Genomic DNA, 112,152 nt, shown 5'->3' with positions numbered 1-112,152 from the left:
CTGGTATCGTCTCCGCGCTCGACCGCTCGTTGCCGGGAGAAGCGGGCGGCCCGGCCATCGATCACCTGATCCAGACCGACGCCGCCATCAACCCCGGCAATTCCGGTGGCCCGCTGCTCGATTCGGCTGGGCGGCTGATCGGAATCAATACCGCCATCTACAGTCCGTCTGGCGCCTCGGCCGGCATAGGCTTTGCGGTGCCGGTCGATACCGTCATGCGCGTGGTGCCGCAACTCATAAAGACCGGCAAGTACATCCGTCCGGCACTGGGCATCGAGGTGGATGAGCAGATCAACGCGCGTCTGCAGGCGCTGACCGGCAGTAAGGGCGTATTCGTATTGCGCGTGACGCCGGGCTCGGCGGCGCACAGGGCCGGGCTCGTCGGCGTCGAGGTCACCGCAGGCGGCATCGTGCCCGGCGATCGCGTTATCAGCATCGACGGTATCGCCGTCGACGACGTCACCACATTACAGGCCCGGCTAGACGACAAGAACGTTGGAGATGTTGTGGTCTTGTTAGTGGAGCGGGCCGGCAAGACTCGCGAGATGCTTGTGGAACTACAACCGGGAGTTTGATGGAAAGTGGGTCATGGATCTGCACAGCGAAGCAGCCAAGCGACTTCAGCCTTGCGCCGAACTACGAGCCCTAGCTAGGGATGGTCTGAAGTAGCCCTGTATTTCCGGCTGACTTCAGCCACTGCTGATTTTGAAAGCGGTGAACCGATCAAAAACGATCGGATCACCCGCTCATTTCGGTGCTTTCAGCCGTCGCGAGCACCTTGCGACGGCCATTTTCCGCATTACAGGCGCACCTCTCCTGCGCTTGCCAGCAAATGTCGGCGGGCCATCCATAGGTTCGACAGGGCAAACAGCGTCACTAGTTGTGCAGTGTTCCTCACCAGCCCTCGGAAACGTACCTTGGTGTAGCCGAACTGCCGCTTGATCACGCGAAACGGGGGCTCTACCTTCGCTCGCACTTGCGCCTTGGCTTTCTCGATCTTGCGCTTGGCTTTGTACAGGGCGCTGCGTTTATCGAGCATCTTGTAGGTGCTGCGGCGTGCTGCGACCTGCCAGATCACTTCTCGGTGGCATGCTCGGAGCGCTTTTCGACGCCGGTGTAGCCGGCATCGGCGCAGACGACGTTCTCGTCGCCGTGCAGCAGCTTGTCGACCTGGGTGACATCCGCCACGGTGGCTGCCGTGCCCACCACGCTGTGTACCAGCCCCGATTCATCATCAACGCCGATGTGCGCCTTCATGCCAAAGTAATACTGGTTCCCCTTCTTGGTCTGGTGCATTTCCGGGTCGCGCTTGCCGTCCTGGTTCTTGGATGAACTGGGCGCGTGGATCAGCGTAGCATCGACGATAGTCCATCTTGATAATATCGGGCCGCTCAACGCTCGGGTACGGCACGAAATCCAGCTCGACGATGCGCGTCCACTGGATGTCGTTATCCTGTCGTTCGTTGGCTTGTGGCTCCTCGTCGAGCAATGTTGGTGCTTCGATGCGGGTGACGACGAAATCCCGAAACTCTCTACTCTTGCGATCAAAGGGACGTGCCAGCGCATGCCGGTATCAACCAAAGCAAAGGGCACAATTACCCGCTCGGACTCGCCGCTGCTCATCGAGTAGTAGCGGATGGCGACGGGTCGCTTAGCGTGGATGCCTCGGCAAATCGTGGCTAACACATCCATCTTGGGAATGCTTAGGGCTGCGGGGGATTCGCATGGTAGCAGCGCCTGCATTGAGCCGTTCACGCCATCGCCAAAACCGAGAGACAGCGCCGACAGAACGCGCAGCGATGCGTGCTCGAACAACGGTGAGAACTCCTGCCCGATGCGATAAATCTTGTTGCTACCATCGAAGGTGATGTTATGCGGCGCAATTTCCCGGTACAAAGCCAAATCGCGTGTCGCCCCTGCCGGAGCCACACCGAAGCGCTCAATCAGATCAGGGCGTCCGATCTCACCGAAGAAATAGAGCCGAAAATCGATGTAGGCCAACCTCTCGCGCTGGACCAAACTCAAGTCCTCAAGCCGCTTAGAAAGGGAACCAAGCATGAATCATCACTATAGGGAAAAAATGAATATTTAATACGGTAATCCATAAAGTGCCATGATTATAATCAAATTGATGATAATCAGCATTAATACTTATGTAACAGCAAGAATTTATGTCTTAAACGTAGACAGTCATCGTATGGGCTGATGTTTCTATACCGTTAAATTGATGCCATCCAACTATAAAACCTTGCTGCCCAATGCCCTATAGCTCCCTCAGGCAATTTGCCCTTATCCACTGTTCTGGTCTGGGGATGAGGGATATCAGAATAACCTAACGACTCAGGGACTGGGATCACAGGCAACCGTGGCTCGTCGCTTACCTTAATTCAAATTATTTTCAGATAGATATCATTCTTCTGAACATACCCGATTAACGGCAGAATCTCACGATTCTGCCGTTTTTGTATAATTTTTCAGAGGAGTAGCTAATGAACAATTCTGAAGGTTTGAAGTCGTTTCAGCAATCGCTTGCTGGCCTGCCACAGTGGGTGTCTGAACGTATATTGCAGCAGATAAATCAGTTAACCCATTACGAGCCAGTAATCGGCATTATGGGTAAGAGCGGTGCCGGTAAATCCTCACTCTGCAATGCCCTGTTTGCCAGTGAGGTATCACCGGTCAGCGATGTGGCGGCCTGTACACGTGAGCCACTGCGCTTTCGCCTGCAGGTTGGCGACCGCTATATAACGCTGATGGATCTGCCCGGCGTGGGCGAAAGTGGCGCTCGCGATACCGAGTATGCTGCGCTGTACCGCGAACAGCTTCCTCGCCTCGACCTGGTACTGTGGCTGATTAAGGCCGATGACCGGGCGCTGACGGTGGATGAACATTTTTATCATCAGGTGATTGGAGAGGTATACCGGCATAAGGTGCTGTTTGTTATCAGCCAGTCGGATAAGGCCGAACCTACCAGCGGTGGGGGACAGTTGTCCACGGCGCAGAAGCAGAATATCAGCCGCAAAATCTGCCTGCTGCATGAGCTGTTCCAGCCCGTCCATCCGGTGTGTGCTGTGTCGGTCCGTCTACAATGGGGGCTTAAGGTGATGGCCGAGCGGATGATTAAGTGCCTGCCACGTGAGGCCACCAGCCCGGTGGTGTCGCAACTCCATCCTTCCTTTCGCACGACGGTAGTCCGGGAACAGGCTCGTAGCGATTTTGGTGAAACCGTCGGGGCCGTACTCGATAGCATCAGTGCCTTTCCCCTGATACCCGCCCCTGTGCGGGCCGTCATTCAGGCCGTGCGCACCACCGTGGTCTCTGTGGCCCGCGCCGTCTGGGATTTCTTCTTCTGAGTATTTAATCCATCCCTGTTATTTCCCTGACCCTGTCGCCGATGCGACGGGGATCCCCTTTATTTGTTTTCCCGTTATGAGGAGTCTGCTTATGACCCGTCTGGCTTCGCGCTTTGGCGCTGCAAACATTATTCGTCGTGACCGTCCGTTAACCCGCGAGGAGCTGTTTCGCGTGGTGCCCAGTGTGTTCAGCGAGGACAAACATGAATCCCGTAGTGAACGCTACACCTATATACCCACCATCTCCTTGCTGGACAGCCTGCAGCGAGAAGGCTTCCAGCCATTCTTTGCCTGTCAGACCCGTGTGCGTGATCCGGAGCGTCGCGAACACACCAAGCATATGCTGCGTCTACGGCGTGAGGGACAGATAACCGGTAAGCAGGTGCCGGAAATAATCCTGCTCAACTCTCACGATGGCAGCAGTTCGTACCAGATGCTGCCGGGACTATTTCGTGCGGTTTGTCAGAACGGGCTCGTCTGCGGTGAGTCGTTTGGCGAGGTGCGGGTGCCACACAAGGGGGACGTGGTGAGTCAGGTGATTGAAGGCGCGTATGAGGTGCTGGGGATTTTTGACCGGGTGGAGGAGAAACGGGATGCCATGCAGTCGTTGCTGTTGCCACCCCCGGCACAGCAGGCACTGGCAAAAGCCGCCCTCACATACCGCTTTGGTGAAGACCACCAGCCGGTGACTGAATCGCAGATCCTCTCCCCTCGCCGCTGGCAGGATGAGAGCAATGACCTGTGGACCACGTACCAGCGTATTCAGGAGAACCTGATTAAGGGCGGGCTCAGTGGCCGTAATGCCAAAGGAGGACGGTCACATACCCGTGCCGTTCGCGGTATCGACGGGGACGTGAAACTTAACCGGGCACTGTGGGTGATGGCGGAAGCCCTGCTCACGCAACTGCAGTGACCGTTTAATGTTGCTGCTTTGTTAATATCGGACACCACCTGTCCGCATCGCACCGTGCTGACGGTCCTCACTCACCGAGGGAAGGCCTGTAACCCCCGCTGCCTCTGGCTTTTGCAGAAATGAAAAATAGTTTCTGTGGTGTCCATACCCTGTCCGACCCCCTCTTTAAAGTAATCACATCATTTTCAGTCAGTTAACTTTCACGGAGAACGTCTCATGACACAGGCAGAACGCCGCCATGACCGGCTGGCTGTCAGGCTGTCACTGATAATCAGCCGTCTGGTGGCAGGGGAAACGCTGAGTGTGCGTAAGCTTGCCGCTGAGTTTGGTGTGTCGGTGCGCACGCTGCGGCGTGATTTTCGTGAGCGGCTGATGTATCTGGACCTGGAGTATCAGTCCGGATATTGCCGCTTACGCACTGCGGGCAGTGAGACGCAGATGGTGCCCGACGTGCTTATCTTTGCCCACCGCAGCGGGATGGCCGGTCTTTTCCCTGGCTTTGACCGTCGTCTGGTAAACGCACTGCTGATGTGCGATGAGTCTCCCTGCGTAATCGCACCCGCCAGTCCGGCTCCTTCGCCATCAGGCGCATTGTCTTTCTGGCGACTGATTCAGGCCATTACCGGGCGCAGGCGGGTGACTCTGATTGCCGAGGGGCAGCGCTGTGAGCGGCTGGCTCCCTGCCGGTTACTTATCCACCAGCAGGCCTGGTATCTGGTGGCAGAGCACGACGGACATATCGCCGTATTCTCCCTGGATGAAATCCATCTGGTTCAGCCCCTGCAGGAGACTTTCCGGCGTAACGACAGTCTGTGTCGTCTTGTTGAAGACCCGGGCTTTATTCAGTCCTTACCCCATTTTCGCTTTATCCAGCAGTCACTGCTTACGTTTGTTCCGGCCGACAGCCCACCAGAATAGCGTAAGCGTTGTTATCAACCCGGCAACAGGGAGGAGCCCTATGCCCGTTATTGCCATTATCGCCATTGTTGTCATCGTCATCATTCTGAACAAAACCGGGGTGTCCGACAGTCTCGCGGCCCTGACCCTTGCCACTGTTGCCGCACTGCTGACGGGAGGTGGCGCAGCCGGTGCTGCCAGTGTCGCGCTGACACCGTTCGTCGGCGTGCCGGTGGGTATTTTCGTGGGCATTTATGTCTTTGCCAAAGTGGTTCGTCTGATTTCAGGAAAAAAATAATGAAACGTAAAACACTGCCTCTGCTGGCGCTGGTTGCCACCACTCTGTTTCTCATCGCATGCGATGACAGAAGTGATGACCTGAAGGCCATCAGTAAATTTAAGGACCTCACCCCACCGCGTTTCAGTGATGTGGTCAGCCACCAGGATGATGTCAGCGAAGAATGGTCACAGGTTGACTACTTATCCGGTCCCACCTTGCAGGTTTTACGTACCCGCCAGTCGCCCGATGGCTGCGAGGATGGCAGTTACTACTACCTCGTGGATATGCAGGAAAAAACCGTCCAGCCACTGATGAATGCGCTGTGTATTGCCGATAACATCAAACTGGAATACCAGGAGGTGACGGACCCGTATACCAAAGAAAAATACTTTGAGTACGCCCATGACGGCAAACTGATGGGGCGACTGCTGATACCCTCAAACCCTGAGAACTAGGAATAAAACAACGACAAAGGAGACAAGAATGACAATACTTTCACTAAGTCGGTTTATGCTGGCGGGTGTACTGCTCGCGAGCTTTAATGCCTCTGCTATCCCGGGGTTCTGGCAGCAGGGTTACGGTCAGGGCAATACGGAATACAGCGTGACCGAAGCCAGCGGAAAGACGTTTACCATCAACTGCACAGGGAACCCGGACCAGAATGGTTTCTATCAGCATTCAGTCTTTCTTACCCTTGCCGATGACAAGATGGTCAGTTCGCACGATGACGACACTACTATCACCGTAGTGATGGATCACCAGCAGTACATTATTCCGTCCAGCCTGGGCTGGCGTAACGGCGATAACGCCTGGTTTGACTTCATCAGCAATATCTCTGAGGCCGGGCAGTTCGACGTCTACGTCAATGACCACAAAGCAGGGACCTTCACTGCGGACCGGAAGAACGCTGAGAAAGTTCTGTCCACTCTCGGAGACTGCAGCAACGACTGATAGTAGTATCTTCCCCAGCAAATCCACCCCGACAGCTAGCAGGCTGCCGGGGTTTTCTTTTATCAGGAGCCCGAAAATGACCCAATCCGTGTTGCTGCCACCGGGGCCTTTCACCCGGAGACAAGCGCAAGCGGTCACTACCACGTACAGCAATATCACACTCGAAGACGACCAGGGCAGTCACTTCCGTCTGGTGGTTCGTGATACTGAAGGCCGGATGGTCTGGCGGGCATGGAACTTTGAGCCGGATGCCGGTGAAGGTCTTAACCGCTATATCCGCACCTCAGGCATCCGTACAGACACGGCCACCCGCTGATCGCGAAGCATTTACCCGCATTCACCTCCCCGAACACACTTTATATCCCCATACGCCAGCCATCGCCGCTGGCGTTTTTATTGACGGAGACATACCCATGACAACACAGACGCAGCACGACCTCGCACCCGCTAACCAACCCGAATTTGAACTGACCGTCACGCCGGTCCCCGATGAACAGCGTATCGATTTCTGGCCACAGTACTTTGGCGCTATCCCGCAGTGGCTACTCCTGGAGCCGCATATCTTCGCCTGGATGGACCGCTTCTGTGAGGGCTACAGCGGTGGTATCTGGTCGTTCTACACCCTCAGCAATGGCGGCGCATTTATGTCCCCCGAGCCTGACAACGATGAGACATGGCGTCTGTTTAACTGCCTGAACGGTAACGATGCCCAAATGAGTGCAGAAGCAGCAGGTATTGCTGTCTGCCTGATTGCGTATAGCCACCATGCCTGCCGTACAGAATGTGACGCGATGACCGCACACTATTACCGCCTGCGGGAGTATGCCATGCAACATCCAGAGGCTCACGCCATTCTGCGTATTATCGACTGACCGAAGGAGCAACAGATGAAACAGCTTTCCTTTTTACCCGGCGAGATGACGCCACAGGACCGGCGTCTCATTCAGCGGGCGCTCAGGGCTCTGGACCGCCACCTGCATGAGCCCGGCGTAGCCTTCACCTCTACCCACGCCGTACGTGAATGGCTGCGACTGCATATGGCCGCGCTTGAGCGGGAAGAGTTCCGGGTGTTGTATCTGGACAACCAGAATCAGTTGATTGCCCATGAAACGCTCTTCACCGGCACGATTAACCGCACCGAGGTGCATCCCCGGGAGGTGGTCAAACGTGCTCTGCACTTCAACGCGGCGGCGGTGATACTCGCGCATAACCATCCTTCCGGCGAGACGACACCTAGCCAGGCCGACAAAACCCTCACGCAGCGACTGGTTCAGGTGCTTCAGCTGGTGGATATCCGCGTCCCTGACCACCTGATTGTCGGTGGCAGGCAAATCTATTCGTTCGCAGAACACGGTCTGTTGTGAGGTATGACATGAAAATTATCAGTAAACGCCGGGCAATGACGATATACCGCCAGCATCCTGAGTCCCGGATCTTTCGCTACTGCAGTGGAAAATATCAGTGGCACGGTAGCGTCTGCCATTACACCGGCAGGGATGTGCCGGATATCACAGGAGTCCTCGCGGTATACGCCGAACGCCGCCAGGACCGTAACGGGCCTTATGCCTGCCTAATGAGTATTACCCTGAACTGACAATAAAAGGAGAGCCGCCATGACCCACATCAACTGGGGCCTGCAGCGGGCTATCACGCCGCGCCTGGGAGCCCGTCTGGTGCAGGAGGGTAACCGACTGCACTATCTGGCTGACAGGGCCAGCATCACCGGCAGGTTCAGTGACACCGAATGCCGGAAGCTGGATGAAACATGCCCGCACTTTATCCGCCAGATGGAGTCGATGCTAACCACCGGTGAACTCAGTCCCCAACACGCCCACTGCGTCACCCTGTACCACAACGGTTTCACCTGCGAAGCCGATACTCTTGGCAGTTGCGGCTACGTATACATCGCCATTTACCCCACTCAGAGTTAATTACCTTCACGAGAGTAAACATGAAAACTTTACCTGCAACAACTCAGCGGGCGGCGAAGCCCTGCCTAGCACCCGTGGCTGTCTGGCAAATGCTACTGACCCGCCTGCTGAAACAGCACTATGGTCTCACCCTCAACGACACACCGTTCAGTGAGGAACGTGTTATACAGGAACATATCGATGCCGGAATCACGCTGGCTGATGCCGTGAATTTTCTGGTGGAAAAATACGAACTGGTGCGTATCGACAGGAAGGGATTTAACTGGCAGGAACAATCCCCTTATCTCCGGGCTGTAGACATTCTGCGAGCACGGCAGGCAACTGGCTTGTTGCGGCAAAGCCGTAAAAATTCGGTACGGTGAATATTACAGGCAGTGCTACTGGCTTTCATCACTATCCGGGGATGCTGGCAGCGAGATGAAGAGGGCAGGGTAGCAATTCCTTACCTGACCCATTACCTGACCCAAATTGCATCCAAAGAAAAAGGAGTTAGACGATTTCTCATCTAACTCCTTGTTTTATCTGGTGGCCCCTGTTGGGTTTGAACCAACGACCAAGCGATTATGAGAACCATAACGACCAACTTAAAAACAATAACTTAGTTTAAAATCAGTAATATAGGAAACCAATATCATCCTATATTGTCCAATAAACTTAAGCTGCTGCGACACTTTTGCGACATTTTAGAGGGTTGAGCTTTAACGCCTCCTCCAGGTGGTTCGGAGCAAAGTGAGCATAACGCATGGTCATTTTAATGTCGGTGTGACCGAGGATTTTTTGCAGAACCAGTATGTTTCCCCCGTTCATCATAAAATGAGATGCAAAAGTGTGTCGGAGTACGTGCGTCAGCTGCCCGGCCGGTAATTCAATTCCTGCTCTTTCGAGTGCCGATCTGAAAGCGTAATAACATGGGCTAAAAAGAGCGCCGTTTTTCTTTGGTAGTTCAGCAATGAGTTCTGAATCTAGCGGGATGGTGCGGTTGCGCTTCCCTTTCGTTTTTATAAAGGTGATCTTACCTGCCGTGATCTGGCTGCGTTTGAGCTTTTCAGCTTCTCCCCAGCGCGCGCCAGTAGATAGACAAACCCTCACTATCATTTCCAGGTCTTTTGCGGAACTACTGCGACATTCTTCTAAAAGCTTATCGATCTGCTCACCAGTCAGGTAAGCCATCTCGCTTTCTTCGGTTCTGAACTGGCGAACGTTTTCTAATGGGTTCGGTGCATCCCATTCACCGAGCCGCTTCAATTCATTAAAAACCGCGAGAAAATAAGCGTGCTCAAGGTTCATGGTGCGGGGTGAAACCTTAGTGACGCGCTTAGTTCGGGCAAAATGACCATCCAGCCTTTTAGCCCTGTAAGCTGTGAAAAGTTGGGCTGTAAATTCTGTAGCTAGGGGCGAACCCATGCACTCATTAGCCCAGAGCATGGTGCTTTTACGCTTCTCTCCATCACGTAAAGTTATCCCGTGACGTTCAAACCAGAGATGGATTAGATCCGAAAGGCGACGTTTGTCTTTACCTTGCCCAAGCCAGGGCGCGTCCTCCACTTTTTGAAGGGTGTAGGTTTCAAACGCCAGCGCCTCGCCTTTGGTGGCGAATTTTTTGCGAACACGCTTACCGTCTTTTCCGTTGCTTCTGTCTACAGTGTAAAAATCAGCAACCCATTGGCCATTGGCTAATTTTCTAACTGTCATAAATTAACCGTTAAGAATGCGCTGTTTTTGCTGCTGAAATTCCTCTTCCGTCAATATCCCTTCTTCTTTCATTTCGGCAAGACGTTCAATTTTTGACATTTGCTCATCAAAAGATTGAGTGGCTTTAGTTGGTTCTTGTTGTGGCCGCGCCGGGGTGTGAAGGGTATTTCTTGTCTCATTCACTAAATTGGTGAAAGGAATTACCGATCCCTTCATTACATTTTTAATAGTGTAATTTTGGCCGCTGGTTGAAATCATAATTTCACCTAATAACAGCCCAGTTTTACCCCCGACACTCACAATATTGCTGAGATTGATGTCAATTTGTTTAACTCCAAAAAGCATCCCCTTATCAAGGAAAATCACTCGTTTATTGGTAAGCGTAATAAGCCAGGTGTTTCCGTCCATCATCCCGCTAGCAATTGCTAATGGTTGCTCACCGGAGTTTAAAATCTCTGGAAGGTGGAAGAATTCCTTTTTTGTGCCAAACGGTACGTCAGATACCGTAGCCGCTAAGCGCTTCATCTCTTCTTTCAGTTGGTCTTTTGATGCTGTTTTGTAGTCAATCATCTTCAAATCCTTATTGTTATTTTATGGTTAGTACAACTCTGCCAAGAACTTTTATATCTTCAATTGAACAGTCGAAGGCCATTCCAACGCCACTAACCCTTACTTTTTTGATTGGTATGCGGGTAAGGGTACGAATGCTCGTTTTATCCTCGACTTCAACTAACCACTGATCGTCGTAGACCTCTGTGAAGTTCGTATCAACGATAAACTGGGTATTACCTTCAAGCACGCATATAGGTGCTGACGGTAGGGGCATGCCTGGTAAAAACGAAACTTTGTCCAGCATGTACACGCCAGATTCATAAAGCAGGCCATCGACAATCTTACGGCGCGGCATTTTCAGAATGTCGATCTCTTCATTTTCATACTTCCTTCCTTGCCCAGTGGTCAGCCATTCAAGCGTTGCCCCTGTTTCTGCCATACATCTCACAACGATATCTGCAGGGAAAAAATCACGCTTATACCGGTTAGCCAAGCTGCTGCTCGCTATTTCGAGATGATCGGCTAGCGCAAGTTTTGTGCTGAATCCATACGCCTGAATAACACGATCCAGAACGGCGGCTCCACCTTGAGAAAAGTCGATTTGTAGGCTCACGAAAGTTTTACCTTGCAAGTTTTCGCGGAGTGAGTTTAAACTTCGCTTTGTAGGTTAAAGTGAATATTGGTTAATAACAGTGGATATTGGTGTATCCCCAACCGGAGGAGTTTGCATTATGCGTCCCAACATTACAATCGTGATCCCCGATCCATACATCCCACTTGATGAATATTGTCGCCGTACTGGCATGTCCCGTAGCACTGCTGAGAACCTGATTTCATACGGAAAATTGCCAATCAAACCTAAAGGTGCACAAAAAAAAGGCTTGGTGGAAGTGAACATGGCCGCCTTAACCGTCATGGCGTTAAGCGAATGTGAAGTTTCGCTTAACGCGTAATCCAGGCTAGCAATTAGGAATTCGTGAATCATGTACGATTACAAGGTGTCCATACACAATCAACTTGATAGCGCCTGCCGGGCTTTCGCTCAGTCCCATAACCTCGAACAGCTGGCTAAATCGGTAGGGATGCGCCCGGCAACCTTGCGTTGCAAGCTGAATCCGGATCAGCCGCACCAGTTGACCCTTATCGAACTTATTGCCATCACAGACGCGACAGAAGACCCGCGCATTCTTGATGGCATGCTGCGCCAGCTGCACTGTCAGCCCTCCGTCCCGGTTAACAACGCCACTATAGGCAACATGCAATTTTGCGCACTCACCGCTGCTGCCAGCGTGGGCGCAATTGCCGGGGAAGCGGTTTCCACAGAACAGATGACCCAGGCGCGCCGAAACCAAATACTTGATCGCGCCAGTGATGCCATTCGCAGCCTCTCCCTGATCGTCTATTCCGTAGAGGCTCGTTTTCAGTCTGCCCCTGTCTTTGCTGCTGCCGTGGATATCGTCACGACAAACGCAACAGGGTTGATGTGAGGGATGACAATGAAAGCTTTCGTTACGTACCTGAAAGAGCAATCACCGGCTATGCAGCTGTCCAGCGGGACTACTGGCTGGATTGAGTTACCAAACGGACAGCGCTGGAACCCTGGACACCAGTACAAATTCAATGGTCGCTTGCCTCGCCGTCCGTGGTGGCAGCGTATTAGCCACCGTCTGACTGGGGGAAGTTATGGCCATTAATACCGAGCAGCAAAAACGCGGGCTGGAGCAGTTGAGAAATATCCGCCGCAAATATTTCAGTAGCAGCAGTGAGGCTGCTGATTGGTGGGACAAGCTGAACCCGGAATGGCGCGGCGTTGTTTTGCATGCGGCTGCAGTCGCTTCCGGTTTGGACGTTTTTAAAGCCCACTTGTGTAAGTGCAGCTGGCGGGAATTGTTCGAACGCCTCGACTACCGGTCAATGATCCAGTTGCGTCAGGGTATTTCCAGGGCGCGAATGACGTTTGAGGGTTTCGGCAGTTTGCGTGACAGCGATTTTTCATCACGAACAGCAAGCCGGCCAATCAAAAAAGCCCGTCCTGTCAGCAGTGGAAACGGGGTTCAGATGATTATCGCACCACACATCGTTCAGAAGATGCAACAGCAGGGGAATCACTAATGCCAGTAATTTCAGTAGATAGCGGAATTTTTAACAAGGAGCTGAATGCCTGGGGAGTTCCGCATAATTACACCCAGCTTTTTTTATCTAAAAGCGTTGTTAAACATGGCCGTGTCGCACTACATCCGTTTTTCTTTAACGACACTGAGCACTTGACCATCCAGCGTCACTGGCTCGCTATCAATGCCGCGTTCTGGTGCAGCGTTTACCGTGAAGCCGAAAGCCAATATGCCCAGATGGAGGCGTTAGCCAGTATCCGATCCGTTTTTTACATGGCGGGTGCTTTGGGAGTTGGTGAAGTTAAGGCGCTTATCCAGGAGTGGTGGCGCAAAACCTACGAGCTGCATCAGATTCCTGCGCCGAGCTATTCAGCCGCACCCGTTACCGTTTCTTACCACTAAATAAACCTCTGAATTTTTGGCCACCTTACCAGTGGCCGGGGATTCTTTTGCCTTAAGGAAACCAAAATGCACATGACACGTAATGATTCACTCGTCGCAAAAAGCAGTTCTGACCTGCTTTCCATGCTGGCAAAAGCCACGAAAGAAGGTAAGGCCGCAGCTGCTGATCTGTGTTCTACACGTCTGGATAAGCTGGCCACACATGCAGCCAACGAAGGTTTAAGCGCGGCGGAGATTGTTGAGTTGCTGCGTGAAGAGGCCGCCGCCATTTGCAGCAAAGGCGGTGCGGCATGGCAATAAAAACTCCTTTGAAATGGGTTGGCAGTAAAGTTCGCCTCATGCCGCAACTGCGTCACCATCTCCCGGAAGGTAAGCGCCTGGTTGAGCCGTTCGCAGGTTCGTGCGCCGTCATGATGAACACGGACTATGACGAATATCTGATCGCTGATGTGAACCCGGATTTAGTCAACCTGTATAAGGTTATGGCTTTCGACACTGACGCGTTTCTTAGCGAGCTGGAGATCCTGTTTTCTGCCGGGGCGCTGGGTGATACAGAGAATCGTGCTGTTTATTACTACGCGGTTCGGGACGCTTTCAATATGTCTAGCCGGGCTTTTGGTGACGAAAGAGTGGATGCTGCGGCGCGTTTCATGTTCCTGAACCGCCACTGCTTCAATGGCCTGTGTCGTTACAATCGCCGCGGTCAGTTCAACGTGCCGTTTGGTAAGTACAAAAAGCCCTATTTCCCTGCTGATGAAGTGCGTGCGTTCGCTGAAAAGGCGAAGCGTGCAACGTTCATTGCCGCTCACTATGCCGAAACGCTGGATTTGGTGCGTGATGGTGATGTGGTCTATTGCGATCCCCCATACCTGACAGAGGCGGGGAATTTCACCGCTTACACTGAGGGCGGTTTTTCTCACATGGATCAGGGCAGGCTGGCGCGCAAGCTGCGTCGCCTTGCGCGGAAGGGTATCAGTGTCGTGGCATCCAACAGCGATGTGGAGGCTGTGCATTATCTCTATGCCGGTTTTGAGGTTATCCGCCTTAATGCCCCTCGCAGTGTTGGTGCAGCAGCTGCAAGCCAGAAAGTCGCGCCAGAGCTGATCCTAAAGTCACCGCTTGATTCTATTGCGAAGGCTTGCGCATGACGCTGGCAGTTAATGGGCAACACCACGCCGTCGATGCCTGGCGGCGTGAAACCTTTGCGCCGGGCACGCCAGCGGATGCGACGATAACAGAGCGGCGCCTGTGGGCTGTTAACCCTCATGATTACGATTTCCGATCACAATACCTTCACGAAATACCCGACTGGCTGGCCGGGTATTTTGGCAACCGCTACGAAAAAATCTTTAATGGAAAAGACGGCCGTCGCCGTGCCAATGCGTTTCTGCGCCGTACTATCGGACAGAACGTATTGCCACGCCTGCGGAAAGTTACTGCCAGGTACGCACTGGCCGGTGATGCTCTCGATCTCCCCTTCGGCAAATCACTCTCACGTCTGCCGTCCCTTGACCGCCCGGAGCTGAAAAAGTTGGCCGGGCGTGTTTCTTCCTGGTTGTCTCAGGCGTTCTGCGACTTTAGCGAAACGCTCGACGGTGCCACAAAGGATGATGCTGAGGTTGCGCGGCGTGTTGGCCGGGCATTCGTTCACCTGGGTGAGCTGGTGCAGACCATCAATTTCACCGCGCCTTACTGGGGTTCCTTCAAAGCGGATAAGCTGACGGAGCGTCAGGCTTATTCCGGCATCCTTCGAATGATGGCACCAGAGTGGTGGTATCTGCGCCTCAAGCGCGCCCGTGATCTACAGCGCGAACATCTGGCCATTGCCGTAGGGCAGGTACAGAAAACGGCGAGTGCGTATGTTTCACGTAAGACCCTGGGCGAATGGATAGACCAGAAAAAGCGTAATACAGAGTTCTTCAAAAAGTTCGACCTGATAAATGAGGACGGGGATCGTGTTTCGCTCGCAGACATGGTTTACGGCAGCGTGGCCAATCCGGCCATTCGTCGCTGTGAACTGATGGTGCGGATGCGCGGCTTTGAAGATATTGCCAACGAGCAGGGGCTTGCCGGGGAGTTTTACACTATCACCGCGCCGTCCCGTTACCACGCGGTACACAGCAAGGGTGGCTTTGTCGGTCAGTGGAACGGCTGTAATCCTCAGGATACCCAGAAATATTTATGCGGGGTCTGGGCTAAATGCCGGGCAGCGATCTCCCGTGCTGGCATTCACGTTTTTGGTTTCCGGGTGGTAGAGCCTCACCACGATGGAACACCACACTGGCACATGCTGCTATTCATGCGCCCGCAGGACGTCGATGCCGTGCGCGATATTCTTTGCTATCACGCCCGTGCAGCGGACTCCGAAGAACTGCAATCACTCAACGCGCTAAAGGCGCGTTTTCACGTTGAGCCTATCGATCCAGAGAAAGGCAGCGCCACGGGCTACATCGCCAAATACATCAGTAAAAACATCGACGGTTTTGCGCTGGATGGCGAGCAGGATGAAGAAACCGGGGAGAGCCTGCGTGATATGGCTAAATCCGTTTCTGCGTGGGCTTCCCGCTGGCGTATTCGACAGTTCCAGCAAATTGGTGGTGCCCCGGTGACTGTATGGCGTGAACTGCGCCGCCTGGGCGATCAGCGCCTGACTGATAGCCGGATGGATGCCGTACTTGCTGCTGCTGATGTGGGTGACTGGGCTGCGTATACCCAGTTGCAGGGTGGTGCGCTGGTTGCCCGTCGTGATCTGGTTGTTCGCCTGGCATATGAAATCACCGAGCAGGGCAACGAGTACGGGGAGGATGTGCAGCGCGTTCAGGGTATCTATTCGCCTTTGATCCCTGAGTCTGAGGTTTGCACACGTCTGATGAAGTGGCAGAAGGTTGCGAAGTTGGCCGAAGCGCCAGCGGAGGCTGGTTTTTCTGGCGGCAGCGCCGCCCCTTGGAGTTCTGTCAATAACTGTACGGAGGGTGGAACCCGGAGGCGATTAAAGCTGGAACTGAATCAGCGGGGTTTCGCTGGAAGTGATGAGGAAGTGGACATTTTGCTGCGCGGTAGCGGGTTAATTTTTGGTGCGACAGCACTGATTTACCGACACGAAAGGTTGCAGGAGAAGCGAAGTAAGCCAGAGCAAGAAATGTGGCCTGGCTGGGGTTAGAAATTGTAAGTCGTTGGTTAATAAAATTTAACTTTACAACGTGCCTAAAATTTTATTCACAAAAGATGCTTTAGAGTGTACTGTATGTTTATACAGTTATTTCTGCAGGGGTAAGCTGATGGAGCTGGTAGAAGTTGCAGCACGTGCCGAATTTATAGAGTTATTATCGAAGGTTGCATTGATTGAGAATGTGACTCGTCGGGAGCAGCAAATTGCGTTGGTATTGATCGGTGAATGGGCTGGAGAAATTAGCAAAGAAATAAAAAAGCCCCACGTTGGGGGCTCAGTTGGAAGCGGTTTTCAGTAGGTCCAGTGTCATTTGCTTTTGCTGTGGTGACAGTTTGCTGATCAGCTGCTGCAACATAGCATCACCCGATTTTGCGCTTGGGCTGAGCGTATGGGAGAACGTCAGGTTCATCACAAAAGTGTGGCCACACTCTACGTCAGCGCAAGCGCAATAAATATCAGCAATTTCCCTGTGTTTTCTATTCGTTTTTTTGATTATTGCTTTAGAACCGCAGTCGGGGCATTCAATTTTCAATACGCGCACTTTCCATGCTCCAAACGATTTCGGATGCCTGGATTTTAAACTGTTTTTCCTCATGCCGCACCGTTTCCCGTTCCGTTAGCAAAATTAAGTCGCAGATTTAGCGGGATTTCCTTGTCGCTGTTGATCGCCTCCATAAAACGACGTTGCAGCGGGATAACCTCACTGCGTTTGTAAATCAGTTCGGCCTTTTCCGGGTCGCCCAGTCCTCCGGCATTCTGCGCTATCTGCCCGGCCAGCCCGGCGGGGAAACGGTGGGCGTTGAGAATGTCCTGGGCGCTGATGTTCTTTACGCTGGCAAACTCATCCTTAGCTGAAATATCCCCCATCTGGATAAACTGCACTCCCTCTTTATCACCGCCTGGAATGTTCACCAGGATGGTTGAGAAGTTCCCGATCCCTTTGCTGTCACGCAGCTGGCGCTCAATCTCTTCTTCCACCTCATCGGTCATGCTCGGGTCACGGGTATAGAGAATGCCGCCCGTGTGCGCACCGTTATGGTAGTAACGGCGGCGGAAGATGACTGCTTCGCTGTTGAGTAGTGCGGAGTGGATGCCGCCGATGTAGTCCGGCAGACCGTAGATGTGCTGCTGCGGATCGTACATCCGCATAAAAATGACGTCCTCCGGCTGATAAATCAGCGGTTCGCCCTGCTGCAGTACAGCAAATTCCCCTGTTTTGCGGCGGCGGGTATACAGACCTGGCATCGGTGCGATGGATTCAACTTCACCCCAGCCGTTGCGGATTTTCACAAAGCCAACGTCGCCAAACGTGATGAAGTCAAACACGGCGGCTTCCATTTCGTCGCGGCTAAGCCCGCCGCCCTGATAGTCGCTCATCACCAGATTCTTGCGCGCATGGATGATGCCGCCGTGCTGGCCATTCAGGTTAATCAGCTGCGCCAGCGCCAGGCGGTCAATGGGAAGCGTGTAATGGTTCGCCTCGTTGTCGTACCACACATCGCTGTAGTCGGTGCCGGTAGTCAGTACCGGTTCCGGCTTGCCGAAGCGCAGAACGCTCATTTTTTTGGTGGGCTGCGGTGTGCTTTTGTCGCGTTGCCCGGCATATTTTTTCTTTCTGGTCATGCTGTTTTCTTAAGCCCCCATTTGGATTTTGGCTTGTTCTCATAGTTGAGCGGTTCGTTATGCAGGGCGTGAGTGATCGCCCAGAACGCTTCGGCGTGTCCGGTTTCCTGCGTGCGGTCTGCGACAAACGTCATGGCATTGCCGCTCTGCGTACTGGTGCGGCGAATGGCCATAAAACTGGCCGGGATCTCTTTCTGGTCTTTGTCCCATTCAATACGGCTGCTCTCCACCACGTCGCAGGCTTTGAGTACCAGCTGGTCTTTAGTGTTACGGTCATAGCGAATCGGTTTGGCCACGCGCAGGGCGAAGTGCTGGATATTTTCAAACACCCCCTGGCCTATCCCGGTAACGTCCACGCCGATATAGGTGAAGTTGTACTGCTGGAAGAGTTTCTCGATCTGCTTTGCCTGCCAGCGGAAGTTCATTCCTTTCCAGCTGAACACCCGCAGCACGCGGTATTTTTCAGGTGCCAGAATGGGTGGGGCAACGATGACGAAACACGACAGGTCGCCGCTGCGCGCAGGGTCGAATCCGCCCCAGACCGGGCGATCACCAAATGGCCGGGCAGCGTCCGGGTTGTGATCCTGCCAGGTATCCGTTTCCACGGCGCAGGCTTCCAGGTCGGAGAACCTGAAAACGCTGTCTTTGCTGTCAACGAATACGCACATATACAGCATGCTGAACGTGGTTTCGTTGTACCGGTTGCGCAGGCGGTCAATGCTGGCCAGGTTAAACCCGCCGTTGATCGCATCTTCCAGTGTGATGACGTAGCGCCACTGGCCATCGGGGCAGGAGCGGCCACCGTCGCGCAGTTCGTCGAACGTCGGGAACGGCACGTGGGCGCGTTTCTTGCTGCCCTGTTTCCACTCTTCGCCCGTCCAGAACGGGTACGCCTGGTGCGTTTTGGCAGATGGTGTGGAAAAGTAGGTGGTGCGCCATTTGTCGTGGGTGGCCATTGCGGAAGCGACTTCGTTCAGCTTCGCAAAGTTCGGCACCCAGAAATATTCATCACAGTACAGGTGGCCGCTGTAGGACTGCGCGGTGTTTTTATTGGTGGAGAGGAAGCGCAGCTCTGCGCCGTTGCTCAGGCGGATCGGGTTGCCCGTCAGGGTGATGCCAAAATACTGCTGCGCAATGTTGACGATGTAGCTGCGGAACACCTCGGCCTGCGGGCGTGACGCTGACAGGAAGATTTGCGGATCGCCCGTCATAACGGCATTTTCAAACGCCTCATACGCGAAATACCAGGTCGCCCCGATCTGGCGGCTTTTCAGGATATTACGGATTTGCTGGGCGATATTCAGGCGCAAATGCTTCTGATAGCCGAACAGGTTTTCTTCTGCAAAGGCGTCGAAATCTTCCTGCGTCAGCCCCGAAATATCATTCTTACGGTACTGGCGCTTTTTCCGTGGCTGGTCGTCGTCCTCATCGCCGCCGCCCTGGTCGCGGCGTTTACCCTGGCTTTCTGCCAGCTTCTCTTTGTGCTTATTACTCTGGGCGCGCAGCTTCGTGGCGTGAGCAATCAGCATGTCCATTTCTTTGAGTTCGAGATCGGTCTTTTCGTTTCGCCCGGCAAGCAGCTGGTAGCGGCGCTCAATCGCTTCCTCGGTGCTTTCATGGCTTAGCAGGTCAGCCCATTGGTATTTCTCCGCCCAGTAGTAAATGATCCGCGCATTCGGCAGATTTAAATCAGCAGCAATTTCTTTTGGGGTGGCACGGCGCAGATAAAGTGCGCGGGCAACGCCTTTTAATTCTTCGGAGTATTTAGCCATAGATTTAATTATGCCGTGGCTGATTATAAAAAACGGCGGCTTTAATTCGCAGGTGTTCGTTTATTACCGCTTATCCGAACTGACCAGAATTAATCTGGATGATGCCCGGTTATTTATTCGTAATAATCATCTGGCAATTACGGCGAGGCGAGGGGATATGTCCCATTTAAAAACTGACTGGCTGTGTATTGCCACCGAAGGGGATACGGTCGATGAGCGGCAGATTTATCGCGAGTGGATCATTGATATGGGGGAAACCTATAACGCTGAACACTACGGCGCAATGATTTGGCCGGAGCATTCACGGGACTGGGGAAATTGTGGCGAAGTTGCAGCGGCCATGTGGCAGGACGGAGAGGACGGACTTGCCCGGTTATACGCAAAGCTCACCCCCAATCTGAACCTGATTCATGCGAACCGCGAAGGCCAGATGGTTTATTTCTCCATTGAGCCAGAAGAGAACTGGCGCGGCAGCGGCCGGACGTATCTCAAGGGGCTGGCGGTGACTGACCGCCCGGCAAGTGTTGGCACTACACGTCTGCGTTTTTCAGAAAAACGCAAGTTAACGAAGCAGGGATATTACGCGTGCGCAATGTCCTCTGATGGAAAAATTACGCAGGAAAAGAAAATGAAAACTCCGTGGCAAAAGCTGTTCAATATTGAACCCAAGAAAAAATTTGAAGAGGTGTCGGGCGATGACCCGACCAGTGACGACAAATTACAGGCTCTGGCAGAGGCGCTTAATGGTATTGAAGAGCGCCTGGCAAAAGTCGAAGAGCAAATTGCAGCGGCGCAGGGCGATATTGAAACCATTGCGGAAGTGGTCGATACCGAAGAATTTGCCAGCCTGCGCGATAGCCTGCCAACCATTCTGGCAAATTTCAGCAAGCTGGATAAAAAAGTGACCACAATGCCGCAGCGTCAGTTCGGCGATAAAAATAAAGGTAAAGGATTCAAGTTCCTTTAATCGCTTTTAAATAAACCTTTTCATTATTAATCGCGTCAACGCGGGGAATATCTATGTATTTAAATGAACGTGCGCGCCAGTTGATGAATGCGTTTTGCGCGGGCATGGCGAAGGATTACGGCGTTGCTGATACCGAACGTTATTTCGCCATGACCGACCCGAAAGAAACTGCATTGCGCCTGGCGCTGCTGGAATCTGTTGAGCTTCTCAACATGATTACCTGCCTGGACGTGGATCAGCTTTCCGGCCAGGTGATTAACGTGGGTGCATCCGGTCTGTATACCGGGCGCAGTGAATCCGGGCGCTTTACCCGCCGTGTGGGTGTGGACGGTAACGACTATAAGCTGGTTGAAACCGACTCCTGTGCGGCGCTGCGCTGGGATCTGCTTTCTGTCTGGGCTAACTCCGGGAAGACTGAAGACGAGTTCTTCCAGCTGGTACAGACCTTCTCTAACCAGGCCTTTGCGCTGGATATGCTGCGTATCGGCTTTAACGGTAAGAGCGTCGAAAAAACCACGAATTACGAAACTAACCCGAACGGTGAGGACGTAAACAAAGGCTGGCACGCCATCATGAAAGAGTGGGATAGCGGCAAGCAAATCATCACCGATCCGGTCACGCTGGATGAGCAGGGTGATTACCGTTCCCTGGATGCAATGGCGTCCGATCTCATCAACACCAAAATTCCGCAGCAGTTCCGTACTGACCCGCGTCTGGTGGTGCTGGCTGGCGCTGACCTGGTGGCGGCTGAGCAGTTCCGTCTGTACCAGGGCGCTGACAAGCCAACGGAAAAAATCGCCGCGCAGATGCTGGGTAACACCATCGCCGGACGTCCTGCAATGGTGCCACCGTTCATGCCGGGTAAGCGTATGGTCGTGACCATGCTGCCTAACCTGCATATCTACACCCAGCGCAATACGCGCCAGCGTAAAGCTGAGTTCGTGGATGACCGTAAGCAGTACGAAAACAAATACCTGCGAAACGAAGGTTACGCCGTCGAAGTGCCGGAGCTGTACGCGGCCATTGACGAAAACGCCGTGACCATCGGTGAGCTGGCCGAGCCTTCGGAGGGCTGATAAATGGCACTGTCACCTGCGCAACGCCACAACCAGAAGATTGCCTTACAAAAGCAGTTGGAGCGCCGCCAGGCCGTTGAAAGTCTCGACAGTCTGCATGTGCAAATCCAGGCGCTGAATCAGGATGTGGCCTGGCTTCGTACCCTGCCGACGATTTCCGACCGGGTTGCGTATAAGCGTGACGTACTGCTGCCGAAGTGGATGCCGACAGTAACGGCGTATCTGGAAAGCGGCAGCGTGTTTGCTCACCCGGTCTTTGCCTGGTGCGTGATCTGGCTGTTTGATGCCGGGGATCTGGATAAGGCGCTGGAGCTGGCAGATATCGCCATTGCGCAGCAGCAGCCGACGCCGGACAACATCCGCAGCACCTTCCCGGCATTCGTGGCCGATACGGTGATGGCCTGGGCGGAAAGCACGGCGGCGGCAGGGGAAAGTATCGAACCGTATTTCTCACGCACCTTTGAGAACGTCACCACGCGCTGGCGGCTGCACGAAGAAATCACGGCGAAGTGGTTCAAGTTCGCCGGGCTGCTTCTGCTACGTGATGACAGTGGCCAGACCCGCGCCACGGCAGTGGAGGACGCGGAAACGCTGGAAAAAGCCGCTGTACTGCTGGCGACGGCGGAGAAGCTTTATAAGCGGGTGGGCGTAGGAACGATGCGAAACCAGATTGCGGCGCGCCTGCGCAGCCTGGCAAAAGAACAATAACGACTACCGCAAGCCGGGCGGGCGCGGATGAGGGCAACGCACGATGTGCTTTGTGCCGTGGACTCCGGTCAGCCCGCCTTTTTCGGGGGAGCCATGTTTAGCGGGAATCCGATCAACTACAACGATGAGCCGTTGACCAATAACGGCTTCTGGCCAGACCTGAACCTGAAAGATTTTCAGGCGGCGCGCGCCATTCCGCCCGATATGGACGCGGGAACCGTTGGCCAGGCATTACTGGCGGCGGTAACAGAGGTGAATGCGGGGCTGGCCTCTGTGGAGGAAAAGCACCGGGCGGCAGGTCATGCCACTGCGGCCAGTGTGCCGGGCGTCAGCCTCGGCGGGATTAACGGGCTTTGTGCGCAGTACACCAAAGCGGTGTTTGCCCGCGCTAAGGCCGATTTGCTGGGAGAGTTCGCCACCATCGGGCGGCGTGACACCCATCCGGGGCAGGAGAGCGAGGAAACCCGCGCCGGGTTACTGGCGGAGTCCTCCGTCACCATCCGGCTGATTAAAGGGCTGAAACGGGTAACGGTGAGCAAGGTATGAGTGAAACGCAGCTGGAATCACTGACCGCCTTTTTCCGGGCAAATGTGCCTGAGCGCGCCATGCAGGGCTTTACCAGCCTGATTGATGAAATGCGCATTATTCCGGCCGCAAAAGATTTGGGGCTGGGGCAGTACCGCCAGGCGGTGATTCGCTACAGCGCGCAGCTGGCCTGGGAGCGTTTCCCGTACCGGCTTTGCCCGCCGCAGCTGCTGGTTTCGCTGATGGAAGCCTGGCTGGATGACTACGGCAGCACCGTAATGGATGAGCTGGGTATCACGGATGCCGAACCGGACTGGGATGTATCCCCGGAGGATGAGGAAACCGCCGTGGTGGTGCTGACGATGCCGCTGGTTGAAGAACTGGTGATCCGCCAGGACGAAAACGGCGCTATCCCGTGGCGCGGTGAACGCTGGTCGCTGGTTGACCCGGAGGTACTGACGGCATTCAGTGCGACGGTATTCAGTACCGATCCCGCTGGCGCACCTGTGGGTGACGCCTGATGTTTGCAGGCGGTGAGCTGAATAAGAAACAGCTGGCCGAACTGCGGCAGGCGCTGTCCAGTCTGGAGTTGCCACCCAAAAAGCGCCAGCGGTTACTGTGGCGCCTGGCGAAATACGGACTGATTGCCGCGGCTAAGCGCAACGTCCGTAACCAGCAGTCACCGGATGGCCTGCCGTGGCCGGGGCGCAGGACAAAGCGCAGGGGAAAGATGCTGCGCAACATGCCGAAGCTGCTGCACATCCGGGAAATGCCGGAAATCGCCGCTGTCCGGGTGTACCTGCAGGGGGGCGGATACCGCAACGGTGAATCACCGGTTCCGGCCGGGGTGGTGGGGTACGCGCAGCAGAACGGCATGACGATGCGCATTAACCGCAGCGGTAAGGCGAGGGGGAGTAACAGCGGCAAGATGGCCACGGTGTCGCAGGCCAAAAAACTGCGGTCACTGGGTTATCAGGTGAAGCGGGGCAAGCGGATGGTTAAGCCCACGTACAAGCAGCTGATGGAAACCATGAGTTACGACCAGGCCGGATTGCTGATCCGCAAGCTGCTCGGCAAAACGGTGAAAAACAGCTGGACGATTGATCTGCCCGCCCGTGCCTTCCTCGGCATGAGCGATGAAGAATTTAACAAGGCGCTGGCGCGCCAGCTGCAGGCCATCGGCTTTGGCTGGGACGTGAACGCGCAGGACATAAGGGGTAATTCATGACCTGGCCGTTAGTGGATGTGAACCAGGTAAATCAGTTGCTGGGCGAGGTGACGGAAGTCGAACGCGCGGCGCTGTTTATCGGGAAAGGTACGACCAACACCGGAAAAACCATCGCGGTGAACGCGCAGACGGATTTTGATGCCGTGCTGGGTGAGGAAGATTCGCCGCTGAAAAGCGATCTGATCGCAGCCCAGGCGAACGCCGGGCAGAACTGGTGGGCGTTTGTTCACGCCCTGCCGGCAGACGCGGCGGAAAAAGACTGGGTGGATGCCGTCATCGCGGCGCAGGTTTCCTGTTCGGTTGAAGGTGTCGTGCTCTGCGATGACGTCAGTGAAAAGGCAACGATCAACGATGCCGCCACGCTGCGCTCAAACCTGATTGCGAAGTTTGGGCGCTGGGTGTGGTTCGCGCTGGCCGTCGAAGGATTCCAGCCTGATGAAGACCAGGCGGAATATCTGGCGCGACTTTCCGCGCTACAGGCGGGCATTGCAGAAAAGGCGGTGCAGCTGGTTCCCCGTATCTGGGGCAACGAGCCGGGTGTACTGGCCGGGCGGCTGTGTAACCGGGCCGTCACCATTGCCGACAGTCCGGCGCGCGTAAAAACCGGGGCGCTGCTGCGTCTGGGCAGTGACGATCTGCCGAAGGATGGCACGGGCAAAACGATTGAGATTGCGACGCTGCAGGCGCTGGAATCGCAGCGTTTCAGCGTGGCGATGTGGTATCCCGATTACGACGGCATTTACTGGTCTGACGGGCGCACGCTGGACGTTGAGGGCGGTGATTACCAGTCGATTGAAACGGTACGTATTGCTGATAAAGCGGCGCGCCGGGTTCGTCTGCTGGCCATCGGCAAAATCGGGGATCGTTCGCTGAACAGCACGCCGGGCAGTATTGCCGCGCACCAGACGCTTTTTGCGCGCCCGCTGCGGGAAATGTCGAAAGCCGCTGAGATTAACGGGGTGTTGTTCCCTGGCGAAACGAAGCCACCGCAGGACGGGGATGTGCAGATCGTCTGGAAAACGAAAAAGCATGTCGAGATTTACATCGTGGTTCGCACGTATGAAGTGCCGCTGCAAATCACGATCAGTCTGCTGCTAGACCAGAACACGGAGGCCAGCACATGAGCAAACGTATTTCAGGTATGTCGTTTGACGTCTATGTGGACGGCGATCTGGTACACGTCGAGGCGTGTACCCTGGACATTACCGACAACACGACAGCGGCCACCACGCACGGCGTGCCGGATGGTTACGTTGACGGTGACGTGACGGCAGAGGGTGAGCTTGAGCTGGCAACAAAGGCCGTTGCGGTGCTCAAGGCGCGTGCGCAGCAGAACGGATCATGGCGCGGTATCCCGCCGCTCGATCTCCTGTTCTACGCAAAAGCGGGGGATGAAGAAATCAAGGTGGAGGCGTTCGGCTGCAAGCTGAATCTCTCCAGCCTCCTGAACATCGACCCCAAAGGGGGCGCGGTATCCACACGCAAATTTAAGTTTGTCGTGACTGACCCGCGTTTTATCAACATCGACGGTATCCCGTATCTGGAAGCGGAAGCCACAGAAAACCTGATCGGGTAAGGCACACCATGCAGGAACATGAAAAAAGTCTCCTTTCACTGCTGTTAATCGGAGCCCTGATTGCCATCGGCAAGGTGCTGTCTGGTGATGACCCCATCACGCTGCGCCATTTCGCAGGGCGCGTGATCCTGGGCAGCTTTGTGTCGGTGATGGCCGGAGCGGTACTGATTCAAATCCCGAATGCCAATCCCCTGGCCATTCAGGGGGTGGGGGCGGCGCTGGGTATTGCAGGTTATCAGGCAGTTGAATTGTGGTTGCGCCGTCGCGCAGCCGGGAAAAAGGAAGGGAGCGAAGCACAATGACACTGAGCGAAAAGCAGCAGCTGTTCACCATCATGGTGGCAAATCTGGTGCTGTGGGCTGAAAGCCACGGATACCGCCTGACGTATGGCGAGGCATACCGCACGCCGGAACAGGCGGCACTGAACGCGAAAAAGGGCAGCGGTATTGCCAACAGCCTGCACACCCAGCGTCTGGCCGTGGATTTTAACCTGTTCATTAACGGCCAGTACCAGGACAAGAGCGAAGCGTATCTGCCGCTGGGTGAATACTGGGAGTCGCTGGGCGGCAGCTGGGGCGGGCGCTTCAAGTCCAACCCGGACGGCAACCATTTCAGCCTGGAACACAACGGGGTGCGCTGATGACAACTGGCCAGTGGTTAATTGTGGTTGCGGTAGCGTTCGTCTGGGGCTGGCTTACCGCTGACTGGCGGCGCGACAGTCTGGAATTATCGATCTCCACGGCGGCAACGGCAGCGGCAAATAAAACCCGCGCCACCACGCAGACCATTGCCAGCGAGTCAGCGCGCAGTATGGAAAACAAACTGGAGGCGCTGGCCAATGCGCAGCCGCGTGAAATTCGCACCGAAATGGTTAAGCCGGTTTTTACTAACGTGTGCGTGTCTGATGAGTTTGTCAGCATGTTCAACGAAGCCGCAGCCAGAGCCGGGCGTGCCTTATCAGGAAAACCTCAAAACAAAGTGCCCGGAGGAACTCCCGCGCCTTGAGGGAGTCACCGGGGCATTGGTCGCCGGGGCGTTACTTAATTATCAGAATTTATATTCCGTCTGCGCGGCGCGACATAACACGCTCGTGGATGAAATTAACCAGAGAGAAAAATTAAATGAGCGAGAAAATTAAATTAGCTATTGCAGGTGTTGAGCTGGTATTTGAGCCAAACGTGACCGCCTATAACAAGTTCATTAATGATATGTCGATGGATAACAAAGTCGCCCCGGCGGTCAGTTATTTAAAACGTATCGTGGCAACGGAAAGTAAAGCGGAGCTGGAAGGCTTTATTACCCGTCCGGGCGTGCCGCTGCAGCTGGTTGCGAAAGTAAATGAGATTTACGCGCCTGAACTGGAAATCGAAGTAAAAAACTAACGGCGCGAGTCCATGCGATTGAATCAAATGGACTCAGCCAGTACGTAATATTACGCCGCCATTACCTCCCCCACGGGGAAGATAATATTGATGATATCGCCGCTGCCGTCTGGCTCGATAACCGCTACTGGGAAAATATGAAAGTAGCGGTGGCCAATGGAATTGGAACCGCGTTTAAAGGCTCATAATGAGACAACTGGATTTTACATTAAGCCTGATCGACAAATTAACGCGCCCGTTAAAACAGGCGCAGACGTCGGTGACGGATTTTGCAGATAAATCAAAGGATGCGTTTAAACGTATTGGCGTGGGCGCGCTGGCCATGTGGGGCGTCGCGCAGACGGTGCGCGGCGCACTCTCCCCGGCCATTGAAATGTTTGATGCGCTTAACGAGGCCTCCGCGCGGGGTATCGACAGCACGGCACTGGAAACTGTCCGGCGTGATGCGCTTCTGTTCAGCGCCACTTACGGGGCAAGCGCCATCGAGTTCGTTAACTCCACGGCGCAGATTAACGGGGCGATTGATGGTCTGACGGCGACAGAGCTGCCGAAGATGACCAAAGTCGCCAATACCCTGGCCTTTGCGATGAAAGCCACCTCTCAGGATACCTCTGAGTTTATGGGGCAAATGTTCGCCAACTTTAAAAGCGACGCTGACCGCCTGGGCAAGGTGCAGTTTGCCGAGCAGCTGGCAGGCAAAATGACGGTGATGCGCCAGCGGTTCGGCGCGGAAATGGGGTTGATTAAAGACCTGATGGAAGGGGCGCGCGGCGTCGGGAATAACTTCAATATCGGGATCGATGAGCAGCTGGCCGTGCTGGGACAACTGAGCCGCAGTCTGGGATCTGAGGCCAGCGGTGCGTATGAGTCGTTTATGAACAGCGCGGTGGACGGCGCTAAAAAGCTGGGGATGTCCTTCCAGGATGCGCAGGGGAATATGCTCTCGATGCCGGACATGCTCATCAAGTTGCAGGGCAAATACGGAAAGAGCCTGGAGGGAAACCTTAAGGCGCAGAAAGAGCTCGATGACGCGTTCGGTGACAGTTCGGCGGTGGTGAAGCAGCTGTACGGCAATATTGATTCGCTGCAGCGCAACATCACTGAGCTGGGCGGTTCTGACGGTCTGAAACGTACCCAGGAAATGGCCGCGAAGATGGTTAAGCCGTGGGACAGGTTTGTGGCCATCCTGAATGCTGCGCAGACCGTTATTGGCCTGACGCTGCTGCCCGTGCTGTATCCACTGCTGAATAAGCTGGCCGATATGGGTGCCACCTTCGTGAAGTGGATGCAGATGTTTCCCAACATCGCCCGCGTCGTGGGGTATGTGACGCTGGCAGTGTTAAGCATGGCCGCTGCCGGTGCGCTGGCAAATATCGTGATGGGTGTGTCGTTCTTCGTGATGACAGGCTTGCGCGGGATCTGGGTGGCGCTGACATCCGTCACGAAGATTTACACCGCTGCTGTCTGGCTATCGACGAAAGCTGTTGCGGTCTGGAATGCGGGGCTTGCCGTTCTGCGGGGTATCCTGCTGGCCGTGCGTATGGCGGCGGTGATGGCCGGGATCGGCATCAATCTGATGAGCTGGCCGGTACTGCTTATCATCGGCGCGATCGCCCTGCTGGTTGCCGGGTGCTGGTTACTGGTGAAGAACTGGGAGGCCATCAAAGCGGCGGTGATGAATACCGCAGCGTTTAAGGTGCTGGCCGAAGCCGTGGGCTGGGTGGCCGGGGTGTTCCAGAGTGCCTGGCAGACTATCGCCGATGGCTGGAACAGTTTTGTGGCACTGCTTACCGGTTTTTCTCCGCTGGATTCACTGGCGGGAATGGCAAGTGGCATTGTGGGCTTATTCGATAATGTCTGGAATACCATCAAGGCAACGTTTTTAAATTCATGGAACTGGATTGTAGAAAAGCTGAATAAAATTCCGGGCGTGAATATTTCCCTTTCTGGAGAAACTGGCGAAAAGCCAATAACGCAAAATACGTTATCCACGGGCGGGAAATTAACGGGCGTTGAAAAAGGCGGTATCAGCAAAACCATTAACAGCAACGCTAAATCTGTTACTGACCAGAGTAAGCATTACGGCCAGGTAAATATTTATCCGAAAGAAGCAATGACGCCGGGACAACTTGCGGAATGGAGCGAACTGCAATGAGTGAGCTTTTATATATTGATTTACTGATTGAGGGGTGGAATTTCGTTCTTAACTCCGGTAATGAGCCTGTGCTTTGCAATAACAAGCAAAGTATTGGTCAGGACATTGTGCATTCAATTCTGGAAAGTGGTCTTGCTACTGAATTAATTGCCGAACGCAGCCCGACCATGCGCGGAGATATTTTAACCCGGCTGGAATTACTTATTGAAAGTGATGAACGAATAGAGCCGGGAACGGTGGTGATCACAGAGGAAAGCGCGAAGCGCCTGTGGATCACCGCAGGCACATGGGATTTTGGTTCGGTATCGGTTAGGGCGGAATTATGACAACGAAGCCGGAAGTTGATTTTAACGAAGTGGTGAAAAAAAGCGGGATGCCGACCACGGCGGAGGAGCTGCGCACGCAGTTCAACGCCATCGCGGCAGAAGAGGGGCTGATTACCAATACCTCCCGCATGTCGCCCTTCTGGCGGCTGATCACTGCCATCGTGACCACGCCCGTTCTTTGGCTCAAAGACGTCCTGGTATCCACGGTGCTGGCAAACATGTTCGTGGCCACGGCATCCGGTCAGCTGCTGCGCCTGCTGGCGTGGGCGGTGAACGTGACGCCGAAACCCGCCGTTGCCGCCCAAGGTGTCATTCGTTTTTACAAAATGGATGCCCGCGCTGTGGTCACGGTGAAGGCGGGAACGCGTATTCAGACTGAGCGCATTAACGGGGTGGTGTACGAGCTGGACACCACGGCGGACTTTACCATCACCGCCGATATGGCCAGCGCCCTGATCCCGGTAACAGCTTCCGCTACGGGCGGAGCATGGAACCTTGCCCCGGGCTATTACCGTATTTTGCCTGTGGCCGTGGCGGGTATCAGTCGTGTGGTGAACGAGGATGACTGGCTGACCACGCCGGGCGCGGATGAAGAGAGCGATGACGAGCTGCGTGAACGCTGCCGGAATCAGTTCAACCTGGTGGGCAATTACCACACTGACGCGGTGTACCGCTCAATGATTGCCAGCGTGGCCGGACTGAGCATCGACCGCATTTATTTTGAGCATGACGCACCACGGGGGCCAGGTACGGCGAACGCCTATCTGTTGCTTGATACGGGCGTGATTTCTCAGCCGTTTATTGACGCAGTGAATGACCACATCACCGGACAGGGGCACCACGGACATGGCGATGATATGCAGTGTTTCCCCATGCCGGAAACCCTGCATCAGCTGACTGTGACCGTGTACGTGGAGAACCTGGCGAATCTTGCTGTGGATGAATACACCGCCCTGCAATCGGGCGTTGAAAACCTGATCCGCAGCGCGTTCCGGGAAAACAGTGATTTTGACGTGAAACGCACCTGGCCGTATGACCGGTTTTCATTTTCAAACCTCGGGCGGGAGCTGCACAAGGCCTACGCCGTGATCGACTCCCTGGCATTTTCGCTGGCCGATATCGTCAGCGATCTGAATGTCCCGCGTTTGTCCGATCTGACCGTGGAGCTGAAAGATGCCTGATTTTCTGAAAAAGCTGGCGTCACTGGCGCTGCCGTTCTGGATGAACGAAGGGGAGCCGAAAAAGCTGCTTGCCGCCGCCCGGCGATTCTGGGCGCGGGTATATGGCTGGATCACCTGGCCAGTTAACCAGTTTGATCCGCTGACCTGCAATGAGTCACTGCTGAACCTGCTGGCGTGGGACAGGGATATCACCCGGTTTAAACATGAGCCGCTGACGTTGTTCCGTAAACGTGTCGCGTATGCCTTTGTGAATGCCCGTGATGCCGGGTCGGTTGCGGGGTTTATTGCGATTTTTGAGCGACTCGGCATCGGGTATGTGGAGCTGGTCGAGCGTCAGCCTGGTATTGACTGGGACATCATCTCGGTTCGCGTTTCTGACAGCCAGCTGGCGGCGAATACGGAGCTGATGATCCAGATAATCCGCCAGTACGGGCGTACCTGCCGCCGTTATCAGTACGAAGTGATGACGACGCTGAAACTTTTTATCAATGCCGGATGGGATGAAGGGGAGCTGATTTGCTACGGCGCCCGTGAATCGGTGTCCGGTACTGACAGGGAATACGGGGAGTACATGGTATTTCCCGCTGTAACACAAAACGAAAATAACGCCGTCTTTGGCGCAAAAATATAGGTGCTTTTATGAGTCAGACCGTTATCACCCAGGCCTTTGAGGCACTTAAAGCGCAGGAAGCGGCCAACGGCGGCGTACTTACGCTGGATGAGTTCGTGTTCGCCAGTGTGCCGAACCTGAATATCACCGATCCCATTGACCGTGCCGAAGGTCTGCCGCCAGAGGCGCAAATCGTGCATCGCCAGGCCGTCAGCAAAACGGGCATGGTAAACAGCAATGCCGTGGTGTATTCGGTGGTGCTGGGCGCAGATGTGGGCGACTTCGAATTTAACTGGGTAGGTCTGCTCAATAAAGCCAGCGGCGTGGTGGCCATGATCGTGCATGCGCCGTCGCAGAAGAAAATCCGCACCCAGTCCGGCCAGCAGGGCAACGTGTTAACCCGTTCCTTCCTGATGGAATATAACGGTGCGTCGACGCAGACGAATATCACCACACCTGCCGATACCTGGCAGATTGACTTTACTGCCCGCCTGAATGGCGTAGATGAGCGCATCCGCCTTGAGAACATCGACACTTACGGCGTCGCCTCCTTCCTGAAAGACGGGTTTCTGGTATCGGGCGCGAACGGCAGTTATCAGGTTAAAAAGGGAGCTGCGTACATCGAGGGATTACGCGCAGAGCTGCTATTTGATCAGACCTTGGCGGTTGCTACAAGACCGTCAAAAATTTGGGTCGATGTTTGCTGGCGCGGAACGATGACCAGTATCTGGGCGACTGCTACTAAAATCACTGTTGCGGAAACCCTGGAAAGTTACGTTACCGGTGATGAGCAGCACTATGTTTTTGCCATCGCCGATGTTCTGGCAGATGGCACCGTTGTCGATCTGCGCCAGGCAAGTTCGTTAGCTCAAATGGCAGGGTTGTCAGCTGAACCAGATGTTGTTCCTTATTTCGATAAAGATTCATTACTTAAAATGTCGGCAGTAAGTGACTTTGGTAGGGATATTTTAGCAGTGCCTGATTTGGAAGGTGCTCTATCAAAGCTTGGTCTGGATGATAGACCGGAAATTAAGTCTGTTACCTGGAAGGGCTTTTCAGGCGGGGCCGATCCGACAGGTGTAAAGTCTTCTGTTCCAGCATTAAAATCTGCTTTCGAATATGGAGGTGATATCCATATTCCTGAAGGAAATTATTTCATACCGAATGAAGGGACAGACGCAGGCGGAGTGCTGGCTACGTTGACTAAATCACTTAATGTCATGTGCTCTCCGCGCGCTAAATTTTTTACGGATGGTGTTGATAACGACATGATCCGGCTTGAGATGCCATTAGATGGGGTTGGCCTGCCAGATGAGGGCATCACAATTGATTGGGATGGTGGCTTCTTTGATCAGAGAAATCAAAAGGGCTCTGTTACCATGCCCTTTATCACAGAGTATCCCCCTGCTCATCCAGGGAAGTCACCAACGTGTGACGGGCTTTCTATCCGGGGTGATTACACGGTAGGAGGGGTAGTCAAATCTGGAGTAACGCGCGCAACCGTCAGCCGCGTAGTAACTCTTGCGGGCCAGCACTGGCAAAGCGCCGGTGGTGATAGTGGTATCTTTATCGGTGGAGTTCTGGAGCAACATGTTGAGCGCTGCTACCTCAAAGGGAACCGCGATCTTGGGATATACCTGTCAGCAGATGAAAGTGGAACGCTAAAATGTTCAGCTACTGCGACGGGAAACATACTCGACACTTGTTTCCACGGATCTTCCCTTAAGCGTGGATTTGAATCGGCAAAAATATTCGCCAACACATTCCGTAACTGTGTTCGTGGTGCTCAGTCTGAGTTTCTTGCGGTTCGCAATAAGGCTGTTGATGTATGCAATAACACATTTACCAGTTGTGGAATTACCGTTCGCTATCAGCAAACTGATGGTGGGGTTATTTCTGGTAACAGTGACTACAACCACGGCGCTATGCTTTCTAATGGAGCAATTGAACCTATTATCGGGTTAAGAGGATATCTGCTGGAAAGTTGTGTAGGCGTCACAGTGGAATCCAACAATGCCTTCCCGGAGAATCCCCTATCAGTTACCGCATATCCCGGCGGTGGGTTTGGCGTGAACATTGCGCCGGGATCATCCAATTGCTTAATCCGTGACAATCTTTTTAAGGGTTGGCGCAGGCTTGGTTCCGATGAAACGATCGGGGGCAAAAATCGCTGGAAGGGAAACTCGTGCCCGGATGGTACAGCCAAGAGCGTAACTTTTACGGACGTGAATGGCGGCAGTGAGGAGCGTGTTGCGGATTTGCTGGGGAACAATCCCTGGATCAGAACACCGACTTACGTGTTTTTAACGGATGAGGAAACGCCTCTTATTCGGGGTTATGCCAGCGGCGCGACCGCAAGTAACGCCGGGATCTATTTCAAGGGGCCGGATATTGGTCTGGCTGGCCCAAATGTGCTCATTCAGGGGAGCCTTTATCCTGTAACAGCTAACAATACGGCGTTAGGAGCGGCGACCTCTCCGCTTTCTGGCGGTTTCACGCAGTCGGCCTTTAGCGTCACATCAGATGATACGCATAAGCCTATTCAGGAGCTCATAACCGATAAATTACTGGATGCCTGGAGTGAGGTGAACTGGTGCATGTTTAAGCTCAAGGACCGAATTGAGGCCAAAGGTGTTGACGGTGCGCGCTGGCACTTCGGTGTAATCGCGCAGCGGGTGCATGAAGCATTTGCGAGGCACGGCCTTGATGGATTCGAGTACGGATTAATTTGCTATGACCAATGGGACTACAAGCCTGCGGAATACCGGAATTTGGCGCAAGAGGAGATTGATAGCGGTATCTATCCACTAATGCAGACAAAGATTTTGGTGTCAGAGGAAGTGCAGGCCGGAGATAAATGGGGCATCCGATACGAAGAAGCGCTCGTTATAGAAGCAGCTTTTCAGCGTCGTAAATATGAGCAGCTAAGTAGCCGTATCGAAGCTATTGAGGCGCGTATATCTTCAGACCAGAAAGGTCTTTAGGAGAAAGGCCGATGTGGAAAAAAAGTGTTATACAACTGACAAACACGATTCAGAAAGAACATGTTGCGATGATCGCTGCTCATCCGTGGGTTTACGGGCTGGGACAAAAAACGGAAAACGGCGTATACCTTAGCCCGGAAAACGCCGTGACCTGGCTGGCTGAAAAGATGGCCAGCCTGACGGATAAAACAGAAGTGGTGATCCTCATGGTGACCGGGCAGGCCCATGAAGAATTTATGGCAAATCTCGATCCGCTGACGGCTGTTTTCCCTGTGCCGGCTTTTACCCAGGTGTCGCGTCTGGCACGTTCGGCGGCGGAACTGGACACGGTAAAAATGCAGATACCGGCGAAAGTCCCGAGCGGTCTGCCGTTAGCTGCTCCGCTTTCCGTACCGACAACGCGAATCATGAGCAGCGCGGCAGCAGTGGCCAGCGCAGCTGCACCCGGTTCTATGAGTCTTTCCGGCCTGAAAGCCAGCCTGGCAGATTTTATGGCGCAGCGTGCCGGGCTGCTGTCAGAAATTGCGGAGGCGGCGGGCGAGCTGGCGGGTAAGAGTGCCAGCGCCTGGGTGTTCACATCCACTGGAAGCGGTACCGGGTTGGTGCGGGAACTGCTCACTGATATCCCGGCGGTGTCGTCAATTTACACCGCTGCCATCATGCTGACCGGTTCCGATCTCAGCAGCATCAGGGGGATGATCCATGACCGCGATCACACTGGCGCTTAACGGCGAATCCATCCGGCTTAAAAATATGCGGGTCACCGTTTCCCAGCAGTTCCCGGATAAAGACCAGTCGGGCGGTACATCGTCCACGGCCAAGTCCGAAGAAGGCGCAAAAGGTAAGGAGCTGCGTGTGTCCGGTGAAATCCCGTTTAAGGATATTGCCATTCTTACGCGCCTGTTTCAGCTGGCCAACGCCACGGAAACAGGTGGCGCGCGCACCGTGTACCGGGTGGCAAATAATGTTGCCCGGGCAGTCAATCTGCGTGAAGCCTCGTTTTCCGGAACGATTGATGCACCGCAGCAGGAAGGACGCATGTCCTGGCTTGTCACGTTTACCCTGACCGAGTTCCTGAGCGTGGCAGAGAAAAAAGAAGCCGCTGCAACCTCCCGCGCAACCAGTAAAGTGCAGGGTGCTGGCGCTGGTACAGGTGGCTCTGGAGCCGCAAGCGCGGGCGAATCAGACGAAAAAATGACGTGGTTTGAACGCAAGGTGCTGAAACCCGTAAACGATGCCCTGGAGTAATGAGTGAAACCAGTTAAACGTCTGTATTTGTCCACTGACGAAACCCATGTTGCCGATGTGAATCTGGTGCTGGAACTGAACAGCTGCGGCCGGGGCTTTATTACTGCCCAGACCGATCAGGACTACACCGGGAAGATGGTGCGCCTTGATGTGGGCTATTCCGGTCAGCTGCTGCGCTGGTTTACCGGGTACGTTGAACGTGCGCAGCCCGCTGAAAAAGGGTTTATGCGTCTGTTCGTGCGGGAGCTGGCAGGCGTCTTTGACAGGGCGTGGCCATGTTCCTTTCAGCATCCGACGCTGCGCGACGTCGCGGCCTGGCTGACGGAAAACAGCGGCATCACTGTGTCCGTCCCTGATGCCAGCTACAGCAGGACGCCGATCCCGCATTTCACCCATTCAGGTACGGGATTCCAGCTGCTGAGCAATCTGGGTAAAGCGTTCGGTATTAACGATTATGTCTGGTATCAGTTGCCTGACGGGTCGATGTACGCAGGCGGTGCAGAGGCGGCGCTGTTCGCCGGGCGTCCGGTTGAAATCCCGCACGAGTTCAGCCAGGGCGCAGCGGGCGGCAATACGATGACGCTGCCGCTGATCCAGTCCCTGCGTCCAGGTGTGGAGGTGAACGGCGAACGCCTGACACGGGTTGCGCTGACCAGTGACACAATGGCGATCACCTGGACGCCGCGCAACAAGGCTACGGGGAAACCACTGCAAAAAACACCGATGCAGCGGCAGATTGAAAGCCATTACCCGGAGCTGGCCAGCGGCCTGCATGTGCCGAAGATGGCGCGGGTGGTCGCAGCCAGCGAGCCCGTTACCAGCGGGAATTTTGCAAATCCCTATCGCCCACGTTATGCGGTGGATGTACAGCTGCTTGACGCAGACGGCACCCCGGACAGCACAACCCCGGTTTACTCTGCCGTGCCGCTGCCGGTTCCGATGGCCGGGAATGATTCGGGTATGTTTCAGTTTCCGCCGGAAGGCACGCTGGTTGAAGTCGGTTTTACGGGCGGACGCCCGGATAAGCCGTTTGTGCGCCAGACCATGCCGGAAGGGACGAGCCTGCCGGACGTGAAGCCGGGCGAGCAGCTGCAGCAGCAGCGTGATGGTGTATCGCAGCGCGTTACCCAGGGCGGAGACTGGGAGCGGCAGACCGATCAGGCTATCCGTGAGACGTCGATGACGCGTACCGTTACCGCCGATACGGAAACCCGTGAACTGGTGACGCGGGAAACGACCATTAAGGCCACGGATAAAACAACGGTGATCGGCACGGCCACGCTGATGGCTGGAGTGATCCAGCGTATCACCACGGGCGATTATGCGATGGCTGCAGGCGGGAACTATCTGGCCAGCATCAAAGGTAATGCTGAAACGGATATTGAAGGCCGGCAGTCCAGCAAGGTGGCCGGGGATATTGATATTGAGTCGGGCGGTGCGCTGACAGAGAAGATTGCCGCCCTGCGTAAGAGCGTGGCCGCAGGTCAGCAGATTATTGGCGATACGGTGCATATCGGCACCGGGAGCATCAACACCCTGACCATGCTGCTGGATACCATCGATCTGCTGGCAGAACTGGCGCAGCAGTGCGCCGGGCATACGCACCCGGGAACAGGCGCGCCAAACCAGGCCAGTGCCTTTACGGAAACGGCCAGCAAGGCAGGCGTAACGCGAGGGAAGTACGAACAGATAATTGCCTGAATGAATGCACCTTTTGCCCGCCAATGCGCGGGCTTTTTTACGCCCTCTAACCAGACGCACCAGAACGCGCCCTGAGCGCATCAGCAGACAGCCCACCCGCACGGAACACCACGAAACGATCAGACGCACACCGCAGAGCTGGCGCAGCGGCGCAGCCACAAAATAAACGTGTCGCAGACAAAAACGGCACTACACCGCACCCGCCTGCGGTTTTTGGATCGTGGAAATTTTTCAGTTTTATTTTTCTACAAACCAGACCGCCAGGGCGCGCCACCGCTGGCACCTTTGCGGAGAACCAGAACTGAAAACATTGAAAAGAATTTCAGTTTTTTTCAGTAAAAAGGATCTGCGGGGGATCGGTAAAAATTCATAACCATCAGAAAAATAATAGGAAAAAAATTTTTACGTGGCTTTGGGTAGATCGTTTGGGTGGTGCGCGCAGGAGTAAAGATTACAGGCGAGTCCAGAGCTGGCGAGGCCTGCAGGATTACAGGTTAAAAACAGAGAACTGAAAAAGCCGCTTTGGAATATACTGTGAAAATATACAGCACTAAAGGAGGGCGCATGCGGTACGTATCCATTAACGGGGCGGTTTTCATTTTCCTGCAGCGAGGTGAGAAGCTGAAAGATAACGAGGGGCTTCCGTTGAACGGCTTTCCCGATCGTCGCTATGTTTTATGGCCACGCGGCGATTACTGGGACGTTCGGGAGAAGGTGTTTCAGTTCGGCGGAATGAGTTGGGAGCCTATTGCGAGTGCTCCCTTTCCCGATGAAAGCGCAGCCTGGCTAACCGCCTATGCTCACTGGATGGGGATGTCAGGAGTACAGCCGTCGCATAAATCAAAATATGCCTGCGACACTTTTGCGACACTCATGACGGTTAAATAAAAAAGCCACCTGTAAAAGGTGGCTTAAGTAGCTGGTTTTAAAGATAAAATTTGGTGGCCCCTGCTGGACTTGAACCAGCGACCAAGCGATTATGAGTCGCCTGCTCTAACCACTGAGCTAAGGGGCCGTGGCGGAGGATTATAAAGTAACTGCTCGCTGCAATCCAGCCATACGTACCTGCCTGCTGTTTTTATAAACAACGCATTTTCAATCTTTTATACTTAAAGCCTGAATCAATAAGCAGGAGTAATAATGATCAGCGATATCCTGGCGCCAGGCCTGCGGGTGGTGTTCTGCGGCATCAATCCGGGCAAGTCTTCCGCCCATACTGGTTTTCACTTTGCGCATCCCGGTAATCGCTTCTGGAAAGTGATTTATCAGGCCGGGTTTACCGATAAATTGCTCAAGCCGGAAGAGGAGCAGCAGCTGCTGGATACCCGCTGCGGCATCACCATGCTGGTGGAGCGGCCTACGGTGCAGGCGAGTGAGGTAAACCTGCATGAGCTACGTAGCGGCGGGCGCGAGTTAGTTAAAAAGATGGAGGACTATCAGCCCGCGGCGCTGGCGGTCCTCGGCAAGCAGGCGTATGAGCAGGCTTTTAGCCAGCGTGGGGTGCAGTGGGGAAAGCAGAAGATCACCATCGGCGTAACGCAGGTGTGGGTGCTGCCCAATCCGAGCGGCCTGAACCGGGCAACGCTGGAGAAGCTGGTGGAGGCGTACCGGGAGCTGGACGAGGCGCTGGTGGTGCGGGGGCTTTAGGCTCTGAAGCGTCAGCCATAAAAAAAGCTCCCCGTAGGGAGCTTTTTTACATCAGGACGAATTAGTCGTCCAGGAAGCTACGCAGCACTTCAGAGCGGCTCGGGTGGCGCAGTTTACGCAGCGCCTTCGCTTCGATCTGACGGATACGTTCGCGGGTTACATCGAACTGTTTACCCACCTCTTCCAGCGTGTGGTCGGTGTTCATATCGATACCGAAACGCATACGCAGGACTTTCGCTTCACGGGCGGTCAGGCCAGCCAGTACGTCGTGGGTGGCGGCACGCAGGCTCTCGGTGGTGGCAGAGTCCAGCGGCAGCTCGAGGGTGGTATCCTCGATGAAGTCACCCAGATGCGAATCTTCATCGTCGCCGATTGGCGTTTCCATGGAGATTGGCTCTTTGGCGATCTTCAGCACCTTACGGATCTTGTCTTCCGGCATCAGCATGCGCTCGGCCAGCTCTTCTGGCGTCGGCTCGCGGCCCATCTCCTGCAGCATCTGGCGAGAGATACGGTTGAGCTTGTTGATGGTCTCAATCATATGCACCGGAATACGGATGGTGCGCGCCTGATCCGCGATAGAGCGGGTAATCGCCTGACGGATCCACCAGGTTGCGTAGGTGGAGAATTTATAACCACGACGGTATTCGAACTTATCAACCGCTTTCATCAGACCGATGTTGCCTTCCTGAATCAGATCCAGGAACTGCAGACCGCGGTTGGTGTACTTCTTGGCGATAGAGATAACCAGACGCAAGTTCGCCTCAACCATCTCTTTCTTCGCACGGCGGGCTTTCGCTTCACCGATGGACATACGACGGTTGATGTCTTTTACCTGCTCTATGGTCAGGCCGGTCTCTTCTTCAATCTGCTGCAGCTTCTGCAGGCCACGATGTACTTCTTCAGCCACGTCGCGCAGTTTTTCAGACCACGGCTTGTTCATCGCGATAGCGGCGTTGAACCAGGTCTCGCTGGTTTCGTTACCGGTGAAGAGGGTGATGAAGTTCTTCTTCGGCATTTTGCACTGTTCAACGCACACCTTCATGATGATGCGTTCCTGGGTACGTACGCGATCCATCATCACGCGCATGCTGTTTACCAGGTAATCGAACTGTTTTGGCACCAGACGGAACTGTTTAAACACTTCAGATAGCTTCAGGATCTCTTCCTGAGCGGCTGCGTGGCTGCGGCCTTTCGCTTTGATCGTGTCGCGGGTAACGACATACTGCGCGCGCAGTTCAGCGAACTTCTCGCGAGCCAGTTCAGGGTCGATGCTGTTGTCGTCATCGCTGCTGTCGTCATCGCCATCTTCGTCGTCTTCGTCTTCGTCATCATCCATCTCTTCCTGAGAGAGTTCAGAACCGACGTGCGTCGCCGTTGGGGCCATGTCTTCTTCTGCGTTCGGATCGACAAAACCGGTGATCAGATCGGACAGGCGGGCTTCTTCTGCCTCAACGCGATCGTACTGCTCCAGCAGATAGGTGATCGCTTCCGGGTATTCGGCAACGGAACATTGAACCTGGTTGATCCCGTCTTCGATACGTTTAGCGATGTCAATTTCGCCTTCGCGGGTCAACAGTTCAACGGTACCCATTTCGCGCATGTACATGCGAACCGGGTCGGTGGTGCGGCCGATTTCAGATTCAACGCTCGACAGAACCTGTGCAGCAGCTTCCTCTGCATCTTCGTCGGTGTTGTTTGAGTTTTCAGCAAGTAACAGATCATCGGCATCAGGGGCTTCTTCCATCACCTGAATACCCATGTCGTTGATCATTTGGATGATGTCTTCGATCTGATCGGAGTCGACGATATCTTCCGGCAGATGGTCATTGACCTCGGCATAGGTCAGATAGCCTTGCTCCTTACCACGTTGGACAAGAAGTTTCAGCTGTGACTGCGGGTTTTGCTCCATAAGACGGTATCCACACTTATTCGTTTGATTGGTGTCGGCGATACGGCTGCCAACCTTTAAAGCGAGGGCGTACTTGTATTTTTGCCGCTGCCTCTCAGTGCGGCTGTCGGGATCTACCCGATCGATATTCGGCACTTAAGCCGTTAAATACTTTTATCTTTCTGTTATTTCTTTGCCAGCTCCTGGCTAATCATCCAGAGCTCCCGGCGTTCTTCGCTGCTTAAACCGTGTGTGCGCTCGCGAGCAATCAACTCTTCCTGGCGCAGTTCAAGCATCGAATCAAACATATGGTTGAGCGAGTCGGTGAAGGTTTCTTCAGCAATCTCTTTATCTGCTATATCGTCCCACATCGACAGTTTTTCAAGGGTTGCGGACGCTTTTGTTCCGCGATAGTGCTCTAAAAGTTGTCCGGTGGTCAGACCTGGCTGTGACAAACAAGTGTTGACCAGTTCTGCAAATAAGCCAAGTCCGGGCAGCTTTTCGTGGTCTAAACCCGCCAGAGAAGGCACGCGTGGGGCCAGCTCCGGGTTTTGCACCAACAGTCCTATCAATATACGCATGGTTGTGCGTTTTAGCTGAGGCGCGGGGCGAGCCGCTCCGCTTTCAGCCAGTTTTGGCATTAAACGTTCAAGCTGGCTGTCATCCAGAATGCCGAGTTTTTTACCCAGCTCCTGACGCAGATAGATGCGCAACGTTTCGCCCGGCACCTGAGTAATCAGCGGTAGCGCCAGCGTGCTCAGCTGGGCGCGGCCATCCGGGGTGCTCAAATCTACCTGCGGCATCAGGCTGTTAAACAGAAACGTGGAGAGCGGCTGAGCCTGCTCCATCCGCGCTTCGAATGCCGCTTTGCCCTCTTTACGCACCAGCGTATCCGGGTCTTCGCCGTCGGGCAGAAACATAAAGCGTAACTGACGCCCGTCGGTCATATAAGGCAGCGCCGTCTCCAGCGCGCGCCAGGCGGCTTCGCGTCCGGCCCGGTCACCGTCGTAACAGCAGACGACCGTGTTGGTCACCCGGAACAGCAGCTGGATATGGTCGGCAGTGGTAGAGGTACCCAACGACGCCACGGCATAGTTAATGTCGAACTGCGCCAGCGCCACCACATCCATATAGCCTTCGACCACCAGCAGCCGCTGCGGTTCAGCGTTATTCTGCTGGGCTTCATACAGGCCATACAGCTGGCGGCCTTTATGGAAAATATCGGTTTCCGGGGAATTGAGGTATTTCGGCAGGGCATCGCCCAGCACGCGGCCACCAAAACCAATTACCCGGCCACGCTTGTCGCGAATGGGAAACATCACCCGTTCGCGGAAGCGGTCATAGCTACGTCCCTGGTCGTTGGTGACCAGCATGCCCGCGTCGATGAGTGATTTACGATCTTCGCTATTGCCGCCAAAACGCTTCAACACGTTATCCCAGCCGGGAGGGGCGTAACCAATAGCGAAACGCGCAATAACATCGTCGCTCAGTCCGCGCTTGTTCAGATACTGACGCGCAGGCTCAGCAGCAGGTTGCTTGAGAGACTGTTGGTAAAACGAATTCAGGCCATCCATCAGCTGATACAGCGTTTGTCGTTGATGACGCTCTATCTGGCTGGGGCCACTGCCTGCTTCATAAGGCACTTCAAGATTGTGCATGGCAGCCAGCTCTTCGACGGTTTCAACGAACTCGAGCTTGTCGTAGTTCATCAAAAAGTCGACGGCGTTGCCGTGCGCGCCACAGCCGAAGCAGTGGTAGAACTGCTTTTCACCGTTTACGGTGAAAGAGGGGGTTTTTTCGTTATGAAATGGACAGCACGCGTGATAGTTCTTGCCCTGCTTCTTCAGCTTTACCCGCGCGTCGATGAGATCGACAATGTCGGTTCTTGCCAGCAGATCGTTGATAAATACGCGTGGAATTCGTCCAGCCATAGGCCCCAGAAATTTTTAGGAACTCATAAACGAAAACAAGCCGCGCATTCCTTCCGGAAGCACGGCCTTACGACTACTACTCTGTCTGACAACTGAGGACGTGCGTCCTCAATAGATTAGTACAGACGAGTACGGCGTGCGTTTTCGCGAGCCAGTTTCTTCGCGTGACGTTTCACAGCAGAAGCTTTAGCGCGCTTACGTTCGGTCGTTGGTTTTTCATAGAACTCACGACGACGAACTTCAGCCAGAACACCTGCTTTCTCGCATGAACGCTTGAAGCGACGCAGTGCTACGTCGAACGGCTCGTTTTCACGTACTTTAATTACCGGCATGTAACTCTCACCTTTATAAATTCGGTTTGCCGCTGGCATCAACGCCAGCTTATTTCAAAATGGTGCGGAATTTTACTGCAATTGCTGCTGCTTTGTAAAGCACCGCGGCCGTTTTTGAAAGGGGACTTTTATAAGGGTGAGGAGTATACACGAAGTGAACTCCAGGGGTGAGGAAAGTTTTACATCAACCCGCCCAGGCTCTACACTGCGCGGTATCTGAGTGAGGTAAAACAAGTCATGCGTGTACTGGGTATTGAAACATCCTGCGATGAAACCGGCATCGCGATTTACGATGATGAAAAAGGGCTGGTCGCCAACCAACTGTATAGTCAGGTGAAATTACATGCTGACTACGGCGGCGTGGTGCCGGAGCTGGCCTCCCGCGACCATGTGCGTAAAACGGTGCCCCTGATTCAGGCGGCGCTGAAAGAGGCGGGCTTAACGGCAAAAGATATTGATGCCGTGGCCTACACGGCCGGTCCTGGGCTGGTCGGCGCGCTGCTGGTCGGCGCCACCATCGGGCGATCGCTTGCGTTCGCGTGGGATGTACCGGCAATCCCGGTTCACCATATGGAAGGGCACCTGCTGGCGCCGATGCTGGAAGAGAATCCACCGGCATTTCCGTTCGTGGCGCTGCTGGTCTCCGGCGGCCATACCCAGCTGATCAGCGTCACCGGTATCGGTCAGTACGCACTGCTGGGCGAATCCATTGACGATGCGGCGGGCGAAGCCTTCGACAAAACCGCCAAGCTGCTGGGGCTCGATTATCCCGGCGGTCCGATGCTGTCAAAAATGGCGTCTCAGGGGACGGAAGGGCGCTTTGTCTTCCCGCGCCCGATGACCGACAGGCCCGGTCTGGATTTCAGCTTCTCGGGGCTGAAAACCTTCGCCGCGAACACCATCCGTAATAATGAAGACGACGATCAGACCCGGGCAGATATCGCCCGTGCCTTTGAGGATGCGGTGGTGGATACGCTGATGATCAAATGCAAACGCGCCCTGGATCAGACCGGTTTTAAGCGTCTGGTGATGGCCGGTGGCGTTAGCGCCAACCGGACCCTGCGCGCGAAGCTCGCGGAGATGATGCAAAAGCGTCGCGGGGAAGTGTTCTATGCCCGCCCGGAATTTTGCACCGATAACGGGGCAATGATCGCCTATGCCGGGATGGTGCGTCTCAAGCCCGATGCCACCGCCGATCTGAGCGTCTCCGTACGCCCGCGCTGGCCGCTGGCGGAACTGCCTGAAGCCTGATGCGCTCTCGCCCGGATGTCAGATAGCGATATCGAACATCCGGGTGCTCGCCAGCAGGCTGTAAAGCTGGCAACTGTTGTTCACCCCCAGTTTTTCCATCGCCCGCATTTTATGCGCGCTCACGGTTTTGATGCTCAGGTGCATGCGCCGGGCGATATCCGTCAGGCTCAGCCCACGACAGATGTAGCGCAACACTTCGTTCTCGCGCAGCGACAGCGTTTCACGGGGCGTTTTGCCGCCGTGAAAAAGGGCCCCCATCAACGCGTGTTCAACGTAAATTTCGCCGTGAATAACCGAATCCAGCGCCTGGTTCAGGGTCTTCTCATCCGCGTGACGGCTGAGCCAGGCTTTGGCACCTGCCTCCAGCGTCATGCGGATCAACAGCGGATTTTTATCGGATGACAGTACGATCACTTTTAGCGCCGGGTAGTGATGATGCAGCCATTTCATCAGCGCCAGCCCGTCCATCGTATTGAGCGGGTTTGCGCTCTGCTGGCCAGGAAGCATCCGCCCCAGCAACAGAATGTCGGGCGTATGCTGCGACAGCAGCGCCAGTAACTCGGCGGTGGAGGCCGCTTCGCCGGTGAAAGAGAGCGGCTGAGCGCCCGCATCATTTGCGAAGGCGGGGCGGCAGTGGGTGAGCATGGCGTTCACTCCCCGGCGGATAATCGTGTGTTCATCCGCAATGGCAATCCTGAGTGGCATCGTTTTTCCTCAAACCTATACTGTATGTTAATTTTTATTGGTGCAGGCAGACGGTATTTTATATTAAGGCGATAAGAGCCTATTGCTGTTGTAAAACCATTTTTATAGTAAAGTGTCCTTGCCTTACCTTTTTTATATCGCGTACAGGCCATTTTGGTTATTTTTATCCGCGATTGCATTTGACTTATTTAATAAGTCATTAAGTTACCCGCTATTAATTTAACCCCGGGAGGATTCTCATTCTTTAAAAAGAGAGGTCTTATAGGCCAGCGCACATTTTTAATTCATGCTGCAGGCAGGAAGCATGTTTATTAATGTCATAAAGGAACGTTGGCTAAAATGAAAAAAAGAATTTTAACACTGCTCATCTGTGCGATAGTCTCAGGTTCGGCCTGGGCTGAAACGGCACCCGCACCACAAGCTATGCTGGCACAGGAGGGTGTAACTTACGACTCCATTGTCGTTAAGTTGAAGTCCGCTCCAGACGCCGCATCCCAGCACCTCTTAGCGCTGAGCGATCCCGGTCTGAAGGCCACCGTCATGTACCCTGTAGATAAGAACGCTGACGAGGCGGCGGCCAAAGAGATGGCGGCCCTGAATAAGCGCTACGGTTTCGACCGCTATATGCGTATCGCTCTGCCGGATAATAAAGGGCAGGATAAAAACTACATCAATAATATTATTACCGAGCTGGAACATAATCAGAATATCGAATCCGTTTATCCTGAGTCGCTACCTGTTTCGTTGGAAGAGACCACTGAAGGTACCACGCCCGTTAAGCCAAAATTAAAATCCACGGTAAACAGTAATCTCGGTGCGGTATCCGTTCCAAATTACCGCCATCTTCAGGATTATTTAAAATCGCCTTCAGATAAGCGTACCGGCTATTATATGGGTGGGGTTAACCGCGACAGTGTGAATCAATATGCCGGCAACGAGGGTGAGGATATCACTATCGTCTCTTCCGAGAACTGTGCCTGGAACGTAAATCATGTGAATTTACCGCCTATTGCCTTCAGCGACGGGAGTACCAGTCAGACCTGTAACAGTCGGGAGCATAATACGGCTTCGGTTGGCATTCTGGCCGGGCGGGATATCGGCGGCGGCATTCGCGGGCTGAGCTGGAAGAGCAAAGTCGGCTATGCTGCCTGGCCTTCGGTTCACCTTTATAACCTGATCCCGAAACTGAAAGCCGGGGACGTGGTCTCGCTGAACATGCAGATGTACGGAGCTGAAGCCGTGGCCACCACCTGCAAACAGGATTGCTATGTCCCTATCGAATATGATCCGGGCTATTACAACGTGATCAAAGCGCTCACCGATAAAGGCGTCTTTGTGGTGAGTTCTGCAGGGAATGGCGGCATTAACCTGGATCTGCCGGGCTTCAACGGCATATGGGATACCAATGTCCGCGATTCCGGGGCGATTATTGTCGGCGGGCTCTGTGCAAGCACCGGCAATAAAGTCTGGTACAGCACCTACGGCAAGCGGGTGACCAGCGCCTCCTGGGCCTGCAATGATGTCTTCAGTACCGGTTATGGCACGTACAACAGTACGACGAATGCCAACTATACCCAGGGCTACGGCGGCACCTCCTCGGCGACGCCAATTGTCGCCGGGGTGGTCGCCAGCCTGTCAGGGATCGCCAAAGCCCACGGCATTACGGTAACGCCGTTGCAGATGCGCCAGATCCTGCAGGAGACCGGTACGCCTGGCGCGGGCAGTACCTCCACGCTCATCGGTACGCAGCCGGATATGGCGCGGGCTGTCGCCAGAATCCTTGCGCTGAAAGATAACGGCAAAACCGTGCCAGCGCCGACCGCAGAAGCCGGGGCGGATTACACCATGACCTCGTCAGCCACGGGGGTCAGTACCTATCCGCTGGACGGCAGCAAGAGCCTGAACGCGAAATCGTACACCTGGAGTGTGACCAAAGGGACCGGCACCTTCTTTGTGCAGGAGAAGCTGAACGGCACGCTCGCTAACAGCGTTAACAGCGCCCATGCTTACGCGGTGATCCCGGCGAATACGGAAGGTGAAGCGACCTTCACCCTGACCACCACCGGCGAAGATGGCCGCACGGCGCAGGACAGCATGACCATCAAGGTCAGCAAACCGGCGGTTCCGGCGAAGGATGAAACCCCGGAGAAAGACGAAACTCCGGCGAAGGATGAAACTCCGGCGAAGGATGAGGCGCCAGCTAAGGAGAGCGTCCCGGCCTACAATCCAAAGATTGCCTATCCGGTGAAATGCACCAAAGTGTCCCATAACGGCAAAATCTGGTTCAACCAGTGGTACGTTAACCCAGGCCAGGAGGAGCCGGGTAAAGGCTTCAGCAACTGGGGCGTGTGGCGCGAGCAGGCATCCAAGTACAACACCTGTAAATGATCGGCAAGCCTGGCGAAAGCCAGGCTTTTTTTATACCTTCAACATGCCTTTCTCTTCCAGGAAGCGAATGATTGTCGCCAGCCCGTCACCCGCTTTCAGGTTGGTAAAGGTCCACGGACGCTCGCCGCGCATGCGGTTGGTGTCGCGCTCCATCACCTCCAGCGAGGCTCCCACGTAAGGGGCGAGATCGGTTTTATTGATCACCAGAAAATCGGATTTGGTGATCCCCGGCCCGCCTTTGCGCGGGATCTTCTCCCCTTCCGCCACGTCGATCACGTAGATCGTCAGATCCGCCAGCTCCGGGCTGAAGGTGGCGCTCAGGTTATCCCCGCCGCTCTCGACAAAGATCAGATCCAGGTTGCCGAACTTCTCGCTTAACGCTTCTACCGCCGCCAGGTTCATTGAGGCATCTTCACGAATGGCGGTGTGCGGACAGCCGCCGGTTTCCACGCCCACAATGCGCTCCGGCTCCAGGGCGCCCGCCTCGGTGAGAATGCGCTGATCCTCTTTGGTGTAGATATCGTTCGTCACCACCGCGAGGTGATAGGTGTCGCGCATCGCTTTACACAGCGCTTCCAGCAGGGCGGTTTTACCCGACCCCACCGGGCCGCCGACGCCCACACGCAGGGGGTGTTTGTACTCAGACATAGAGACTCCTCAGGAACGGAATAATCGTGAATATTGGGTTTCGTGACGCGCCGAAGCGATGGCGGAGAGCGGCGTGGCCGCCCCCAGCTGGTCATCGCGGCGCAGAAGCGCCTGCGCCAGCCCGTCGGTAAAGCGATCGCAGAGTTCAATGATCAACAGCTGGGCCGCCTGCTGACCAAAGGGCACCAGCTTGACGCCCGCCATTACCGCGCTCTCTATCCAGCTGTAGCCAAGGCTTAACGCCATCTCGCGGAGATCGATCCCCCAGCGCACACCGAGCCACGCCATACCGCACAGCTGGCTTTGCGGGAACAGCGCCAGCCAGTCAGCTGGGCAATCCGCCTCCCAGCTTTTGATCAGCCGGGTAAACGCCGCCCCGCGGTTGCGCTCCTCCTCCCGCAACTCGCGGGTCTCCCGGCAGGCCAGCAGGTACGCTGTCCAGTGCGCGGCGCTCGCCAGATCCTGCTGTTCGCAGGCGCGGTAGAGGCGGGAAAAGAGCGGCAGATCGACGCAGAAAAAGCTCTGCTCCATCTGCTGACATTGCCAGGCTTTGAATGCCGCCGGGGTAGTGACCCAGCCCGCTTCCACCGCCCATTCCAGCCCCTGCGACCAGGTAAAAGATCCCACCGGCAGGCTGCTGCTGGTGAGCTGCATCAGGCGCAGCTGGCGGGAGGGCTCCATCAGCTCATCAGCGCCAGCAGGGCAGAGGCAATCAGCCCGCCGCCGAAGGTTTTACGCAGCCCGTCGTGACGGCGCAGCAGCATACCGGCGGCAAAGCTTGCGCACAGCACCGCGGCGCTGGCGAACATAAAGCCGCTGGTGAACAGCCAGAAGCTGTGGCCTGCCGTCTCCACGCCGTGCGCCCAGCCGTGGAACATCGCCAGCGCCGGCACCGCCAGCAGCAGGCGGTTTTCGGTTTTAAACATCATCACACCACACACCGCCAGCGAGGCGACAATCAGCATCTCCATGCCGCTAAAGCCCCCCAGCAGGCTGCCTGCGACAGCGCCGGTGAGCATCATGCCGAGGGTGGCAAAGGGCATCAGCAGCCTGCGGCCGCTCAGGGCGGCGAGCACGCCTGCGCCGGTGAGCATCAGGAGATGATCAAGCCCGGTCAGGGGATGGAAAAAGCCCGCCTGAAAACTGTCGCTGCCGTGTCCCGGGTGGGCCAGCGCGGGCAGGGAGAAGGCCAGCAGTAGTAGAGGTAACAACTTACGCATGATTAATCCTTAATGTGAATGAGCGTGAGAGTGTGAATGGGAGTGACCTTCGCTGGCGTAGGCACCCGCTTCCGGTTCGAAGGGCAGGCTGGCGAAAGTCACCTCGAGATCGAACAGGTGCAGCATCTCGTCCAGCACGTGATCGTGGTGATAGCGCAGCTCGCCGGGCAGAATTTGCAGCGGGACGTGACGGTTGCCCAGGTGATAGCAGGCGCGCGCCAGCAGGAACGGATCGGCGCAGCGCACCACCGACAGCGGCTCGGGTGCGGCAATAACTTCCACCACTTCACGCCCATCGTCACTGGCAAGCAGGTCGCCGCCGCGCAGCAGCAGGCCGCGCGGCAGGATCAGCCCGGCATCGCGACCGTCGTCCAGCACCACGCGGGCGCGGCTCTTTACCCGCACATCAATGGGCAGCGTGACGTGTGCGGTAACGGGATGGGGATGATCAAGGCGTTGGGTTAAGGTGATCATGAGTCCTCCTCAGAACAGGAAATAGCGTTGCGCCATCGGCAGAACCTCTGCCGGTGCGCTGGTAATCAGTTCCCCGTCAATGCGCACCTCATAGGTTTGCGCATCGACGGTAATGTTCGGCTGCAGGCCGTTGTGGATCATGTCGGCCTTTTTCACCGTCCGGCAGCCTTTGACCACTGCGGTGGCGCTCTGCAGGCTCAGCTGCTGCGAAATGTTGTTATCGGCGGCAGCCTGCGAGAGAAACGTCAGGCGGGTGGCGTGGCGGGCGGCGCCCAGCGCGCCAAACATGGGCCGGTAGTGCACCGGCTGCGGCGTGGGGATCGAGGCGTTGATGTCCCCCATCGGCGCGCAGGCGATCATCCCGCCTTTGACGATGGTGGCTGGCTTGACGCCAAAGAAGGCGGGGGACCAGACCACCAGATCCGCCAGTTTCCCCGCCTCAATCGACCCGACCTCATGGGCGATGCCGTGGGTCAGCGCCGGGTTGATGGTGTACTTGGCGATATAGCGCTTCACCCGCAGGTTGTCGTTATCGCCCGACTCCTCCGCCAGCGGGCCGCGCTGTACCTTCATGCGGTGCGCCACCTGCCAGGTGCGGATGATCACTTCTCCCACCCGGCCCATCGCCTGCGAATCGGACGAGGTGAGCGAGAAGGCGCCAATATCGTGCAGCGCGTCTTCGGCGGCGATGGTCTCCCGGCGAATGCGTGATTCGGCAAAGGCCACATCCTCGGCGATATCCGGGTCGAGATGGTGGCAGACCATCAGCATGTCCAGATGTTCGTCGATGGTGTTGACCGTATAGGGCAGGGTCGGGTTGGTAGAGGAGGGCAGAATGTTAGGGTGCGCGCAGGCGGTGATAATATCCGGCGCATGGCCGCCGCCCGCCCCTTCGGTGTGGAAGGTGTGGATGGTGCGCCCGGCGATGGCCGCCAGGGTGTCCTCGACAAACCCGCCTTCGTTAAGGGTGTCGCTGTGCAGCGCCACCTGGATATCCATCTCGTCCGCCACCGTCAGGGCGCAGTCGATCGCCGCAGGGGTGGAACCCCAGTCCTCATGAATTTTCAGGCCAATCGCACCCGCGGCAACCTGCTCGCGCAGGGCATCCGGGTTGGAGCCGTTGCCTTTACCCAGCAGGCCAATGTTGACCGGCAGCGTGTCGACCGCCTGCAACATGCGGGCGATATACCACGGCCCCGGCGTGCAGGTGGTGGCGTTGGTGCCTGCGGCAGGGCCGGTACCGCCGCCAATCATGGTAGTCACCCCGGAGACCAGCGCCTCTTCCGCCTGCTGCGGGCAGATCCAGTGGATATGGGTATCGACCCCGCCTGCGGTCACGATCTTCCCTTCGGCGGCGATCACTTCGGTGGCCGCGCCAATGGGGATCGTTACGCCGGGCTGAATGTCCGGGTTACCCGCTTTGCCGATAGCGAAGATCCTGCCATCCTTCACGCCGATATCGGCTTTCACGATCCCCCAGTGATCGACGATCAGCGCGTTGGTCAGCACCAGATCCACGCACGCCTGCGCCGTCATCTGCCCCTGGCCCATACCGTCGCGGATCACCTTCCCGCCGCCGAATTTGACCTCTTCACCGTAGATGGTCAGATCGTTTTCCACCTCGATCCAGAGCTCGGTATCGGCGAGACGGACTTTATCCCCGGTGGTGGGGCCGAACATGTCGGCATACGCCTGACGTGAAATCTCAGCCATGGTTGACCTCACCCATCACCTCGCCACGAAAGCCGACAATGCGCTGTGCGCCTGCCACCTGTACCAGCGTCACGGCGCGCTTCTGCCCCGGTTCAAAGCGCACGGCGGTGCCAGCGGCGATATTCAGGCGGTAGCCTCGGGTCGGCTCACGATCGAATTTGAGTGCTGGATTAACTTCGTAAAAGTGGTAGTGGGATCCGACCTGGATCGGACGATCCCCGTGGTTCTCGACGATCGTCGTCAGCGTGTTGCGTCCGGCATTAATAACGATCTGCCCGGGTTGTATCTGGTATTCGCCTGGGATCATGTTGCCCCCTTACAGGATCGGATTGTGAACGGTGACGAGCTTGGAGCCGTCCGGGAAGGTGGCCTCCACCTGAATATCCGGGATCATCTCCGGCACGCCTTCCATTACCTGGCTGCGAGTCAGGACGTGACGGCCCGCTTCCATTAATTCCGCCACCGTCTGCCCGTCGCGCGCCCCTTCCATAATGAAGGCGCTGATCAGGGCCACCGATTCGGGGTAATTGAGCTTCACGCCACGGGCGAGACGACGCTCGGCGACCAGCGCGGCGGTAAACAGCAACAGCTTGTCTTTTTCTCTGGGGGTCAGTTCCATCGTGCTTCTCTCAGGTGTGCCAGATTCGGGGCGAACAGGGGGCTTTGGCGGTAAGCTGCGGACGCAGGCGCTGCCAGATCTCACGCATCGCCTGCTGGCAAATCAGGTTGTCATGGGCCAGAAAACGCACCGACAGCAGGCCGTCGGTGAGGGTCGCGCCAGCGAAATGCTCCAGCGGTGCCAGGGCTTCGCGGGCCTCCTCCAGCTGCGTTTCGCTCGCCGGGTAAAACAGCAGGGTGCCGATCCACGGATGTTCCGCCACGGGGGTCAGATCGCCGTCGGCCAGGTGCTGGCGCTCGATCAGCAGCGGCTCACCCTCAAGCCAGACCTCAAGGCGGCTCTCAATACGGCCGTGGCTGAAGGGCTCATTGATCACCGGGCGGCCCAGGCAAAACAGCTCCCAGGCCAGCAGGGTGCTGCTGCGCTGCAGATGGAACACCGAGCGCAGGGTAGCCTGTGCGCCGGGGAAGAAAAGGGTGTCCTGCGGCAGCCACTCCAGAATGGCGTTCTCCTCCAGTGTGAAATGCTGATCCAGCCGTGCCAGCGCGCCATTGCTGCGATAGAACTTGCTGGCGCCGGGCATGGTGATCAGCGCGTGGCTATGGGCCGCAAGGTGGACGTCGATCGTCAGTTCATCCCCGCCGACAATCCCGCCCGGCGGGTGCAGCAGATAGAGGTGGCAGGTCTCACCTTCGGGATAAAAGGGGCGCTGCACGGTGAGTGGCCCGACGTGGCGGGCAGAGTGGAGGAGGGTTTTTTCAGGCGAGTAGGAAAAGTGCAGGGCAAGGGATGCCTGCCAGCCTTTTACTGTTTTTTCATGCGCCTGAGTTGCTGACATGCTTTATCCATCTGCTCGCCGTCGGGTTTTTTTAGTATGCCCTGGCGGAAATGAAGGCTGTCATATGAGTCGCTTATGGATGGGGGCGGTTGCTAAGCGCCCACTTATTTTCTGGAGTGGTGGAATTGTTCCGTTCACTATGACTTCTCTGCGTTATGTACGCCCCGCTGCGGTGGGGCTGCCGCCGCCCCCTTAACAATCCCGGCTCCCGGCAAAGAAAATCGCCGCTTCGCGGTCCCTTCGGCTTATTCCCTCCGGCTATCGGGTCGGGCGTGATCCTACATCCATGTAGGTCACGCCCTCTCGGCGCATCCCTGCGCCTCGCCCCGGCCTGCGGTCAACGCCTCAGCGATTTTCAGCCGGACTCACGCTCCCTCAGCCTTCGCTGCGGCCTGAATGAAACAGAACGTCATTTCTCTGCAAATTCTTTTATTGCCGGAATGTGGCACGGGTGTTGAGTCCCCGCTGAAATCGGCGAACCGGAGACCGGATGACAAGGGCTGGACGCCAGGGATGGCGGCCAGAGGCGAATCGAGACAGGATGTCGAGTTGAGCCGACCGCAGGCAGCAGGTCGTGAGGTGAGCGCAGTGCGAAGCACCGATTTCGTCGCGGGGCCGCGGGGATTGATAAGGGGGCCGCGGTGGCCCCCTTATCACGTTCACGGGTTCCGGAACGTCATATTCTGTTGGTCGTAAAGTGAACGGAACGATTCCACTAAACTCAATATAAGCTACCGCGTCTCTTTCTTCTTCCGCTTCAACCGCGCCCAGATCTTCGTCTCCTGATGCCGCCATAACCGCTGAATATTGTCATGGTGACGCAACAGGATCAGACAAGAGAGCATCGACACCGGAAAAGTAAACTGCGGCTTAAACCACCAGACATAAAACGGTGCAATCAGCGCGCTCACAATGGCGCCAAGCGAAGAGTACCCGCTCAGCAACACGCTGAGCAGCCAGGTGCCGGCCATCACGCCGGTCAGATCCCAGCCAATAGGGGCGATGGCGCCAAACGCGGTGGCGACGCCTTTTCCGCCTTTAAAACCGAAGAAAACCGGCCAGATGTGGCCCAGACAGGCGGCAATGGCAATCAGCCCCAGCCAGAACGGCGTGACGCCCAGTGCATACGCGCCCCAGACGGGAAGCATTCCTTTCAGAACGTCAAAAATCAGAACCGCTACGGCTGCTCCTTTGCCGCCAATTCGTAGTACATTGGTCGCTCCCGGATTCCCGGAACCGCTCTCGCGTGGGTCAGGCAACCCGGCGATACGGCAGACCAGAATGGCGCTGGAAATTGAGCCGCAAAGGTAGGCAAGGAAGATCATTCCAGGCGCGATTGCACTCATAACGCTGTTCCGTTTTGAAAATGTCGTTTTGTACTTAGCATCTGTGGATAATACGCATAATTCGCCGGGAGTGGTATCCGGTTTAGCCAAAAACCAGGCAGGTCGTGATGGATATAGTATTTATAGAGCAACTTTCGGTAATCACCACTATCGGGGTGTATGACTGGGAGCAGACCATCGAGCAGAAACTCGTGTTCGATATCGAAATGGGCTGGGATAACGCCGCCGCGGCAAAAAGCGATGATGTGAACGACTGTCTGAGCTATGCCGACGTGAGTGAAGCGGTCATCAGTCACGTGGAAGGCCAGCGTTTTGCGCTGGTGGAGCGCGTGGCGGAAGAGGTGGCGGAGCTGCTGCTCAGCCGCTTCAATTCTCCGTGGGTGCGCATCAAAGTCAGCAAGCCGGGAGCGGTTGCGCGGGCGGCCAATGTCGGGGTCATTATCGAACGTAGCCAAAATCTGAAAGGAAACATTTAAAGGTATAATAGTTAAACCAATTCCTGTTAAATCAGTCTTAGAGCTGTTCCTTTTACGGTTACCCCCTGGGTAGCCCTTTTTTCTGTCTTTTAGGGGTTAATTGATGAGCGATATGCACTCCCTGCTGGTGGCAGCAATACTGGGTGTGGTCGAAGGATTGACAGAGTTTTTGCCGGTTTCCAGTACAGGCCATATGATCATTGTCGGCCATCTGCTGGGGTTCGAGGGCGAAACGGCGAAAACCTTTGAAGTAGTGATCCAGTTAGGATCCATTCTGGCGGTGGTGGTGATGTTCTGGCGTCGCCTGTTCGGCCTGATTGGCATCCACTTTGGTCATCCGCCGCATGAAGGTGCTGGTAAAGGGCGTTTAACGCTGCTGCACATCCTGCTCGGCATGATTCCGGCGGTGGTGCTGGGTCTGGTGCTCCACGACACCATCAAGTCGCTGTTTAACCCGATTAACGTGATGTATGCCCTGGTGGTTGGCGGTATCCTGTTAATTGCCGCCGAGCTGCTGAAGCCGAAAGAGCCTCGCGCGCCGGGTCTGGACGACATGACCTACCGTCAGGCGTTTATGATTGGCTGCTTCCAGTGCCTGGCGCTGTGGCCGGGCTTCTCTCGCTCTGGAGCAACAATTTCAGGCGGGATGCTGATGGGCGTGAGCCGCTATGCGGCCTCTGAGTTCTCATTCCTGCTGGCGGTGCCGATGATGATGGGCGCCACGGTGCTCGATCTCTACAAGAGCTATCACTTCCTGACCGCGGGCGACATCCCGATGTTTGCCGTGGGCTTTATCACCGCCTTTATCGTGGCGCTGATCGCCATCAAAACCTTCCTGCAGCTGATCAAGCGCATCTCGTTTATCCCGTTCGCCATCTATCGCTTTATCGTGGCGGCCGCGGTATACGTGGTCTTCTTCTGATTGCCCGCCCTCAGTCTTTCGGCTGAGGGCAATGCTGTTCCTTCCAGGCTGCGACGGCCCGGATCCGCCGTTTTGTTAACTCTTCCCGGATCTCTGGTCCTTTAAATCCAGCCTCAACCACCGCTTTTGTCGGCACCGCTTTCGCAACGATCCAGGCTTCACGCAGCAACCGCCCCTGCGGATAATCGTTGGCTTCAAACCCGGCGCGTCCGCGCACGTCGGCTTCGCTGGTTAAGGCGATCTGCTCCACGCGCTGCGGCTTGCGCCAGGCGTCAATGCTGTCGAACAGCTTCACGATAGTGGCCGGTTTAAGGATCGGGAAGGTGTGGATCAGGTCGTGGAACTCGGCGACCAGCTTCGCCAGATCGCGGATCTCGTTAGGGACCCGCATCCGCTGGCAGACCCGTTCAACCAGCCGCACGCCCGCCGGGCCGTGGCCGTGGTGGCGCGGCCAGAGCTCGGGCGGCGTTAAGCCCTTGCCGAGGTCGTGACAGAGCGTGGCAAAGCGGACATCCACCTCCGGGCTCAGCATTGCCGCCATGCTCAGGGTCATCAGGGTATGGATGCCGGTATCAATTTCCGGGTGCCACTTCGCCGGAGCCGGCACGCCAAACAGGGCGTCCACTTCCGGGAACAGCACCTTCAGCGCCCCGCAGTCGCGCAGCACCTGGAAGTAAACCTGTGGATTACGCGTGGTGAGCGCATTCTCGGTCTCTTTCCACACGCGCTCGGGGGTAAGGTGTTCCAGCTCGCCCGCTCTGGTCATGGCGCTCATCAGCGCCATCGTTTCATCGGCGATGCGAAAGCTCAAGTGGGCATAGCGGGCAGCAAAGCGCGCCACGCGCAGCACGCGGAGCGGATCTTCAGAGAAGGCGGGGGAAACATGGCGCAGGATGCGGTTTTGCAGATCCGACTGGCCGCCATACGCATCAACGATATGGCCATGTTCATCCTGGGCGAGGGCGTTGATGGTCAGATCGCGGCGCTGCAAATCCTCTTCAAGGGTGACGTCCGGTGCGGCATGGCAGGTGAAGCCGGTATAACCGACACCGGATTTGCGCTCGGTACGCGCCAGGGCGTACTCCTGGCGGCTTTGCGGATGCAGAAAGACAGGAAAATCGCGGCCTACCTGCTGGTAGCCCGCATCGAGCATCTCCTGAGGTGTGGCGCCTACCACCACCCAGTCTTTATCTTTGACCGGCAGACCTAACAACGCATCACGAACCGCACCACCGACCAGATAAATCTTCACGCCTCACTCTCCCGTATCAAAAATGGCAATAATACGTAAGTGTGGCAGAGATAGCGATTTAGTTCATCCAACGGTCTTTACGCTTACGGCTCGGCACCAGATGCGGCAGTACCAGACCCAGCAGCAGACCCATACCCAGCACGCCGCCACCATACATAAACCATTGCATAATGATGGTGCGCTGTTTGTCATCCAGCTGCAGGTTGGCCGCGCTCACCTTTTTCTGGGCGACGATCAGCTCGTTTTTCAGCTTCTGGTTTTCGTCTTTAAGACCGTTGATCACCCCGTCGCTCTGGGCCACTTTCTGCTGCATTTCAGCCGTGCGCTGGTTCCAGGTGGCATCGATATTGGTCAGTTTGTCGGTCAGGGTTTTGACCTGGTTTTCCAGATCCGGCACGCGAGTGCGCAGGCTTGGGCTGGTGCTAAGCTCTTTTAACGGGATCCAGGCGATACGGCCGCTGCTGTCGCGCACCTGGCCATAGCTGGCGTCTGCGTTGCTCTGTAACAGCGCCACTTCCTCGCCGGCATTAATCGTACCCACGAGGCGATAATTGTCACCCGGTCCACTACGTACCCAGGTATTCAGTTCGTCAGAAACGTAGCGTTTCTCTTCAGCGTGAACCGCTGTTGCGGCGCTAAAAGCAAGTAATGTCAGTCCGATTAGGCGTAATTTAAGCATCAGGCAGTCGTTATTTTCATAAAAAGTGGAACGATAGTAGTGGTAACGGCTTCTCCACGCAAAGGATTCGTCAGCATTCGGAATCCTCCGTGTTCTGTTTGCCACTTTAACAAACTTTACGCCCGTCAAATTGCTCATTGCGTGGCAATCTGGCGCAAAATACTATCTACTGACAAAAAAGTGGCGAGTAAGTTCGCCTAAATTTACCCCGCAGTGCTGCAATCAAAAGAACAAGGCCATGGCTCAGGAAATCGAATTAAAGTTTATCATTGAAAATGAGAGCGTCGACGCGCTGAAAAACCATCTGCACCAGCTGACAGCTGAACATCACGAGCCGGTGCAACTGCTCAACATCTATTACGAAACCCGGGACCTGTGGCTGCGTCGCCATGACAGGGGGCTGCGCATTCGCGGCGTCGATGGTCGCTACGAGATGACCATGAAAATTGGTGGCCGCGTGGTGGGCGGTCTGCATCAGCGCCCGGAATACAATATTGAAATTGACCAGCCTGCGCTGGATCTGGCGCGCTTCCCGGCGGAAGTGTGGCCGGAAGGACAACTGCCCGAGGGCCTGGAAGAGAGCGCCAGCCCGCTGTTCAGCACCGATTTCTGGCGCGAAAAGTGGCTGGTGAACGAAGGTAAAAGCCGCATTGAGATCGCCCTCGACCGGGGTGAGGTAAAAGCGGGCGAGTTCCAGGAGCCGATCTGCGAGCTGGAACTTGAGCTGCTGGAAGGCCACGCTGATGACGTGCTGAAGCTGGCGCGTAAGCTGGTGACCCAGAGCGGTCTGCGTCAGGGGAGCCTGAGCAAGGCGGCCCGCGGCTATCATCTGGCCCAGGGCAATGCGCCGCGCACCCTGAAACCGCTGGAGATTATGCGCGTCGCGCCGAAATCCTCCATCGAGCAGGGGTTTGAAGCCTCGCTGGAGCTGGCCCTGAGCCAGTGGCAGTATCACGAAGAGCTGTGGGTCCGCGGCGTGAAAGGAGCGAAAGCCGAGGTGCTGGCGGCGATGGCGCTGGTACGTCACAGCCTGACGCTGTTCGGCGGCATTGTGCCACGTAAAGCGAGTGCTCACTTACGCGATCTGCTGACCCAGACTGAAACCCTGATGGCGTCGGATGTCTCTGCCGAGACGGCGGTCTACAGCCCGCAAACCGCCACCGCGAAACTGGCGCTGACCGAGTTTCTGGTGACACGCGGCTGGCGTACCTTCCTCGACGCGAAGGCGCAGAGCAAAATAGCGGATAACTTTAAGCGCTTCGCCGATATTCACCTCTCCCGTCACGCCGCTGAACTGAAAACCACGTTCGCCCATCCGCTGGGGGATCAATATGGCGATCAGCTGATTCGTCTGGCGCGTAACATCGACAGCATGCTGCTGCTGGCAGGGGCCTATGACGGCCCGGTGGCCCGCGCCTGGCTGGAAAACTGGCAAGGTCTGCTGCATGCCATTAAGACCCGCCAGCACATTGAAATTGAGCATTTCCGCAACGAAGCCATTTCGCAGGAGCCATTCTGGCTGCACAGCGGAAAACGTTAACGCAGGCAAGGAACCCCAATGATGCCGCTTTCTTCACCCTTACAGCAGCAGTGGCAGACGGTATGTGAGCGTCTGCCGGAAGCATTACCCGCCTCGTCATTAAGCGAGCAGGCCCGGCAGGTGCTGGCGTTCAGCGACTTTGTGCAGGAGAGCGTTACGGCACATCCTGACTGGCTGACCGGGCTTGAGGCCGCGCCGCCGCAGGCGGATGAGTGGCAGCACTACGCGCAGTGGTTACGCGACGCGCTGGCAGATGTCAGCGATGAAGCCGCGCTGATGCGCGAGCTGCGCCATTTCCGCCGCCGGGTGATGGTGCGCATCGCCTGGGCGCAGGCGCTGATGCTGGTGAGTGAAGAGAGCACGTTGCAGCAGTTGAGTCACCTTGCGGAGACGCTGATCGTCGCCGCCCGCGACTGGCTGTACGACGCCTGCTGTCGTGAATGGGGGACGCCATGCAGTGAGGATGGCACCCCGCAGCCGCTGCTGATTTTAGGGATGGGCAAACTGGGCGGCGGCGAGCTCAACTTTTCCTCGGATATCGATCTGATCTTCGCCTGGCCGGAGAAGGGGGCCACCCGCGGTGGACGCCGTGAGCTGGATAACGCCCAGTTCTTTACCCGCCTGGGGCAGCGGCTGATTAAGGCCCTGGATCAACCCACCCAGGATGGCTTTGTCTATCGCGTGGATATGCGCCTGCGTCCGTTCGGCGACAGCGGCCCGCTGGTGCTGAGCTTTGCCGCGCTGGAGGACTACTACCAGGAGCAGGGGCGCGACTGGGAGCGCTACGCGATGGTAAAGGCGCGGATCATGGGCGATAACGACGGCGCCTACGCCAGCGAGCTGCGCGCCATGCTGCGCCCGTTCGTCTTCCGTCGCTATATCGATTTCAGCGTCATCCAGTCGCTGCGCAACATGAAAGGGATGATTGCCCGGGAAGTGCGGCGTCGCGGCCTGAAAGACAACATCAAGCTGGGGGCGGGCGGCATCCGCGAGATCGAGTTTATCGTCCAGGTGTTCCAGCTGATCCGCGGCGGGCGCGAGCCGTCGCTGCAATCCCGCTCCCTGCTGCCAACGCTTGCGGCAATTGCACAGCTGAATCTGCTGCCGGAAGGGGATGCGCAAATCCTGCGTGAGGCCTACCTCTTTTTGCGTCGGCTGGAGAACCTGCTGCAGAGCATTAACGACGAACAAACCCAGACCCTGCCGGGGGATGAGCTTAATCGCGCCCGTCTCGCCTGGGGAATGCGCCTGGACCACTGGCAGGCGCTGACCGAGGCGCTGGATGCGCACATGGCCGCGGTGCGGCGGATTTTTAACGACCTGATTGGCGACGATGAGAGCGAGTCGCAGGATGATGAGCTGTCCGAACACTGGCGCGAGCTGTGGCAGGATGCGCTTCAGGAGGACGACACTACCCCGGTGCTGGCCCACCTCAGCAATGATGACCGTCACCGGGTGGTGGCGCTGATTGCCGATTTCCGCCTGGAACTGAACAAGCGCGCCATTGGCCCGCGCGGACGTCAGGTGCTCGATCACCTGATGCCGCACCTGCTGAGCGATGTCTGTTCCCGCGCCGATGCGCCGGTGCCGCTGTCGCGTCTGACCCCGCTGCTCAGCGGGATCATCACCCGCACCACCTATCTTGAGCTGTTAAGCGAGTTCCCGGGCGCGCTCAAGCACCTGATTTCCCTCTGCGCCGCCTCGCCAATGATCGCCAGCAAGCTGGCGCGCTATCCGCTGCTGCTGGATGAGCTGCTCGATCCCAACACCCTTTACCAGCCGACGGCGACCGACGCCTATCGCGATGAGCTGCGCCAGTATCTGCTGCGCGTGCCTGAGGAGGATGAGGAGCAGCAGCTGGAGGCGCTGCGTCAGTTTAAGCAGGCGCAGCTGCTGCGTGTGGCCGCCGCCGACATCGCCGGAACGCTGCCAGTGATGAAAGTGAGCGATCACTTAACCTGGCTGGCGGAGGCGATTATTGATGCCGTTGTCCATCAGGCGTGGGTGCAGATGGTGGCGCGTTACGGCCAGCCGAAGCACCTGGCCGATCGCGAAGGACGCGGCTTTGCGGTGGTGGGTTACGGCAAGCTGGGCGGCTGGGAGCTGGGCTACAGCTCCGATCTGGATCTCATTTTCCTTCACGACTGCCCGGTGGATGTGATGACCGACGGCGAGCGTGAGATCGACGGGCGTCAGTTCTACCTGCGCCTGGCCCAGCGAATCATGCACCTGTTCAGCACCCGCACGTCGTCGGGCATTCTGTATGAAGTGGATGCCCGCCTGCGTCCGTCCGGGGCGGCGGGCATGCTGGTCTCTTCCACCGAGTCGTTTGCCGAGTATCAGAAGAACGAAGCCTGGACCTGGGAGCATCAGGCTCTGGTGCGCGCCCGGGTGGTCTATGGCGATCCGCAGCTGAAGGCGCAGTTTGATACCATTCGCCGCGACGTGCTGACCGCCACGCGCGAGGGCCCGACGCTGCAGACCGAGGTGCGCGAAATGCGTGAAAAAATGCGCGCTCACCTGGGGAATAAGCACCGGGATCGCTTTGATATTAAAGCCGACGAGGGCGGTATTACCGATATCGAATTTATCACCCAGTATCTGGTGCTGCGTGATGCCCACGCCAAACCGAAGCTGACCCGCTGGTCGGATAATGTGCGCATTCTGGAACTGCTGGCGCAGAACGACATTATGGATGAACAGGAGGCGCTGGCGCTCACCCGCGCTTACACCACGCTGCGCGATGAACTGCACCATCTGGCGTTGCAGGAGCAGCCCGGCCATCTGCCGCTCGACTGCTTTAACGCCGAGCGGGAGCTGGTGCGCGCCTGCTGGCAGAAGTGGCTGGTGGAACCGTGCGTAACAAAACAAGTGTGATATTATCGCGCGCAAATTGTGAATCTTTCTGGAGTCAGGAATGAAAGTAACACTGCCAGAGTTTGAACGAGCTGGAGTTATGGTAGTTGGCGATGTGATGCTGGATCGCTACTGGTATGGGCCAACCAGCCGCATTTCCCCGGAAGCCCCGGTCCCGGTGGTGAAGGTGGATACCATTGAAGAGCGTCCTGGCGGCGCGGCAAACGTGGCGATGAACATTGCTTCTCTTGGCGCGCATTCGCGTCTGGTCGGTCTGACCGGCATCGACGATGCAGCGCGGGCGCTGAGCAAGACGCTGGCGGATGTGAACGTTAAATGTGATTTCGTTTCTGTTCCAACGCACCCGACCATTACTAAACTGCGCGTGCTGTCGCGAAACCAGCAGCTGATCCGCCTCGACTTTGAAGAGGGCTTTGAAGGCGTGGATCCGGAGCCGCTGCACGAGCGTATCAACCAGGCGCTGGGCAACATCGGGGCGCTGGTGCTCTCCGACTACGCCAAAGGGGCGCTGGCGAGCGTCCAGCAGATGATTAAGCTGGCGCGCGCTTCCGGTGTGCCGGTGCTGATCGACCCGAAAGGCACCGACTTCGAACGCTATCGCGGTGCGACGCTGCTGACGCCTAATCTCTCCGAATTTGAAGCGGTGGCGGGCAAATGCAAAACCGAAGATGAGATCGTTGAGCGCGGCATGAAGATCATTGCCGACTTCGACCTCTCCGCGCTGCTGGTGACCCGTTCCGAGCAGGGGATGACCCTGCTGCAGCCGGGCAAAGCGCCGCTGCATATGCCAACCCAGGCGCAGGAAGTGTATGACGTTACCGGTGCGGGCGATACGGTAATTGGCGTGCTGGCGGCGACGCTGGCTGCCGGTAATACCCTTGAAGAGGCCTGCTACTTTGCCAACGCTGCCGCAGGTGTGGTGGTCGGCAAGCTGGGGACCTCAACTGTCTCCCCCATCGAGCTGGAAAACGCGGTGCGTGGCCGCGCCGAAACCGGTTTTGGCGTGATGAGCGAAGAGGAGCTGAAAGTGGCCGTGGCCGCCGCGCGTAAGCGTGGTGAGAAAGTGGTGATGACCAACGGCGTGTTCGACATTCTGCACGCGGGCCACGTCTCTTATCTTGCCAACGCGCGCAAGCTGGGCGATCGCCTGATTGTGGCGGTGAACAGCGATGCTTCTACCAAACGGCTGAAAGGTGAAACCCGTCCGGTGAACCCGCTTGAGCAGCGTATGATTGTGCTTGGCGCGCTGGAAGCGGTGGACTGGGTCGTCTCCTTTGAAGAAGATACGCCGCAGCGTCTGATTGCCGGGATCCTGCCGGACCTGCTGGTGAAAGGCGGTGACTATAAGCCTGAGCAAATCGCGGGCAGCGAAGAGGTCTGGGCCAACGGCGGGGAAGTGATGGTGCTCAATTTTGAGGACGGGTGTTCAACCACCAACATCATCAAAAAGATCCAGAAAGACAGCGAGAAATAAAAAACGGGCCGAAAGGCCCGTTTTTTTGCGGTGAATTATTCCACGTTATCAACCGGTGGGATCGCTGGCGCCGGTTTCACTTCGTCGACAACGTTGCGGTTTTCCAGCTCGGTGAGGCGCTGCTCCAGCAGGGCAATCTTCTCACGGGTGCGCAGCAGAACCTGCGTCTGCACGTCAAATTCTTCACGGCTGACCAGATCCAGACGCATCAGCTGCGCCTGCAGCACCTGGCGGATCTTCTTCTCAACATCATCACCAAACTCACGTACGCCTTTTGGCATGGATTCATGGACCTGGCGGGCAAGTTGTTCAATTTTTTTTGGGTCGATCATCATAGTTCCCTTGAAGTAAAGATGTTTAGAATCATTGTAGCGCGTTACGGAGATCCTTAAACCAGAATTGTGTGAAGCTTATGCGTTGCCGAACATAATCATTAGCGTTATAGTTATCCCGCTTATTCTCAGGGCGGGGCGAAATTCCCCACCGGCGGTAAATCAACACCATGTTGAAAGCCCGCGAGCGCTTTGGGTGCACACTCAAAGGTCAGCAGATCCGGTGTAATTCCGGGGCCGACGGTTAAAGTCCGGATGGGAGAGAGTAACGAACCAGTCGGGCGAGGCCCGCTCACGTTATTTTTTTGCCGTACTCCGGCGCTCCTAAGACTGCCCTGATTCTGGTAACCATAATTTTAATGAGGTTTTTTTACCATGAATCAGACGCTCCTTTCCTCTTTCGGTACCTCTACTGACCGTGTTGAGCAGGCGCTTGCTGCGCTTCGCGAAGGCCGCGGCGTGATGGTGCTTGACGATGAAGACCGTGAAAACGAAGGCGATATGATTTTCGCCGCCGAAACCATGACCGTTGAGCAGATGGCGCTGACCATCCGTCACGGCAGCGGTATTGTTTGCCTGTGTATCACCGAAGATCGCCGTAAACAGCTGGAACTGCCTATGATGGTAGAGAACAACACCAGCGCCTTCGGCACCGGTTTTACCGTCACCATCGAAGCCGCCAGCGGCGTGACCACCGGCGTGTCGGCTGCTGACCGCGTCACCACCGTGCGTGCCGCCATTGCTGATGGTGCAAAACCTTCTGATCTGAACCGTCCGGGCCATGTCTTCCCGCTGCGCGCGCAGCCGGGCGGCGTATTGACTCGCGGCGGCCACACCGAAGCGACCATCGATCTGGTCACGCTGGCAGGCTTCAAACCTGCCGGTGTGCTCTGCGAACTGACCAATGATGATGGCTCTATGGCCCGCGCGCCGGAGTGCATCGACTTCGCGGTGAAACACAACATGGCTGTGGTCACCATTGAAGATCTGGTGGCGTATCGCCAGGCGCAAGAGCGCAAAGCCAGCTGATAACGCAGCATAAAAAACGCCGGGTTAACCCGGCGTTTTTTTTAACCTATTCCTGCCGTCTGGAGCAGCACCAGACTGAGCCCCATTACCGACATCCCGCACAGCACGCCGTAGCTGGGATTATTATTAGGGTCGATCTCTTTGGCGAGCGGCATCAGCTCGTCCACCGACAGCGCCACCATAATGCCCGCCACTGCCGCCATAATCGCCGCCATCACTACGGGTGAAATCAGGCTGCCGAGGATCAACCACGCCAGCACCCCGCCGAGGATCTCTGCCATGCCGGAAATGCCTGCCCAGAATACCGCCTTACGCTTAGAACCCGTTGCGGCATAGACCGGGCCTGCGACCGCCAGCCCCTCCGGGATATTGTGCAAAGCCACCGCCAGCGCAATACCGAATCCTAACTCCAGATTGTTACTGGCGGTCACATAGGTCGCAACGCCTTCCGGGAAGTTATGCAGGCTGATGCCCAGGGTCAGCAGCAGCGCGGTACGTCGCAGGTTGCGGGGCAGGGGCTGACTCCCTTTCTGCATCAGATCCTGCGGGTGCGCGTGGGGCAGCATTCTGTCCAGCGCAAAGTAGCCCAGCAGGCCAAAGACAAACATCCCGTAGCCGAGCACCGGCGACATCCCTTCCGTGCCGAGTGCCGCGGGCAGCATCTCCATCAGAGAGATGAGCAACATGATCCCGGCGGCAAAACCGAGCGAAAATGCCAGCACGCGGTTCGAGGGCTTCTGGCCCAGCACGCCGAGCAGGGCGCCGATAAAGGTGGCGGCGCCTGCGAGAACAGTCAGAATCAGGGGTACTGACATTCACCTCTCCTTATGATAATGATTATCATTCATATTAAAGGCTAAGCGCGCGTAAAGCGAGCGGGTATAATCGCCTTTACAGATCCCTTACATTCAAATTTCCTGATGATCTTCATCATGGTTATCAGAGTTCATCTTATCCTGTTAACGGGTAAGGTAAAGCTATCAAATCGACAGCTTGTGTAAGGATATCATCATGACATCTTCTCGTATGCCAGCACTGTTTTTGGGCCACGGCAGCCCCATGAACGCGCTGGAGGATAACGTCTATACCCGCGCCTGGCGTCATCTGGGAGAGACGTTGCCGCGTCCGAAAGCGATCGTGGTGATTTCTGCACACTGGTTTACCCGTGGCACCGGCGTTACCGCGATGGAAACGCCGAAAACGATCCATGATTTTGGTGGCTTCCCGCAGGCGCTGTACGACACGCACTATCCGGCACCGGGATCACCGGCCCTGGCGCAGCGGCTGGTAGAGCTGCTTGCGCCTCTCCCGGTCACCCTTGATAAAGAGGCGTGGGGCTTTGACCACGGCTCCTGGGGCGTGCTGATCAAGATGTACCCGGATGCCGACATCCCGATGGTGCAGCTGAGTATCGACAGCACCAAACCGGCGGCGTGGCACCTTGAGATGGGCCGTAAGCTCGCCGCGCTCCGTGACGAGGGCATCATGCTGGTAGCCAGCGGTAACGTGGTGCATAACCTGCGCACGGCCCGCTGGCACGGAGAAAACACGCCCTATCCGTGGGCAACGTCGTTTAACGATTACGTGAAAGCAAACCTGACCTGGCAGGGACCGGCTGAAGAACATCCCCTGGTGAATTATCTGGCGCATGAAGGCGGCTCGCTCTCGAACCCGACGGCAGAACATTTCCTGCCGCTGCTCTATGTTCTGGGGGCGTGGGATGGTCAGGAGTCCGTTTCCACACCGGTGGATGGCATTGAGATGGGCAGCTTGAGTATGTTGTCGGTGCAGGTGGGGTAAAGTGCCCGGTGGCGCTGCGCTTACCGGGCCTACGGAGTTATGTAGGCCGGGTAAGGCGAAGCCGCCACCCGGCACCACAGGCTACTCCACGAAGATATGCGGATAGAACCTTGACAGATCCTGGGTGATCAACGCCCGATCCTCACGAATACCAATCCCGGCTGGCTGATCGTTGATCAGCCAGCTGCCGATCAGCATGTAGCTGTCGCCATACTTCGGTAACTGGCAGAACTGCTGGACGATCATCCCTTCTTCGCCATACGGACCTTCTACCGCTTCCACGGTGTTACCGTTTTCGATAATCGATACGTTGGCACCCTCGCGGGAGAAAATCGGCTTTTTGACATACTTATCCATCTGCGGATGGTCATCTTCCGCGAAGTAAGCGGGCAGCAGATTTGGATGGTCCGGGAACATCTCCCACAGCAGCGGCAGCAGGGCTTTGTTGGAGATAATGCTCTTCCACGCCGGCTCCAGCCAGCGCACGCCCGCATCTTCCAGCTTGGTGGAGAAGACTTCGCGCAGCATATATTCCCACGGATAGAGCTTGAACAGGTTACTGATTACCTGGTCCTGCAGATCGGTGAACTGGCCTTTTTCACCCAGCCCGATATCTTCTATATAGAGGAATTCAGTGGCGACTTCGGCTTCGGCAGCGCAGTCCTGCAGATACTGTACTGTGCCGCGATCTTCGACCGTGTCGCGACAGCAGGCAAAGTGCAGCAGGTTAAAGCCGTGCTGTTCGCGCAGCTCAGTGAAACGCGCGATCAGCTTTTCCTGCAGGCTGTTGAACTGGTCACTGCCTTCCGGCAGACGGCCTGCGTTCTGCTGATCTTCCAGCCAGATCCACTGGAAGAAGGCTGCTTCATACAGGGATGTTGGCGTATCGGCGTTGTTCTCAAGCAGCTTCGGCTCGCCGGTGCCATCCCACGCCAGATCGAGGCGGGAGTAGAGCGACGGCTGATGGGTCTGCCATGACTGACGTACAAAGCCCCAGGTGTGCTTCGGAATGCGGAATTTGGTCAGCAGCTCATCGCTGGCAATCACCTTCTCCACCACCTTCAGGCACATCTGATGCAGCTCCGCCGTCACCTCTTCCAGTTTTTCAACCTGGGCGAAGGTCAGCTTGTAGTAGGCATCTTCACACCAGTACGGCTCGCCGTACATGGTGTGGAAGTTGAAACCATATTCGGTGGCTTTTTCGCGCCAGTCCGGGCGCTCAACAATACTGACTCGTTCCATTATCAGCCGCCCATTGAGCGCGTTGAGGTGCCGGTCGCGCTGCGCTGCATGGTGTTCTGTTTGGCAACAGATTCACCAAAGCCGCCGCGGGTAACGGTGCTGGTGGTCGCCGGTTTTGGTGCCATGGCGGTCTTAGGTACGTTCATGGTGCGGCCAGGCTGTGCGGCACCGTAACCTTTGCCGCTGGCATCGGTGTACTGACCGTAAGCCGGGCTGGCTGGGTTCTTCGAGCTGAACAGCGGTTGCTGTTGATAACCCGCGCCGCCGCCCATCAGTCGGCCCATCATGTAACCGGCCATGAGTGGCATCCAGAAACTGCCGCTGGATTGCGCCTGCGCCTGGTTTTCTGGCGCCGTGCCCGCCTGAGCCGGAGCAGGTGCCTGCTGGCACTGGCCTTCGCCAAATTCCGCTACGCAGTCTTCACGGCTGGCATATTTCGGCGCGGTACGTTCGGCCTCTTTCAGGGCATTGTTGTAGGCGGTGGTACACTCTGCCTTGTTGCCGGTGGCGGAGGCACAGTCGTCGGCATTCTGATAGAGCGAAACCGTTTCGTCGCTTTGCTCACAGCCTGCCAGCATAAACACGGCGCCCAGCGCCAGGGCGACAGGAGTGAGGTGACGCGCGTTCCAGCTTTTGCGGAACGTGGCGTGATTAATGGATTTTGTCCGTTTCATGATCGTCTTCCAGGACCCAGTGGTAAAACACAGAAAATAACGCTCAGAATAGAGGATGAGTGGTGGAAATTGAAGCGATGGGGGCGAAACTGGGGGATCTTTACGTTGGCTTACGTTTTTTTGTCGGACAGCTCGATAATACCCGGCCAGGATAGCCCTGGCCGGGTAACAGCATTAGTTGCTGGTGGTACGCGCAGCGGCGGCGGTTAAGCCATCAGCAGAGGCAGCCTGCTGTGGATTTTCCGGGGCCACAACCTCTGGGGTCGTGGAGATAGGTTTACCCAGGGCGCCGTTCAGCGCCAGCAGATCCTGCTCGTTCAACGTACCCAGCGCTGACTTGATGTTCAGCTGGTTAATCAGGTAGTTGTAACGGGCGTTGGAGAGCTGTTGTTTGGCGTTGTAGAGCGTGGTGGTCGCATCCAGAACGTCAACAATGGTACGGGTACCCACCGAGTAACCGGCTTCCGATGCATCCAGAGAGCTCTGGGCAGAGACAACGGCCTGTTTGTAGGCGTTGATGCTGCTGATAGAGGCGTTCACGTTATTGAAGGAGGAACGCACGGTCTGAACCACGCTGCGGTGCGCGCTTTCAAGCTGTTCGCTGGCACCGACAAAGTTGTACTGCGCCTGTTTAACCTGCGAATTGACCTGACCACCCTGATAGATCGGCAGGGAGAAGCTCAGACCAATTTTGTTCTGGCCGACATCGCTGTCGCTGTACTGACCACCCTGGGCACCGCTGGTTCTGGAGCCGCTGTAGCTGGTATTCGACACGCTGGTAGAGGCGTTCAGGCTCAGGGTTGGCAGGTGGCCATCCTGTGCCTGGCGAATTTGCTCGCGCGCCAGATCCTGATTCAGACGGGCCTGCAGCAGGCTAAGGTTACGGTTTTCCGCTTCTTTCAGCAGGGCATTCACCGCCTGCGGCTTGTCAGTTTTGAAGCGTTCAACGTTCAGGGAAGCCAGTTGCGGGTAGTAGTTACCGGTGACCTGACGCAGCTCTTCAACGGCGTTATCCAGATCGTTACGCGCGGTCACTTCGTTCGCCAGCACGCTGTCGTATTGTGAACGGGCGTTCTGCACGTCGGTAATGGCGACCAGACCCACGTTGAAACGCTGGGTCGTCTGATCGAGCTGACGGTAGATGGCTTGTTTCTGCGCTTCAATATAGGAGAGCGTATCGATGGCGCTCAGCACTCTGAAGTAAGCGGTAGCCGTGTTAAGGATCAGCGTCTGCTGGTCGGTCTGATAGGTGACATCCTGAATACCGGCTGCTTTTTCCTGCAGGCTCAGGGTACGCCATTTAGACATATCAAACAGCGTCTGGGTTAACTGGAGTGAACCGCTGGTCACATTGGAGTCGATGCCATTCGCATCACGATAGCCGTTGTTATAGGTATAATCAGCACCTAAACCCAGCTGTGGTAATAATGGACTGCGTGCTTCATTAATTTTTTCAAATGCAGCGTCACGATCGGCAGCGGACTTGCGCAGTTCCGGGTTGCTCAGACGTGCCTGCTTATAAACCTGTATCAGGTCTTCTGCCTGACTCAACGCGCTGAAGCCCGTCAGGCTCAGGCCGATGAGGATGGGGAGCAATTTCTTCATTTGCTTTCCTTGTTGTGAAGCTTTGTTAGCGCTGATCTAATTAAAAAAATATCTACCGATTCTAGCAGACTTCGCCACTGCAAAAGGTTGGCGTTCCGTGCCATGCGGCAGTAACTTGCACCAATTTACCATACTGTTGTAGAAACCGCAGTTTAGCAGATTGGAATTTCACCTTAACGCCACCATAAATAACAGGACGCAAACATGGAAAAACCAGAGAAGATGCCAGTGACATTCACAAAAAACGATGTAGAAATTATTGCACGAGAAACGCTCTACAGCGGATTTTTTTCACTGGAATTATACCGTTTTCGCCATCGTCTGTTTAACGGCGAAATGAGTGGCGAAGTGCGGCGCGAAATTTTTGAGCGCGGGCATGCTGCAGTCTTGCTACCCTTTGACCCAGTGCGTGATGAAGTGGTACTGGTAGAGCAGATTCGCATTGCCGCGCTGGATACCAGCGAAAGCCCGTGGCTGCTGGAGATGGTGGCCGGGATGGTTGAAGCAGGCGAGACCCCGGATGAGGTCGCCCGTCGCGAGGCGATGGAAGAGGCCGGGCTGATTGTTGGGCGTACAAAACCGATTTCGAATTATCTGGCAAGCCCTGGCGGCACCAGCGAGCGTTTATCGGTTCTGGTAGGCGAAGTGGACGCCACGACCGCGCAAGGGATTCACGGTCTGGTTGATGAAAACGAAGATATTCGTGTTCATGTGGTAAGTCGGGAGCAGGCTTATCAATGGGTAGAAGAGGGGAAAATCGACAACGCGGCTTCTGTCATCGCTTTGCAATGGCTACAGCTGCACTATCAGGAATTAAGAAACGAGTGGAAAAAATGAAGCGTTATACACCTGACTTCCCTGAAATGATGCGCCTGTGCGAAACCAATTTCGCCCAGTTGCGCCGTTTGCTGCCGCGTAATGACGCGCCCGGCGAAACAGTGAGCTATCAGGTGAGCAACGCGCAGTATCGGTTAACGATTACGGAATCAACCCGTTACACTACGCTGGTGGAGATCGAACAAACGGCACCTTCCATCAGCTACTGGAGCCTGCCGTCGATGACGGTGCGGCTGTACCATGACGCGATGGTCGCTGAAGTGTGTTCAAGTCAGCAGATCTTCCGCTTCAAAGCGCGTTATGATTACCCAAATAAAAAGTTGCATCAACGTGACGAAAAGCATCAAATTAATCAGTTTCTGGCTGATTGGCTAAGATACTGTTTAGCACATGGAGCGATGGCGATTCCGGTTTGTTAGCGTCGTGAAACCTACCTAAGGACACCATTTGGAAAGCCTGTTGAACCTGACTGTTGCTGGTGGGGCGCCAGTCAGGGTATTACAAATTACCGATACTCACCTGTTTGCCAATAAGCATGAAACCCTGTTAGGTGTGAATACCTGGGAGAGTTATCAGGCTGTTCTGGAAGCCATTCATGGCCAGAAGCGCGAATGCGATTTGATTGTCGCAACGGGCGATTTGGCGCAGGACCAAACCGCCGCGGCTTATCAGCATTTCGCTGAAGGTACCGCGAGATTTCACGCGCCCTGCGTCTGGTTACCGGGAAACCACGATTTTCAACCGGCGATGTACAGCGCACTTCAGGATTCAGGCATTTCGCCCGCTAAACGGGTCTACGCCGGCGACCACTGGCAGATTCTGCTGCTCGACAGCCAGGTCTTCGGCGTGCCGCACGGTGAGCTGAGCGATTTTCAGCTGGAGTGGCTGGAAGCGAAACTGGCGGCTGAGCCGGAGCGCAACACGCTGCTTTTACTGCATCATCATCCGCTGCCGGCAGGATGTAGCTGGCTCGATCAGCATAGCCTGCGCAACTCCGCCGCCCTGGATCAGGTGCTGGAGAAATTCCCGCGGGTGAAGCACTTGCTCTGCGGACATATCCATCAGGAGCAGGATCTCGACTGGAACGGTCGTCGCCTGCTGGCTACGCCTTCTACCTGCGTGCAGTTCAAACCGCATTGTGCGAACTTCACGTTAGATACCATTGCGCCAGGCTGGCGCTGGCTGGAACTGCATGCCGACGGCTCGTTGACCACCGAAGTCTGCCGTCTGGAAGGCACCCGGTTCCGCCCGGATACCGCGTCAGAAGGCTACTGATGTCTGCGCTCCTTTATCTGCACGGGTTTAACAGCTCCCCGCGCTCGGCAAAAGCGACGCTGTTTCGCCAATGGCTGGAGGTTCATCATCCCGACGTCGAGATGATCGTCCCGCAGCTGCCGCCGTACCCGGCAGATGCCGCTGAGATGCTGGAGACCATCGTCATGGCGCACGGCGGCGAGCCGTTCGGTGTGGTGGGCTCTTCCCTTGGCGGCTACTACGCCACCTGGCTCTCCCAGTGCTTTATGGTACCCGCCGTGGTGGTGAATCCGGCGGTGCGGCCTTTTGAGCTGCTGGTGGGCTATCTTGGGCACAACGAGAACCCCTACACCGGACAGCAATATGTGCTAGAGTCTCGCCATATTTACGACCTCAAAGTGATGCAGATTGATCCGCTGGAAGCGCCAGATCTTATCTGGCTGCTGCAACAGACGGGTGATGAAGTGCTGGATTACCGCCAGGCAGTGGCGTATTACGCCTCTTGCCGCCAGACTGTAGAAGAGGGTGGTAACCACGCTTTCACGGGCTTTGAGGATCATTTCACCCAGATTGTCGATTTTCTCGGTCTGCACAGCCTCTGACAATCGCTGCGAATTGCTAGTTTAAATCATGACGCAAACCTATAACGCTGATGCCATTGAGGTACTCACCGGGCTTGAGCCGGTTCGCCGCCGTCCGGGGATGTACACCGATACCACGCGCCCAAACCATCTGGGCCAGGAAGTAATTGATAACAGCGTCGACGAAGCGCTGGCGGGTCATGCCAGACGCGTTGACGTTATTCTGCATGCCGACCAGTCGCTGGAAGTGATCGACGACGGGCGCGGCATGCCTGTCGATATCCACCCGGAAGAGGGTGTGCCGGCGGTTGAACTGATCCTCTGCCGCCTGCATGCGGGCGGGAAGTTCTCCAATAAAAATTACCAGTTCTCAGGCGGTCTGCACGGGGTAGGTATCTCCGTGGTGAACGCCCTGTCCAAACGTGTGGAAGTGACCGTTAAGCGCGACGGCCAGGTCTACAACATCGCCTTTGAGAACGGCGATAAAGTGCAGGATTTGCAGGTGATCGGTACCTGCGCGAAACGCAATACCGGCACCAGCGTCCACTTCTGGCCGGACGAGAGCTTCTTCGACAGCCCGCGTTTCTCGGTCTCACGCTTAACGCACATTCTGAAAGCGAAAGCGGTGCTCTGCCCTGGGGTAGAAATTACCTTCAAGGATGAGGTCAACAACAGCGAGCAGCGCTGGTGCTACCAGGATGGTCTGAATGATTACCTGGGCGAAGCGGTTAACGGCCTGCCAACCCTGCCGGAAAAACCGTTTATCGGTAATTTTGCCGGTGATACGGAAGCGGTGGACTGGGCGCTGCTGTGGCTGCCGGAAGGCGGCGAGCTGCTGACCGAAAGCTACGTTAACCTCATCCCGACCATGCAGGGCGGCACGCACGTGAACGGCCTGCGCCAGGGTCTGCTGGACGCGATGCGTGAGTTCTGCGAATACCGCAACATTCTGCCGCGCGGCGTGAAGCTGTCGGCGGAAGATATCTGGGAGCGCTGCGCCTACGTCCTCTCCGTGAAGATGCAGGATCCGCAGTTTGCCGGTCAGACCAAAGAGCGACTCTCTTCACGCCAGTGCGCGGCGTTTGTCTCCGGCGTGGTGAAAGATGCCTTCAGTCTGTGGCTGAACCAGAACGTACAGGCCGCAGAAATGCTGGCCGAAATGGCCATCTCCAGCGCCCAGCGCCGTCTGCGCGCGGCGAAGAAAGTGGTGCGTAAAAAGCTCACCAGCGGCCCTGCGCTGCCGGGCAAACTGGCGGACTGTACCGCGCAGGATCTGAACCGTACCGAGCTGTTCCTGGTGGAAGGGGACTCTGCGGGCGGGTCGGCCAAGCAGGCGCGCGACCGTGAATATCAGGCGATCATGCCGCTGAAGGGTAAGATCCTTAACACCTGGGAAGTCTCTTCCGACGAGGTGCTGGCGTCGCAGGAGGTGCATGACATCTCGGTGGCGATCGGTATCGATCCGGACAGCGAAGATCTCAGCCAGCTGCGTTACGGCAAGATCTGTATCCTCGCGGATGCGGACTCCGATGGGCTGCACATCGCCACCCTGCTGTGTGCGCTCTTTGTGAAGCACTTCCGCACGCTGGTGAAAAACGGCCATGTCTATGTGGCGCTGCCGCCGTTGTACCGTATCGATCTCGGTAAAGAGGTCTATTACGCCCTGACGGAAGAAGAGAAAGCGGGTGTGCTGGAGCAGCTTAAACGCAAGAAGGGCAAACCTAACGTGCAGCGCTTTAAAGGGCTGGGCGAGATGAACCCGTTGCAGCTGCGTGAAACCACGCTCGATCCGAATACCCGCCGTCTGGTGCAGCTCACCATCAGCGATGAAGATGAGCAGCAGACCACCGCGGTGATGGATATGCTGCTGGCCAAGAAGCGCTCGGAAGACCGCCGCAACTGGCTGCAGGAGAAGGGCGACCTGGCGGATATCGAAGGCTGATAAAATGCCGGTCGGCAGGGATCGTGCGGGCTATTTGCCCGGCGGCGCTTCGCTTGCACGGGCCTACGAGACTTGCGTGGGCCGACGGGTTTTGTAGGCCGGGTAAGGCATCGCCGCCACCCGGCATCTCCTCAGGCCGCATGATTCTTCCGGTACTGCAAGGGCGTCTCTCCGATGCCCTTTTTAAATGCGCTGATAAAGTAGGTCACGTCCGAAAACCCCACCCGCGCGGCAATCTCCCGCACGCTCGCCTCCGAATGCAGCAGGCACTCACAGGCTTTGCGTAATCGTAACGTATTCAGGTAATCGTGAATTTTCTCCCCCGTTTCCGCATGGAATTTCCGTGACACATAGCTGCGGGATTTCCCCAGCTCGTCTGCCAGCGCATCAAGGCTGAACTTATGCTGATAGTGCTCATCCAGCCAGAACATTACCTGGCTGGCGATACCGTGGCTGTTGCCGGGTTGGCCTTCGTCATCGTGCGGCAGCATGGCGAACAGGCTAATCAGCAGGCTGGCGATGCGCTCGCTGTTCAACGGCGGCGGGTAGCAGCTGAAGAGATGATCGAGATGGCTGTGGCAGTGGGCCATGTCCGCTACCCAGGCTTCTCCTCCCCGTTGGGATAGCTTCTGGAGTCGTTGTTGGGTCTGGGGGAAATCACGCAGGGCTTTCATTACCGCATGCTGATCGAGATGAATAATGGTCCGGCGGTAGTTCGCTTCGGCCTGGGGATCGACCATCACCTTGTGCAGGGTAAAGGGCGGGAAGAAAAACAGCCTCCCCGGGCGCATGGTGTAGTGACGATTATCGACAATCGCCACACCAAAGCCCTCTTCGACATAGAGGATCTCCAGGCACTGGTGCCAGTGGTGATAGCGCACGGTGTTGGCGAACAGGCGACTGAACGACACCAGCGTATCGTTCAGGGTGATGAGCTCAAGGTGTTCCGCCGTGGGGGTCTCGCGCATAGTGCAATAAAACTCAACTTTTCCCTTTTCTTTCCCCTTTATAAACCACCTTTTTAAATTTCCTCAACTGCGGGTTTATTCATCTCTCACTCCTGTGACCCAGCTAACATTTCTGCACCTTGCTGATTAACTATGCTTTGCCGCAGTTGATTGCGAGGACGAGCGTATGTGCGCGGCAAATAAAGAAAAATCAAATCCGTTGTCATCCCGCCAGGATCTGGTGGCGGCCCTTAATACCCTGCTGGCCGCGGTGGATAAGCAGTTCCCGGCGGGTAGCTCCCGTTTTTCACTGGGCGATACCAGCGCCCACTACGCCACCGATGTCGCGCAGATGGAGGGGCTCTCCCGGGTCTTGTGGGGGCTGTTTCCGCTGATGGCCGCAGGCGACAGTACGCCGTTCAGCGATAAATACCTCACCGCCATTAAGCAGGGGACCGATCCGCAAAGCGCAGGCTACTGGGGCGAAGCCGGGCCCTATGACCAGCGTCTGGTGGAGATGGCGGCCTATGGCCTCGGGCTGGCGCTACTGCAGGACAAACTCACTGAACTGTTTAGCGAACGTGAGCTGATGAACCTGCACGCCTGGCTGAACCAGATCACCGACGCGACGATGCCGGATAGCAACTGGAACTACTTCGCCATCATGGTCCAGCTTGGCTTTAAGCGCGCCGGGCTGCCCTACGATCAGCAGGCCATCGATCGCCGCTTCGCCATGATGGAGACCTACTATCTGGGTGACGGCTGGTACTCCGACGGTCCGGGTCGGCCAAAGGATTACTACATCTCAATGGCGTTTCACTTTTACGGCCTGATTTACGCCACCCTCAGCGGCGATGAGGGGCGGGCAGAGGTACTGCGCCAGCGTTCGCGCCTGTTCGCGGAAGATTTTATCTATATGTCCGCTGCCGACGGCGCCTCGGTGCCCTTTGGCCGCAGCCTGACCTACCGCTTCGCGATGGTCGCCTTCTGGAGCGCGGTGGCTTTTTCCGGGCTGGAGGTGTTTACGCCGGGGATCGTGAAAGGGATCATCCTGCGTCATCTGCGCTGGTGGCAGCAGCAGCCGATGACCGATCGCGACGGGATCCTGACGCTGGGTTTCGCCTACCCGAACCTGGCGATGTGCGAGGACTATAACTCCCCCGGCTCGCCTTACTGGGCGCTGAAAACCTACCTGATTCTGGCCCTGCCGGAGAGCCATCCGTTCTGGCAGGCAGAAGAGCAGCCATTACCTGCGCTTGCCGAAAAGCGCGTCATTCCCCATGCCCAGCAGATCCTGATGCAAGCGGATCACGTCACCATGCTTACCGCCGGACAGCTGGAGCTGAACAACTACGTTAACACCGAGGCGAAATATACCAAATTTGCCTACTCCAGCCGCTTTGGGTTCACCATCGAGCGCGGACGCTTCGGCATCAAGCATGCCGCCTGCGACTCCATGCTGCTGCTGGCCGATGGTGATAACTACTTCCGCGGACGCCGTGAATGCGAGGCGGTCCGCGTCGACGAGAACTTCATCTTTTCGCGCTGGTCGCCGTGGCACGACGTCCACATCGAGAGCTGGCTGGTGCCGTTTGGCGAGTGGCATCTGCGCCTGCACCGCATTAACAGCGCCCGCACGTTGCAGACGGTGGAGGGCGGGTTTGCGGTAATGAAAACCGACCACCAGCTTACCGGGCGCGGCAGTTATCTGAATGCCGCGAACGGCAGCAGCGCCATTGTCGATCTGTCGCCTGTCATCAGCCGTCAGCCTGACAGCGTGGTGACGCCACCCAACAGCAGCATCATGTTTGCCGAATGCGCCGCTATTCCGGTGCTGACCATCACTCTCCCGCAGGGGGAGAGCTGGCTGTGCAGTGCGGTATACGCCTCCGGGAAAGCGCGCGCAGAGGCAAACACACCACTCCTGGAAATAGAAGATAACCGGGTCGTTATTTGCGCGCCCGGAAGCGAACGTAAGCTGTCGTTCATTTTATAAGAGCCTTACCCTGGATATCGGCGAGGATGGTATGAGCAACAAAACTGAATATTACAAAATCAGCAGTTTTATTTTTCTCTATTTCTTTACCTGGTCGGCCAGTATTGGTTTGCTGGCGATCTGGCTCGGGCAAAAAGCCAACCTGAGCGGCTCGGTGATCGGCACCGTATTTGCGGTAAACGGTGTCTTCTCCGTTATTCTGAAACCGATCTATGGCTACATTCTGGATAAGATCGGCATGAGCAAATACCTGCTCTATTTTGTGGTGGCGATGTCCGCCCTGATGGCACCGTTCTTTATTTATGTCTATCAGCCGCTGTTAATGTCCAACACCATGCTGGGGATTATTATCGGCGCGCTCTATTTAAGTTTCGCCTGGTATGCGGGCGTTGCGGCGTGCGAATCCTATTCCGACCGTTTCAGCCGTCTGAACGGCATGGAGTTTGGTCAGATCCGTATGTGGGGCTCGCTGGGCTGGGCGGTGGCATCGTCGTTCTCCGGCCTGCTGTTTAACCTCTCTCCGGCGTACAACTTTATTATGGGCAGCGTGGCGTCGGTCATTATGCTGATTGTCCTCCTGAGCCTGAAGGTGAACACCAACTCGGCTCATGCGGGTGAGGTGCTGACCAAAGAGAAAATCGTTCCAGCGGATGTTTACGCCCTGCTGCGCAGCCGCAAATTCTGGGCCTTCTGCCTGTACGTGGCGGGCGTGGCCTGGATGATGTTTATCGCCGAGCAGCAGTTCTCGCGCTATTTCGTCACCTTCTTTGATGACGTGCACCAGGGCAACGCGGTATTTGGCTATCTGGGCACCGTGCAGTCCGGGATGGAATTTGTCATGTATATGGTCATCCCGCTGTTCGTGAATTTTATTGGTGCCAAGCGTGGGTTATTAATTGTCGGCCTGATTGTCGGGGCACGCCTGATTATTTCCGGGATCTGCGATTCGCACCTGCTCATTTCGGTTCTCAAGCCGCTGTACGGTCTGGAGATCTGCCTCCTGCTGGTGTCGGTCTTTAAATATATCGCTGAGCATTTCGATAAACGCGTGAACGCCACCATGTATCTGCTGGGCTATCAGGCGATGCTCTACGTCGGTAATGTCGTGGTCTCTTCCCCTGCCGGTTATATGTATGACCGCATCGGCTTTGAGCAGACCTATATCATCATGGGCGCCACGGCGCTGACCTTTACCCTTATTTCCGCCTTCACGTTATCCGCCTGCCAGAGCAAATGGCGCGGCGCAAAAACGCTGAACGTTGTTGAACATCACTAATTTACGTCGTCAAAGAAGGAATCGAATTATGTTAAGTCGTATCACCGAGGAACGTCTGGCCGATATTCCCGTGCCCGTGGATGAACGCGCCTTTAGCGATGAATTAATCTCGGCGCGCAGCCATATCCTCGACCTGATTAGCCGTCATTTAACGGAATTCGGTGACAAATTCCCGGCAGAAACCTGCAAAGAGGGGTTTTATCCCCTGACCGATAACGTCGAATGGACCACCAGCTTCTGGACCGGGCAGCTGTGGCTGGCCTGGGAGATGAGCGGGGAGGAGAAATTCCGTGAGATGGCCCAAAAACACACGCGCTCGTTTGGTCTGCGCATTGCCGGGCGCAGCGACACCAACACCCACGATCTCGGCTTCCTCTACACGCTCTCTTGTGTGGCAGACTGGCGGCTGACCGGCAGTCGCGAGGCGCGCGGCTTCTCGCTGCTGGCCGCCGAAGCCCTGCTGGAACGCTTCCACGAGAAGGCAAAGATCATCCAGGCGTGGGGCGATCTGGCCGATCCGGAACAGGCCGGGCGGATGATCATCGACTGCAACATGAACCTGCCGCTGCTCTACTGGGCGACGGAGCAGACCGGCGATCCGCGTTTTGCCGAGGCTGCTAAAGCGCATGTGATGCAGGCCGCAACGTACCTGATCCGTGACGATGCCTCCACCTTCCATACCTACTATATGGACGTGGTCACCGGCGCGCCGCGCTACGGCAATACCCAGCAGGGCTATGCGGACGACTCCTGCTGGTCGCGGGGCCAGGCGTGGGGGATTTACGGATTTCTGCTGAGCTATATCTATACCGGCGACGAGACGATGATCGCCCTGTCAAAACGGCTGGCAAACTACTTCCTCAACCGCCTGCCGGAGGATTATGTCTGCCACTGGGATCTGGCGCTGGTGGGCACCGACGCGCTGCGTGATTCATCGTCAGCGGCGATTGCGGTATGCGGCCTGCTGGAGCTGGTGAAGCACCTGCCGGTGACTGACCCGGATCGCGAGCGCTATCTGGCGTGGGCGAAAGGGATCATGTCCTCGCTGACCAGGCACTACCTGATGGGGAAAGAGGAGAAGGGCAACGGCGTGCTGAAACACTCCGTGTATCACCTCGCCAGCAATAAAGGCGTGGACGAGTGCGCCAGCTGGGGCGATTACTTCTACGTTGAAGCCCTGGTGCGCTTTACCCAGAGCTGGAAACTGTACTGGTAAGAAAACGCTGGGGTGGCATTGTCACCACCCCAGCACCTCTTTGATGACTCGCCGATAAGGGGTGTCGATCTGCTCCGGCACCTGCTTGATATAGTCCCGCGCATGCTGGCGGGCCTCGCCGCTCAGGCTGTCCAGATACACAATGGCTTCATCCACGGTGGGCACGCGGCCCTCCAGGGAGGCGCTTCTCGGCGGTAGCCCGGTCCAAATCACCGCCTCGATGCCTCTCTCAACCGCCCATTTAGCAAGCAGGCCGGTATGGCGGCCTTCGATCAGCAATGAACCTATACCGTCACAACGATCTTCCGGGATCCCCTCGCGTTCGCGCAACGCCTGACAGGCCAAGCTCAGCGTTTCCGCATTAAGCCATGCCCAGAGCACCGGTACGGCAGGCGCATTCATACAGATGGCGGTTGCCAGTTCACCGCCGTCGCTGACCCGGCAAAACTCGACAGGCAGCGATGGTCCGTCGGTTTTCCACTCCCCGGCGACGGGGAGTGAGCCGCTTTTCCAGACCAACGAGCCCAGCCCAGACAGGCTATCTTCATCATCTTCCCTCTGTGCGGTGCTATCAGACTTCAGGAATACGCAGCGTCTGGCCAGGATAAATTTTATCGGGGCTGGAGAGCATAGGGCGGTTGGCTTCGAAGATTTTGTTGTACTGCGAGGCATCGCCATACACCGTTTTGGAGATAGCGCTCAGCGTATCACCCGATTTGACCGTGTAGTAGGTGGCTTCATGTTGGGTATCGGTGGCGGTGATGCTGTTTTCCACCTCGCTGACGCCCGCGATGTTCCCTACCGCGACCTGGATTTTTTCCTTCTGCTCCTGGGTGAGTCCGTCACCCGTCACCACGGCCTTACCGTCGTTGACGTTGACCTGCACTTTGTCGGCGCCCGGTATGTTGAGTTTTTTAAGGTGTTCAGTCACCTTATCGCTCTGACCTTTGTGATCGGTCAGGTTATCCCACAGCTTTTCACCTGCTTCTTTAACGAAGTTAAAAATACCCATTCCTTCCTCCAGATAACAATGAAATCAGAAATAAGCATAGCAGGTGCGTTTCGAGGTGATAAAAAAAGCCCGGAAACGCTATGCGTACCGGGCCTGAGATTCGGTGCTGTTGGTATTGCCGGGCGGCACTTCGTTTGCCCGGCCTACGGTTTTGTAGGCCCGGTAAGCGTAGCGCCACCGGGCAAAACAGGGGTTAAACCCCGTTTTCCAGAATACGGATATGCGTTTCCAGAACGTCACCCTTCACCGCCTCGCTCCACGCTTTCATGTGCGGGGTCTGCAGATGCGCTTCAAGGTGCGCCACGGTTTCCCACTGCTCAACCATCACGATGGAGTCGGGGGCGGTGGTCTGGAAGCTGACGCCTGCAGCGGTGTCCACCATCGGCGCGTAGCCGTGGCAGCCGGCTTCTTCTAAAACGGTCGGGATAATTTTAGCGAACTGATCCAGCACCGCCTGACGGTGATGTTGGCCAGGACGGGTACGAATTTCAGCAATAACGGTAAGCATGGTCATTTCTCCTGATAACATGCAACCAGTTAAGCAAAAATTTCAGCCAGATGCTTGCGATATTCTGCGATATAGCGTGGCACGTCTGGCATTTTAATCACGTCGTTGGTGATAAAGGTCGGCAGCGCCTCCATTCCCAGGAACTGGTTGGCTTTGTGGAACGGCAGATAAACACCGTCCACGCCCACGCCGTGGAAGAACTGATCTTCTTCGGTGAAGGCTTCTATCGGGGCGTTCCAGGTGAGGGAAAGCATGTACTTTTTCCCCTGAATCAGACCGCCGGAGCCATATTTTTTCGAGGCATCTGAACGGGTGCGGCCATCGCTGGCATACAGCGCGCCGTGGCCTTCGGTAAAGACATCGTCCATGTACTTTTTCACGGTCCACGGCGCGCCCATCCACCAGCCAGGCATCTGCCAGATCACCACGTCAGCCCAGAGGAAGTTCTGCACTTCGGCCTGGATATCGTACTCACCGTCGGTGCGCACGACCTTAACATCATGCCCGGCGTCGCGCAGGAAGCCGTCCGCGACCTCGGTCAGGGTGTCATTCAGTTGGCCATTGGAGTGGGCGAATTTTTTTGCGCCGTTGATAATTAGGATATTGCTCATTAAGTTGTCCTCAGAGTAGCGAGTCTGAGGGCTATTCTACGCGCGACAGCGGTGCGGTGAAATTAGCAAAATGTGCAAAGTCTTTTGCTATAACAGCAATAATACCCTACCAGCCGACGGTGACGACAAAGCCGCCCTCCGGCGCATTCCCGAGTGTAACCGTCATTCGATGCAGGGCGGCAATCCGTTTGACGATAGATAACCCCAACCCGCTGCCGGTTTGCTCCTGTCCTGGCGGGCGATAGAAGCGTTCGCCGATCCGCGCCAGCGCCTCGGGGGCGATGCCCGGTCCGTTGTCACGGACGGTAAAACTGCGGCTATCCAGCGTAACCTCCACCACACTGCCGCGCGGGCTGTAGCGGACGGCGTTATCCAGCAGATTGCGTACCAGCAGGCTCAGCAGCAGCTGCTGACCGGGGCGGGTGACCTGCGGGGCGTTGATGTTCAGGCGCATCTCGATCCCGGCCTGCTGCGCCGAAGGGTAGATCTCCATCACCGCCGACTGGAGAACATCGGCCAGCACCAGGGATTCCACGTCATCGAGGCTCTCCAGCGAATCCAGGCGCGACAGGGTCAGGAGCTGCTCAACCAGCCGCGATGCCCGGTCGATACCGGCGTGTAGCTGGTTCAGCGCTTTGCCCTGCGCCTCAGGATCGTCCAGCGACAGCTGCGCCACGTCGGTCTGCACCTTCAGGGCGGTGAGGGGGCTGCGCAGTTCATGGGCGGCATCGGAGGTAAAGCGGCGCTCGCGGGCCATCATCTCCTGGGTGCGGGCGAACAGATGATTCAGCGCATCGAGCAGCGGGCGAACCTCAACGGGCACGCCGTGGGTCGGCAGGCGGTCAGTGGCATCCGGTGAGCGGAGGCGCAGGGTTTGCGCCAGCTTTTTCAGCGGGTGCAGTTCCCGGCTCAGCAAGACGATAAGCAACAGCAGCATCACCGGCAGCGCCACCAGCCAAGGCGTGAGCTGCGATCGCACCACGTCCAGCGCCATCTCCTGACGGTACTCCCGCTCCTGGCCGACCACCACCCGGTACTTGCCGTCCGGGGCGGTGAGCCAGAGGAAGCGCCATTCGTCGTTATCGTCGTTGAGCTGGCCGTTATCAAACCCTTCCCGGCGATAGTGATACGGAATGTCGCGCCCGTTTTCGCCGTCGTTAAGCACCATTTTGCCCTCGGGGGTGTAGATGGCGAAGGCCAGCGCATCGTCATCCAGATGGCCGTGACGGGCTTTTTTCGGCACCTCGCGCATGCGTTCCGGGGCTTTGAGCTCGTCAAGATCCATGGTCAGCAGCCGTTTGGCAAACAGCATCTGCTGGGTGTCAAACAGCTTATCGAGCTTATCGGTGGTCTGGTGCCAGGCGACGATGCTCGCGGCAAACCACGCCGTCAGCGACAGGGCTAAGAACAGCAGCGTCAGGCGCAGCTTGAGGCTGAGGCGTTGGGTCAGTTTCATGCGTCACCCAGGGTATAACCGATGCCGTGCACGGTGCGGATAACATCGCTGCCGAGCTTGCGGCGCAGATGGTGTATGTGGACCTCTATGGCGTTACTGGAGACGTCGTCATCCCAGGTATAGAGCTTCTCTTCAATCAGCTTCCGCGGCAGGACGCGGCCTGCGTTGCGCATCAGGAGTTCCAGCAGGGCAAACTCTTTCGGCTTCAGCACCAGAGTTTCGCCGTTTAGCGTGGCGACGAGGCTGGTAGGATTGAGCGTGATCTTACCGTGGCGCAGTTCGCTGTGCGCCTGCCCGTGGCTGCGGCGCACCAGCGCCTCCAGGCGGGCGGCCACCTCAATCAGGGCGAAGGGTTTACAGAAATAATCGTCAGCCCCCAGGCGCAGCCCCTCGACGCGCTGATCGAGCGCATCCCGCGCGGTTAATATCAGCACCGGTTCGTCGCGCCCCTGTGCCCGCCATTCGCGCAGGATTTGTAGCCCGTCGAGGCCGGGCAGCGTCAGGTCGAGTACCACGGCGTCGTAGGGGGCGCTGTAGAGCGCCGCGCGGCCCGTTTCGCCGTCGGTGAACCAGTCCACGCAAAAGCCCATTTTCGTCAGCCCGGCTTTAATGCCGTCGCCAATCAGCCTGTCATCTTCTACCAGTAAAATGCGCATATTTCCCTCCCTGATGCCGTCAGTAAACCCTCTGTTACGCACAGCTGTACAGTAAAAAAATTTAAATTTTCCGCTTAAGAAGTTGTTAAGGTTTACCCTGTTTAATGGATTGCGAAACGACATTAAAGGGAGAGTTAAGATGAAAAAAATTGCTGCTATTGCTGCCATCATGATGATCACCTCCGCGCCGGTGTTTGCGGCACAGGGTGGATTTAATGGCCCATCCGCGACGGCAACCCAGACGCAAACCCAGCAGGGTGGGTTTGTCGATAATGACGCTAACCTCACCACGGCACAGAAGGTCAAGGATATGAAGGATGACAGCTGGGTGAAACTGCGCGGGACGATTACCGAGCGCCTCTCTGACGACCGTTATACCTTCCGTGATGAGAGCGGCACGGTAACGGTGGAGATCGACAATAAACACTGGAACGGCCAGACCATTACGCCGCAGGATAAGGTTGAGCTGCAGGGCAAGGTCGATAAAGAGTGGAACGATTTCGAAATCGACGTGAAACAGGTTATCAAGCTGAATAAATAACCCATCAAGGGGCCGCTATTCCGGCCCCTTTTTCTTTGTGACTCGACTCGCCAGATAAGGTAGTATCTGCGGCAATATTGCCTGAAACCAACTGGTTTCTGAGTTGAGGAATCCCATTTAATGAGCGATATGGCAGAGCGCCTCGCGCTACATGAATTCACGGAAAACGCCTACCTGAACTACTCCATGTACGTCATCATGGACAGGGCGTTGCCGTTTATCGGAGATGGCCTGAAACCCGTTCAGCGCCGCATCGTTTATGCGATGTCTGAGCTGGGTCTGAACGCCAGCGCCAAGTTTAAAAAATCCGCCCGTACCGTGGGTGACGTGCTGGGTAAATACCATCCGCACGGCGACAGCGCCTGCTATGAAGCGATGGTGTTGATGGCTCAGCCGTTCTCCTACCGCTATCCGCTGGTCGACGGCCAAGGGAACTGGGGTGCGCCGGACGATCCGAAGTCGTTCGCGGCGATGCGTTATACCGAATCCCGTCTCTCTAAATATGCCGAACTGCTGCTCAGCGAGCTGGGCCAGGGCACCGTGGAGTGGGTACCCAACTTCGACGGTACGCTGCAGGAGCCGAAAATGCTGCCTGCGCGTCTGCCGAACATTTTGCTGAACGGCACCACCGGCATTGCCGTCGGGATGGCGACGGATATCCCGCCGCACAACCTGCGTGAAGTGGCGAAAGCGGCCATCACCCTGATTGAACAGCCGAAGACCACGCTGGACGATCTGCTGGATATCGTGCAGGGGCCGGACTTCCCGACCGAAGCGGAGATCATTACCTCCCGCGCGGAAATCCGCAAAATCTACCAGAACGGTCGCGGCTCGGTGCGTATGCGCGCGGTGTGGACCAAAGAGGATGGCGCGGTGGTGATCACCGCGCTGCCGCACCAGGTTTCCGGCGCGAAGGTGCTGGAGCAGATCGCCGCCCAGATGCGTAATAAAAAGCTGCCGATGGTGGACGATCTGCGCGATGAATCCGACCACGAAAACCCGACTCGTCTGGTGATCGTGCCGCGTTCCAACCGTGTGGATATGGAGCCGGTGATGAACCACCTGTTCGCCACCACCGATCTGGAAAAAAGCTATCGTATCAACCTGAACATGATCGGGCTGGATGGCCGCCCGGCGGTGAAAAACCTGCTGGAGATCCTTACAGAATGGCTGACCTTCCGCCGCGATACGGTGCGCCGTCGTCTGAATCACCGTCTGGAGAAAGTGCTTAAGCGCCTGCACATCCTCGAAGGTTTGCTGGTGGCGTTCCTCAACATCGACGAAGTGATTGAGATCATCCGTACCGAGGATGAGCCGAAGCCGGCCCTGATGTCGCGCTTTGGCATCAGCGAAACCCAGGCGGAAGCGATCCTTGAGCTGAAACTGCGCCATCTCGCGAAGCTGGAAGAGATGAAAATTCGCGGTGAGCAGAACGAGCTGGAAAAAGAGCGCGATCAGCTGCAGGCGATCCTCGCCTCCGAACGCAAGATGAACAACCTGCTGAAGAAAGAGCTGCAGGCTGACGCCGATGCCTTCGGCGATGAGCGTCGCTCTCCGCTGCACGAGCGTGAAGAAGCGAAAGCGATGAGCGAGCATGACCTGCAGCCGTCCGAGCCGGTGACCATTGTGCTGTCACAAAGCGGCTGGGTGCGTAGCGCCAAAGGTCATGATATCGACGCGCCGGGTCTGAGTTACAAAGCGGGCGACAGCTTCAAAGCCGCCGTGAAGGGCAAGAGCAACCAGCCGGTGGCCTTTATCGACACCACCGGGCGCAGCTACGCCATCGACCCGATTACGCTGCCGTCAGCGCGCGGGCAGGGCGAGCCGCTCACCGGCAAGCTGACGCTGCCGCCAGGGGCGACCATTGAGCATATGCTGATGGAAGGCGATGAGCAGAAGCTGCTGCTGGCCTCCGATGCGGGCTACGGCTTCATCTGTACCTTTAACGATCTGATCTCGCGCAACCGTGCGGGCAAGGCGTTGATTAGTCTGCCGGATAACGCCCGGGTCATGGCCCCGCTGGTGATTGAAGACGAGAACGACATGCTGCTGGCGATCTCCGCCGCGGGCCGCATGCTGATGTTCCCGCTCAGCGATCTGCCGCAGCTGTCGAAAGGCAAAGGCAATAAGATCATCAACATCGCCGCGGCGGATGCGGCAAAAGGGGAAGACAGCCTGGCGCACCTCTTTATTCTGCCGCCGCAGAGCACGTTGACCATCCATGTGGGTAAACGCAAAATCAAGCTGCGCCCGGAAGAGCTGCAGAAAGTGGTGGGCGAACGTGGACGCAAAGGATCGCTGATGCGTGGCTTGCAGCGCATTGACCGTGTAGAGATCGACTCTCCACACCGCGCGACATCGGGCGACAACGAAGCGTAACAGAGCACCTCCCCCTCCGCTCAGGAGGGGGACTCGTGAAAAACATCCGTTATAGAAACAAAAGAGTTACCCGCTAACAGTTGCAGTATAATCGTCAACTGTCAGGGGTTTTTGAGGTCGCTATGCTATTAATTGTTCGTACCATTCTTGCCGTTATCTACTGCATTCTGGTCTGTATCTTCGGCTCTGTTTACTGCCTGTTCAGCCCGCGTAATCCAAAACACGTTGCCACCTTTGGCCACATGTTTGCCCGTCTGGCGCCGCTGTTTGGCCTGAAGGTGGAAACGCGTCTGCCGGAAGGGGCAGAGAAATTTGGTAACGCTATCTATATCGGTAACCACCAGAATAACTACGATATGGTGACCGCAGCGAAAATCGTGCAGCCGCCAACCGTCACCGTGGGCAAGAAAAGCCTGCTGTGGATCCCGTTCTTCGGCCAGCTCTACTGGCTCACCGGCAACCTGCTGATTGACCGTAACAACCGGGCCAAGGCGCACGGCACGATTGCCGAGGTGGTGAACCACTTCAAAAAACGCAAGATCTCTATCTGGATGTTCCCGGAAGGGACCCGTAGCCGGGGTCGTGGCCTGCTGCCGTTCAAAACTGGCGCATTTCATGCCGCAATTGCGGCAGGCGTACCGATTATTCCAGTGTGTGTTTCCAACACATCGAATAAGATAAACCTGAATCGTCTGCGTAACGGTCTGGTCATCGTAGAGATGCTGCCGCCGGTCGATGTCAGTAAATATGGCAAAGACCAGGTACGCGAGCTGGCGGCACATTGCCGCGAATTAATGCTGAATAAAATCGCTGAGCTCGATAAAGAAGTCGCAGAGCGAGAAGCTGCTGGCAAGGTTTAAGCCGGCTTAAAGGGAAAACGAATTCCCGTGTGTTAGTGCGTTTATAGATGGAGCCATTATGTCACTCAGTCGCCGTCAGTTTATTCAGGCATCGGGGATCGCCCTTTGTGCAGGCGCGGTTCCGCTGAGGGCAAACGCCGCCGGGCAGCAGCAGCCGCTGCCCATTCCGCCGTTACTGGAATCCCGCCGCGGGCAGCCGCTGTTTCTGACGCTACAGCGCGCCCACTGGTCGTTCACTCAGGGTACCCGGGCTTCGGTCTGGGGCATCAACGGACGTTACCTCGGCCCGACGGTGCGCGTCTGGAGCGGCGATGACGTCAAACTGATCTACAGCAACCGTCTGGCGGAGAACGTGGCCATGACCATCAGCGGGATGCAGGTGCCGGGCCCGCTGCTGGGCGGTGCCCCGCGCATGATGTCCGCAAGCGCCGACTGGGCACCAGTTCTGCCGGTCCGCCAACGCGCCGCCACCCTCTGGTATCACGCCAACACCCCGAACCGCACCGCGCAGCAGGTCTACAACGGTCTGGCCGGGATGTGGCTGATAGAGGATGAGGTCAGTAAATCCCTGCCGATCCCGAACCACTACGGGGTGGATGACTTCCCGCTCATCATTCAGGACAAGCGGCTGGATAATTTCGGTACGCCGGAGTACAGCGAGCCGGGCAGCGGCGGTTTTGTGGGTGACACGCTGCTGGTCAACGGCGCGCAAAGCCCCTATGTCGAGGTGTCACGCGGCTGGGTACGCCTGCGTCTGCTGAATGCCTCCAACTCGCGTCGCTATCAACTGCAGATGAGCGATGGCCGCGCGCTGCACGTCATTGCCGGGGATCAGGGCTTTTTACCGGCTCCGGTGTCGGTTAAACAACTGGCGCTGGCGCCGGGCGAGCGACGCGAAATTCTGGTGGATATGACCAACGGCGAAGAGGTGTCGATCACCTGTGGCGAGGCGGCGGGCATCGTTGATCGTCTGCGCGGTTTCTTTGAGCCGTCGAGCATTCTGGTCTCGACGCTGGTGTTAACCCTGCGTCCAACCGGTCTGCTGCCGCTGGTGACCGATACCCTGCCGATGCGCCTGCTGCCGGAGGAGATCCTGAGCGGTACGCCGGTGCGCAGCCGGGATATCAGCCTTGGCGACGACCCGGGCATTAACGGCCAGCTGTGGGATGTGAACCGCATCGATATTACCGCCCAGCAGGGCTCCTGGGAGCGCTGGACGGTGCGCGCCGACAGGCCGCAGTCGTTCCATATCGAAGGGGTGAGTTTCCTGATCCGCAACGTCAACGGCGCCATGCCGTTCCCGGAAGACAGAGGCTGGAAGGATACCGTCTGGGTCGACGGGCAGGTGGAACTGCTGGTCTATTATGGGCAGCCTTCCTGGCCGCACTTCCCGTTCCTGTTCCACAGCCAGACGCTGGAGATGGCGGATCGCGGCTCGGTGGGGCAAATGTTAATCAATCCGGCACCGTAAAACGTGCCGGGTGGCGGCTTCGCCTTACCCGACCTACAGGCCGTAGGCCCGGTAAGCGAAGCGCCACCGGGCATTAACATCCCCCGCACAATACTCCTTCATTTCCCACAATGATCCAGCGTATAATCCCGCTCCTTTTGTCTATTTTTTCTTCGGAAGCATTATGAGCGCAATTTCCCTGATCCAGCCGGATCGTGACCTCTTCTCCTGGCCGCAGTACTGGGCGGCCTGCTTTGGACCGGCGCCTTTCCTGCCGATGTCTCGTGAAGAGATGGACCAACTTGGCTGGGACAGCTGCGACATTATCCTGGTGACGGGTGACGCTTACGTCGATCACCCGAGCTTTGGTATGGCGATCTGCGGTCGCATGCTCGAAGCCCAGGGCTTCCGCGTCGGGATCATTGCCCAGCCTGACTGGAACAGCAAAGATGATTTTATGCGCCTCGGTAAGCCGAACCTCTTCTTTGGCGTTACCGCGGGCAACATGGACTCGATGATCAACCGCTACACCGCTGACCGCAAGCTGCGTCACGACGACGCCTACACCGCGGATAACGTGGCGGGCAAGCGTCCGGATCGCGCAACCCTCGTCTACACCCAGCGCTGCAAAGAGGCCTGGAAAGATGTACCGGTTATCCTGGGGGGTATCGAAGCGAGCCTGCGCCGTACCGCGCACTACGACTACTGGTCTGATACCGTACGCCGTTCGGTGCTGGTGGACTCCAAAGCCGACATGCTGATCTTCGGCAACGGCGAGCGTCCGCTGGTGGAAGTGGCGCACCGTCTGGCGCAGGGCGAACCGGTGGGCGATATCCGCGACGTGCGTAATACCGCGATCATGGTGAAAGAGGCGCTGCCGGGCTGGAAAGGGGTGGATTCCCGTATCATCGATATGCCGGGCAAAATCGACCCGATCCCGCATCCGTACGGCGAAGATCTGCCGTGTGCGGATAACAAGCCGGTTGCGCCGAAGAAAGCCGAAGCAAAAGCTATCGTGGTGCAGCCGCCGCGTCCGAAGCCGTGGGAAAAGACCTACGTGCTGCTGCCATCCTTTGAGAAGGTAAAAAGTGACAAGGTGCTCTACGCGCATGCGTCCCGTATTCTGCACCATGAAACCAACCCGGGCTGTGCCCGTGCGCTGATGCAAAAGCACGGTGAGCGCTACATCTGGATTAACCCGCCGGCGATCCCACTCTCTACCGAAGAGATGGACAGCGTGTTTGCGCTGCCGTACAAACGCGTACCGCACCCGGCGTACGGCAACGCCCGTATCCCGGCGTACGAGATGATCCGCTTCTCGATCAATATCATACGTGGCTGCTTCGGGGGCTGCTCTTTCTGTTCGATCACCGAGCATGAAGGGCGCATTATTCAGAGCCGCTCTGAAGACTCCATCGTCAACGAGATCGAAGCCATTCGCGACACGGTACCGGGCTTTACCGGCGTCATCTCCGATCTGGGTGGCCCAACCGCCAACATGTACATGCTGCGCTGTAAGTCGCCGCGCGCGGAGCAGACCTGCCGTCGTCTCTCCTGTGTCTATCCGAGCATTTGCGAACACATGGACACCAATCATGAGCCGACGATCAACCTCTACCGTCGTGCCCGCGATCTGAAAGGCATCAAGAAGATCCTCATCGCTTCCGGGGTGCGTTATGACATCGCCGTGGAAGATCCGCGCTACATCAAAGAGCTGGCGACCCACCACGTGGGCGGCTACCTGAAGATCGCCCCGGAGCATACCGAAGAGGGGCCATTATCGAAGATGATGAAGCCGGGGATGGGGAGCTACGATCGCTTTAAAGAGCTGTTCGATACCTATTCGAAGCAGGCCGGGAAAGAGCAGTACCTGATCCCATACTTTATCTCCGCACACCCGGGCACGCGTGATGAAGACATGGTGAACCTGGCTCTGTGGCTGAAGCAGCGTCGCTTCCGTCTGGATCAGGTGCAGAACTTCTATCCGTCGCCGCTGGCGAACTCAACCACCATGTATTACACCGGCAAGAACCCGCTGAGTAAGATTGGCTATAAGAGTGAAGATGTGGTGGTGCCGAAGGGGGACAAACAGCGTCGCCTGCATAAAGCCCTGCTGCGTTATCACGATCCGAAAAACTGGCCGCTGATCCGCCAGGCGCTGGAAGAGATGGGCAAAAAGCACCTGATTGGCTCACGCCGCGACTGTCTGGTGCCTGCGCCAACGGTTGAAGAGATGCGCGAAGCGCGCCGCCAGAACCGCAATACACGTCCGGCCCTGACCAAGCACACGTCAATTGTGCATCAGCGTTCGAACGGTGGGGCGAGCACGAAGAAGAGTGTAAAACGTAAGAGCGGTTAAACCGCATTGCCCGGTGGCGCTGCGCTTACCGGGCCTATGCTCTGATATGTAGGCCGGGTAAGGCGAAGCCGCCACCCGGCTTTTTACTAACCGCCAAACTGGTCCGGATCCGGGCCTAAACGCTTGCCTTTATCCAGCTTCGCAATTTCACCCAGTTCATCTTTATCCAGGCGGAAATCCCACACGTTGAAGTTCTCAGCGATGCGCGACGGGGTGACCGATTTCGGGATCACCACCAGACCGCAGTCCAGATGCCAGCGAATGACAATCTGTGCCGGGGTTTTGCCATACTTATCGGCCAGATCGCGGATAATTTTCTGATCGAATACCCCTTCGCCGCCCTGGGCCAGCGGGCTCCAGGATTCGGTCTGGATCTTGTGGGTCGCATTCCAGGCATGCAGCTGGCGCTGCTGCATCAGCGGGTGCAGCTCAATCTGGTTGATCACCGGGGCGACGCCCGTCTCATCAATCAGGCGCTGCAGATGGTGAACCTGGAAGTTACAGACCCCGATGCTTTTTATCAGCCCGGCTTTTTGCAGCTCAATCATCCCTTTCCAGGCATCGACGTAATGGTCGATAGCCGGAACCGGCCAGTGCATCAGATAGAGATCGACAAAATCGAGCTGCAGCTTGTCCAGGCTCTCCTGCAGGGCTTCTGCCGGACGCTTCTGGTCGTCATTCCACAGCTTGGTAGTAATGAACAGCTCTTCGCGGGGTACGCCAGCGCTGGCAAGGGCCTTGCCGACGCCCTCCTCATTTTTGTAGGCGGCAGCGGTATCAATGGAGCGATAGCCGACTTCCAGTGCTTTATGAATGGCGGAGACGACCTCGTCGTTACCGGCTTTCCATACGCCGAGCCCCAACTGGGGCATTACGTTGCCATCCTGAAGCTTGATTACGGTTTGGTTTGCCATTTTTCCTCCTTCATTGGACATCCACCAGGAGTGATCCCCTGGTGGCGTATGTGCATTAAGCCTGGCCTAAATGCCGAAAAACGGAAGGCAATCGCGTAAAATCAGTTAGCGAGCGGCCTCGTAAATACGGCGGCTTACATCGAGAGTAATGTCATGATGTTCCCCGATTTGCGTCATGCCGTGCTCCTCAAGTTTTGCCAGCAGGGCAGGGATGGAACTGCCGTCCAGACCGTAGCCGGAGAGACGCGTCGGAACACCCAACTGCTCGAAGAAGTTGCGGGTGGCAGCGATAGCCGCATCGATACGCTCATCTTCAGAACCGGCAGTAATACCCCAGACGCGCTCAGCGTACTGCAGCAGCTTGCCACGCTTGGTGTCGCGTTTTTCATTCCACAGTGCAGGCAGAACCACGGCCAGGGTCTGGGCATGATCGAGGCCGTGCATCGCCGTCAGCTCATGGCCCAGCATATGGGTTGCCCAGTCCTGTGGCACGCCTGCGCCAATCAGGCCGTTCAGCGCCTGGGTGGCAGCCCACATCACGTTGGCGCGCGCTTCGTAGTTTTCTGGCTCTTTCAGCGCCAGCGGGCCATCTTCGATCAGGGTCAGCAGAATGCCCTCAGCGAAACGATCCTGAATCTTAGCGTTCACCGGGTAAGTAACGTACTGCTCAACGGTGTGGACAAAAGCATCCACTACGCCGTTCGCCACCTGACGCGGCGGCAGGGTGTAGGTGTAGACCGGATCCAGCACCGCAAACACCGGCTGCACGTGCTCGTTCATAAAGGCCTGCTTGTCGCCGGTGGTTTTACGGGAGATCACCGCGCCTTTATTGGACTCGGAGCCGGTCGCCGGCAGGGTCAGGACGGAGCCCATCGGAATGGCGCTCTTGATGTCGCTGCCGCCGGTTTGCAGGATGTGCCACGGATCAATGCCGTCAGCATAGTGTGCCGCCGCGGCGATAAACTTGGTACCGTCCAATACCGAACCGCCGCCCACCGCCAGCAGGAAGGTGATCTGCTCGTCACGGGCGATTTTCACCGCCTTCATCAGCGTTTCGTAAGAGGGGTTTGGCTCAATGCCGCTGAACTCGCGCACGTCCATGCCTTCCAGCGCGGAGTAAACCTGATCCAGGACGCCATTCTTCTTCACGCTACCGCCGCCATAGGTAATCAGGACGCGGGCGTTGGCCGGGATCTGCTCGCGCAGATCGGCGATGGCGCCTTTACCAAACAGGATGCGGGTTGGGGTATGCAGATTAAAATTGTTCATTGTTCGTTCCCTTTGGTGGGTGAAAAAACAGGGCGGCACAGAGGGCTGCCTGATGGTGCTCATTGTGGCGAGCGTACGCGCTCCTCTCAATGCACATTCCTGCCGTTGTCTTGCCCATTTCTACACAGTGCTGGAGAAAACGGGAAAAAATGCGCACACTGCAGGCGTCGGAAAACGTACCCGGAGTGAGAGAAGATGAAACGTGAAGCGGTCTGCCTGCAGCTAACGGAACAAATTAAGAAACTGAAAGATAATGAAAATTATCTTGATACGCTGCTGCCGGATGTTCGCTTGTTGTACGGGACTCAGCCCTACGCCCGCACGCCGGTGATGTATCAGCCGGGTATAATTTTTCTCTTTTCTGGCCACAAAATTGGCTATATCAATGAGCGGGTATTTCGTTATGACCCCAACGAATATCTGCTCCTGACAGTACCTTTACCCTTTGAATGTGAAACTTTCGCGACAGAGGCGGTGCCGCTGGCAGGTATTCGCTTAAATATCGATATCCTGCAACTGCAGGAGCTGCTGATGGACATTGGCGAGGACGAACTGTTTCGCCCGTCGATGGCGGCGAGCGGCATCAACTCCGCCACGCTGACGGATGAGATACTCTGCGCCATTGAACGTCTGCTGGACGTGATGGAGCGGCCGCTGGACGCGCGGATTCTGGGTAAGCAGATCGTGCGCGAGATCCTCTACCACATCCTGCTGGGGCCGGGCGGCGGGGCGCTGCTGGCGTTGGTCAGCCGTCAGACCCATTTCAGCCTGATTGGCCGGGTGCTGAAACGCATCGAGAGCCAGTACACTGAAAACCTGAGCGTGGATCAGCTGGCGGCTGAGGCCAACATGAGCGTCTCGGCGTTCCACCATAACTTTAAGTCGGTAACCAGCACCTCGCCGCTGCAGTATCTCAAGAGCTACCGCCTGCATAAGGCGCGGATGATGATGATCCACGATGGCATGAAAGCCAGCGCCGCCGCGCTGCGGGTAGGCTATGAAAGCGCCTCGCAGTTCAGCCGCGAGTTCAAGCGCTACTTTGGTGTGACGCCGGGGGAAGATGCGGCGCGGATGCGGATGATGCAGGGGATGTGATTGACATGTAGGCCGGGCAAACGCAGTGCCGCCCGGCGCTTTTCCCCGGAGGCGCTACGCTTACCGGGGCTACAACGACAGCAGCGCCTCAGGCGTTGCAGTACTTCTTACGGATCACCACCACAATCGTTCCCACCAGCCCTGCGACCAGCAGGAAAATCGGCAGGATCATCAGGAAGGTCATGACCTGATCTTCATGGCGTTTAACGAACGGGATCATGCTCAGGGCATAGCCAAAGGTAGTCACTACACCGACCCACAGCAGCGCGCTCAGCCAGTTAAAGAACTGGAAGCGGCGGTTAGAGAGCCCGGAGATGCCAGCCATGGTTGGCAGCAGCGTACGCACAAAGGCCAGAAAACGCCCAACCAGCAGCGCCAGCAGGCCATGACGATCGAACATGCAGTTCGCCCGCTGATGGTATTTATGCGGCAGCTGCGCCAGCCAGCTTTTGACCACCCGCGTATTGCCGAGCCAGCGGCCCTGCAAATAGCTGAGCCAGCAGCCCAGGCTGGCGGCTGAAGTAAGGATCACCATCGTGGGGGTAAAGTCCATGACCCCTTTACCGATTAACGCCCCTGCCAACAGCAGCAGACTATCCCCCGGTAAAAAGGAGGCGGGCAGTAACCCATTTTCCAGAAACAGCGTGGCGAACATAACGAAATAGACAATCCCAACCACGTGCGGATCCGCCAGTGCTGCAAAGTCGTGTTGCCAGAGTGCAGCGATAATATCTTGAATAACAGCCATGGGCTTTCCTGTGGAACAGCATATATAAAGCTATTGTACTCCCTATTTCGTCGGCGGGCTTTGATCGCAGACGCAACAAATCAGACTTTTCTGCACTTAACGTGGAGAAAAGTGTCCGCGGACTGTTTTTGTGGCCCTGCGCTATTCGATACGCGCAAACCCGGCCTCTAAATCGGCGATCAAATCATCGACGTTTTCCAGGCCGATATGCAGGCGGATCAGGGTGCCGGTAAAGTCCACGTTGCCGCCCGGACGCAGGGCCGCAATCTGCTCTGGCTGGTTCGGCAGGATCAGCGACTCAAAGCCGCCCCAGGAGTAGGCCATGCTGAACAGCGAGAAGTTATCCAGGTAAGCGGCAAGTTCGTCATTGCTCAGGCGTTTATTAAGCACGAATGAGAACAGGCCGCTGCTGCCCGTGAAGTCACGTTGCCAGAATTCATGCCCGACGCTGCCCGGCAGTGCCGGATGGTTAACCCGCGCCACCTGGGGATGCTGCGCCAGCCACTGCGCAACCTGCACGCTGCTTTCATGATGTTGACGCAGACGCACACCAAGGGTACGCAAGCCGCGGCTGGTCATATAGGCAGTGTCGGCATCCACCATCTGGCCCATCAGATAGGCGTTCTCACGCAGCTGCTCCCAGCAGCGGGCGTTGGAAACCGCGGTACCAATCATCCCGTCAGAGTGGCCAATCAGGTACTTCGTCGCCGCCTGAATCGAGATGTCGATACCAAAATCGAGCGCCTTAAACAGCACACCCGCCGCCCAGGTGTTATCAATCATGATGATAGCCTCCGGCGCTTTGCTGCGTACCGCCTGCACAATGGCTGGCACATCATGCACTTCCATAGTGATAGAGCCGGGTGATTCCAGGAACACAATCCGGGTGTTGGGCTGGATCAGATCGGCGATGTTCGCGCCAATCAGCGGATCGAACCAGTCGGTAGTGACCCCCAGCTTGCTGAGAATTTTGGTGCAGAAGTCCTGGCTTGGCTCGTAGGCGGTGTTGGTCATCAGGATATGGTCGCCCTGCTCAACGAAGGCCAGAATGGTGTTGGCCACCGCCGCTGCGCCGCAGGGGAAGAGTGCACACCCCGCGCCGCCCTCCAGCTCGCACATCGCTTCCTGTAGCGAGAAGTGGGTCAGCGTGCCGCGACGCCCGTAAAACAGCTCACCGTTGGCCCGGTTACGGGTAGCGTGCTTTTTCGCCTCAACGGTATCAAACACCAGCGACGAGGCGCGCTGGATGACGCTGTTCACGGAACCAAGGGTATATTTTTTACTGCGTCCCGCCTGGACAAGGGTGGTATCAAGATGCTTCTCTTTCATGTCTGCGCAACCTGTTTTTATACGTCTGGACGTCCACACTACCACGAAAGTAAAAATGGTCACGTTAGCGGTAGTGGGTTCAGCGGAAAATTTTTTAAAATTTGTTTCCGGGAAATTTTTCCTGCGTAAGCGCAAGGAAAATGAAACGAATTTACGGCACTATGTAAATACTAATGAGAACTACTATCAATTCGACGTTGTTTTGATATTATTATGCTCAGATTTTGTGATTTGCGTCCTGGAGATACCGAGTGGGTAATAATTTGATGCAGACGGACCTCTCCGTCTGGGGTATGTATCATCATGCCGACATCGTGGTGAAGATTGTCATGATCGGCCTGATTCTGGCGTCTGTCGTCACCTGGGCTATTTTCTTTAGCAAGAGCGTAGAGCTTCTTTCCCATAAACGTCGCCTTAAGCGCGAGCAGCAGCAGCTGGCCGAAGCCCGCACCCTGAATCAGGCGAGCGACATGGCCGCCTCTTTCCAGGCGAAGAGCCTGACCACCCTGTTAATTAACGAAGCGCAGAACGAGCTCGAACTTTCTGCAGGCAGTGAAGACAACGAAGGGATTAAAGAGCGTACCGGCTTCCGCCTTGAGCGTCGCGTTGCGGCCGTTGGCCGTCATATGGGACGGGGTAACGGTTACCTGGCGACCATCGGCGCGATTTCGCCGTTCGTCGGTCTGTTCGGTACTGTCTGGGGCATCATGAACAGCTTTATCGGCATCGCCCAGACGCAAACTACTAACCTTGCAGTTGTGGCGCCCGGCATCGCCGAAGCACTGCTGGCAACGGCCATTGGTCTGGTGGCAGCAATCCCGGCAGTCGTTATTTATAACGTCTTCGCCCGTATGATTGGCAGCTACAAAGCGACCCTCGGCGACGTTGCCGCCCAGGTTCTGCTGCTGCAAAGCCGCGATCTGGATCTCAGCGCCAGCTCGGCTAAGCCGATTCGTTCTGCTCAGAAATTTCACGTAGGTTGATTCGTCATGGCAATGCGTCTTAATGAAAATCTGGACGATAACGGCGAAATGCACGAAATCAACGTGACGCCGTTTATCGACGTTATGTTGGTTCTGCTGATTATCTTCATGGTGGCGGCGCCGCTGGCGACCGTAGACGTGAAGGTGAATCTGCCTGCGTCATCCAGTCAGCCGCAGCCGCGCCCGGAAAAACCGATTTATCTCTCTGTCAAAGCCGATAAATCTATGTTCCTCGGCAACGATCCGGTGACCGATGAGTCGGTGATCCCGGCGCTGAACGCCCTGACCGAAGGCAAGAAAGAGACTACCGTCTTCTTCCGGGCTGACAAGACCGTCGACTACGAAACCATGATGAAGGTAATGGACACGCTGCACCAGGCGGGTTACCTGAAAATTGGTTTAGTCGGCGAAGAGAAAGCGGCGGCGAAATAAAGAGAAACGGCAACCTCAGGTTGCCGTTTTTGTTTTTGCCCGGTGGCGTTACGCTTACCCGGCAACAATTACCCCAGATGTTCCCCACCGCATACGCCGTGCACTTCTGCCGTCACGTAGCTGGACTCCTGACTTGCCAGATAGACATACACCGGCGCCAGCTCCGCAGGCTGCCCTGCGCGCTTCATCGGCGTCTGCTGACCAAACTGCGGGAGCTTCTCCTGAGGCTGACCGCCGGAGACTTGCAGCGCCGTCCAGATAGGACCAGGGGCTACCACGTTGACGCGTACGCCGGTCTCTGCCACCTGTTTCGCCAGCCCGCGGCTGAAGTTGAGGATAGCCGCTTTAGTGGAAGCATAGTCCAGCAGGTGCGGGCTCGGCTGATAGGCCTGAATTGAGGAGGTGGTGATAATGCTCGACCCGGCGGGCAGCAGTGGCAGCGCCTCCTGGGTAATCCAGAACAGGGCCAGCACGTTCACGGCATAGGTCTGCTTAAACTGCTCGGTGGTGATATCGGCAATCTTTTCCACCGCCACCTGCTTACCGGCTACCAGCGCCAGCACGTCGAGCCCACCCAGCTCCTGATGGGCTTTATGTACCAGCGAGCGGGCAAACTGTTCATCGCTCAGATCGCCAGGGATCAGCACCGCTTTGCGCCCGGCCTCTTCAATAAGCTGCTTAACCTGCTGGGCATCCTCTTCTTCGTCGGGCAGATAGTTAATGGCGACGTCTGCTCCTTCACGCGCGTAAGCGATGGCGGCAGCGCGTCCAATCCCGGAATCGCCCCCTGTCACCAGTGCCTTACGATCCTGTAGTCTGCCGCTGCCTTTATAGCTCTTTTCGCCGCAGTCCGGCACCGGGTCCATCTTGCTCTGCAGCCCCGGTACAGGCTGTTTCTGCTTGGGATATTCGCCGGTGTAGTACTGGGTTGTCGGATCCTGAATTTTGCTCTGAGAGTTTGCCATAGGTGTTCTCCTTGAGGGGTTAATCAGACTTTAAGCTTAGGAGAATCAACTAGGCTGTGAGGATTATTCAGGATAATCCTTAAAAAAAATGGGCTGAGGAGAAACAGGCGAGACGGCAGGGTTCGGCGAGAGGTTACGGCTTTTGCGGTGGGATGTCCGCTTTGGCGGCCAGCACCTCTTCATTCAGCGCAACGGTGGTCACGCTGGTGGTGCGATAGCCTTCATCAGCCAGCTTACGGGTGACGCGCAGGGTCGCGGTTTCACGTGCCAGGATATATTGATAATTGGTTTCCAGGCGCGCCAGTATTTTTTCTTTTAAATCCGGGCGCTGTTGCATAATGGCGTTTATTGTCGCGCCGTAGATCTCTTCTTTTACCTGCAACGGATAAATTTCACGGCGATTCTGCCATTTCAGACGCACCAGGCCGGCCGGAATGGAGAGCAGATCTTTAGCAATTCTTTGGATTTCAGCGTTTTTAATCTCTTTAAGCGCGGCAAGGTTTTGCTCTAAGATAAATTCATCGCTTTTTTTGTCATCTAAAGCCAAATAAACGTTGTTGTTATCAACATCCTTCACGTTATTCATCCTCTAGCGTATAAAACACAGGCGTGTTTTTTTCGCAGGTAATAAGATTCAACCAGATTTCATTACCGGCTTCGTTAATCTCATCGGTTTTTTCCGCCAATATTTGACTTAGTGCCTGGGCATCTATTTCCCCCTCCGCCTGCAAATCATTCAACAGCCGGGCGAACACCTCGATTTTAACTACCCGAAATAAGCGGTCTTTAATATGCCGATCGTGCTCTTCAAGCAACATATTGCGGGAGTTACCGGTACGGGTAACGCCAATTAATATATCTGGCGCATAATCAGCGAGTGTTCTTTTCCCCTTAGTGAAATTGGCATTGCTTTCTGCTTCTGGCGGTTTTGGTTCCACGGAAGACATGTGAAACTTGGCCGGAACCAGATTGTCGGGCAACATTTTATATTTCCTTTAATTTCAACGGGGTAGGGTTGTCTGGAGTGTGAGATTCGTTGACAATAACATGAGGCAAATTTAAAATCAAAAAAAATGGAGCCTGCCTATATGAACAGCATTTTTTATACTGTCATTACTTTGTTATTGCTTACCGCCGTGGTTCTTTTATTGATGCGCGAGTTCAATAAAAGTAGCGATGTGGGAAGCACGCACGTCCCGCCTCAGCCGGAACGGATGTCAAAAGAAGAGGGCGAAGACCATTTTTCAGTGTTAATGAATGCGATTACGCCGGTTTGGTACTGGCGTGTTAATCATGAATATATTGATTTCCTCCATGCCACAATTAAACGAATGAATATGGTGGAAATAAATAGCATTCCTGACCTGTTTGAGGCACAACGCCGTTGCAGCGATCTTAACTCGGCGGTCTACAAATATTACGACAATATCAAGAAGCGCTGCCTGAACGGCGAAAAAGTGTCGCACACCGATCTGGAGGTGATGAACCTGCGGCAGTGTTTTCGCGAGTTCAGCCTGGAGGCGTATCCATCGCTGGTGGAGTTGGTGTGGCCTGAGTATCAGCGCCCGGTGGTAAAGACTGAGCAAGTGTAGGGGATCTGTTGTTTAGTTGTTGCAAACAATTTGGGCCATTGCGATATACTGCACACTGGTTTCGTTTGCAGACAGGACTCTATGGAACGCTTTTTTGAAAACGCAATGTATGCCTCCCGCTGGTTGTTAGCCCCGGTCTATTTTGGCCTCTCGCTGGCGCTGGTGGCGCTCTGTATTAAATTCTTTCAGGAAATTTTTCACGTTCTGCCGCATATTTTCAGCGTCGCTGAATCCGACCTGATCCTGCTGCTGCTGTCGCTGGTGGATATGACCCTGGTGGGCGGCCTGCTGGTGATGGTGATGTTCTCGGGCTATGAAAACTTTGTCTCGCAGCTGGATATCTCCTCGGATAAAGAGAAGCTGAGCTGGCTTGGCAAAATGGATGCCTCGTCGCTGAAAAACAAAGTGGCAGCCTCGATTGTGGCGATCTCTTCCATTCACCTGCTGCGGGTGTTTATGGATGCCAAAAATATCCCGGACAACAAGCTGATGTGGTACGTGATAATCCACCTCACGTTTGTGCTGTCGGCGTTTGTGATGGGGTATCTGGACAAGCTGAGCCGCAAATAAGACAAAACGCCTGATGGCGCTGCACTTATCAGACCTACGGGGATCCTGTAGGTCGGGTAAGCGCAGCGCCACCCGGCCCTTTTCCTGAAACTACTTATCCGAAGAGGCCTGCCACAGATTCAGCTGCCCGTCGGCCACATGCTGGTCAATCCGCTGCAACTCCTCTTCGCTAAAGTGCAGGTTATTCAGCGCCTGCACGTTCTCCTCCAGCTGCTCCGTCCGGCTGGCGCCAATCAGTACCGAGGTGACACGCTCATCTTTCAGCAGCCAGCTCAGGGCCATCTGCGCCATCGTCTGTCCGCGCGCCTGGGCCATCTCATTGAGCAAACGCAGGCTGTTCAGGTTGGCTTCGGTCAGCATGTTCTCCGTCAGGCCGCGTGCCTTTTTGCCCTCACGCTGCATGCGGGAGCCGTCAGGGATGCCGTTCAGGTATTTTCCGGTCAACAGCCCCTGGGCCAGCGGCGTAAAGGCGATGCAGCCGGTGCCGTTAGCGGCCAGGGTATCCAGTAAACCGCTCTTGTCCACCCAGCGGTTAAGCAGGTTGTATGAGGGCTGGTGGATAAGCAGCGGGATTTTCCACTCGCGAAGCAGCTCCGCCATTTTCTGGGTCCGCTCCGGCGAATAGGAGGAAATGCCGACGTACAGCGCTTTCCCGCTCTGCACCGCCTGGGCCAGCGCAGAGGCGGTCTCCTCCATCGGCGTGTTCTCATCGACCCGGTGCGAATAGAAGATATCCACGTACTCCAGCCCCATCCGCTTCAGGCTTTGATCGAGGCTGGCGAGCAGATACTTGCGCGAACCGCCCGCACCGTAAGGCCCCGGCCACATGTCATAGCCCGCTTTGGTGGAGATAATCAGTTCGTCGCGATAAGCCGCGAAATCATCGCGCAGCAGGCGGCCAAAATTTTCCTCCGCACTGCCCGGCGGTGGGCCATAGTTATTGGCGAGATCGAAATGGGTGATGCCGCAATCGAAGGCTTTTCGCAGCAGGGCGCGCTGTGAGTCGAGGGCGTGAACGTGGCCGAAGCTGTGCCACAGGCCGAGTGACAGGGCGGGTAAACGCAGGCCGCTTTTACCGCAGTAACGGTACTGCATCGTCTCGTAGCGGTCAGGGGAGGCGTTCCAGGGCATGATGTCTCCTTTCTTAGTGATTGATTTTCGAAACAGCGTTTCTATTCTAACCTTAGTTCGTTCACAATTCATGGAGATATGCGATGACGCGTATGACCGCCAAAGACTTTCCTCAGGAATTGCTCGACTACTACGACTATTACGCTCACGGCAAAATCAACAAACGTGAGTTCCTCAATCTGGCTGCCCGCTATGCGGTTGGCGGCGTCACGGCGCTGGCGCTGTTCAATATGCTTAAGCCTAATTACGCCCTCGCGGAGCAGGTGAAGTTCACCGATCCCGACATCCTGCCCGAATACATCACCTATCCCTCGCCGGACGGCCATGGCCAGGTGCGCGGCTATCTGGTGAAACCGGCCAAAGCTACCGGCAAAGTGCCGGCGGTGGTGGTAGTCCACGAAAACCGCGGGCTCAATCCCTACATTGAGGATGTGGCCCGTCGGGTGGCCAAAGCGGGCTACATCGCGCTGGCGCCGGATGGCTTAAGTTCGGTGGGCGGTTACCCCGGCAATGATGAGGAGGGGAAAATCCTGCAGCAGAAGGTCGATCCAACGAAGTTGATGAACGACTTCTTTGCCGCCATCGGGTTTATGCAAAAACATCCGGATGCGACGGGCAAGGTGGGGATCACCGGCTTTTGCTACGGCGGCGGAGTGTCTAATGCCGCAGCAGTCGCATGGCCAGAGCTGGCCTGCGCAGTCCCTTTTTATGGCCGTCAGCCACCAGCGGCGGACGTCGCCAAAATTAAGGCACCGCTGCTGCTGCATTACGCCGAGCACGACAAGAATGTTAACGAGGGGTGGCCTGCTTATGAGGCCGCGCTTAAAGCTAACGGTAAGGTGTATGAAGCCTGGATCTATCCTGGCGTAAATCACGGATTCCACAACGATTCTACCCCGCGTTACGACGAACCCGCAGCCGAATTAGCGTGGAAAAGAACCCTGGGATGGTTTGAGAAATATTTGAGTTAACAAAATACCCGGCAGCCTGAGGCTGCCGGGTAGGCGTGGTCATCAGAAGCTGTAGCTCATACCTGCCTGAACACTGGCGTCGTTATCGACATCGCCTGTGCCATAGTAAATGCCGGTATTCAGCGAGAAGTTGTGCGCGATAGTGGCATTCACGCCCGCAACAAACATTCCCATGCTGTTGTTATGACCTGCGGTGTTGTGATAATCCGCCGCCTGGATATCGGTATCATCGCTGAACTCTTTCTGCATGCGGGCATCCAGCCATGGCATGATCTGCACGTTTTTGTTCAGATCGGTCAGGGTGGTGGTCAGACGCAGACCCGCGCCGCCGTTCCATGAAGAGACCTGGCTGTCAGCAAAGGTCACTTCTCTGTCGGAGAAGCCGTTAGCTTTGGTCTGATCCCAGCCGAGGATGGCGTACGGTTGCAGCACGGTTTCGCCCGGCAGCATCACGTTCACCCCGGTACGAGCCTGAGCCATATACAGGCTACCGTCAGTAGAGCCGTGCAGCGCTTCGGTCATTCCGCTGGTGTCGCCGGTGACGTTATGGGCGGAGAGAGAGTAGCGCATATCGCCATAGCTGAAGCTGGCGTCGGCGAACATGCCCCACTGACGGCCGTTCAGCGCCTGCTGCCAGCCGCCGTACAGGCTGTAGTAATTGCCATAGACGGTGTCCTTGAAGCTGTCCGGGCCGTTGGCGGTATCTTCAACGCGGCTGCGGGTCCAGGCCAGCGCCACGCCTCCGGTTACGCTGTCCCCGTTAGCGAGGTATGCCGTCCAGTCAACGCCGCCCTGTGCGCCCTGAGTGATGCTCTTGTAATCCACATCGTTGCTGAAGTTACCGTTCTGATAGAGGAAATCACCCCACAGCTGGGCCCCTTCCTGCTGTTCACCCGTCAGGCCAGCAAAGTGCAGGCGATCCAGGTGGCTGGTGATGTCATCGGTGACCTGATGGCCCGCCTGTTCGGCCGCATCCAGCCCGGCGACTAACCCCTGGACATCGCTGGCCAGTGCGCCACGTGAGCTGCTAAAGACAATATTCCAGTTCTGGCTACTATCGGCGGTGAGCAGGCCCTGCGGCGCGGTATCAGCGGCCACAATGCTCAGGTCATTGTTGTAGTTGTAGGCTGCGCTGCGGTTTTCAACCTGCTGCTGGCCGTTGCTGAAGGTCGCGTTGGCGGCCGTTTGCGGCGTGGTGGTTGCCGTAGTCGTGGTAAAGGTCCCCAGCACAATATTTTGCTGATTGATCGCCGAAGAGGTAATGTTATTGACCACTACGGCGTTACGGGAGCCGGTGATCTGGCCGAAGTTGACCCGGCTGTCGGTGCTCATGTTCACTACGGCATTACTACCGGTAGTGTCGGCGGTCAGGGTGGAGCCGTTTTGCAGACTCCATGTGGTGGAATCGTTAATGGTGTCGAGGCTGATGCTGTTGTCGCTGGTGGTATTTACGGTTTCAAACTGATTAATTTGTCCGGAAATAGAGCTGCCCGCATCCATCGACAGGGTATCGTTGCCGTCCCCGCCGGTGACATTACCGGTGACGTGAGAATCATTCACCAGCACCACGGTGTCATTGCCTGTGCCGGTCGTAATATTGCCGTCAACGTTAGCACCGTTTTGCAGGGTGATAGTGGTATCGCCGCTGTTCTGGCTGGCGTTCAGGTCGCCATTAATGGTGCTGTTATCCACCAGAACGGTATTGGTGGAGTTACCGCCCAGCGTAACATTGCCATTTACGACGCTGTTATTGGTGAACGACAGGTTGGTCTGGCCTTTTTCGTTAATCACGCCAATGTCGCCGGTCACGGTGCTGTTGTTCAGCGCCAGCGTATCCTGAGTGGTACCGTACATGGCCACGGCCAGGTCGCCAAAGGCATCAACATTGATATCCTGGAAAGGTTTGTACTGGCTCAGCGTCTCTACGATGGTATCGAACTTTTGCGCCACCTGGCTGTTGGTCGCATCCACGATGGCGTTAGTCAGGGTAAGGGAGGTATCGGATTTGTCGCTGCCGACATAGATACCGCCATTATCCATGATGCTGTCGCTCATGGCGATGGTTTGGGTGCCCTGGCCGGCGCTGATAATACTGCCATGCAGCGCGCTGCCGTTGCTGATATTCACGTCGTGGTACCCTGCATCGAGCGGATCGAGATAGATGGCGGCACCCATCATATAATCTTTGTTTCGCTGATAGGTCCCGTCGCTGTTCTGGCCGTTCAGGGTGGAGTCATTAACGTTGTTCGTTGTATTGGTGGTTTTTAATGTAGAACCGGCCTCGATCATATCCACTTTGGCATTGTCGGTGACGTTAATATTCACGGTACCGCCATTGCTTCCCTGAATATAATAGCCTGACATGTCAGTGCCCGTAACGGTTAAGGTCTGCGTATCTCCTGATTTACGGTGGCCATCCATATAAATGTTGGTTGCCGTTTCATTCGCCATAACGGCATCAGTGACGCCTGGATCCTGATAGAAATTGCCATCATCATATTCTGTCAGACCGCAGGTCTGGGAGGTGTCACCATTCTGGCAAGGCGTGGCAGGGGTCTGGCCTGCCTGGGCAGCAAAAGACGCAAGTGACAGTAATACACACTGCGACAATAAGGTTCTTTTCATTGAAATACGCATTTTTCATCTCTTATAACCGGATCAAAGTGAACTCTTTTTAAACCAGATATGCGTAATTAAGAACTTTCTCAGGCGAAAAGGGTGTAATGAAATTTTAAATTATATCAAGTCATTAAGTGACCATTTTAATAAAAACAAATGATTGATTTTTTAAATTCATCCATGTCGTGAATGTTACAGTTTTATTAACGTACAAAAATTACGACTTTTTCTCGACACGAAAGAAAGATTCTTCGTTAAGCAGGAAAAGTGGACTAATCCTTTAGAATTATGAGGGTAATGAATGGAGAGTGTGATTTACATTTGTAAATTGTATGAAAACTAATAACACGTTATTTGGAGGGGCTTTTCCCCAAGCGTGATTATCCTTTTCCGGCCCGGTAAACCGAAATGAAAAGTTTTATAAAAATAACCAGGAAAAGGTATTGCTTCGCCTTTTCTTGCCGATAACGAGGGTAATACTCGCCTCCGGGCGAAATCTCCCTCAGGCAAGGAAAGAGTTATGCGTATATTTCGTAATCTTACAATCCGGTTCGTCATGCTGACGATTCTGGGTATCTTCTGTTTAATGTGGGCGGGCGTGGGGCTGTATGGCTCATGGGCGCTCTCTCGCGTGGCGGATGGCAATGAGGTTGATCGTCAGCTGGTCAGGCAGATGACGGTGCTCAGCCAGGGCAACGATCAATATTTCCGTTTTGTCACCCGGCTGAGCCGGGCGATGGAGACGCAGGCGGCAGGCGGCAAGGCCGATTTTGCCGCTGTGCAGCAGGCGCTGGATACTATGAGCAACAGACTCGACGAGTTGAAAGCCATGTCGCCGGGGCCAATGGATGCCGACGTCTCCGCCCGGGTGATCGCCAACTGGCAGGCGTTGCTGGATAATGGCGTTAAGCCCCAGATGCAGCTGGCCCAGCAGGGCAACCTTGAGGGCTATCGCCAGCAGGCGAATAATGTTACCCCACCGCTAAGCCGCGCCTTTGGCGAGAGCGCCGGACAGTTCAATAAAGCCGCTGACACCATTCTTGACCGCACTCGTATAACAGTGGATAGCTTCACCAGCATCACCCGCACGGTAATGATTACCGCGACGATAATCGGCCTGTTGATCCTGCTGTTCGCCGACCGTTATCTGGTTGCCATGCTGGTGAAACCCCTTGAGCAGCTCCGCCACCATTTCCGCCTGATTGCGCAGGGGGATCTTAGCCAGCCGATCGCGCCTTTTGGCCGTAACTGCGTGGGCCAGCTGGTGCCGCTGCTGACGGCGATGCAGGACAGCCTGCGCGAGGCGGTGAGCACCATCCGCAACGGCAGCGAGAACATCTGGCGCGGGGCGACGGAGATCTCCAGCGGCAATAACGATCTCTCGTCGCGTACCGAAGAGCAGGCAGCGGCGCTGGAAGAGACCGCCGCCAGCATGGAGCAGCTTACCGCCACGGTGAAGCTCAACGCGGATAATGCCCGTCAGGTCAGCGAGCTGGCGGATGTCGCCTCGGTCAGCGCCAGCCGCGGCGGCGCACTGGTGGAAAATGTGGTCAGTACCATGACCGGGATCTCCATCAGTTCGAAGAAAATTGCGGAGATCACCAGCGTCATCAACAGCATCGCCTTCCAGACCAATATTCTGGCCCTCAACGCGGCGGTGGAAGCGGCGCGGGCGGGGGAGCAGGGGCGTAGCTTTGCGGTGGTGGCCGGTGAGGTGCGGAATCTCGCCAGCCGCAGCGCGAACGCGGCTAAAGAGATCGAAGGGTTACGCTGACTCCGTCTCCCGCGTGGAGGAGGGGGCCAAACTGGTGACCGAGACCGGCACCACCATGGAGGCTGTGCTGCGCGACATTACTGGCGTCACCACCATCATGAAGCAGATTGCCAGCGCCTCGGAAGAGCAGAGCAAAGGCATTTCGCAGGTTGGGGTGGCGATCACCCAGATGGACGGCGTGACCCAGCAGAACGCCTCGCTGGTGGAGCAGGTATCGGCGGCGGCTTCCGCGCTGGAGCGCCAGACCGAAGAGCTGCAACGCTCGGTGCAAAAGTTCCGTCTGGCAGACTAACGTCGGGCGAGCTGTGCGTCGCTGATCAATTGCGTCACCTGCGACAGGTGACCAATTTTCACTTCGCTGGAGCGCTGAAACTTGCTTTTGTCGATCAGCAGCAGCGACTGGCTGGCGCGGCCCAGCAGCTGCGACTTAAACCCGGCGCTGTGCGGGGTGGGATCCCACATCACACCCTGCTCATCCACCCCTTCACACGAGAAGATAAACAGGTCAATCTCCAGCGATTTCAGCAGCGTCACCAGGGCCGGATTCACATAGCAGCGGTATTTGCGCTCCAGCGTCCCGCCCGAGCAGATTAGGTTTATGCGCTCGCGCTTCGCCATCTCATGGCAGATGGGCAGGCTGTTGGTAAAGACCGTCAGGGCGATATCCGGCAGCTGCCGCGCCAGGTGAAAGCAGGTTGAGCTGGCATCCAGGGCCAGCGTCATGCCTTCGCTGACCCAGTCCAGCGCGTGACGGGCGATATCGGCTTTATCCGCGTAGTGGCTTTTCAGCCGCGCGCCAAAGGGCTCGCCGCCGTCGCGGTGATCCGGGTGGATCGCCCGGGCCCGCCCGTGATGGCGCACGATCTTTCCCTGCTGCTGCAGCTGCTTCAGATCGCGACGAATCGTCTCTTTGCTGACGTTAAGCTCTGCGGCCAGCGCCTCTGTCGTCAGCCAGTCGGAAGCCGCCAGCAGGCGGATAAGATCCTGATGACGCGTACTTTTCATGGTTCTGTTCCGTTACGGGTGAAGGCGAGCGGTGTCTGGCCAATCGCCACGCCGTTTTTGCCGGTGTGCTTAATCTGGTACATCGACCGGTCGGCACGGCGCAGGGCGTTGACGAAATCATCCTGCTCCAGTACGTCGTCAATCCCCACCGAGGCGCCGACCTGCGCCTGACCGTTATCCAGCTCGAACGGCGTCAGCGCCGCCTGCAGACAACGGTTGGCGGTGCTGCTCACCAGCACACTGGACAGCGGGAAAGGCAGCAGCAACACGAACTCATCGCCACCCAGACGGCCAACAACGGCCTCCGGCGGGCAGGCATCGCGCAGGCGCTGGCTGAGCTGGATCAGCAGCTCATCACCGCTGCGATGACCGAAGGTGTCGTTCACCGTTTTAAAATCATCGAGATCGATAAAGGCGATGCAGAGCGGCCCCTGGGCCTTAAGCTGGGCGAAGTGCTTAAGCAATGCGTGGCGGTTGGCAAGGCCAGTGAGCGGATCGTGATTAGCCAGCTGGGCCAGCTGCTCTTCGTACTGCTTCTCTTTGGTCATGTCGATATGGGTACCGGTCACCTTCAGGGGGTTGCCGTTTTCATCCCAGTCCGTCACCCGCCCGCGGTCCAGCACCCAGGTGACGGTGCCGTTTTTGTGCTGCATGCGGTGCAGCGCTTCATAGAAGGGGGTTTTGCCGTGCAGGTGATCGTAGAAGGCATCCAGTACGTTCTGTTTGTCATCCGGATGCAGATGCTCACGCCAGATCTCAAACTGCGCACTCAGCTCCTTGGGCTGATAGCCCAGCATAGCGCCCCAGCGGCGGTTATAAATAATCAGCTTCCCGGTGGGAACGTCGAGCTGCCATAAACAGAGACCCGTCCCGTCGAGCGCAGCACTGAGCTTGTTTCGGGCGTCACGCGCCAGCCTGGCAAGCCGGGCATTGTGCTTTTTGAGATTCTGAATCTGTTGTTTAAGCGCCTTTTCTGACATGCAAATAATCTGAAGAAAGAAATTATTGATGCCAGTTTACGGGATGGAAGTAAATATACGGTTAAAAAAAGAAAGGGATTTGTGTTAAGGCTTATATTCACGGTCTTATAAGCAGCCATGAAATAAGAAATGAGGGGCCTGATAAAGCCAGGTGGAATAATCACCTGGCTTTTTTATTAATGGGTAGCTTCGCCGACCAGGCCGCCCGCTCCCGCGCCGAGAGCGGCGCCTTTGAGAACGCTATTACCGGTTACAGCGGCTGCACCAGCGCCTACAGCGGCACCAATGACGCCACCTTTACGGGCAGCTTTGCCTTTCTCACCGTTTTTAAACATCGCCCCGGTACCCGCCCCAACCACCGCGCCGCCGACGGTGGATTTTACGCTTTTCCCGGCTACTGCGCCGATGGTCGCGCCCACCAGCGCCCCGGTAGCGGTTTTATCTGCCGCCAGGCTGGAAGCAGAGCAGAGCAACGCACCGATCATTAGCGTGATTTTCATGGTTTTCATGACAATTTCCTTATAAATGTGCAGTGAGACATTGCGGGGGATACTGCCAGCTGTACGGATTGTCGGGTAGGCCAATAATGCCGTGGTGGAGAAACTCGTCTTAATCTGATCGTCGCCGGGCGGCGGCCCGCCCGGCACGGGGGTTAGCCCTGACGTTTATCTTCGGTGTTGGTATCAAAATCACTCGCCGCATGGCGCTCATGCAGCTGTTCGCTCAGCTCGCCATTGGTGCGGTTAACGATACGCCCGCGCTTCACCGCCGGACGGCTGGCGACATCCTTCGCCCAGCGCTGAACGTTCTTGTAGCTTTCGGCATCGAGGAACTCTGCCGCGCCATAAACCTGGCCCAGCGCCACGCTGCCAAACCATGGCCAGATGGCAATGTCGGCGATGGTGTACTCTTCACCTGCCACGTAGCGACCCCGCGCCAGCTGTTTATCCAGCACGTCGAACAGACGTTTGGCTTCCATGGTGAAGCGGTCAATGGCGTACTCAATTTTTACCGGGGCATAGTGATAGAAGTGGCCGAAACCGCCGCCAAGGAACGGGGCGGCGCCCTGCAGCCAGAATAACCAGTTCAGGGTTTCCACACGCCCAGCCGGATCTTTTGGCAGGAAGTGACCGAATTTTTCCGCCAGATAGAGCAGGATATTGCCGGACTCAAACACCCGCGTTGGCGGCGTGGTGGAGTGGTCGCGCAGGGCCGGAATTTTAGAGTTCGGGTTGACATCCACAAACCCGCTGGAGAACTGATCGCCCTCGCCGATGCGGATCAGCCATGCGTCATATTCCGCACCGGTGACGCCGAGCGCCAGCAGTTCTTCCAGCAGAATAGTGACCTTCTGGCCGTTCGGCGTACCCAGGGAGTAAAGCTGCAACGGATGTGAACCGACCGGCAGGATTTTCTCGTGGGTGGCACCTGAGATTGGGCGGTTGATGCTGGCGAACGCGCCGCCGCTGTTGTTCTGCTTCCATTCCCAGACTTTCGCTGGCTGGTAGTTATTCTCGGACATGTTGATCTGCCTTTTTGTGGAGGTGTTGAGGCAGTGTAGCAGGTGTTCCATGAACGGTTTAACGAACTGAGCGCATAAGGTTATGCGCTCAGCGGCCTGCCTGCTGGCGTGCTATCGCAGCGGCACAATCTGAGCTGCAAAAACATAATGTTTTACC

119 protein-coding genes, 1 tRNA gene, 3 pseudogenes and 1 riboswitch (1 of these 124 only partly in view) are annotated in these 112,152 nt (G+C 56.3%); of the genes and pseudogenes, 74 read left to right on the top strand and 49 right to left on the bottom strand.

What is annotated here, in order from left to right; genetic code table 11:
• On the top strand, positions 1–575 hold the 3' portion of the coding sequence (locus C3406_RS07405) for a S1C family serine protease (protein ID WP_000323729.1). The gene continues 577 nt to the left of window position 1, outside the view; 575 of the gene's 1,152 nt are visible here — the last part of the coding sequence; the start codon falls outside the window, past its left edge; its stop codon occupies positions 573–575.
• 224 nt (positions 576–799) lie between these two features.
• On the opposite strand, the pseudogene C3406_RS07400 reads toward C3406_RS07405, so the two are convergent.
• Together C3406_RS07400 and C3406_RS26785 are read right to left on the bottom strand one after the other, a co-directional pair.
• Positions 800–1,374, bottom strand: a pseudogene (locus C3406_RS07400) (IS5 family transposase); the annotation flags it as partial.
• 237 nt (positions 1,375–1,611) lie between these two features.
• A pseudogene (locus tag C3406_RS26785) lies at positions 1,612–2,058 on the bottom strand (BrxR family helix-turn-helix transcriptional regulator); the annotation flags it as partial.
• 431 nt (positions 2,059–2,489) lie between these two features.
• On the opposite strand from C3406_RS26785, the gene C3406_RS07390 reads away from it, so the two are divergent.
• The 12 genes from C3406_RS07390 to C3406_RS07335 all read left to right on the top strand — a co-directional run bounded on the left by C3406_RS07390 (position 2,490) and on the right by C3406_RS07335 (position 8,687).
• Positions 2,490–3,353 (top strand): GTPase family protein, encoded by an 864-nt coding sequence (locus C3406_RS07390; protein WP_016154552.1) that lies wholly within the window; start codon positions 2,490–2,492, stop codon positions 3,351–3,353.
• Between the two features lie 91 nt (positions 3,354–3,444).
• Positions 3,445–4,266, top strand: coding sequence for a DUF932 domain-containing protein (locus C3406_RS07385; protein ID WP_001548153.1), 822 nt, complete (start codon positions 3,445–3,447; stop codon positions 4,264–4,266).
• A 216-nt stretch (positions 4,267–4,482) separates the two neighbouring features.
• A complete protein-coding gene (locus C3406_RS07380) occupies positions 4,483–5,184 on the top strand; it encodes a DeoR family transcriptional regulator (protein WP_001581462.1) in 702 nt (233 codons plus the stop codon).
• Between the two features lie 40 nt (positions 5,185–5,224).
• Entirely contained in the window at positions 5,225–5,461 is a 237-nt protein-coding gene (ypjK, locus tag C3406_RS07375; RefSeq protein ID WP_001144031.1) for a protein YpjK, read from the top strand.
• On the top strand, positions 5,461–5,898 hold the full coding sequence (locus C3406_RS07370; RefSeq protein WP_016154551.1) for a YfjS/YafY family lipoprotein: 438 nt from the start codon (positions 5,461–5,463) through the stop codon (positions 5,896–5,898). The genes ypjK and C3406_RS07370 overlap by 1 nt, the downstream gene beginning before the upstream one ends.
• 28 nt (positions 5,899–5,926) lie before the next feature.
• Positions 5,927–6,394 (top strand): protein YkfB, encoded by a 468-nt coding sequence (gene ykfB, locus C3406_RS07365; protein ID WP_001547765.1) that lies wholly within the window; start codon positions 5,927–5,929, stop codon positions 6,392–6,394.
• 76 nt (positions 6,395–6,470) lie between these two features.
• Positions 6,471–6,710 carry a DUF905 domain-containing protein gene (locus tag C3406_RS07360; protein WP_000194654.1) on the top strand — a complete coding sequence of 80 codons (240 nt, stop codon included), beginning with the start codon at positions 6,471–6,473 and terminating at the stop codon, positions 6,708–6,710.
• A 97-nt stretch (positions 6,711–6,807) separates the two neighbouring features.
• Complete coding sequence (locus C3406_RS07355) at positions 6,808–7,266, top strand: antirestriction protein (RefSeq protein ID WP_000211838.1); 459 nt, start codon at positions 6,808–6,810, stop codon at positions 7,264–7,266.
• A gap of 15 nt (positions 7,267–7,281) precedes the next feature.
• Positions 7,282–7,758, top strand: a complete 477-nt coding sequence (locus tag C3406_RS07350; RefSeq protein WP_000811693.1) for a JAB domain-containing protein — start codon at positions 7,282–7,284, stop codon at positions 7,756–7,758.
• Positions 7,759–7,766: 8 nt separating this feature from the next.
• A complete protein-coding gene (locus C3406_RS07345) occupies positions 7,767–7,988 on the top strand; it encodes a DUF987 domain-containing protein (RefSeq protein ID WP_001548171.1) in 222 nt (73 codons plus the stop codon).
• Between the two features lie 19 nt (positions 7,989–8,007).
• A complete protein-coding gene (locus tag C3406_RS07340; RefSeq protein ID WP_006812013.1) occupies positions 8,008–8,325 on the top strand; it encodes a type IV toxin-antitoxin system YeeU family antitoxin in 318 nt (105 codons plus the stop codon).
• A 20-nt stretch (positions 8,326–8,345) separates the two neighbouring features.
• Positions 8,346–8,687, top strand: a complete 342-nt coding sequence (locus C3406_RS07335; RefSeq protein WP_006812012.1) for a TA system toxin CbtA family protein — start codon at positions 8,346–8,348, stop codon at positions 8,685–8,687.
• A 292-nt stretch (positions 8,688–8,979) separates the two neighbouring features.
• On the opposite strand, the gene C3406_RS07330 is transcribed toward C3406_RS07335, so the two are convergent.
• The 3 genes from C3406_RS07330 to C3406_RS07320 are packed head-to-tail and all read right to left on the bottom strand — an operon-like array spanning position 8,980 to position 11,182.
• Positions 8,980–10,017, bottom strand: a complete 1,038-nt coding sequence (locus C3406_RS07330; RefSeq protein WP_103822933.1) for a phage integrase — start codon at positions 10,015–10,017, stop codon at positions 8,980–8,982.
• 3 nt (positions 10,018–10,020) lie between these two features.
• Positions 10,021–10,587 (bottom strand): PH domain-containing protein, encoded by a 567-nt coding sequence (locus C3406_RS07325; protein ID WP_103822932.1) that lies wholly within the window; start codon positions 10,585–10,587, stop codon positions 10,021–10,023.
• A 16-nt stretch (positions 10,588–10,603) separates the two neighbouring features.
• Positions 10,604–11,182, bottom strand: a complete 579-nt coding sequence (locus tag C3406_RS07320; RefSeq protein WP_103822931.1) for a phage repressor protein CI — start codon at positions 11,180–11,182, stop codon at positions 10,604–10,606.
• Positions 11,183–11,300: 118 nt separating this feature from the next.
• On the opposite strand from C3406_RS07320, the gene C3406_RS07315 reads away from it, so the two are divergent.
• The 9 genes from C3406_RS07315 to C3406_RS07275 all read left to right on the top strand — a co-directional run bounded on the left by C3406_RS07315 (position 11,301) and on the right by C3406_RS07275 (position 16,549).
• Positions 11,301–11,522, top strand: a complete 222-nt coding sequence (locus C3406_RS07315; protein WP_059364896.1) for a helix-turn-helix transcriptional regulator — start codon at positions 11,301–11,303, stop codon at positions 11,520–11,522.
• Positions 11,523–11,552: 30 nt separating this feature from the next.
• Positions 11,553–12,056 (top strand): phage regulatory CII family protein, encoded by a 504-nt coding sequence (locus tag C3406_RS07310; protein WP_103822930.1) that lies wholly within the window; start codon positions 11,553–11,555, stop codon positions 12,054–12,056.
• A 9-nt stretch (positions 12,057–12,065) separates the two neighbouring features.
• Entirely contained in the window at positions 12,066–12,263 is a 198-nt protein-coding gene (locus C3406_RS07305) for a phage filamentation protein Fil family protein (RefSeq protein WP_103822929.1), read from the top strand.
• Positions 12,253–12,681: a hypothetical protein gene (locus C3406_RS07300; protein WP_103822928.1), complete on the top strand. Its 429-nt coding sequence runs from the start codon at positions 12,253–12,255 to the stop codon at positions 12,679–12,681. Before C3406_RS07305 ends, C3406_RS07300 begins: the two co-directional genes overlap by 11 nt.
• The gene (locus C3406_RS07295; RefSeq protein WP_103822927.1) at positions 12,681–13,082 is read left to right on the top strand and encodes a hypothetical protein; all 402 of its coding nucleotides are present in this window, start codon (positions 12,681–12,683) and stop codon (positions 13,080–13,082) included. The genes C3406_RS07300 and C3406_RS07295 overlap by 1 nt, the downstream gene beginning before the upstream one ends.
• Before the next feature lie 66 nt (positions 13,083–13,148).
• Positions 13,149–13,382, top strand: a complete 234-nt coding sequence (locus C3406_RS07290) for a DUF2732 family protein (RefSeq protein ID WP_103822926.1) — start codon at positions 13,149–13,151, stop codon at positions 13,380–13,382.
• A complete protein-coding gene (locus tag C3406_RS07285; RefSeq protein ID WP_103822925.1) occupies positions 13,373–14,230 on the top strand; it encodes a DNA adenine methylase in 858 nt (285 codons plus the stop codon). The genes C3406_RS07290 and C3406_RS07285 overlap by 10 nt, the downstream gene beginning before the upstream one ends.
• Positions 14,227–16,242, top strand: coding sequence for a replication endonuclease (locus C3406_RS07280; RefSeq protein WP_103822924.1), 2,016 nt, complete (start codon positions 14,227–14,229; stop codon positions 16,240–16,242). The genes C3406_RS07285 and C3406_RS07280 overlap by 4 nt, the downstream gene beginning before the upstream one ends.
• Positions 16,243–16,360: 118 nt before the next feature.
• Positions 16,361–16,549, top strand: coding sequence for a hypothetical protein (locus tag C3406_RS07275; protein ID WP_047743701.1), 189 nt, complete (start codon positions 16,361–16,363; stop codon positions 16,547–16,549).
• Here the strand turns inward: C3406_RS07275 and C3406_RS07270 are convergent.
• From C3406_RS07270 to C3406_RS07260, 3 genes are read right to left on the bottom strand one after another with little or no spacing between them, the layout of a single operon-like run.
• Positions 16,526–16,846 carry an Ogr/Delta-like zinc finger protein gene (locus C3406_RS07270; protein ID WP_047743703.1) on the bottom strand — a complete coding sequence of 107 codons (321 nt, stop codon included), beginning with the start codon at positions 16,844–16,846 and terminating at the stop codon, positions 16,526–16,528. The two genes, C3406_RS07275 and C3406_RS07270, sit on opposite strands and share 24 nt — an antisense overlap.
• A complete protein-coding gene (locus tag C3406_RS07265; protein ID WP_103822923.1) occupies positions 16,843–17,874 on the bottom strand; it encodes a phage portal protein in 1,032 nt (343 codons plus the stop codon). Before C3406_RS07265 ends, C3406_RS07270 begins: the two co-directional genes overlap by 4 nt.
• Positions 17,871–19,646, bottom strand: a complete 1,776-nt coding sequence (locus C3406_RS07260) for a terminase large subunit domain-containing protein (protein WP_103822922.1) — start codon at positions 19,644–19,646, stop codon at positions 17,871–17,873. The genes C3406_RS07265 and C3406_RS07260 overlap by 4 nt, the downstream gene beginning before the upstream one ends.
• A 157-nt stretch (positions 19,647–19,803) precedes the next feature.
• Between C3406_RS07260 and C3406_RS07255 the strand changes: the two genes are divergently transcribed.
• The 22 genes from C3406_RS07255 to C3406_RS07145 all read left to right on the top strand — a co-directional run bounded on the left by C3406_RS07255 (position 19,804) and on the right by C3406_RS07145 (position 38,201).
• A complete protein-coding gene (locus C3406_RS07255; protein ID WP_103822964.1) occupies positions 19,804–20,613 on the top strand; it encodes a GPO family capsid scaffolding protein in 810 nt (269 codons plus the stop codon).
• Positions 20,614–20,666: 53 nt separating this feature from the next.
• A complete protein-coding gene (locus C3406_RS07250; RefSeq protein ID WP_103822921.1) occupies positions 20,667–21,689 on the top strand; it encodes a phage major capsid protein, P2 family in 1,023 nt (340 codons plus the stop codon).
• 3 nt (positions 21,690–21,692) lie between these two features.
• Positions 21,693–22,397, top strand: a complete 705-nt coding sequence (gene gpM, locus C3406_RS07245; protein WP_103822920.1) for a phage terminase small subunit — start codon at positions 21,693–21,695, stop codon at positions 22,395–22,397.
• Positions 22,398–22,490: 93 nt separating this feature from the next.
• Positions 22,491–22,943: a head completion/stabilization protein gene (locus C3406_RS07240; protein ID WP_103822919.1), complete on the top strand. Its 453-nt coding sequence runs from the start codon at positions 22,491–22,493 to the stop codon at positions 22,941–22,943.
• Positions 22,940–23,443 carry a phage tail protein gene (locus tag C3406_RS07235; RefSeq protein WP_103822918.1) on the top strand — a complete coding sequence of 168 codons (504 nt, stop codon included), beginning with the start codon at positions 22,940–22,942 and terminating at the stop codon, positions 23,441–23,443. The genes C3406_RS07240 and C3406_RS07235 overlap by 4 nt, the downstream gene beginning before the upstream one ends.
• Complete coding sequence (locus tag C3406_RS07230) at positions 23,443–24,150, top strand: hypothetical protein (RefSeq protein ID WP_103822917.1); 708 nt, start codon at positions 23,443–23,445, stop codon at positions 24,148–24,150. Before C3406_RS07235 ends, C3406_RS07230 begins: the two co-directional genes overlap by 1 nt.
• Positions 24,147–25,274: a DUF2586 domain-containing protein gene (locus C3406_RS07225; RefSeq protein WP_103822916.1), complete on the top strand. Its 1,128-nt coding sequence runs from the start codon at positions 24,147–24,149 to the stop codon at positions 25,272–25,274. The genes C3406_RS07230 and C3406_RS07225 overlap by 4 nt, the downstream gene beginning before the upstream one ends.
• Positions 25,271–25,726, top strand: a complete 456-nt coding sequence (locus C3406_RS07220; protein WP_047743718.1) for a phage protein — start codon at positions 25,271–25,273, stop codon at positions 25,724–25,726. Before C3406_RS07225 ends, C3406_RS07220 begins: the two co-directional genes overlap by 4 nt.
• Before the next feature lie 8 nt (positions 25,727–25,734).
• Complete coding sequence (locus C3406_RS07215; RefSeq protein ID WP_103177064.1) at positions 25,735–26,028, top strand: phage holin family protein; 294 nt, start codon at positions 25,735–25,737, stop codon at positions 26,026–26,028.
• Entirely contained in the window at positions 26,025–26,366 is a 342-nt protein-coding gene (locus tag C3406_RS07210) for a M15 family metallopeptidase (RefSeq protein WP_103822915.1), read from the top strand. The genes C3406_RS07215 and C3406_RS07210 overlap by 4 nt, the downstream gene beginning before the upstream one ends.
• Positions 26,366–26,731, top strand: a complete 366-nt coding sequence (locus tag C3406_RS07205; RefSeq protein WP_103822914.1) for a hypothetical protein — start codon at positions 26,366–26,368, stop codon at positions 26,729–26,731. The genes C3406_RS07210 and C3406_RS07205 overlap by 1 nt, the downstream gene beginning before the upstream one ends.
• A gap of 116 nt (positions 26,732–26,847) precedes the next feature.
• Positions 26,848–27,108, top strand: a complete 261-nt coding sequence (locus C3406_RS07195; RefSeq protein ID WP_103822913.1) for a putative phage tail assembly chaperone — start codon at positions 26,848–26,850, stop codon at positions 27,106–27,108.
• A 17-nt stretch (positions 27,109–27,125) separates the two neighbouring features.
• Entirely contained in the window at positions 27,126–27,296 is a 171-nt protein-coding gene (locus C3406_RS26780) for a DUF6890 family protein (RefSeq protein ID WP_371320501.1), read from the top strand.
• Positions 27,296–29,263 carry a phage tail tape measure protein gene (locus tag C3406_RS07190; protein WP_103822912.1) on the top strand — a complete coding sequence of 656 codons (1,968 nt, stop codon included), beginning with the start codon at positions 27,296–27,298 and terminating at the stop codon, positions 29,261–29,263. Before C3406_RS26780 ends, C3406_RS07190 begins: the two co-directional genes overlap by 1 nt.
• On the top strand, positions 29,260–29,589 hold the full coding sequence (locus C3406_RS07185) for a DUF2590 family protein (protein WP_103822911.1): 330 nt from the start codon (positions 29,260–29,262) through the stop codon (positions 29,587–29,589). Before C3406_RS07190 ends, C3406_RS07185 begins: the two co-directional genes overlap by 4 nt.
• Entirely contained in the window at positions 29,586–30,770 is a 1,185-nt protein-coding gene (locus tag C3406_RS07180) for a baseplate J/gp47 family protein (RefSeq protein ID WP_103822910.1), read from the top strand. The genes C3406_RS07185 and C3406_RS07180 overlap by 4 nt, the downstream gene beginning before the upstream one ends.
• A complete protein-coding gene (locus C3406_RS07175) occupies positions 30,763–31,401 on the top strand; it encodes a phage tail protein (protein ID WP_103822909.1) in 639 nt (212 codons plus the stop codon). Before C3406_RS07180 ends, C3406_RS07175 begins: the two co-directional genes overlap by 8 nt.
• 8 nt (positions 31,402–31,409) lie before the next feature.
• Positions 31,410–34,364: a phage tail-collar fiber domain-containing protein gene (locus C3406_RS26775; RefSeq protein ID WP_103822908.1), complete on the top strand. Its 2,955-nt coding sequence runs from the start codon at positions 31,410–31,412 to the stop codon at positions 34,362–34,364.
• A gap of 11 nt (positions 34,365–34,375) precedes the next feature.
• Positions 34,376–35,092, top strand: a complete 717-nt coding sequence (locus tag C3406_RS07165) for a hypothetical protein (RefSeq protein WP_103822907.1) — start codon at positions 34,376–34,378, stop codon at positions 35,090–35,092.
• Entirely contained in the window at positions 35,067–35,612 is a 546-nt protein-coding gene (locus C3406_RS07160) for a baseplate complex protein (RefSeq protein WP_103822906.1), read from the top strand. Before C3406_RS07165 ends, C3406_RS07160 begins: the two co-directional genes overlap by 26 nt.
• Before the next feature lie 3 nt (positions 35,613–35,615).
• A complete protein-coding gene (locus C3406_RS07155) occupies positions 35,616–37,313 on the top strand; it encodes a hypothetical protein (protein WP_103822905.1) in 1,698 nt (565 codons plus the stop codon).
• A 564-nt stretch (positions 37,314–37,877) separates the two neighbouring features.
• The gene (locus tag C3406_RS07145; protein WP_103822903.1) at positions 37,878–38,201 is read left to right on the top strand and encodes a hypothetical protein; all 324 of its coding nucleotides are present in this window, start codon (positions 37,878–37,880) and stop codon (positions 38,199–38,201) included.
• Between the two features lie 51 nt (positions 38,202–38,252).
• On the opposite strand, the gene C3406_RS07140 is transcribed toward C3406_RS07145, so the two are convergent.
• A tRNA-Ile gene (locus C3406_RS07140) sits at positions 38,253–38,328 on the bottom strand.
• Positions 38,329–38,453: 125 nt separating this feature from the next.
• On the opposite strand from C3406_RS07140, the gene mug reads away from it, so the two are divergent.
• Positions 38,454–38,960 carry a G/U mismatch-specific DNA glycosylase gene (gene mug, locus C3406_RS07135; RefSeq protein WP_103177016.1) on the top strand — a complete coding sequence of 169 codons (507 nt, stop codon included), beginning with the start codon at positions 38,454–38,456 and terminating at the stop codon, positions 38,958–38,960.
• Between the two features lie 61 nt (positions 38,961–39,021).
• Here the strand turns inward: mug and rpoD are convergent, their stop codons facing one another.
• The 3 genes from rpoD to rpsU form a co-directional block, all read right to left on the bottom strand.
• Positions 39,022–40,911, bottom strand: a complete 1,890-nt coding sequence (rpoD, locus tag C3406_RS07130; RefSeq protein ID WP_255410167.1) for an RNA polymerase sigma factor RpoD — start codon at positions 40,909–40,911, stop codon at positions 39,022–39,024.
• Between the two features lie 122 nt (positions 40,912–41,033).
• Positions 41,034–42,779 carry a DNA primase gene (gene dnaG, locus C3406_RS07125; protein ID WP_103822901.1) on the bottom strand — a complete coding sequence of 582 codons (1,746 nt, stop codon included), beginning with the start codon at positions 42,777–42,779 and terminating at the stop codon, positions 41,034–41,036.
• Positions 42,780–42,895: 116 nt separating this feature from the next.
• Positions 42,896–43,111 (bottom strand): 30S ribosomal protein S21, encoded by a 216-nt coding sequence (gene rpsU, locus C3406_RS07120; RefSeq protein ID WP_001144069.1) that lies wholly within the window; start codon positions 43,109–43,111, stop codon positions 42,896–42,898.
• A 237-nt stretch (positions 43,112–43,348) separates the two neighbouring features.
• On the opposite strand from rpsU, the gene tsaD reads away from it, so the two are divergent.
• The gene (gene tsaD / locus C3406_RS07115; protein ID WP_103822900.1) at positions 43,349–44,362 is read left to right on the top strand and encodes a tRNA (adenosine(37)-N6)-threonylcarbamoyltransferase complex transferase subunit TsaD; all 1,014 of its coding nucleotides are present in this window, start codon (positions 43,349–43,351) and stop codon (positions 44,360–44,362) included.
• A gap of 18 nt (positions 44,363–44,380) precedes the next feature.
• Here the strand turns inward: tsaD and C3406_RS07110 are convergent, their stop codons facing one another.
• The gene (locus C3406_RS07110) at positions 44,381–45,067 is read right to left on the bottom strand and encodes a LuxR C-terminal-related transcriptional regulator (RefSeq protein ID WP_103822899.1); all 687 of its coding nucleotides are present in this window, start codon (positions 45,065–45,067) and stop codon (positions 44,381–44,383) included.
• Positions 45,068–45,406: 339 nt separating this feature from the next.
• Here C3406_RS07110 and C3406_RS07105 point away from each other — a divergent pair, with 339 nt between their 5' ends.
• On the top strand, positions 45,407–47,455 hold the full coding sequence (locus tag C3406_RS07105; protein ID WP_103822898.1) for a S8 family serine peptidase: 2,049 nt from the start codon (positions 45,407–45,409) through the stop codon (positions 47,453–47,455).
• Between the two features lie 30 nt (positions 47,456–47,485).
• Here C3406_RS07105 and ureG read toward each other — a convergent pair whose 3' ends face one another.
• From ureG to plsY, 9 genes are all read right to left on the bottom strand, one after another.
• Positions 47,486–48,103, bottom strand: a complete 618-nt coding sequence (gene ureG / locus C3406_RS07100) for an urease accessory protein UreG (protein WP_103822897.1) — start codon at positions 48,101–48,103, stop codon at positions 47,486–47,488.
• A gap of 9 nt (positions 48,104–48,112) precedes the next feature.
• Entirely contained in the window at positions 48,113–48,784 is a 672-nt protein-coding gene (locus C3406_RS07095; protein ID WP_103822896.1) for an urease accessory protein UreF, read from the bottom strand.
• A complete protein-coding gene (locus tag C3406_RS07090) occupies positions 48,784–49,323 on the bottom strand; it encodes a HupE/UreJ family protein (RefSeq protein ID WP_103822895.1) in 540 nt (179 codons plus the stop codon). Before C3406_RS07090 ends, C3406_RS07095 begins: the two co-directional genes overlap by 1 nt.
• 9 nt (positions 49,324–49,332) lie before the next feature.
• Positions 49,333–49,797 carry an urease accessory protein UreE gene (gene ureE / locus C3406_RS07085; protein WP_103822894.1) on the bottom strand — a complete coding sequence of 155 codons (465 nt, stop codon included), beginning with the start codon at positions 49,795–49,797 and terminating at the stop codon, positions 49,333–49,335.
• Positions 49,798–49,806: 9 nt separating this feature from the next.
• Entirely contained in the window at positions 49,807–51,510 is a 1,704-nt protein-coding gene (gene ureC / locus C3406_RS07080) for an urease subunit alpha (RefSeq protein ID WP_103822893.1), read from the bottom strand.
• Positions 51,503–51,817, bottom strand: a complete 315-nt coding sequence (locus tag C3406_RS07075) for an urease subunit beta (protein WP_103822892.1) — start codon at positions 51,815–51,817, stop codon at positions 51,503–51,505. The genes ureC and C3406_RS07075 overlap by 8 nt, the downstream gene beginning before the upstream one ends.
• A gap of 9 nt (positions 51,818–51,826) precedes the next feature.
• Positions 51,827–52,129 (bottom strand): urease subunit gamma, encoded by a 303-nt coding sequence (locus tag C3406_RS07070; protein WP_103822891.1) that lies wholly within the window; start codon positions 52,127–52,129, stop codon positions 51,827–51,829.
• A gap of 10 nt (positions 52,130–52,139) precedes the next feature.
• Positions 52,140–52,967: an urease accessory protein UreD gene (locus C3406_RS07065; protein ID WP_103822890.1), complete on the bottom strand. Its 828-nt coding sequence runs from the start codon at positions 52,965–52,967 to the stop codon at positions 52,140–52,142.
• Positions 52,968–53,698: 731 nt separating this feature from the next.
• Positions 53,699–54,313: a glycerol-3-phosphate 1-O-acyltransferase PlsY gene (gene plsY / locus C3406_RS07055; protein ID WP_103822889.1), complete on the bottom strand. Its 615-nt coding sequence runs from the start codon at positions 54,311–54,313 to the stop codon at positions 53,699–53,701.
• 107 nt (positions 54,314–54,420) lie between these two features.
• Here plsY and folB point away from each other — a divergent pair, with 107 nt between their 5' ends.
• Positions 54,421–54,789, top strand: coding sequence for a bifunctional dihydroneopterin aldolase/7,8-dihydroneopterin epimerase (gene folB / locus C3406_RS07050; protein WP_103822888.1), 369 nt, complete (start codon positions 54,421–54,423; stop codon positions 54,787–54,789).
• A gap of 103 nt (positions 54,790–54,892) precedes the next feature.
• Positions 54,893–55,711 (top strand): undecaprenyl-diphosphate phosphatase, encoded by an 819-nt coding sequence (gene bacA / locus C3406_RS07045; RefSeq protein ID WP_103822887.1) that lies wholly within the window; start codon positions 54,893–54,895, stop codon positions 55,709–55,711.
• 10 nt (positions 55,712–55,721) lie between these two features.
• Here the strand turns inward: bacA and C3406_RS07040 are convergent, their stop codons facing one another.
• The gene (locus C3406_RS07040; protein WP_103822886.1) at positions 55,722–56,963 is read right to left on the bottom strand and encodes a multifunctional CCA addition/repair protein; all 1,242 of its coding nucleotides are present in this window, start codon (positions 56,961–56,963) and stop codon (positions 55,722–55,724) included.
• Positions 56,964–57,021: 58 nt separating this feature from the next.
• Positions 57,022–57,642 carry a TIGR04211 family SH3 domain-containing protein gene (locus C3406_RS07035; RefSeq protein WP_103822885.1) on the bottom strand — a complete coding sequence of 207 codons (621 nt, stop codon included), beginning with the start codon at positions 57,640–57,642 and terminating at the stop codon, positions 57,022–57,024.
• Positions 57,643–57,880: 238 nt separating this feature from the next.
• Here C3406_RS07035 and C3406_RS07030 point away from each other — a divergent pair, with 238 nt between their 5' ends.
• Genes C3406_RS07030 through hldE form a run of 3 tightly spaced genes read left to right on the top strand, consistent with a single transcriptional unit; the run spans position 57,881 to position 63,533 of the window.
• A complete protein-coding gene (locus C3406_RS07030) occupies positions 57,881–59,182 on the top strand; it encodes a CYTH domain-containing protein (protein WP_103822884.1) in 1,302 nt (433 codons plus the stop codon).
• An 18-nt stretch (positions 59,183–59,200) separates the two neighbouring features.
• Positions 59,201–62,059 (top strand): bifunctional [glutamate--ammonia ligase]-adenylyl-L-tyrosine phosphorylase/[glutamate--ammonia-ligase] adenylyltransferase, encoded by a 2,859-nt coding sequence (gene glnE, locus C3406_RS07025; RefSeq protein WP_103822883.1) that lies wholly within the window; start codon positions 59,201–59,203, stop codon positions 62,057–62,059.
• Positions 62,060–62,099: 40 nt separating this feature from the next.
• The gene (gene hldE / locus C3406_RS07020) at positions 62,100–63,533 is read left to right on the top strand and encodes a bifunctional D-glycero-beta-D-manno-heptose-7-phosphate kinase/D-glycero-beta-D-manno-heptose 1-phosphate adenylyltransferase HldE (RefSeq protein ID WP_103822882.1); all 1,434 of its coding nucleotides are present in this window, start codon (positions 62,100–62,102) and stop codon (positions 63,531–63,533) included.
• Between the two features lie 35 nt (positions 63,534–63,568).
• Here hldE and ubiK read toward each other — a convergent pair whose 3' ends face one another.
• Entirely contained in the window at positions 63,569–63,865 is a 297-nt protein-coding gene (ubiK, locus tag C3406_RS07015) for a ubiquinone biosynthesis accessory factor UbiK (RefSeq protein ID WP_103822881.1), read from the bottom strand.
• Between the two features lie 120 nt (positions 63,866–63,985).
• Positions 63,986–64,136, top strand: a riboswitch (FMN riboswitch).
• A gap of 104 nt (positions 64,137–64,240) precedes the next feature.
• Here ubiK and ribB point away from each other — a divergent pair.
• Positions 64,241–64,894, top strand: a complete 654-nt coding sequence (gene ribB, locus C3406_RS07010) for a 3,4-dihydroxy-2-butanone-4-phosphate synthase (protein WP_103822880.1) — start codon at positions 64,241–64,243, stop codon at positions 64,892–64,894.
• A 41-nt stretch (positions 64,895–64,935) separates the two neighbouring features.
• Here the strand turns inward: ribB and zupT are convergent, their stop codons facing one another.
• Entirely contained in the window at positions 64,936–65,709 is a 774-nt protein-coding gene (gene zupT / locus C3406_RS07005; RefSeq protein WP_103822879.1) for a zinc transporter ZupT, read from the bottom strand.
• A gap of 196 nt (positions 65,710–65,905) precedes the next feature.
• On the opposite strand from zupT, the gene ygiD reads away from it, so the two are divergent.
• Positions 65,906–66,694: a 4,5-DOPA-extradiol-dioxygenase gene (ygiD, locus tag C3406_RS07000; protein ID WP_103822878.1), complete on the top strand. Its 789-nt coding sequence runs from the start codon at positions 65,906–65,908 to the stop codon at positions 66,692–66,694.
• An 81-nt stretch (positions 66,695–66,775) separates the two neighbouring features.
• On the opposite strand, the gene C3406_RS06995 is transcribed toward ygiD, so the two are convergent.
• From C3406_RS06995 to tolC, 3 genes are all read right to left on the bottom strand, one after another.
• On the bottom strand, positions 66,776–67,936 hold the full coding sequence (locus C3406_RS06995; RefSeq protein ID WP_103822877.1) for a glutathionylspermidine synthase family protein: 1,161 nt from the start codon (positions 67,934–67,936) through the stop codon (positions 66,776–66,778).
• A gap of 2 nt (positions 67,937–67,938) precedes the next feature.
• The gene (locus tag C3406_RS06990) at positions 67,939–68,610 is read right to left on the bottom strand and encodes a DUF1190 family protein (protein ID WP_103822876.1); all 672 of its coding nucleotides are present in this window, start codon (positions 68,608–68,610) and stop codon (positions 67,939–67,941) included.
• Positions 68,611–68,784: 174 nt separating this feature from the next.
• On the bottom strand, positions 68,785–70,215 hold the full coding sequence (gene tolC / locus C3406_RS06985; RefSeq protein WP_103822875.1) for an outer membrane channel protein TolC: 1,431 nt from the start codon (positions 70,213–70,215) through the stop codon (positions 68,785–68,787).
• A gap of 204 nt (positions 70,216–70,419) precedes the next feature.
• On the opposite strand from tolC, the gene nudF reads away from it, so the two are divergent.
• Genes nudF through parE form a run of 5 tightly spaced genes read left to right on the top strand, consistent with a single transcriptional unit; the run spans position 70,420 to position 74,829 of the window.
• On the top strand, positions 70,420–71,052 hold the full coding sequence (nudF, locus tag C3406_RS06980) for an ADP-ribose diphosphatase (RefSeq protein ID WP_103822874.1): 633 nt from the start codon (positions 70,420–70,422) through the stop codon (positions 71,050–71,052).
• Complete coding sequence (locus tag C3406_RS06975; protein WP_003862516.1) at positions 71,049–71,471, top strand: DUF1249 family protein; 423 nt, start codon at positions 71,049–71,051, stop codon at positions 71,469–71,471. The genes nudF and C3406_RS06975 overlap by 4 nt, the downstream gene beginning before the upstream one ends.
• Before the next feature lie 28 nt (positions 71,472–71,499).
• Positions 71,500–72,327: a 3',5'-cyclic-AMP phosphodiesterase gene (cpdA, locus tag C3406_RS06970; RefSeq protein WP_103822873.1), complete on the top strand. Its 828-nt coding sequence runs from the start codon at positions 71,500–71,502 to the stop codon at positions 72,325–72,327.
• Positions 72,327–72,908 carry an esterase YqiA gene (gene yqiA / locus C3406_RS06965; RefSeq protein ID WP_103822872.1) on the top strand — a complete coding sequence of 194 codons (582 nt, stop codon included), beginning with the start codon at positions 72,327–72,329 and terminating at the stop codon, positions 72,906–72,908. Before cpdA ends, yqiA begins: the two co-directional genes overlap by 1 nt.
• Before the next feature lie 28 nt (positions 72,909–72,936).
• Entirely contained in the window at positions 72,937–74,829 is a 1,893-nt protein-coding gene (gene parE / locus C3406_RS06960) for a DNA topoisomerase IV subunit B (RefSeq protein ID WP_103176985.1), read from the top strand.
• Between the two features lie 131 nt (positions 74,830–74,960).
• On the opposite strand, the gene C3406_RS06955 is transcribed toward parE, so the two are convergent.
• On the bottom strand, positions 74,961–75,797 hold the full coding sequence (locus C3406_RS06955) for an AraC family transcriptional regulator (protein WP_103822871.1): 837 nt from the start codon (positions 75,795–75,797) through the stop codon (positions 74,961–74,963).
• Between the two features lie 166 nt (positions 75,798–75,963).
• Here C3406_RS06955 and C3406_RS06950 point away from each other — a divergent pair, with 166 nt between their 5' ends.
• The 3 genes from C3406_RS06950 to C3406_RS06940 are packed head-to-tail and all read left to right on the top strand — an operon-like array spanning position 75,964 to position 80,264.
• A complete protein-coding gene (locus C3406_RS06950) occupies positions 75,964–77,772 on the top strand; it encodes a DUF2264 domain-containing protein (protein WP_103822870.1) in 1,809 nt (602 codons plus the stop codon).
• Positions 77,773–77,803: 31 nt separating this feature from the next.
• A complete protein-coding gene (locus tag C3406_RS06945; protein WP_197080114.1) occupies positions 77,804–79,048 on the top strand; it encodes an oligosaccharide MFS transporter in 1,245 nt (414 codons plus the stop codon).
• 28 nt (positions 79,049–79,076) lie between these two features.
• Positions 79,077–80,264, top strand: a complete 1,188-nt coding sequence (locus C3406_RS06940) for a glycoside hydrolase family 88 protein (RefSeq protein WP_103822868.1) — start codon at positions 79,077–79,079, stop codon at positions 80,262–80,264.
• Between the two features lie 21 nt (positions 80,265–80,285).
• On the opposite strand, the gene C3406_RS06935 is transcribed toward C3406_RS06940, so the two are convergent.
• From C3406_RS06935 to qseB, 6 genes are all read right to left on the bottom strand, one after another.
• Positions 80,286–80,783, bottom strand: coding sequence for a hypothetical protein (locus C3406_RS06935; RefSeq protein WP_233210542.1), 498 nt, complete (start codon positions 80,781–80,783; stop codon positions 80,286–80,288).
• 52 nt (positions 80,784–80,835) lie between these two features.
• Positions 80,836–81,276: a peptidoglycan-binding protein LysM gene (gene lysM, locus C3406_RS06930; RefSeq protein ID WP_103822867.1), complete on the bottom strand. Its 441-nt coding sequence runs from the start codon at positions 81,274–81,276 to the stop codon at positions 80,836–80,838.
• Positions 81,277–81,469: 193 nt separating this feature from the next.
• Entirely contained in the window at positions 81,470–81,784 is a 315-nt protein-coding gene (locus tag C3406_RS06925; RefSeq protein WP_103822963.1) for a putative quinol monooxygenase, read from the bottom strand.
• A gap of 29 nt (positions 81,785–81,813) precedes the next feature.
• A complete protein-coding gene (locus C3406_RS06920; protein ID WP_103176972.1) occupies positions 81,814–82,395 on the bottom strand; it encodes an NAD(P)H-dependent oxidoreductase in 582 nt (193 codons plus the stop codon).
• Positions 82,396–82,501: 106 nt separating this feature from the next.
• Complete coding sequence (qseC, locus tag C3406_RS06915; protein ID WP_103822866.1) at positions 82,502–83,851, bottom strand: quorum sensing histidine kinase QseC; 1,350 nt, start codon at positions 83,849–83,851, stop codon at positions 82,502–82,504.
• Positions 83,848–84,507, bottom strand: coding sequence for a quorum sensing response regulator transcription factor QseB (qseB, locus tag C3406_RS06910; protein WP_103822865.1), 660 nt, complete (start codon positions 84,505–84,507; stop codon positions 83,848–83,850). The genes qseC and qseB overlap by 4 nt, the downstream gene beginning before the upstream one ends.
• 139 nt (positions 84,508–84,646) lie before the next feature.
• Here qseB and C3406_RS06905 point away from each other — a divergent pair, with 139 nt between their 5' ends.
• From C3406_RS06905 to C3406_RS06885, 5 genes are all read left to right on the top strand, one after another.
• The gene (locus C3406_RS06905; protein ID WP_103176969.1) at positions 84,647–85,048 is read left to right on the top strand and encodes a YgiW/YdeI family stress tolerance OB fold protein; all 402 of its coding nucleotides are present in this window, start codon (positions 84,647–84,649) and stop codon (positions 85,046–85,048) included.
• 120 nt (positions 85,049–85,168) lie between these two features.
• Positions 85,169–87,427, top strand: a complete 2,259-nt coding sequence (parC, locus tag C3406_RS06900) for a DNA topoisomerase IV subunit A (RefSeq protein ID WP_103822864.1) — start codon at positions 85,169–85,171, stop codon at positions 87,425–87,427.
• Positions 87,428–87,549: 122 nt separating this feature from the next.
• Positions 87,550–88,287 carry a 1-acylglycerol-3-phosphate O-acyltransferase gene (plsC, locus tag C3406_RS06895; RefSeq protein ID WP_103180982.1) on the top strand — a complete coding sequence of 246 codons (738 nt, stop codon included), beginning with the start codon at positions 87,550–87,552 and terminating at the stop codon, positions 88,285–88,287.
• A 58-nt stretch (positions 88,288–88,345) separates the two neighbouring features.
• Positions 88,346–89,758: a cell division protein FtsP gene (gene ftsP / locus C3406_RS06890; RefSeq protein WP_103822863.1), complete on the top strand. Its 1,413-nt coding sequence runs from the start codon at positions 88,346–88,348 to the stop codon at positions 89,756–89,758.
• A 163-nt stretch (positions 89,759–89,921) separates the two neighbouring features.
• Positions 89,922–92,096: a YgiQ family radical SAM protein gene (locus C3406_RS06885; RefSeq protein WP_103822862.1), complete on the top strand. Its 2,175-nt coding sequence runs from the start codon at positions 89,922–89,924 to the stop codon at positions 92,094–92,096.
• Positions 92,097–92,182: 86 nt separating this feature from the next.
• On the opposite strand, the gene dkgA is transcribed toward C3406_RS06885, so the two are convergent.
• Positions 92,183–93,010, bottom strand: a complete 828-nt coding sequence (gene dkgA, locus C3406_RS06880; RefSeq protein WP_103822861.1) for a 2,5-didehydrogluconate reductase DkgA — start codon at positions 93,008–93,010, stop codon at positions 92,183–92,185.
• A gap of 105 nt (positions 93,011–93,115) precedes the next feature.
• A complete protein-coding gene (yqhD, locus tag C3406_RS06875; protein ID WP_103822860.1) occupies positions 93,116–94,279 on the bottom strand; it encodes an alcohol dehydrogenase in 1,164 nt (387 codons plus the stop codon).
• Positions 94,280–94,474: 195 nt separating this feature from the next.
• On the opposite strand from yqhD, the gene C3406_RS06870 reads away from it, so the two are divergent.
• Positions 94,475–95,374 carry an AraC family transcriptional regulator gene (locus C3406_RS06870; protein ID WP_103822859.1) on the top strand — a complete coding sequence of 300 codons (900 nt, stop codon included), beginning with the start codon at positions 94,475–94,477 and terminating at the stop codon, positions 95,372–95,374.
• Between the two features lie 88 nt (positions 95,375–95,462).
• Here C3406_RS06870 and yghB read toward each other — a convergent pair whose 3' ends face one another.
• Together yghB and metC are read right to left on the bottom strand one after the other, a co-directional pair.
• On the bottom strand, positions 95,463–96,122 hold the full coding sequence (yghB, locus tag C3406_RS06865) for a DedA family general envelope maintenance protein YghB (RefSeq protein WP_103176962.1): 660 nt from the start codon (positions 96,120–96,122) through the stop codon (positions 95,463–95,465).
• A 141-nt stretch (positions 96,123–96,263) separates the two neighbouring features.
• Positions 96,264–97,451, bottom strand: a complete 1,188-nt coding sequence (gene metC / locus C3406_RS06860) for a cystathionine beta-lyase (protein ID WP_103822858.1) — start codon at positions 97,449–97,451, stop codon at positions 96,264–96,266.
• A 251-nt stretch (positions 97,452–97,702) separates the two neighbouring features.
• Between metC and exbB the strand changes: the two genes are divergently transcribed.
• Positions 97,703–98,434, top strand: a complete 732-nt coding sequence (gene exbB, locus C3406_RS06850; RefSeq protein ID WP_103176960.1) for a tol-pal system-associated acyl-CoA thioesterase — start codon at positions 97,703–97,705, stop codon at positions 98,432–98,434.
• 6 nt (positions 98,435–98,440) lie between these two features.
• Positions 98,441–98,866, top strand: coding sequence for a TonB system transport protein ExbD (gene exbD, locus C3406_RS06845; RefSeq protein WP_103176959.1), 426 nt, complete (start codon positions 98,441–98,443; stop codon positions 98,864–98,866).
• A 68-nt stretch (positions 98,867–98,934) separates the two neighbouring features.
• On the opposite strand, the gene C3406_RS06840 is transcribed toward exbD, so the two are convergent.
• From C3406_RS06840 to C3406_RS06830, 3 genes are all read right to left on the bottom strand, one after another.
• Entirely contained in the window at positions 98,935–99,831 is an 897-nt protein-coding gene (locus C3406_RS06840; RefSeq protein ID WP_103822857.1) for an SDR family oxidoreductase, read from the bottom strand.
• A gap of 133 nt (positions 99,832–99,964) precedes the next feature.
• Positions 99,965–100,417, bottom strand: coding sequence for a cytoplasmic protein (locus C3406_RS06835; RefSeq protein ID WP_103176957.1), 453 nt, complete (start codon positions 100,415–100,417; stop codon positions 99,965–99,967).
• A complete protein-coding gene (locus tag C3406_RS06830; RefSeq protein ID WP_103822856.1) occupies positions 100,410–100,814 on the bottom strand; it encodes a hypothetical protein in 405 nt (134 codons plus the stop codon). Before C3406_RS06830 ends, C3406_RS06835 begins: the two co-directional genes overlap by 8 nt.
• Positions 100,815–100,919: 105 nt before the next feature.
• Here C3406_RS06830 and C3406_RS06825 point away from each other — a divergent pair, with 105 nt between their 5' ends.
• Both C3406_RS06825 and C3406_RS06820 read left to right on the top strand, forming a co-directional pair.
• Positions 100,920–101,423: an ESA_00282 family adhesion-associated protein gene (locus C3406_RS06825; protein WP_103822855.1), complete on the top strand. Its 504-nt coding sequence runs from the start codon at positions 100,920–100,922 to the stop codon at positions 101,421–101,423.
• 81 nt (positions 101,424–101,504) lie between these two features.
• Positions 101,505–101,993 carry a TIGR00645 family protein gene (locus C3406_RS06820; RefSeq protein ID WP_103822854.1) on the top strand — a complete coding sequence of 163 codons (489 nt, stop codon included), beginning with the start codon at positions 101,505–101,507 and terminating at the stop codon, positions 101,991–101,993.
• Between the two features lie 90 nt (positions 101,994–102,083).
• Here C3406_RS06820 and C3406_RS06815 read toward each other — a convergent pair whose 3' ends face one another.
• Complete coding sequence (locus C3406_RS06815; protein WP_103822853.1) at positions 102,084–103,124, bottom strand: aldo/keto reductase; 1,041 nt, start codon at positions 103,122–103,124, stop codon at positions 102,084–102,086.
• Positions 103,125–103,207: 83 nt separating this feature from the next.
• On the opposite strand from C3406_RS06815, the gene yghX reads away from it, so the two are divergent.
• The gene (yghX, locus tag C3406_RS06810; protein ID WP_103176952.1) at positions 103,208–104,095 is read left to right on the top strand and encodes a YghX family hydrolase; all 888 of its coding nucleotides are present in this window, start codon (positions 103,208–103,210) and stop codon (positions 104,093–104,095) included.
• A gap of 42 nt (positions 104,096–104,137) precedes the next feature.
• Here yghX and C3406_RS06805 read toward each other — a convergent pair whose 3' ends face one another.
• On the bottom strand, positions 104,138–106,720 hold the full coding sequence (locus C3406_RS06805; RefSeq protein WP_233210541.1) for an autotransporter domain-containing protein: 2,583 nt from the start codon (positions 106,718–106,720) through the stop codon (positions 104,138–104,140).
• Positions 106,721–107,234: 514 nt separating this feature from the next.
• Between C3406_RS06805 and C3406_RS06800 the strand changes: the two are divergent.
• A pseudogene (locus tag C3406_RS06800) lies at positions 107,235–108,780 on the top strand (methyl-accepting chemotaxis protein).
• On the opposite strand, the gene fucR reads toward C3406_RS06800, so the two are convergent.
• The 4 genes from fucR to yghU all read right to left on the bottom strand — a co-directional run bounded on the left by fucR (position 108,777) and on the right by yghU (position 111,995).
• The gene (fucR, locus tag C3406_RS06795) at positions 108,777–109,493 is read right to left on the bottom strand and encodes an L-fucose operon activator (RefSeq protein WP_103822851.1); all 717 of its coding nucleotides are present in this window, start codon (positions 109,491–109,493) and stop codon (positions 108,777–108,779) included. The pseudogene C3406_RS06800 and the gene fucR sit on opposite strands and share 4 nt — an antisense overlap.
• Positions 109,490–110,473, bottom strand: coding sequence for a sensor domain-containing diguanylate cyclase (locus C3406_RS06790; RefSeq protein ID WP_103822850.1), 984 nt, complete (start codon positions 110,471–110,473; stop codon positions 109,490–109,492). The genes fucR and C3406_RS06790 overlap by 4 nt, the downstream gene beginning before the upstream one ends.
• Before the next feature lie 176 nt (positions 110,474–110,649).
• On the bottom strand, positions 110,650–110,982 hold the full coding sequence (locus tag C3406_RS06785; RefSeq protein WP_103822849.1) for a glycine zipper family protein: 333 nt from the start codon (positions 110,980–110,982) through the stop codon (positions 110,650–110,652).
• 143 nt (positions 110,983–111,125) lie between these two features.
• The gene (gene yghU / locus C3406_RS06780) at positions 111,126–111,995 is read right to left on the bottom strand and encodes a glutathione-dependent disulfide-bond oxidoreductase (protein WP_103822848.1); all 870 of its coding nucleotides are present in this window, start codon (positions 111,993–111,995) and stop codon (positions 111,126–111,128) included.
• Positions 111,996–112,152: the final 157 nt, after the last annotated feature.

The sequence above is a fragment of the Leclercia sp. LSNIH8 genome (genome assembly GCF_002920195.1).
Taxonomy (GTDB): Bacteria; Pseudomonadota; Gammaproteobacteria; order Enterobacterales; family Enterobacteriaceae; genus Enterobacter.
Note: the sequence above shows the minus strand (reverse complement) of the source record. Positions and strands in the feature narration are given on the sequence as shown.

Coding starts and splice junctions, on each gene's coding strand:
- C3406_RS06945 (WP_197080114.1), top strand. CDS start 77,804: ATGAGCAACAAAACTGAATATTACAAAATCAGCAGTTTTATTTTTCTC.
- ftsP (WP_103822863.1), top strand. CDS start 88,346: ATGTCACTCAGTCGCCGTCAGTTTATTCAGGCATCGGGGATCGCCCTT.
- C3406_RS07160 (WP_103822906.1), top strand. CDS start 35,067: ATGACCGCGATCACACTGGCGCTTAACGGCGAATCCATCCGGCTTAAA.
- lysM (WP_103822867.1), bottom strand. CDS start 81,276: ATGGGTATTTTTAACTTCGTTAAAGAAGCAGGTGAAAAGCTGTGGGAT.
- ureC (WP_103822893.1), bottom strand. CDS start 51,510: ATGGCTGAGATTTCACGTCAGGCGTATGCCGACATGTTCGGCCCCACC.
- dkgA (WP_103822861.1), bottom strand. CDS start 93,010: ATGGCAAACCAAACCGTAATCAAGCTTCAGGATGGCAACGTAATGCCC.
- C3406_RS06975 (WP_003862516.1), top strand. CDS start 71,049: ATGAAGCGTTATACACCTGACTTCCCTGAAATGATGCGCCTGTGCGAA.
- C3406_RS06785 (WP_103822849.1), bottom strand. CDS start 110,982: ATGAAAACCATGAAAATCACGCTAATGATCGGTGCGTTGCTCTGCTCT.
- C3406_RS07185 (WP_103822911.1), top strand. CDS start 29,260: ATGAGTGAGCTTTTATATATTGATTTACTGATTGAGGGGTGGAATTTC.
- C3406_RS07095 (WP_103822896.1), bottom strand. CDS start 48,784: ATGGAGCCCTCCCGCCAGCTGCGCCTGATGCAGCTCACCAGCAGCAGC.
- plsY (WP_103822889.1), bottom strand. CDS start 54,313: ATGAGTGCAATCGCGCCTGGAATGATCTTCCTTGCCTACCTTTGCGGC.
- C3406_RS06925 (WP_103822963.1), bottom strand. CDS start 81,784: ATGCTTACCGTTATTGCTGAAATTCGTACCCGTCCTGGCCAACATCAC.
- C3406_RS06885 (WP_103822862.1), top strand. CDS start 89,922: ATGAGCGCAATTTCCCTGATCCAGCCGGATCGTGACCTCTTCTCCTGG.
- C3406_RS07355 (WP_000211838.1), top strand. CDS start 6,808: ATGACAACACAGACGCAGCACGACCTCGCACCCGCTAACCAACCCGAA.
- C3406_RS07290 (WP_103822926.1), top strand. CDS start 13,149: ATGCACATGACACGTAATGATTCACTCGTCGCAAAAAGCAGTTCTGAC.
- C3406_RS07270 (WP_047743703.1), bottom strand. CDS start 16,846: ATGAGGAAAAACAGTTTAAAATCCAGGCATCCGAAATCGTTTGGAGCA.
- ykfB (WP_001547765.1), top strand. CDS start 5,927: ATGACAATACTTTCACTAAGTCGGTTTATGCTGGCGGGTGTACTGCTC.
- C3406_RS06825 (WP_103822855.1), top strand. CDS start 100,920: ATGAACAGCATTTTTTATACTGTCATTACTTTGTTATTGCTTACCGCC.
- C3406_RS07285 (WP_103822925.1), top strand. CDS start 13,373: ATGGCAATAAAAACTCCTTTGAAATGGGTTGGCAGTAAAGTTCGCCTC.
- C3406_RS07190 (WP_103822912.1), top strand. CDS start 27,296: ATGAGACAACTGGATTTTACATTAAGCCTGATCGACAAATTAACGCGC.
- C3406_RS07310 (WP_103822930.1), top strand. CDS start 11,553: ATGTACGATTACAAGGTGTCCATACACAATCAACTTGATAGCGCCTGC.
- C3406_RS07035 (WP_103822885.1), bottom strand. CDS start 57,642: ATGCTTAAATTACGCCTAATCGGACTGACATTACTTGCTTTTAGCGCC.
- C3406_RS06840 (WP_103822857.1), bottom strand. CDS start 99,831: ATGGCAAACTCTCAGAGCAAAATTCAGGATCCGACAACCCAGTACTAC.
- C3406_RS06790 (WP_103822850.1), bottom strand. CDS start 110,473: ATGTCAGAAAAGGCGCTTAAACAACAGATTCAGAATCTCAAAAAGCAC.
- parC (WP_103822864.1), top strand. CDS start 85,169: ATGAGCGATATGGCAGAGCGCCTCGCGCTACATGAATTCACGGAAAAC.
- dnaG (WP_103822901.1), bottom strand. CDS start 42,779: ATGGCTGGACGAATTCCACGCGTATTTATCAACGATCTGCTGGCAAGA.
- C3406_RS07195 (WP_103822913.1), top strand. CDS start 26,848: ATGAGCGAGAAAATTAAATTAGCTATTGCAGGTGTTGAGCTGGTATTT.
- C3406_RS07275 (WP_047743701.1), top strand. CDS start 16,361: ATGGAGCTGGTAGAAGTTGCAGCACGTGCCGAATTTATAGAGTTATTA.
- C3406_RS07370 (WP_016154551.1), top strand. CDS start 5,461: ATGAAACGTAAAACACTGCCTCTGCTGGCGCTGGTTGCCACCACTCTG.
- C3406_RS07225 (WP_103822916.1), top strand. CDS start 24,147: ATGACCTGGCCGTTAGTGGATGTGAACCAGGTAAATCAGTTGCTGGGC.
- C3406_RS26775 (WP_103822908.1), top strand. CDS start 31,410: ATGAGTCAGACCGTTATCACCCAGGCCTTTGAGGCACTTAAAGCGCAG.
- C3406_RS07230 (WP_103822917.1), top strand. CDS start 23,443: ATGTTTGCAGGCGGTGAGCTGAATAAGAAACAGCTGGCCGAACTGCGG.
- plsC (WP_103180982.1), top strand. CDS start 87,550: ATGCTATTAATTGTTCGTACCATTCTTGCCGTTATCTACTGCATTCTG.
- C3406_RS07205 (WP_103822914.1), top strand. CDS start 26,366: ATGACAACTGGCCAGTGGTTAATTGTGGTTGCGGTAGCGTTCGTCTGG.
- C3406_RS07075 (WP_103822892.1), bottom strand. CDS start 51,817: ATGATCCCAGGCGAATACCAGATACAACCCGGGCAGATCGTTATTAAT.
- C3406_RS07165 (WP_103822907.1), top strand. CDS start 34,376: ATGTGGAAAAAAAGTGTTATACAACTGACAAACACGATTCAGAAAGAA.
- tsaD (WP_103822900.1), top strand. CDS start 43,349: ATGCGTGTACTGGGTATTGAAACATCCTGCGATGAAACCGGCATCGCG.
- C3406_RS07280 (WP_103822924.1), top strand. CDS start 14,227: ATGACGCTGGCAGTTAATGGGCAACACCACGCCGTCGATGCCTGGCGG.
- C3406_RS06995 (WP_103822877.1), bottom strand. CDS start 67,936: ATGGAACGAGTCAGTATTGTTGAGCGCCCGGACTGGCGCGAAAAAGCC.
- metC (WP_103822858.1), bottom strand. CDS start 97,451: ATGAAAGAGAAGCATCTTGATACCACCCTTGTCCAGGCGGGACGCAGT.
- glnE (WP_103822883.1), top strand. CDS start 59,201: ATGATGCCGCTTTCTTCACCCTTACAGCAGCAGTGGCAGACGGTATGT.
- ureG (WP_103822897.1), bottom strand. CDS start 48,103: ATGTCTGAGTACAAACACCCCCTGCGTGTGGGCGTCGGCGGCCCGGTG.
- yghX (WP_103176952.1), top strand. CDS start 103,208: ATGACGCGTATGACCGCCAAAGACTTTCCTCAGGAATTGCTCGACTAC.
- C3406_RS06905 (WP_103176969.1), top strand. CDS start 84,647: ATGAAAAAAATTGCTGCTATTGCTGCCATCATGATGATCACCTCCGCG.
- C3406_RS07390 (WP_016154552.1), top strand. CDS start 2,490: ATGAACAATTCTGAAGGTTTGAAGTCGTTTCAGCAATCGCTTGCTGGC.
- C3406_RS07360 (WP_000194654.1), top strand. CDS start 6,471: ATGACCCAATCCGTGTTGCTGCCACCGGGGCCTTTCACCCGGAGACAA.
- qseB (WP_103822865.1), bottom strand. CDS start 84,507: ATGCGCATTTTACTGGTAGAAGATGACAGGCTGATTGGCGACGGCATT.
- yqhD (WP_103822860.1), bottom strand. CDS start 94,279: ATGAACAATTTTAATCTGCATACCCCAACCCGCATCCTGTTTGGTAAA.
- C3406_RS07295 (WP_103822927.1), top strand. CDS start 12,681: ATGCCAGTAATTTCAGTAGATAGCGGAATTTTTAACAAGGAGCTGAAT.
- C3406_RS06820 (WP_103822854.1), top strand. CDS start 101,505: ATGGAACGCTTTTTTGAAAACGCAATGTATGCCTCCCGCTGGTTGTTA.
- C3406_RS07235 (WP_103822918.1), top strand. CDS start 22,940: ATGAGTGAAACGCAGCTGGAATCACTGACCGCCTTTTTCCGGGCAAAT.
- yghB (WP_103176962.1), bottom strand. CDS start 96,122: ATGGCTGTTATTCAAGATATTATCGCTGCACTCTGGCAACACGACTTT.
- C3406_RS07255 (WP_103822964.1), top strand. CDS start 19,804: ATGTCCCATTTAAAAACTGACTGGCTGTGTATTGCCACCGAAGGGGAT.
- C3406_RS07175 (WP_103822909.1), top strand. CDS start 30,763: ATGCCTGATTTTCTGAAAAAGCTGGCGTCACTGGCGCTGCCGTTCTGG.
- yghU (WP_103822848.1), bottom strand. CDS start 111,995: ATGTCCGAGAATAACTACCAGCCAGCGAAAGTCTGGGAATGGAAGCAG.
- yqiA (WP_103822872.1), top strand. CDS start 72,327: ATGTCTGCGCTCCTTTATCTGCACGGGTTTAACAGCTCCCCGCGCTCG.
- ygiD (WP_103822878.1), top strand. CDS start 65,906: ATGACATCTTCTCGTATGCCAGCACTGTTTTTGGGCCACGGCAGCCCC.
- mug (WP_103177016.1), top strand. CDS start 38,454: ATGATCAGCGATATCCTGGCGCCAGGCCTGCGGGTGGTGTTCTGCGGC.
- C3406_RS06830 (WP_103822856.1), bottom strand. CDS start 100,814: ATGTTGCCCGACAATCTGGTTCCGGCCAAGTTTCACATGTCTTCCGTG.
- rpsU (WP_001144069.1), bottom strand. CDS start 43,111: ATGCCGGTAATTAAAGTACGTGAAAACGAGCCGTTCGACGTAGCACTG.
- exbD (WP_103176959.1), top strand. CDS start 98,441: ATGGCAATGCGTCTTAATGAAAATCTGGACGATAACGGCGAAATGCAC.
- C3406_RS07325 (WP_103822932.1), bottom strand. CDS start 10,587: ATGATTGACTACAAAACAGCATCAAAAGACCAACTGAAAGAAGAGATG.
- C3406_RS07380 (WP_001581462.1), top strand. CDS start 4,483: ATGACACAGGCAGAACGCCGCCATGACCGGCTGGCTGTCAGGCTGTCA.
- C3406_RS07315 (WP_059364896.1), top strand. CDS start 11,301: ATGCGTCCCAACATTACAATCGTGATCCCCGATCCATACATCCCACTT.
- ribB (WP_103822880.1), top strand. CDS start 64,241: ATGAATCAGACGCTCCTTTCCTCTTTCGGTACCTCTACTGACCGTGTT.
- C3406_RS06815 (WP_103822853.1), bottom strand. CDS start 103,124: ATGCCCTGGAACGCCTCCCCTGACCGCTACGAGACGATGCAGTACCGT.
- C3406_RS07065 (WP_103822890.1), bottom strand. CDS start 52,967: ATGTCAGCAACTCAGGCGCATGAAAAAACAGTAAAAGGCTGGCAGGCA.
- C3406_RS07110 (WP_103822899.1), bottom strand. CDS start 45,067: ATGCCACTCAGGATTGCCATTGCGGATGAACACACGATTATCCGCCGG.
- C3406_RS07105 (WP_103822898.1), top strand. CDS start 45,407: ATGAAAAAAAGAATTTTAACACTGCTCATCTGTGCGATAGTCTCAGGT.
- C3406_RS06920 (WP_103176972.1), bottom strand. CDS start 82,395: ATGAGCAATATCCTAATTATCAACGGCGCAAAAAAATTCGCCCACTCC.
- qseC (WP_103822866.1), bottom strand. CDS start 83,851: ATGAAACTGACCCAACGCCTCAGCCTCAAGCTGCGCCTGACGCTGCTG.
- parE (WP_103176985.1), top strand. CDS start 72,937: ATGACGCAAACCTATAACGCTGATGCCATTGAGGTACTCACCGGGCTT.
- C3406_RS07350 (WP_000811693.1), top strand. CDS start 7,282: ATGAAACAGCTTTCCTTTTTACCCGGCGAGATGACGCCACAGGACCGG.
- C3406_RS06990 (WP_103822876.1), bottom strand. CDS start 68,610: ATGAAACGGACAAAATCCATTAATCACGCCACGTTCCGCAAAAGCTGG.
- C3406_RS07300 (WP_103822928.1), top strand. CDS start 12,253: ATGGCCATTAATACCGAGCAGCAAAAACGCGGGCTGGAGCAGTTGAGA.
- folB (WP_103822888.1), top strand. CDS start 54,421: ATGGATATAGTATTTATAGAGCAACTTTCGGTAATCACCACTATCGGG.
- C3406_RS06870 (WP_103822859.1), top strand. CDS start 94,475: ATGAAACGTGAAGCGGTCTGCCTGCAGCTAACGGAACAAATTAAGAAA.
- bacA (WP_103822887.1), top strand. CDS start 54,893: ATGAGCGATATGCACTCCCTGCTGGTGGCAGCAATACTGGGTGTGGTC.
- C3406_RS07330 (WP_103822933.1), bottom strand. CDS start 10,017: ATGACAGTTAGAAAATTAGCCAATGGCCAATGGGTTGCTGATTTTTAC.
- ypjK (WP_001144031.1), top strand. CDS start 5,225: ATGCCCGTTATTGCCATTATCGCCATTGTTGTCATCGTCATCATTCTG.
- C3406_RS07220 (WP_047743718.1), top strand. CDS start 25,271: ATGAGCAAACGTATTTCAGGTATGTCGTTTGACGTCTATGTGGACGGC.
- C3406_RS07210 (WP_103822915.1), top strand. CDS start 26,025: ATGACACTGAGCGAAAAGCAGCAGCTGTTCACCATCATGGTGGCAAAT.
- ureE (WP_103822894.1), bottom strand. CDS start 49,797: ATGATCACCTTAACCCAACGCCTTGATCATCCCCATCCCGTTACCGCA.
- hldE (WP_103822882.1), top strand. CDS start 62,100: ATGAAAGTAACACTGCCAGAGTTTGAACGAGCTGGAGTTATGGTAGTT.
- C3406_RS06835 (WP_103176957.1), bottom strand. CDS start 100,417: ATGAATAACGTGAAGGATGTTGATAACAACAACGTTTATTTGGCTTTA.
- C3406_RS07265 (WP_103822923.1), bottom strand. CDS start 17,874: ATGACCAGAAAGAAAAAATATGCCGGGCAACGCGACAAAAGCACACCG.
- C3406_RS07340 (WP_006812013.1), top strand. CDS start 8,008: ATGACCCACATCAACTGGGGCCTGCAGCGGGCTATCACGCCGCGCCTG.
- C3406_RS07030 (WP_103822884.1), top strand. CDS start 57,881: ATGGCTCAGGAAATCGAATTAAAGTTTATCATTGAAAATGAGAGCGTC.
- C3406_RS06940 (WP_103822868.1), top strand. CDS start 79,077: ATGTTAAGTCGTATCACCGAGGAACGTCTGGCCGATATTCCCGTGCCC.
- tolC (WP_103822875.1), bottom strand. CDS start 70,215: ATGAAGAAATTGCTCCCCATCCTCATCGGCCTGAGCCTGACGGGCTTC.
- ubiK (WP_103822881.1), bottom strand. CDS start 63,865: ATGATCGACCCAAAAAAAATTGAACAACTTGCCCGCCAGGTCCATGAA.
- C3406_RS07250 (WP_103822921.1), top strand. CDS start 20,667: ATGTATTTAAATGAACGTGCGCGCCAGTTGATGAATGCGTTTTGCGCG.
- C3406_RS06950 (WP_103822870.1), top strand. CDS start 75,964: ATGTGCGCGGCAAATAAAGAAAAATCAAATCCGTTGTCATCCCGCCAG.
- C3406_RS07305 (WP_103822929.1), top strand. CDS start 12,066: ATGAAAGCTTTCGTTACGTACCTGAAAGAGCAATCACCGGCTATGCAG.
- C3406_RS06955 (WP_103822871.1), bottom strand. CDS start 75,797: ATGCGCGAGACCCCCACGGCGGAACACCTTGAGCTCATCACCCTGAAC.
- C3406_RS07090 (WP_103822895.1), bottom strand. CDS start 49,323: ATGCGTAAGTTGTTACCTCTACTACTGCTGGCCTTCTCCCTGCCCGCG.
- C3406_RS07385 (WP_001548153.1), top strand. CDS start 3,445: ATGACCCGTCTGGCTTCGCGCTTTGGCGCTGCAAACATTATTCGTCGT.
- C3406_RS07240 (WP_103822919.1), top strand. CDS start 22,491: ATGTTTAGCGGGAATCCGATCAACTACAACGATGAGCCGTTGACCAAT.
- C3406_RS07180 (WP_103822910.1), top strand. CDS start 29,586: ATGACAACGAAGCCGGAAGTTGATTTTAACGAAGTGGTGAAAAAAAGC.
- C3406_RS07335 (WP_006812012.1), top strand. CDS start 8,346: ATGAAAACTTTACCTGCAACAACTCAGCGGGCGGCGAAGCCCTGCCTA.
- C3406_RS07070 (WP_103822891.1), bottom strand. CDS start 52,129: ATGGAACTGACCCCCAGAGAAAAAGACAAGCTGTTGCTGTTTACCGCC.
- fucR (WP_103822851.1), bottom strand. CDS start 109,493: ATGAAAAGTACGCGTCATCAGGATCTTATCCGCCTGCTGGCGGCTTCC.
- C3406_RS07145 (WP_103822903.1), top strand. CDS start 37,878: ATGCGGTACGTATCCATTAACGGGGCGGTTTTCATTTTCCTGCAGCGA.
- C3406_RS06805 (WP_233210541.1), bottom strand. CDS start 106,720: ATGAAAAGAACCTTATTGTCGCAGTGTGTATTACTGTCACTTGCGTCT.
- gpM (WP_103822920.1), top strand. CDS start 21,693: ATGGCACTGTCACCTGCGCAACGCCACAACCAGAAGATTGCCTTACAA.
- C3406_RS07215 (WP_103177064.1), top strand. CDS start 25,735: ATGCAGGAACATGAAAAAAGTCTCCTTTCACTGCTGTTAATCGGAGCC.
- C3406_RS07345 (WP_001548171.1), top strand. CDS start 7,767: ATGAAAATTATCAGTAAACGCCGGGCAATGACGATATACCGCCAGCAT.
- C3406_RS07260 (WP_103822922.1), bottom strand. CDS start 19,646: ATGGCTAAATACTCCGAAGAATTAAAAGGCGTTGCCCGCGCACTTTAT.
- nudF (WP_103822874.1), top strand. CDS start 70,420: ATGGAAAAACCAGAGAAGATGCCAGTGACATTCACAAAAAACGATGTA.
- zupT (WP_103822879.1), bottom strand. CDS start 65,709: ATGTCAGTACCCCTGATTCTGACTGTTCTCGCAGGCGCCGCCACCTTT.